Genomic DNA, 97,754 nt, shown 5'->3' with positions numbered 1-97,754 from the left:
ACCACCTCGCCCAAGCCCCCACCGGCCCCGAGAACCGCCCCACCGCGCAAATCCTCGCCTCCGGCGTGTCCGTCCCCTGGGCCCTCGAAGCCCAACGAATCCTCAACGAAGACTGGGGAGTCGCCGCCGAGGTCTGGTCCGTGACCTCCTGGAACGAACTCCGACGCGACGGACTCGCCGCCGACGAAGCAGCCTTCCTCAACCCCGGCCAAAACACACCCACCCCCTTCATCACACAACAACTCACCGGCCACCACGGACCCGTCATCGCCGTCACCGACTACATGAAAGCCATCCCCGACCAAATCCGCCAATACATCCCCAACGACTTCGCCTCCCTCGGAGCAGACGGCTTCGGCTTCTCCGACACCCGCCAAGCCGCACGCCGCTACTTCAAAAACGACACCCACTCCATCGTCACCAAAACCCTGCAACTCCTCGCCGCCAAGGGCGAAGTCGCAGGTGACGCGGTGGAGAAGGCCATCGAGAAGTACCGGCTCCTGGATGTCAACGCGGGCACCACCGGTGGCGCAGGCGGCGACGCCTAGCCCCACAAACCCGGCCCCAGGTCAATCAGGCAGCAACCGCGCGGCGGCTTTCACCGGAAGGTGGGGGCCGCCGTCGGGCTTTAACACATCGGTGCCACACCACCCCGGGAGGGCACCCCAGGCCCGGGCCAAGTTGTAGCCTTCGCACAAATGGAGCTTGCCCGGGATGCACCGTATGCTCATTCCATGGCAGAGCCGACCAAGACCCCAACCAAGCGCAAGGCAGCAACACCGGCGGTGTCGCCGGAAAAGGCCGAGACTCTGCGGCAACTCCGCGCCAACGTGGGGCAATTGTCCACCACCACCATGCGGCAGCTCGAGAAATCGCTCCCGTGGTACAGCCGGCTGAGCTCGGATGAGCGCTCTGCCCTGGGCCTCGTGGCCCAGAACGGCATTGCCGCTTTTGTGACGTGGTACGAGCGGCCCAGCTCCCCGTCATGGATCCTCACTGACGTTTTTGGAAACGCCCCTACTGAATTGACGCGATCCATCAGCTTGCAGAAGGCGTTGCAGTTGATCCGTATTGTGGTGGAGGTCGTAGAAGACCAGGTGCCGGTCATCGCGCCGGAGCCGGACCAGCCATCCCTTCGCGAAGCCGTGCTGCGGTACTCGCGTGAAGTCGCGTTTGCGGCAGCTGATGTCTATGCCCGTGCCGCGGAATCCCGCGGTTCCTGGGACACCCGGCTGGAGGCATTGATTGTGGACGCCATCCTTCGGGGTGAGAACACAGACGCCCTGCGATCCCGGATCGCCGCCCTCGGCTGGAAAGCGCAGGAACGCTTCACCGTGATGGTGGGAAATTCGCCGTCCGAACCCAGCGCCAGCTACGTCAGCGAACTCCGTCGCACGGCCGGACGTTTCGCCGAAGACGCACTGGTTGGTATCCAGGGCGACCGGCTGATCCTTATCCTCGGCGGGGTCCAGGACCGCGACACTGCCTACGTCAAACTCAGCGAACTGTTTGCTCCTGGAGCCGTGGTCTACGGGCCAGAGGCCGGTTCGCTGCTGGAAGCCAGCAGTTCTGCGCAGGCCGCCTTCGCGGGCCTCACGGCAGCCCGGGCCTGGCCCTCAGCACCGAGGCCCGTAGCCGCGGACGATCTCCTGCCCGAGCGCGTTGTTTCCGGTGACGACGCCGCCAGGCGCTCACTGATCAAGAACATCTACCGCCCGCTCCTGGCCGCTTCCAACGGTTTGGTGGAGACCCTCGGCACCTACTTGGAATTGGGTCATTCGCTCGAAGCCACGGCCCGCGAATTGTTCGTCCATGCCAACACTGTGCGCTACCGTTTGAAGCGTGTCTGCGACGTGACCGGTTGGGATCCGCTGCTTCCCAGGGAGGCTTTCGTCCTCCAAACTGCGCTGGTGGTGGGTCGTCTTTCGGCCCAACCGAAGACCGCGCCCGAGCGTCACGCTTCGCGTTCACAGAACTGAACCGTTGTAGACTTCCTACAAACTGACCCAGTGAGCTTGGTGTACCAAAACACCAGTGGATCACGTGGCAATTTGGAAAGCTGGATACGTGCTTGCAATCGTCTGCCCTGGACAGGGCTCCCAGACCCCTGGATTTTTGGCCCCTTGGCTGGAACTCCCCTCCGTAGAAGGCCAATTGGCCGCCCTGAGCGAGATCGCAGGCATCGACCTCAAGGCCCACGGAACTACCTCCGATGAAGACACCATCAAGGACACTGCAGTTGCCCAGCCGCTGATTGTGGCCGCAGGCCTCGTTGCGGCGAAGTCACTGTTCGATGTTGAACTGAACACCCTTCCCGTTGTGCTTGCCGGCCATTCCGTCGGTGAAATCACCGCGTCCGCGCTGGCAGGCGTCCTCACGGAAGACGAAGCCATGACCTTCGTCCGCGAACGGGCCAACAGCATGGCAGCCGCGGCCGCCGTTACACCCACCGGCATGAGCGCGGTGGTGGGCGGCGACCCCGCTGAGGTTCTCTCAGCAATTGAAGCCTCCGGCGCGACCCCGGCCAACGTCAACGGCGCCGGCCAGACCGTGGCGGCAGGTACGTTTGAGCAGCTCAAGTCGCTCGCCGACAATCCGCCGGCGAAGGCACGCGTCATTCCCTTGAAAGTCGCCGGCGCCTTCCACACCTCGCACATGGCCCCCGCGGTCAGTGCCTTGGAGGCCCTCAAGCCGTCGCTGTCGCCGCAGGACCCCACGGTTCCCCTGCTGTCCAACTACGACGGCAAGGAAGTCACGGCAGGTTCGGCCGCCGTCGAAAGCCTGATCGCCCAGGTCTCCCGCCCCGTCCGGTGGGATCTCTGCATGGAAAACCTTGTTGAACGCGGCGTGACCGGCGTGATCGAACTGGCCCCGGCCGGCACGCTTGCCGGACTCGCCAAGCGCGGCATGCCGGGAGTCAAGACCGTGGCTGTCAAGACTCCCGAGGACCTGTCCGCAGCCCTTGCGCTGTTTGCCGAACTGGAGGGAAACGCATGAGCACGCCCGTACTGAAGCAGGCACCGGTCCAGGAAAACACCCGGATCCTCGGCATCGGCGCCTACCGTCCCGATGTCATTGTCACCAACGACGACGTCTGCCAGTGGATCGATTCGTCCGACGAATGGATCCGGCAGCGGACGGGCATCGTCACGCGTCACCGCGCCGCCGAGGGCGTCAGCGTCATCGACATGGCCGAAGGTGCCGCCCGCGAAGCACTCGCGCAGGCGGGCATCGGAGCGTCCCAGCTGGGGGCCGTCATTGTCTCCACCGTCACCCACCCGTACGCCACGCCGTCGGCTGCCGCTGCACTCACCGATCGTTTAGGCGCGACGCCGGCACCCGCCTTTGACATCTCGGCTGCCTGTGCGGGTTACTGCTATGGGGTCGCCCAGGCCGACGCGCTGGTCCGCTCGGGCGCAGCGACGTACGTCTTGGTTGTTGGTGCGGAGAAACTGTCCGACGTCATCGACAACCACGAGCGCACCATTTCCTTCCTTCTGGGCGATGGCGCCGGCGCGGTCGTGATCGGCCCATCGGAGACCCCCGGCATTGGACCCTCCGTGTGGGGCTCCGACGGCAGCAAGTGGGACGCCATCGGAATGACCCACTCCCTGGAAGACGTCAAGAAGCTGGGCGAATCCGCCCGCCACTCGGACGAAACCGACGACCTCGCCATCATCTCGGCCACGCAGGATGTCTGGCCGACACTGCGCCAGGACGGCCAGACGGTCTTCCGCTGGGCAGTGTGGGAGATGGCCAAAGTTGCGCAGCAGGCACTGGATGCCGCGGGCATTGAAGCCGGCGACCTCGCCGCGTTCATTCCGCACCAGGCGAACATGCGCATCATCGACGAGATGGTCAAGAAGCTGAAGCTTCCGGAGACCGTCACGATCGGGCGGGACATTGCCCAGGCCGGCAATACGTCCGCTGCGTCGATTCCCTTGGCCACCCACCGCTTGCTCCAGGAGAACCCTGGGCTCAGTGGCGGCCTGGCTTTGCAGATCGGTTTCGGCGCCGGGTTGGTCTTTGGCGCCCAAGTGGTCGTTCTGCCGTAGTCCTGGACCGGCCCGGTGGCCTCCAGCCAACTGAATATGACTTGCAAACCCAAACCGTAACCGCGGTTTGACCCCCTTTCCGGCATCAGCCGGCAAAACAAGAAAAGGAGCCGATCATGGCTAGCAACGAAGAAATCCTGGCCGGCCTGGCTGAAATCGTCAACGAAGAGACCGGCCTGGCCACCGAAGCGGTCGAACTGGACAAGTCCTTCACCGAAGACCTGGACATCGACTCCATCTCCATGATGACCATCGTGGTCAACGCCGAAGAGAAGTTCGGCGTCCGTATCCCCGACGAAGAGGTCAAGAACCTCAAGACCGTCGGCGACGCCGTCAGCTTCATCGCAAACGCACAGGCCTAAGCCTGACACCAGCTGTGCCGGGCCAGGGTACGTGATCCTGGCCCGGCACAGCCGCACTACCGCCCAAAGATTTTTCAGCCGCCGCTGCACACACCTGCAGCCAGGACGGCTCATCCGACAGAGAGTGATCGCATGGCACGCAAAGTAGTCATAACCGGTCTGGGGGCCACCACTCCCATCGGCGGCGACGTTCCCACAATGTGGCAGAACGCGCTGAAAGGGGTCTCCGGCGCCCGCACGCTCGAGGACGAGTGGGTTTCCAAGTACGACCTCCCCGTCCACTTTGCTGCCAGGTGCTCAACGCCCGCCCTGGAAGTCCTGAGCCGCGTCGAAGCCAAGCGCATGGACCCTTCCACGCAGTTCGGCGTGATTGCCGCCCGCGAAGCGTGGGCTGACGCAGGAATCGACGACATTGACCACGACCGCCTGGCTGTCGCATTCGCCACGGGCATTGGCGGCGTCTGGACGCTCCTGGATGCCTGGGACACGCTGAAGGAAAAAGGACCCCGCCGGGTTCTGCCCATGACCGTTCCCATGCTGATGCCCAACGGCGTGGCGGCCGCAGTGAGCCTCGACCTTGGCGCACGTGCAGGCGCCCACACCCCCGTTTCCGCGTGCGCGTCCGGCACTGAGGCCCTCCACCTTGGCTTGGACCTGATCCGCTCGGGTAAGGCCGACGTCGTCATGTGCGGTGGTGCGGAAGCAGCCATCCACCCGATGCCCTTGGCTGCGTTCTCCTCCATGCAGGCGCTGTCCCGCCGGAATGACGCGCCCGAACGCGCGTCCCGTCCCTACGACATTGACCGCGACGGCTTCGTCATGGGCGAAGGCGCCGGCGCCCTGGTCCTGGAAGCCGAAGAGCACGCGATCGCCCGTGGAGCCCGTATCTACGCAGAACTCGCGGGCACCTCGGTCACGGCCGACGCTTACCACATCACTGCCCCGGACCCCGAAGGTCTCGGCGCTACCCGCGCCCTCAAGGCTGCCATGTTCGATGGCCGGATCCAGGCCGAAGACGTGGTCCACGTCAACGCCCACGCAACGTCGACTCCCGTTGGTGACAAGCCGGAGTACACCGCCCTGCGGGCGGCCTTGGGCACGCACGTAGACAACGTCGCCGTTTCGGCCACAAAGTCCCAGATGGGCCATTTGCTCGGTGCCTCCGGCGCCGTCGAGGCAGTCCTCACGGTACTGGCCGTTTACGAGCGCAAGGCACCGGTCACCATCAACCTGGAGAACCAGGATCCGGAAATCCCGCTCGACGTCGTGACGTCCGTGCGTGACCTGCCGGCCGGTGACATCGTTGCACTCAGCAACTCCTTCGGCTTCGGCGGCCACAACGCCGTCATTGCCGTGCGGAACGCCTAGCCGTAGAACGCACAAGCAGGGCCCCACCAATTCGGTGGGGCCCTGCTTTTTGCTATGGGGGCTTGGTGGTGTCCTGGCTAGCCCACTTGGTGCAGCCAGCGAACAGGGGCACCCTCGGCTGCATGGCGGAACGGCTCCAGTTCCTCGTCCCAAGCCTCGCCAAGCGCGAGCGAGAGTTCATGGTAAACCGCCGAGGGGTCGCCGGCACCGGACTCATAGGCGTAACGAATGCGGTCCTCCGTGACCATCACATTGCCATGCACATCCGTGACAGCGTGGAAGATGCCCAGCTCCGGCGTGTGCGACCAACGGGCTCCATCCACACCCTGGCTTGGTTCCTCGGTCACTTCGTAGCGCAAATGGGCCCACCCTCGAAGAGCAGACGCCAATTGAGCCCCGGTACCGGGCTTGCCGATCCACGACAACTCGGCACGGAACATTCCGGGCGCAGCCGGCTGCGGGGTCCACTCAAGATCGGTTCGCTTGTCTACGACCGATCCAATGGCCCACTCGACGTGCGGGCACAGCGCCGTTGGCGCCGAGTGCACGAACAGGACACCGCGGGTTGTTGCAACAGACATTCCATCCTCCATAGCTGTAGGTACGTCTTCCCCAACGACCTCTGCCGGATGTTGCTGTTGACCTTGCGATGAACGTTCAAGATCTCTTGCAGGCTATTTATTTATCTGAAGCCATTCCCGAATCGAGAATTGCTTTGGCTTGATTCTGGCACAGATTCAACCCTCAACCATAAATTGAAGGTTCCCCCGTGGTGCTTTCATTTTGCCGTACACATTCCTTTTCCGCCAGTGCAGATATGGCGCTTCCGCCATTGCCGGTATTTTGCCGTCATTCAAGCCCTCGGATGCGCCTGTTGATAACTCTTCCGCAGCCTGTCCACGGAGACGTGGGTGTAGATCTGGGTGGTGGCCAAGCTGCTGTGTCCCAGGATTTCCTGTACGGCCCGCAGGTCCGCACCGCCGTCGAGCAGATGGGTGGCGGCACTGTGGCGCAGTGCGTGGGGTCCTGTGGCCGACGTGTCACCCAGGGCATGCAGCAGATCCCCCACGACGCTCCTGACCTGGCGGGGATCCACCCGGTTCCCCCGTGCTCCCAGGAAGAGCGCCGGTCCGCTGCCCGGGGTTACCACGCTTGGCCGGCCACGGCGCAGCCAGTCGTCGAGTGCCACTGCGGCAGGGACTCCGAAGGGGACCGTCCGTTCCTTGTTGCCCTTGCCCAGGACCCTGAGGGTGCGCCGATCCGCGTCCACGTCATCTATGTCCAAGCCCACCAATTCACCTACGCGCACGCCTGTTGCGTAGAGAAGCTCCACCATGGCCCGGTTGCGTAGGGCCAGAGGGCCTCCGTGGGCAGCCGCCTCATCGAGCTCGCTGACCATCCTGGTGACTTGCTGCTGTTGCAGGACACCGGGCAATGTCTTGGCGCGCTTAGGGGCTTGGAGCCGCAGGGCAGGATCCTTGGGGATGAGTTCTTCCCGCAAGGCCCACTTGGTGAAGGACCGTGCCGTGGCGGCCCGCCTGGCCAGGGTTGACCGTGCCATCCCGGACTCACTTTGGGCACCGAGCCATCGCCTGAGAGTGCCCAGTTCCAACTGCGGCAGTTCCGTCACACCCTCCCGGGCAGCAAAGCCCAGAAGGCTTTCAACGTCGGACAGGTAAGCCCGCACTGTATGCGCGGAGCGTGCCCGCTCCGCGCGCAGATAGCGTTCGAAGCCACCCGCGGCCTGCATGAGAGCTCCTGGCAAGGTATTCCGGTCCACCCTTCAACTGTGCCAGATGGTGCGGCCCTGGTGGCGCAGGACATGGCCCTCGGCAGCCTGGTTCACGGGTTTCGGGTCCGCTTCCAGGCACCCCTCTCCGAACCCGCCAAGCCAAGAAGTGCCAGACGTCCCAAACCTGCCCTGACAGCTTCTGGACTGAGGCCCGCAACAACGGCGAGCTTTTCCACTGAGCTGCTTGAACGCACCGGCAGTGCGTCCAGGAGAATGAGGTCCTCGAGCGACAAGCCATCGTGGGGCTGGTTCGGCCCGTCCTTATCCACGGCCAGTTCCTCGCCGCTTCGGCCGGAAAGCTCGGCGATCTCGCCTACGTCGGTGACACAGACAGCGCCGCCGTCGCGCAGCAGTCGATGGCATCCTGCCGAATTGGCACTGTGGATGGAGCCCGGGACCGCTGCCACCACCCTGCCCAGGGTTTCCGCATGATGGGCGGTGTTCAGCGCTCCGGATCGCCAACGCGCTTCGACCACCACCGTAACCGCTGCCAATGCCGCGATAATTCGATTGCGCTGCAGGAACCGGTAACGGGTTGGAGCCGAACCCGGTGGCACCTCTGCCAACACGGCACCTTGATTAGCGACAGTCCTCAGGAGATCCTCGTTGCCCGCCGGGTAGAAGCGATCCACTCCCCCGGCCATGACGGCAATAGTGGGGATGGCCGCTGCCCCGCCATTCAGTGCTCCCCTGTGCGCATGGGCATCAATGCCGTACGCACCGCCCGAGACCACCGTAAAGCCCCGCTGCGCCAGGCTGTAGGCGAAGTCGCCTGTGACCGACCCGCCATAGCTGGTGCTGTCCCTCGATCCGACCAAGGCAATGGTCTGCCGTGCTGGGGCGAACGCCTCTTCCTGCCCCCGCCACCAAAGGCACAGGGGCTCCTGCAAACCGAGGTCGGCCAATTGCCCCGGCCACAGATCATCGCCAGGAACAAGCACCCGACCGCCAAGTCGTTTCATGGTCTCCAAGTCCCGCTCCGGTGCAAGGTCAGGGATTCTGGGCGCCCATCGCCGCAGGCTCGCATCCAAACCGGGCCATGCGGCCAGATTTCCATCCTGCGACAGCAAGGCCGTCACTTCCCGCTCAACCGCAGCGCCCGCAGTCAGCTCACCCGTCGCGATACCCAGGGCATCAAGGGCGCCTACGGAATGGACCAGGGCGAGACCCACCAAGTCCTGCGGTTCCATGAGGCGGGACAGTGCAGCCCTGGCGATCCGCTCCTTGTCCATCATTCCCAGTACACTCAATGCTTGCGTCCTTTCAGCAGATTGCCGTGATCACGTTGTTGAATTCGTTTGGCGGAGGCCCAAGGCCTGTCCGATATGGTCAGCCTGGGGTGTGTCGCTGTGTTCCAGGTCCGCGAGGGTCCAGGCGAGGCGCAGTACACGGTCGTAACCCCGTGCAGTCAGCAGGCCACGTTCGAGGGCGGTATCGAGGATCCGCGTTGTTCCCGCGCCCAGACGAAGGTCACCCCGCAGGATGCGCCCGGGAACCTGCGAGTTTGTTTCGAAGCCGAAGGACCGGAGGCGTTCGAGCTGGCGGTCCCTGGCCCCGGTGACACGGCGGGCCACCACGGCGGTGCTTTCCTCGCACCCTGCTTGCCCAAAATCGGCCAGCGAAACGCGGTCCACCTGCAACTGGATGTCCACCCGGTCCAGCAGGGGCCCGGACAGCCGGCCGAAGTAGCGTCGCCGCATCATCGCTGTACAGCTGCACTCCATTCCCTTGCCCGATGCCTTGCCGCACGGGCAAGGGTTGGCCGCCAGGACCAGCTGGAAGCGCGCAGGATAGGCAGCTGTGCCGGCTGATCGGTGGATCACGAGTTCTCCGCTTTCCAGCGGCTGGCGCAGGGCGTCCAGGACTCGGCGCTCGAACTCAGGAGCCTCATCCAGGAACAAAACGCCACGGTGGGCGCGGGACGCCGCTCCCGGCCGGGGAAGCCCGGAGCCTCCGCCTATGATGGCCGCCGCTGTGGCACTGTGATGCGGGCTCTCAAAGGGCGGCCTGCGGATCAGCCGGACCGCCGAAGATGGGATGGCGGCCAGCGAATGGATGGCTGTGACCTCCATGGACGCCGTGTCTGCCAAATCCGGAAGGAGCCCTGGCAGCCGTTCGGCCAGCATGGTCTTCCCCGCGCCGGGGGGACCCGTGAGCAGCATGTGGTGGCCACCTGCCGCGGCCACCTCCAGTGCGCGCCGGGCGTCCGCTTGCCCTGAGACGTCGCAGAGGTCCGCCACTGGCTCTTCAAGGAAGCCCTCGTCCTCCGCGGCTTCATCGGCGGCGGGATCGAAGTCCAAGGCGAGCTCCTTGGGATCCGCTCCAAAGTCATAGGCCAACCTTGCCAAGGTCTTGTAACCCCGAACGCTGGCACCTGGAACCAACTTCGCTTCGGCCACATTGGCTTCCGCAACAACAACCTCTGGATACCCGGCGTCGACGGCGGCCATCACGGCGGGAAGGATTCCACGGACGGGTCGAAGCCGGCCATCCAACCCCAGCTCCGCGATGAAGACCGTCCCGCTGATGGACCGGATGTCCTCCGCTGCCCGGAGAACAGCCATGGTGATGGCGAGGTCGAAGCCCGATCCCCGCTTCGGCAATGAGGCAGGGATCAGGTTGGCCGTGATCTTCCGCCTGCTGAGGGGAATTCCTGAGTTCTGCGCGGCGGAACGTATCCGTTCCTTGGCTTCGTTGAGGGAAGCGTCCGGCAGGCCAAGGATCACGAAGGCCGGCAGGGTCTGGCCGATGTCCGCCTCAACCTCAACGATGTAGCCGTTGAGGCCCACCAAAGCAACACCGTAACTGCGCCCGACTGCCATCAGCCGACGCCTTGGAGATGCTCAAGCTGCGGTTCACCGACGCCATCATGGATCACACCCACAACGTCGATCCGACGCCCCAGCAAATGCAGGCCGTGCTCGCGGCCCCATCTGGACGCCAGCCTCTGGAGCCGTGCGAGTTTATCCGGCCCTACGGCTTCAAAAGGATGGCCGTACGCCAGGCTGCGCCGCGTCTTTACTTCGGCGATGACCAGCGTGTCGCCGTCGCGCGCCACAATGTCGATCTCGCCCTCGGCACAACGCCAATTGCGATCGACGACCTGCATGCCCTGGCCTTCCAGGAATGCAGCCGCCAGTCCTTCGCCTTCCAGGCCAAGAATGTCTTTCGCCCGCATGGGCACCACCTCCGCTATCCAGCATTCCGGCTGGCAGGAGAAGGTGTCAGGGGCGTGTCACCCTATGTGGGTAACCCGGGCATCGCCGGGGTTGTGGAGGAGAAGTGGCCTAGTTGCCCAAGTCTCCCAAATCGCCGTCCTTGGGCAACGCAAGGTCCTCGTTCCGCGGGAGTTCCTCCACGTTGACGTCCTTGAACGTGATGACCCGGACGTTCTTCACGAAGCGCGCCGAGCGGTAGACGTCCCATACCCAGGCATCCTGGAGCGTGAGATCGAAGTAGACTTCCCCGTCGGCGCTCCGCGCCTGCAGGTCAACGTGGTTGGCGAGATAGAAGCGCCGCTCGGTTTCAACAACGTAGCTGAACAAGCCGACAACGTCCCGGTACTCGCGGTAGAGCTGGAGCTCCATGTCGGTTTCGTAGTTCTCAAGGTCTTCGGCGCTCATGGTTCCATCTTGCACCATCCGCAGGAAGCAGAGCGCCAGCGACCGTCACTACGGGCTGATCATGCGTTCATTCCCCGCCTGGACCCGTCAAGTGCCAGCTGGTCCGGTGGTAGGCGCTGGGCCCCTGGAGCCGGATGATCTCACGGTGCGCCGCTGTGGCGTACCCCTTGTTCTCGTTCCAACCGTAAGCGGGAAGCTCGGCGTGCAGGTCCACCATGATCCGGTCGCGTGCCACCTTGGCCAAGACGCTTGCGGCAGCCACACTGAGGCAGCTCATGTCAGCTTTGACGCGGGTATGGACGGGGGCCTCGCAGGCAGGCGATGCGGGGGCATCATCGAAGAGGGAAGCCTGGACCTCGGGGGAAAGCCAGTTGTGGCTGCCATCGAGCAGGACCACATCCGGAGTGACCCCTCCTGCGAGGATTTCGAACCAGGCGCGCGTGCCTGCCAGGCGAAGGGCCGCTATGATCCCGATCTGGTCGATTTCCTGTGCGGAAGCGTGCCCCACGGCACTGGCGACGGCCCACTCGCGAACCAGTGGTTCCAGGCGGTCCCGGTCGTCAGGCCTGAGCAGTTTACTGTCGCGGACTTCGGCCAGCGGACCGTGGTCCGCGAGATCCACCACCGTGATGCCCACACTGACCGGACCTGCCAACGCACCCCGGCCTACCTCGTCCACTCCGGCCAACAGGCGTGCGCCGGAGGCGAGGAAGGACCGCTCGACGTCGAGCGTGGGAAATACCGGCGCGGCCTTCTTAGTTGGCTTGACCTTAGCCTTGGCCACGCTGTTCTTCGTCCGGGTTGGGGCTGTTGCCATTACTTTCCTTGCGTGCCAGCGGGTACGTTCTTGAAGACGTCCGGATAGTTGTCCAGGACGGTCCAGTGGTTGACGGGCCATGCGATCACTGTCGCTTTGCCCTCAACGTCCTCGATGTTCACAAACCCACCGTTGATCTCCTGGTGGCTGCGGGAATCGGCAGAGTGGTTACGGTTATCGCCCATCACCCAGACCTTGCCCTCGGGGACCACAACGTCGAACTGTTCGGGCTTAGGCGTTTCGGCGGGATTGATGTAAGTCTCATCCAACGGCACGCCGTTGATGCTGAGCCGACCTCCGGCGTCGCAGCACGTCACATGGTCACCGGGGAGGCCAATAACGCGCTTCACGAGGTGTTGCTCGTTGTCGTCGGCCATCAGGCCCACGAACTCCAGGCTGTCCCCCACCCAGTCCATGGGCCCGGCAGGCTTCTTCTCAGTGGGCGTCAGCCAACCCTGCGTGTCCTTGAAGACCACCACATCGCCGTGCTGGAGGTCGAAAGGACCAGGAACCAGCAAGTTGATGAAGATTCGGTCATTGACGTCCAGGGTGCTCTCCATGGATTCGGAGGGGATGTAGAAAGCCCGGAACAGGAACGTTTTCAGCAGGAAGGACAGCACCAGGGCAATGGCCACCACGGTGACGATCTCCTTGAGCCACACGAGGAAGACGTTCGACCGGGGTTCAGCCTCATCCGCCGTAGCGTCGGACGTCCCGGCGTCGGACATGTCCGCGTCAGCCCCGCCGGCACTGGCCGTTCCGTCCAAGAGCCGCGCGTCGTCGTCGTGCCGCTCGGGATTCTCGGGAACTCTGTCCGGCATTTACTGTCCGTTCTTCGATGGGTCGGCCTGCTCGGAGCGAGGCATCTCTGCAAATCTATCAAGTGGCCAGATGATCTGGACCGGACGCCCCATGATCCGGTCCATGGGGACCATTCCCCCACCGGGCGCCCCGAGCAAGCCACGCGAATCCGCAGAGCGTGACCGGTGGTCGCCCATGAGCCAGAGACGTCCGGCCGGAACAACCACATCGAATTTTTGCTTGCTGGGTTCGTCGCCCGGGTAAACATAGGGTTCCGCAACTGCCTGACCGTTCACTGTGAGCGCCCCCGTTGCATCGCAGCATTGGACGTGGTCGCCTGGGAGTCCAATGACCCGCTTGACGTACGTTGTGTCGCTGCCCGTCAGGCCGAACCACTGCCCGGCAGCGTCCACTGCGTCAACAAGGGGTCCCTTTCCGCTGCTGAGCGAAGCGAAGGAACCGCGTCCATCGAAAACCACCACGTCCCCGCGGCGGATGGGCTCGGAGCCGAATGCCGTGCGTGAGACCAGGATTCTGTCACCGGTCTCCAGCAGCGGCTCCATGGACTCCGACGGAATGTAGTAGACGTCGATCCAGAGGGATCTGACCAGTCCGCTGATAGCCACTGCAAGTACCAGGGCAAGAACGACAAAACGCCAGCCCTGTTTCCGGGGCTGGCGTTCTGTTGAGTCCATGATTCGTATCCCTGTTGCGTTGCGGATTGCTCCGGAACCCCGGGCACGAATCCTGGACCCGTTGCGTAAGTTGGTGGACTTACTTGGCGAAGTCGCGCTTTTCCTTGATCTTCGCAGCCTTACCGCGCAGTGCACGCATGTAGTAGAGCTTGGCGCGACGGACGTCACCCTTGGTGACGACCTCGATCTTGTCGATGATCGGGGAGTGTACCGGGAAGGTACGCTCTACGCCGACACCGAAGGAAACCTTGCGCACGGTGAAGGTTTCGCGAACGCCGTCACCCTGGCGTCCCAGGACGAAGCCCTGGAATACCTGGACACGGGAGTTCTTGCCTTCGATGATGTTGACGTGAACCTTGAGGGTGTCGCCCGCGCGGAACTCCGGAACATCGTTGCGCAGCGAGGCTGCGTCTACGCTATCGAGGATATGCATTGATCCACTCCTGGTGAACGCCACAGGTCATCCACCTTGGGTCACGGCGAACAAGCCCGGAGCGCATTGGCCCGCGGAAATTTCCGCCGAAGATTCATCGGTGCCAGTCCCGCCACTGATTGGCGTCACTGGTTGTCCGGCTGTTGGCTAAGCTCCCCCTGTGGCAGGCGCCAGCCCAGCAGACACAAGGGTTAATTCTGCCACATGCTGCACCATCGGGCCAATCACGCGGCGGGATGTACGACGGCGGTCAGCGGCTTTCGTCGTTGGCTTCGTACCCACGGGTGCGGAGGCGGCCGTCAACGACGTCGTAACCCAAGTCCGCGAAGGCGTTCCGGTCGGCGCGGCTCAGCTTCGAAGCATCAAAATCCGCGAGAAGGTCGGGCCTCCGTTCGGCCGTGCGGCGGAATTGTTCGTGCCGGCGCCACTGCGCGATCTTGCCGTGGTTACCGCTCAGCAGGATCTCCGGAACATCGTGCTCACGCCAGGAGGAAGGCTTGGTGTAGACGGGGTACTCCAAGAGGCCGTCGGAATGGGATTCTTCGACCAGGGACTCGGGGTTTCCCACGACGCCAGGAAGCAGCCGGCCGATGGCTTCCACCATGGCCAATACGGCGACTTCGCCACCGTTGAGGACGTAGTCCCCCAAGCTGACGGGCCTGACGGCGAAATGGTCGCGGGACCAATCGATGACCCGCTCGTCAATGCCCTCGTAACGGCCGCATGCGAAGACCAACTGGTCTTCCTCGGCCAGCTCGTAGGCCAGTGCCTGGGTAAACCTCTCCCCCGCCGGCGAAGGCACGATCAGGACCGGCTTCTTGTCCGCCCCCGGCGAGGAAACCGATTCGAGCGCCTGGGCCCACGGCTCCGGTTTCATGACCATGCCCGCGCCACCGCCGTAGGGGGTGTCGTCCACGGTGCGGTGCCGGTCCGTGGTGAACGAGCGGAGATCGTGGACGTTCAGTTCCAGGATTCCGTCCTGGCGTGCCTTGCCAATGAGGGAGAGTTCCAACGGAGCCAGGTACTCCGGGAAGATGCTGACGACGTCGATCCTCATTCAGGGGACTCCCCCTTGGATTCAATGGCTGATTCGTCGTTGATCTCAAAGAGGCCTGCCGGCGGGGTGATGAGGATGTATCCCCCCTCGATGTTGACCTCCGGAACGATCTCGTCCACGAAGGGAATCAGGATCTCCTTGCCATCGTGGCCCTCAACCACCAGCAGGTCCTGTGCAGGCATGGTGTTCAGGGCCGCCACTTTGCCCACAACGTGCGTGCCTACGCGCGCCTGAAGGCCAACGAGTTCGTGCTCGTACCAGCCCTCTTCGCCGTCGTCGTCGAGGTCTTCCGTTTCGATGAAGAGCTTGGCGCCGCGGATGAGCTCTGCTGCGTTGCGGTCCGGGACTTCCTCGAAGCCAAGCAGGAGGATGTCTTTGTTCCAACGCGCGCTGCGGACAGTCAGCGGTCCGGAGGCGGCCGGCTCCACCCGGAATTCCGTGCCGGCAACGAAGCGTTCGGACGGAGCGTCGGTCAGCACCTGCACTGTGACCTCGCCTCGGATGCCATGGGGTTTGCCGATCCGTGCCACCTGGAGCTGCATTGGTTCCTCTGAATTCTGGTTTGGCCGCCGGCCGGATGGCCGCGGTACGTCGTTGTTCTTCTCAAGCAAGGGGTGTTCGATAAAGCAATCCGGCCCCTCCACCATATTCGGTGAAGGGGCCGGACTTAAGGCAAATGATGCTGAGCGCGCTACCGGCGACGGTCGGTGTCGACGACGTCGACCCTGACCTGATCGCCACCAGCCAAGGCTGCAACCACCGTGCGCAAGGCACGGGCGGTGCGTCCCTGGCGGCCGATTACCCGGCCGAGGTCCTCCTGGTGAACCCGCACTTCGAGGGATTCCCCGCGGCGGTTGTTCTTGGCACTGACCTTGACATCCTCAGGACTGTCAACGATCCCACGGACCAAGTGCTCGAGCGCTTCTGCCAGCAACTTACTCAGCCTCGGTGGTCTCTGCTTCAGCGGCTTCGGCGTCGTCCTTCTTGGCCTTCTTGGTGATGGCTTCCGGAATGATGACGGAACCCTTCTCCGGAGCCACGAAAGCTTCCTTCGGAGCCCTGGTCTTCAGGGTGCCTTCCTGGCCAGGCAGGCCCTTGAACTTCTGCCAGTCACCGGTGATCTTGAGGATCGCGGCAACCTGCTCGGTCGGCTGGGCGCCAACGGAAAGCCAGTACTGGGCACGCTCGGAAGCGACCTCGATGTATGACGGCTCTTCGGTGGGGTGGTACTTGCCGATTTCTTCGATGGCACGGCCATCGCGCTTGGCGCGGGCATCCATGACGACGATGCGGTAGTACGGTGCGCGCATCTTACCGAAGCGCTTAAGGCGAATCTTTACGGCCACTTTTGTGGTCACTCCTGTTTCTGAAACGGGGTTGAACCCGACGTTCTGCACCCGTGGGGCGGGCCATACTAGGGGGTTCGAAGGACAAGATACGTGCACGGAGAGAGGGGCCGCACCGATCGAGTACCTGTCCATTGTGCCAGATGGGCGGGACAATTACGACTTGACCGGAACAGGCGCGTGTGAAATTGACCACGGCGTCGCCGGACGGGAGGCCTCAGGACACGGACCACACGTAAAGGCCCGCCCGATCGGCGCTCTCCACGTCGGAGGCCAAGGCAGCAAGCTGTTGCACATAGCCCTTCGACTCAACGGCGCCAAAAGGCATGTCTTCCTGACCTGCCCACGCTGTGGCGACGTCGTCAAGAACGTTGCCTTCGCCCTCGTTTTCGTAGGTAAGGAGCTCGGCCAGCGCCCGGACCATGGCCTCCGGAACGCCCAGAAGGGCGTCGCTCGTCACATCCACGAGCGCCAGCTCATAATCAGCTCCCGCAGCGTGTACGGCTTGGCCCGCGAGATCGCCCAGTTGTTCGACCTCGTAGTCGGTAATGCCATCGATCCGGACGGCAGACCCGGCAACATCCGCGCCGCGGTCCAGGGCGGCTGCCCGCTTGAGTGCTTCGTCGTGGGTGGCTACAAAGATTTCGGCAAAGCCCATGGAAAGACTCTCATTCGTTCGCGCTGACAAGACACCGGAAGGCGACCTCGGGCCGCCCTCCAATACTGCCCAGCCTAGTGCAGCCGGCACCCGGCCGGCGCGACACGCCTTACCGGACAGCAACCCGCAACTGGTTGCGCCAGGGGTCCTCGAAGCGAAGTTCCTTGCCAGTGTGGTGGCTCTTCAATCCGGCCACTTTCAGGCGGTCGGCCAGGGCCTGGACATCACCATCGCCCGGGACCTCGATCAGCACTTCCCCCAGCCCAAGCGTGTCCCGGCGCGGTCCGGCACCGCGGCTGTTCCAGACGTTCATGGCCATGTGGTGGTGGTACCCGCCCGCGGAGACGAACAGGGCCTGGCCGTGCCAGCCCGCCGTCCGCTCGAAACCCAACGTGTCGACATAGAACTGCTGGGCGGTAGCCACGTCACCTACCTGCAGGTGGACATGCCCGACGCCGGCAACGGCCTGGGCCTGACCGGTCACCGCCGCTTCGCTCAAGTACTGCTGCAGATAGGCCTGTGGCGGCAACGCGACATTGTCCATGACCACGTTCTTGCCGTCCCACTTCCACACTTCGCGGGGCTTGTCGTAGTACAACTCGATTCCGTTGCCCTCGGGATCGGTGAAGTAGAACGCCTCACTGACCAGGTGGTCGGCACTGCCCACAAAAGCCCGGGGCTCGTATTGCGCGGCGGTGGCGATAGTGGCGGCAAGCGAGGGCTGATCGTCGAAAAGAATCGCGGTATGGAAGAGGCCGGCTTCGCCACGCCCCGGGATCTGCAGGCCCGCCGCGGGGGCAAGGTGGACCACCGGCTTGCCCAGGCGGCCCAGGTAGAGGCCGCCGTCCTGCTCGGCCACGATTTGAAGGCCCAGCGCGCGCTGGTAGTAGTCGCTCATGACCTTCATGTCGCCTACCTTGAGCATCACTGTGCCCATGGTGAGGTCGGCAGGCAGCAGGTCCTGGCTGGATGAAGTGGTCATGTGATGCTCCCGGTAGGTCAAGGTGGCCGCTTTTCGGCTCGTTCTACCTATCTAAATTACTTGAAGCTTCAATTTATTCCCAGCGGACGACGTTGCCCCTGAGGACCACGTGGCCCAGCTCGTGGACCGTGGCCAGCACCCGCCGGGGATCCGCACGGCAGAGCACGACGTCGGCACTCGCCCCTTCGCTGATGCCCTCGGCTCCCAGCCAGGCCCGGGCGCGCCAAGCGGCAGCGTCGAGGACCGCGGAAGGCGGCAGGCCGGCGTCGTGCAGTTCCTGCATCTCGTCGGCAATCCGCCCATGCTTGATGACACTGCCGGCATCGGTGCCCGCGTAGATGGAAACGCCTGCTTCGAAAGCCTCCAGGACCCGCTCGCGACGCCGTTCCCACAGGCTGGTCATGTGCTGGGCGTAGTCGGGAAATTTAGGCTTGGCCTGCGCGGCGATGTCTGGGAAAGTCGCGATGTTCACCAACGTGGGCACGATTGGCACCTGCTGTTCCACCAACCGGGGTATGTGCCGCGGCAAAAGCCCCGTCGCGTGCTCGATGCAGTCGATTCCGGAGTCGAGCATCTGGTCCACGGTTTCTTCCGCGAAGCAATGCGCGGTCACGCGGGCGCCCTCATCGTGGGCGGCAGCAATGGCGTCTTTGACCACGGCGGCGGGAAATGACGGCGAAAGGTCGCCGATCCCGCGGTCAATCCAGTCGCCCACGAGCTTGACCCAGCCGTCGCCGTCGCGGGCTTCCTTCCGCACCGTCTCCACCAACTCATCAGGCTCCACTTCATGGCCCAGGCCGCGCAGGTACCTCCGGCTCCGGGCAATGTGCCGCCCTGCGCGGACCAGCCGGGGCAAGTCCTCCCGCTGCTGGACCCAGCGCGTGTTGCTGGGCGAACCGGCGTCACGGATCAGCAGGGTTCCCGCGTTTCGGTCCGCTACCGCCTGGGCGAGGGTGGTCGGGTCGTCAACCGACCCGCCCGGACCAAGGCCGATGTGGCAGTGCGCATCCACGAAGCCCGGGAGCACCCATCCGTCGAGCACTTCATCCGGCACGGCTGCGGGACGTTCAAAGGTCAGCTTTCCGTCCACGGACCACAAACCCTGGCGTTCGTCATCGGCTGCCACCAGCACGGGACCACTGAATTCAATGATGTTGGCCATGGCAGAAGCCTAGCCGGGACCGCCGGCCGGCTCGCTTGTGACTGGGACCACCCGCCTGGCTGTGGTAGCTTCGTCTACGACCACACGGGAGCCCTTGCAGGGGCTGAGATCAGACTGACGCAGTCTGCGACCGTTGAACCTGTCCGGGTAATGCCGGCGAAGGAAGTGAGTAATCCTTGAGCACCACAGAATCACAGCACAGCCCTGCCCAAAACCAGTCCGGTTCCGCAGCAGGCACGGCGGAAACGGTGACCCAATCCCTGAAATCCCACTCGCTTGCCTGGCTGGAAGATCCCGGCCACGGCATCCGCGTGCCGGTGACTGAAATCGCGTTGGAACCCTCGCCCAACGGCCAGGCAAACCAGCCACTGCAGGTGTACCGCACGGCGGGCCCCGGAAGCGATCCAGTCGTAGGGCTGGAGCCCTTCCGCCAGGCGTGGATCGAGGCACGCGGTGACACAGAGGCGTACTCGGGCCGGGAACGGAACCTGCTGGACGATGGCAAGTCGGCCGTGCGGCGCGGAGCCGCCTCGGCTGAGTGGAAGGGTGCACAACCCGTGCCCCGCCGCGCCGTCGAAGGTAAAACCGTCACCCAGATGCATTACGCCAAGCAGGGCGTCGTGACGCCCGAAATGCGGTTCGTCGCCTTGCGGGAGAATTGCGACGTTGAGCTGGTCCGCAGCGAAGTCGCTGCAGGGCGGGCCATCATCCCCAACAACATCAACCACCCCGAGTCCGAGCCCATGATCATCGGCAAGGCCTTCCTGGTGAAGATCAACGCCAACATCGGCAACTCTGCCGTCACCAGTTCCATCGCCGAGGAAGTGGACAAACTCCAGTGGGCCACCCAGTGGGGCGCCGATACCGTCATGGACCTTTCCACGGGGGACGACATCCACACCACCCGCGAGTGGATCATCCGCAACTCCCCCGTCCCCATCGGCACGGTGCCGATCTACCAGGCGCTGGAAAAGGTCAATGGCGAGGCCAACAAGCTCACGTGGGAGATCTTCCGGGACACGGTGATCGAACAATGCGAGCAGGGCGTTGACTACATGACCATCCACGCAGGTGTCCTGCTGCGCTACGTTCCCCTCACCGCCAACCGGGTCACGGGCATTGTGTCCCGCGGCGGTTCCATCATGGCCGGATGGTGCCTTGCCCACCACCAAGAGAACTTCCTCTACACCCACTTCAATGAACTGTGCGAGATCTTCGCCAAGTACGATGTCGCTTTCTCGCTGGGTGACGGCCTCCGCCCCGGGGCCACGGCGGACGCCAACGACGCGGCGCAGTTCGCCGAACTGGATACCCTGGCCGAACTGACACAGCGGGCCTGGGAATACGACGTCCAGGTCATGGTTGAGGGACCGGGGCACATTCCCTTCCACCTGGTGCGGGAGAACGTGGAACGCCAGCAGGAATTGTGCAAGGGCGCCCCTTTCTACACCCTCGGGCCGCTCGTGACCGACGTTGCGCCAGGGTACGACCACATCACCTCGGCGATCGGTGCCACGGAGATTGCCCGCTACGGCACGGCCATGCTCTGCTACGTGACCCCCAAGGAACACCTGGGCCTGCCGAACAAGGACGACGTCAAGACCGGCGTGATCACTTACAAGATCGCAGCCCATGCCGCGGACCTTGCCAAAGGACACCCCGGCGCCAACGAGCGCGACGATGCCCTTTCCAAGGCACGCTTCGAGTTCAGGTGGCGGGACCAGTTCGCACTGTCCCTGGATCCGGTCACCGCGGAATCATTCCACGATGAGACACTTCCCGCCGAACCGGCCAAGACGGCACACTTCTGCTCCATGTGCGGACCCAAGTTCTGCTCGATGCGCATCAGCCAGGACATCCGCGATGAATACGGATCGGCCGAAGCCCAGGCCGCCATAGCCGGGATTTACAGCGGAATGCGCGAGAAGAGTGAGGAATTCCTCGCCGCCGGAGGCAAGGTCTATTTGCCGGAACTCCAGGTTCCCGCCGCCTCAGGACGCGCGAACTGACGAAGCCCTGCCGACCTCGGCGATGAAGCGTCGGATGATCCGGTCGCCATCCACCGAGTCCTGGGGCCGGTGCCCTCCAGCTGCCACGCGCCGGAGGGCACCGGTTTCCTGCAGGTAGGCGGCGATTTCCTCGTACAAAGGTTCCCAGCCGCCCGTCAAGACCAACGTGGGGACGCCCGGAACGATATGGAGCTGGGCCTCCCACGGTGGCGCCTGCAGCCTCAAGCGGCGGGCGGAGCGCTGCGCTTCCGGGGTGTCCAGCCCGCTGGCTTCGGCGGAGAAGGCGCGCCTGAAGTACTCGCGCTGGTAGTCGGAGTCGTTGAGCCGGCCGCGCACGTCGAAGAGAGGTTCCATCAGCGCGCGGTGGGCTGCCGTAGCGGGCAGCTCAGCCGTCAGGGACAAGCACGCAGGTTCAACGAGGACCAGCGAGTGCACCAGGTCCGGGCGGTCCACTGCTGCAAGCATCGCGGAAATGGCGCCTTGCTCGTGCGCCACCACGTGGCCTCCGCCGGCAGCGCCCAGCGAATCGAGCAGGATCGCGACATCGGCGGACACATCCGATTCCACCGGATCGGCAACGGGGTGGAAACCATGGCGCCGCAGGAACAGGGCGTCATAATCCAAAGCCATGCCATGTTGCTTTGGCCAGGCCGCAGCGCCGAAACTGCCCAGGCCGTGGACAAAAACTACGCGCTGCTTGTGCATTGGATCAGACTATTCCACGGCACCGACATCCCCGGAGGATGCGTGGATGGTTACTTGCCCAGGAACTTGTCGAAGCCCTTGGGCAGGTTCAACGAGGACGGATCGAAATCGGCAGCCCCCTGGCCGAAAGCAGCACCCTTCGGCGCTGAGGCGGCAGCCGCACGCTTCGCCTCGGCGTCGCGCAATTCCTGCGCTGCCTTGGCCGGGTTTCCGGAGCGGGCCTTCTTCTTCGGGGCGTTCTTGCCACCCTTGCGCCCTCCGCCCGGGCCACCGAGTCCCGGCATCCCGGGCATTCCCGGCATTCCGCCGCCCTGGGCAAGCTTCTTCATCATCTTCTGGGCTTGCGCAAAGCGCTCCAGGAGGCCATTGACCTCGGAGACGTGAACACCGGAACCTTTGGCGATACGGGCACGGCGCGAACCGTTGATGATCTTCGGGGCAACACGCTCGTGCGGGGTCATGGACCGCACGATTGCCTCGACGCGGTCGATTTCCTTCTCGTCGAAGTTCTCCAGCTGCTGCCGGATGTTCTGCGCACCGGGCATCATCATGAGCATCTTCTTCATGGAGCCCATGTTGCGGATCTGCTGCATCTGGGCCAGGAAGTCGTCCAGGGTGAAGTCTTCCTGGTCGGCGAACTTCTTCGCCATCCGGGCGGCTTCTTCCTTGTCCCAGGCCTTCTCGGCCTGTTCGATCAAGGTCAGGACGTCACCCATGTCCAGGATGCGCGAGGCCATCCGGTCCGGGTGGAAGAGTTCGAAGTCGTCGAGGCCTTCACCGGTGGAGGCGAACATGACCGGCTTGCCCGTCACGGACGCGACCGACAGCGCGGCACCGCCGCGGGCATCGCCGTCGAGCTTGGACAGCACGATGCCGGTGAAGTTAACGCCCTCGTCGAAGGCCATGGCCGTGTTGACGGCGTCCTGGCCGATCATGGCGTCAATGACGAAGAGGACTTCGTTGGGGATGATGGCCTGGCGGATCCGCTTGGCCTGGTCCATCATCTCCGCGTCGACGCCAAGGCGGCCGGCGGTGTCCACAATGACGACGTCGTGCAGCTTCTGGCGGGCTTCGGCCACACCGGCCTGCGCAACAGCCACGGGATCGCCTGCAGGGTGTTCGAGTTCGGACGTGGCACCGGGGTGCGGAGCGAAGACCGGCACGCCGGCGCGCTGGCCCACGACCTGGAGCTGCGTGACGGCGTTGGGGCGCTGGAGGTCGCACGCAACCAGCAGGGGGCTGTGGCCCTGGCCCTTGAGCCACTTGGACAGCTTGCCTGCGAGGGTGGTCTTGCCCGCGCCCTGGAGGCCGGCAAGCATGATGATGGTGGGGCCGTTCTTGGCCAGGCGGATGCGCCGCGTTTCGCCACCGAGGATCTCCACAAGTTCCTCGTTGACGATCTTGACGATCTGCTGGCTCGGGTTCAGCGCACCCGAAACCTCGGCGCCGAGGGCACGCTCCCGGATTCGGGAGGTGAATTCGCGGACCACCGGCACGGCAACATCCGCGTCCAGCAGGGCACGGCGAATCTCCCGGACTGTGGCGTCAACGTCGGCCTCAGAGAGACGCCCCTTGCCACGGAGGTTCTTGAAGGTTGCTGTCAACCGGTCAGAGAGTGAATTGAACACGCGCCGCGCACTTCTTTCGATGGTCTACGAATGGTGGCCAAGGCGGCACACCGGAGGGGACTCGACTATCTAGGGTATCAAGTCACGCTTCCAAGATGGCATGCTGGCACGGTGACCAACAAAACAACTGTGAAAACGTTGCTCATCCTCGGCGCGTCCGGGGACCTGACCGGGCGCTTGCTCCTTCCGGGCCTCGCCGGACTCCTTGCCAGCGGCCGCGCGTCGGGGCTGCGGCTGGTTGGCGCGGGATCGGATCCCTGGAGCGCGGAACAGTGGCGGCAGCGGGTGGATGGTGCCTTCGAGGCCGCATCCGCCAAGGCCGACCCCGCTGGACGGAAATCGCTGGCGGCGGTGGCAGCGTCCACCAGTTACCACCAACTGGACGTCACCGCCGACGGCCCGCTGGCGGACCTTCTGGGACAGTTGGACGGACCCGTAGCCATCTATTTCGCCCTGCCCCCGCACATCAGCCAGAAGGCCTGCGAGGTCCTTCGCCGCGGGCAACTGCCCGCGGGGACCCGCCTGGTGATGGAGAAGCCCTTCGGTTCCGGCGAAGAATCCGCCCGGGAACTCAACCGGACCCTGGCCACCCTGGTTCCCGAAGACCACATCCACCGTGTTGACCACTTCCTTGGCAAAGCCACGGTCCTCAACATCCTGGGCCTGCGCTTCGCCAACAGGTTTTTGGAGCCCGTATGGAACCGAAACCACATCGAGAAGGTGGAAATCGTCTTCGACGAGGACCTGGCCCTCGAAGGACGGGCACGTTACTACGACGGTGCCGGCGCCCTGCGCGACATGATCCAGAGCCACCTGCTGCATGTCCTGGCCTTGCTCGCCCTCGACGCTCCTGCGACCCTCCATGAGAGGGACCTGCGCGACGCCATTGCCACCGTGCTGCGGGCCAGCAACGTCAAGGCGCCCTATGCGAAAAGTACCCGCCGCGCCCGGTACAGCGCCGGAACCCTTGGAGAGCGGCACGTTCCTGACTACACGGCCGAGGAAGGCGTGGCCCCGGGCCGGAATACGGAAACGCTGGCGGAGGTGGAAATCAGCGTGGACAATTGGCGCTGGCAGGGTGTCCCGTTCATCCTCCGCTCCGGCAAGGCACTCGGCCGCAAGCGGAAGGAAGCCGTGATCACCTTCCGGCCCGTCCCCCACCTGCCCACGGGCTTCTCGGGCGTCGATTCACCGAACCAGCTCCGCATCGGGTTCGGGCCCGATGTCCTGGAACTCGATGTGGACGTCAACGGTCCCGGCGACGTCTTCAGCCTGGACCGGGCAAGCCTCGTAGCCGAACTCAATGCTCCGGACCTGCTGCCATATGGCGAAGTCCTGGAGGGGATCCTTTCAGGGGATCCGCTGTTGTCTGTCCGCGGGGACACCGCCGAAGACTGCTGGCGGATCGTGGAACCCGTCCTCCGGGCCTGGTCGCGCGGCACCGTTCCGCTGGAAGAGTACGACGCCGGCAGCGCGGGTCCGGCGGGCTGGTCCAGCAACGGTGAGGGCTAAGCAGGCCCTGCCTCCCGGCGTCGTCGGCTTCCGTCCCTGAACCGGTACGCGAAAGGGGCCGGATACCTGTGCGGTATCCGGCCCCTTGACGTTGCCTGGTCCTAGATCGCGGCGGCGCCGCGCTCACCGGTCCTGACGCGTACTGCTTCATAGACATCCACGGTCCAGACCTTGCCATCGCCGGCGCGGCCGGTGTTGGAGGAGGCGATGAGGACATCCAGGATGTCATCTGCCTGCTCGTCCGTGGCAAGGACCTCGATGCGGATCTTGGGCAGCAGGTCCACGTTGTACTCGGCTCCGCGGTACACCTCGGTGTACCCGCGCTGCCGGCCGTAGCCGCTTGCTGCACTGACCGTCAATCCTTGGACCCCGTAGGCTTCCAGGCCTTCCCGGACTGCTTCCAGCTTTTCCGGACGGACGATCGCGGTGATGAGTTTCATGCCTGGACACTCTCCTTGCCTGCGGCGGGGGTCTTGGATTCTGCAGCGACCTCGTTCTTGCCGGTCACCAGGTCATGCAGCGGCTGGAAGCTTCCACCGTGGCCGTTGACACCGAACTCGTAGGCCGTTTCTGCGTGGAGGCTGAGGTCCACGCCCACGTTCTCCTGCTCCGTGGAGACCCGGAAGCCCATGGTCTTGTGGATGGCGAGTGCGATGATCGCGGTCATCACGGCGGAGAACACAATCGCTACGCCGGCCGCTGCGAGCTGTGCCCACAGCTGGGCGAAGCCACCGCCGTAGAAGAGGCCACCGGCGGTGACGCCTTCGCTGGGAACTGCGATGAAGCCGAGAGCCACGGTACCGATGATGCCGGAGACGAGGTGGACGCCGACGACGTCCAGGGAGTCATCGAAGCCCCAGCGGAACTTGAGGCCAACTGCCAGGGCCGAAGCCACACCAGCGACGACACCCAGGCCAAGGGCACCGACCGGGCTCACGTCGGCACAGGCCGGGGTGATGGCGACGAGGCCTGCCACAACACCGGAGGCTGCACCCAGCGAGGTGGGGTGGCCGTCGCGGATACGCTCTGTGATGAGCCAGCCGATCATTGCGGCGGCGGGGGCTGCGAGGGTGTTGATCCAGATCAGGCCGCCCTGTTCCGCAGTTGCGGCAGCGCCACCGTTGAAGCCGAACCAGCCGAACCACAGGATGGCAGCGCCCAGCATGACGAACGGGATGTTGTGCGGGCGGTGGTTGGGATCCTTGCCGAAACCGCGGCGGTTGCCGATGATCAGGACCAGGACGAGTGCCGCCACACCGGCGTTGATGTGCACCACGGTGCCACCGGCGAAGTCGATCGCGTGGCCCAGGGCCTGGCCGATGACGCCCTCGGGACCGAAGAGGCCGCCGCCCCAGACCATGTAGGCCAGCGGGCAGTACACCAGGGTGACCCACACTGGGACAAAGAGGCTCCACGCACCGAACTTGGCGCGGTCTGCGATGGCGCCGCTGATGAGGGCCACCGTGATGATGGCGAAGGTTGCTGCGTAGCCGATCTTGATCAGCGCGTCGGGCGTCGAGCCGGCGCCCTCAAGGCCGAAAGTGGCGAACGGGTTGCCGACGATCTGCAGGAAGCCTTCGCCGGAGCTCATGGATGCCCCCCACAGCACCCATACGACGCCGACGATGCCGATGGAGATGAAGCTCATCATCATCATGTTCAGGGCTGCCTTGGCACGCGTCATGCCACCGTAGAAGAATGCCAAACCAGGTGTCATGAACAGCACGAGCGCCGCCGCCACCATGACCCATACGTGACCTGCGGTAAGTTCCATGGTGCACGTTCCTCTCTTGCTAGTACTGCGGTTCCAACCGCTGTCCTGACGCCTTTTGCGTCCTGCAATAGAGTTTTGTGCCGCAGTGTTTCACCTGCGCAGGAATTAGATTGCGGGCCGGTTACAACAACCTCCCCAACGTAAATGGTGCATCACCGCGCTGTTACGGATATGTTTCATGCGTCACACACCCCGAAAATGAAGGACCAGCATCACATGCCTCAGTCGCCGCGATCCGCAGAAAAGCCAGGGATCAGGCAGGACAGGGAACCGCTCCCCCGCGATATCAAGGTGATGCTCGCCGCGGCCTTCCTCATTGCGTTGGGCTTCGGCCTGGTAGCACCTGTGCTGCCGCAATTCGCCACCACGTTCGACGTCGGGGCAACGGCCGCCGCCGTGATCGTCAGTATCTTCGCGTTCATGCGTCTGGTCTTCGCTCCCGCCGGGGGCGCGCTGATAGGACGGTTCGGGGAACGGAACGTGTACGTCACGGGCCTGCTCATCGTCGCTGCGTCCACGGCCGCGTGCGCCTTCGCCCAGGATTATTGGCAGCTGTTGATCTTTCGCGGACTGGGCGGCGCAGGTTCGGTGATGTTCACCGTTGCCGCCATGGGCCTGCTCATCCGGCTCGCTCCGCCTGAACGCCGGGGCCGGGTTTCGGGAGCCTACGCTTCCGCGTTCCTGATCGGCAGTGTCTTGGGTCCGGTAGTGGGTGGACTGTTGGCCGGATTCGGGCTGCGGGTGCCGTTCCTGGCCTATGCGGGAGCGTTGCTGGTGGCGGCCCTCGTGGTCAGGACCATGCTCAGCGGCGCGGGGGCCGAGAGCCAGGAGGCCGGCCACGCTCCGGCCATGTCGCTGCGGGAAGCGCTGCACGACTCGGCCTACCGGGCGGCGGTCTTTTCGAGTTTCGGCAATGGCTGGGTGACCTTCGGCGTCCGCATGGCCACCATTCCGTTGTTTGCCACCGCGGTGCTCCAGTCCCGCCCGGAAACGGCCGCGTGGGCGCTTGCCGTCTTTGCTGTGGGGAATGCCCTCGCCCTGACGTTCTCAGGACGGCTCTCCGATGCCTGGGGCCGCAAGCCGTTGCTTGTTCCGGGGCTCGCCCTTACAGCCGTCGCCTCCGGGGTCATCGGCCTTACCACGGGGCTTCCTGCGTTCTTCGCTGCCTCGGCGGTCGCAGGCTTTGGCTCAGGACTCCTTGGTCCTGCCCAGCAGGCCGCCGTCGCCGACGTCATTGGCCGGGGGCGTTCCGGCGGGAAGGTGCTGGCCGTTTTCCAGATGGCCGCGGACACTGGCGCCATTATCGGCCCCGTCGTCGCCGGCCTCCTGGCTGACCAGCTTGGCTACGGTTGGGCGTTTGGAATAACAGGAGGAGTGCTTCTCCTCACGGCTGCAGCCTGGCTGCCTGCCCGTGAACCGTCGAAGCACTCCCCCGTTGTTGCCGAAGACTAGTTCAGCAGGGCGTCCACGAAGCCTTCGGCCTCGAAGGGCGCGAGGTCGTCCGGGCCTTCGCCCAAGCCGATCAGCTTGACCGGCACGCCCAGCGTCTTCTGGATGGCGACGACGATTCCGCCCTTGGCAGTACCGTCCAGCTTGGTCAGGACAATGCCTGTGATGTTGACCACTTCAGCGAAGACCCGCGCCTGGTTGAGGCCGTTCTGTCCCGTGGTGGCATCGAGGACCAAGAGGACCTCGTCCACTTCGGCCAGCTTCTCGATGACGCGCTTGACCTTGCCGAGCTCGTCCATCAGGCCGGTCTTGTTCTGCAGACGGCCCGCGGTGTCCACCATGACAACATCGACTTCCTGGTCGATGCCGGCTTTGACAGCCTCATAGGCAACCGACGCGGGATCGGCGCCGTCGATGTCCGACTTGACCGTGGGAACGCCTACACGCTGCCCCCACGTGGCCAACTGCTCCGCGGCTGCCGCGCGGAACGTATCTGCTGCACCGAGCAGCACGTCCTTGTCCTCGGCCACCAGCACGCGTGCCAGCTTGCCCACCGTGGTGGTCTTGCCGACGCCGTTGACGCCAACAACAAGCACGACGGCGGGACGGTCACTCTGGCGGGCGACGTTAAGGGAGCGGTCCATGGAAGGATCGACCAGCTTGATGAGTTCCTCGCGCAGCATCTCTTTGACGTGCTCGGGATCGCGCGTGCCCAGCACCTTGACGCGTTCACGGAGCGCGTCGACCAACTGCATGGTGGGTTCCGTGCCAAGGTCCGCCAGAAGCAGGGTTTCCTCTACCTCATCCCACACGTTCTCGTCGATCTTGTCGCCCGAAAGCAACGCCAGGAGGCCCTTGCCAAGGACGTTGTTCGACTTGACCAGGCGCGCGCGGAGGCGGGCGAGCCGGCCCTCGACTGGAGCCGGCGTTTCCACGGCAATGGTTTCCAGCCCGGCGGCGTCGTCAGGGACCACGGCCTCTTCGACGGATCCATCGAATTCGGGGGCGGGCGCCTTCACGGCGCCGGGACGGTCCTCATCCACCAAGGTTCCGCCGCCTGCGGCAGGCGACTGGACGGGATCGTTGGCGTCCCGCGTTCCAGGGTATTTCGCCCCGGACTTGCGCGCCTTCAGGAGTACCGGCACCAGTCCGCCGACCACGACGAGCGCAGCGACAATGGACAGAATTATGGGAAGGGAATCATTCACTCCCCTACCTTCTCACAAAGCTATGCCCCGTCACCGAGCCGCTGGCTGATGACCGTTGACACCCCGTCTCCGCGCATCGTCACGCCATAGAGGGCATCGGCGACTTCCATGGTGCGTTTCTGGTGCGTGATGACAATCAGCTGGCTGGACTCGCGCAGTTCCTCGAAGATGGTGATGAGCCTGCCGAGGTTGGTATCGTCCAGTGCGGCTTCAACCTCGTCCATGACATAGAACGGCGAAGGGCGTGCCTTGAAGATCGCCACCAGCAGGGCGACGGCCGTCAGGGAGCGTTCGCCGCCGGAGAGCAGGGACAGCCTCTTGATCTTCTTGCCCGCCGGCCGTGCTTCGACCTCGATGCCCGTGGTCAGCATGTCTTCCGGGTCCGTCAGCACCAGGCGTCCTTCACCGCCGGGAAACAGTCGGGCAAAGACGTGGTCGAACTGTGCCGAGGTATCCGCGAAGGCTGCGGCAAACACCTGCTGGACCCTGGCATCCACTTCCTTGATGATGTCCAGGAGGTCCTTGCGGCTGGACTTGAGGTCCTCAAGTTGGGAACTCAGGAATTGGTGGCGCTCCTCCAGCGCCGCGAACTCTTCCAGTGCCAACGGGTTGACCTTGCCCAAGGCCGCAAGCTCCCGCTCGGCCTTCTTGAGCCTTTTCTCCTGCTCGGCCCGGACAAACGGGGCCCCTTCGATAATGGCTTCCCCGTTTTCGTCCACCTGAGCACGGAGTTCGGCCCATTTGTCGGTGCTTGCCGCGGCGGGAACCGGGACTGGCTGGCCAGGCCCGTAGTCGGCAACGAGTTGCTCGGCGGACAGGCCGAGTTCTTCAATGGCCCGCGCCTCCAAGGCCTCGATCCGGAGGCGCTGCTGCGCCCGGGCAAGCTCGTCCTTGTGGACGGAATCGGTCAGCTCGGCCAGTTCCTTGGCGAGGGCCTCGTTTCCGGACCTGATCTTGATGAGTTCGGACTCCAAGTGCTCGCGGACCTGCTCTGCGATGTCCCGTTCCTGTCCGGCGAGGTCCACGGAAATGTCGATGAAGCGCAACGTGTGCTCAACGGCCGATGCAACGGCGGAGGCACGCTGGGCCTGGGCGCGGCGGCGTTGGGCCCGGCGGGCGGCCTCTTCGCGGGCACGCCGTTCCGTCGCGGCCGCACGTTCCAACGACGCAGCCCTGTTGCTGACCGCCCCCACCTGCTCCTCGGCCGTGCGCAGGGCCAGGCGGGCTTCCATTTCAAGGGCCCGGGCATGACGGGCCTGTGCCGCAAGTTCGTCGCGCTGGTCGGTGGACGGTTCCTCGTCGGGCGCTTCCTGCGCCGCGGCGAGCCGCTCCGCCGCAACTTCCAGGTCGAGCTGCGCCTCGGCAATGTTTGCTTCGGCCCTTGCCAGCGACGCCGCGAGCCTGTCGCTCTCACCCACAGCACTGCGCAGTACCGAATTCAGGTGCCCAAGCCGTTCAGCCACGGCGGCCAACCGGGCGTCCGACTCGTGTAGCCGTTCCAACGCGGCATCCGCCCGGTCCTGGGCTTCGGCGCGCCTGGATTCGGCGCCGGCCAGGGCGAACCGTCCCCGTTCCAAAGCCGAGACGACTCCCCGCAGCCGGCTATCGGCGTCGTCCACCGCTGCCTGGATCTCCAGCAGGGAGGGCGCCGCAGCCGAACCGCCATGGGCGGTTGCGCCGGTGAGGACGTCGCCGCCCAAGGTGACAGCCTTGAGCTCCGGATACCCTGCGATGAGGGCCTCCGCGGCTGCCAGGTCATCGACGACGGCGGTACCGGCCAGCAGCCGCACGGCACCCTGGGCATCGGGTTCAGTGAACTTGACGACGTCGACGGCCCAGCGGGCGCCGGGCGGCAGCCTGCCCTCCGCGATGCTGCCAGGAGCGTTGGAGGCGTCGGCCAAGAGCAGGACGGCCTTGCCGGCGTCGTCGTCCTTCAAAAGCCGCAAGGCGGCCAAGGCGCTGGATACGTCCCGGGCCACCACGGCGTCCGCTGCGTGGCCGAGTGCTGAAGAGATGGCGGCCTCGCAGCCTGGCTCGATGGCCAGCATCCCGGCCAGCGGACCAACGATTCCGGGAACGTCCCCCGCGAGCAGCCTTTCCGAGCCGTCCTTGCGGTTAAGCCCCAACTGGAGGGCATCGCGGCGAGCCGTCAGGGCATCCCGTTCGCGAAGTGCCTGGCGCTCAGCTGACTTCAGTTCCTCGATTTCGGTGACAACCGCCTCAAGGGTGTCACTGGCGTCCTCGTAGTCGGCATCAAGGCTTTCCTCGCCGTCCTCGACACCGGCAACCTGGTTTTCAAGGGCGGTGAACTCACTCTGGGCCAGGCGGCGGCGCTCCTCGCCGGCACCCAGCGACTCCCTGATCCGGCCCCGTTCCGCCTCTGCGGCCTCGGCCCGCGAGCGCGCTGCCGCCACTTGCCCGGCAAGCCTGGCGAGTCCTTCCCGACGGTCGGCGGCGGCCCTGAGCATGGCGGTGAGGCGTTTGTCCTCGGCAGCTGCGAGCGCCTCGGCGGCGTCCTTGGAAACCGTGGCCTCCAACAGGGCTGCCTGCTTGGCCAGGATGTCGTGCTCCAGCGCGGCTTGTTCTTCGCGCACCCGTGCCGCTTGGCGTTCCAGTTGCTCCGGATCCCGGCCGGTGTCGGTGGCAGCCTCCGACGAACCGAGGAGCCGGCGGCGCTCCGCGGCGATGGATCCCAGGGAGCGGAGCCGTTCCCGGCCGGCGGACAGTTGGTACCAATGGTCCCGGGCAGCGTTGAGCCGTGGCGTCGCCTGGGCAGCCTGTTGTTCCAGTGCGGCTTGGCTGCGCCGGCCGTGCTCAAGCTCGGTCTCGACAATGAGCCGGCGTTCCTTGAGGGCGGCCTCATCTGCGACGTCCTGTTCCAGGTTCGACGTCAACTGCACCAGATCGTCAGCAAGCAGGCGGGCGCGGGCGTCGCGGACATCGAACTGGACTGTCTGTGCACGGCGGGCGATTTCTGCCTGCTTGCCCAGGGGCGTGAGCTGTCTCCGGATCTCGGCCGTCAGGTCACCGAGCCTGGCAAGGTTGGCCTGCATGGCTTCCAGCTTGCGGACGGTTTTTTCCTTGCGGCGGCGGTGCTTGAGGATCCCCGCGGCTTCCTCGATGAATCCACGGCGGTCCTCGGGGGTGGCATGCAGGACGCGGTCCAACTGTCCTTGCCCCACAATGACGTGCATTTCACGGCCCAGGCCGGAATCTGAGAGCAGTTCCTGAATGTCCAACAGGCGGCAAGGTGCCCCATTGATGGCGTACTCGGACCCGCCGGTCCGGAAAAGGGTCCGGGAAATGGTCACTTCGCTGTACTCGATGGGCAGCGCGTTGTCCGCGTTGTCAATGGTCAACGAGACGTGGGCGCGCCCCAACGGCGGCCTGCCGGACGTCCCGGCAAAGATGACGTCCTCCATCTTGCCGCCCCGAAGCGTCTTGGCTCCCTGCTCCCCCATGACCCAGGCCAGGGCATCCACCACGTTGGACTTCCCGGAGCCGTTGGGACCCACCACTGCAGTGACGCCTGGCTCAAAGTCGAACGTCGTGGCCGACGCAAACGACTTGAATCCGCGGACAGTCAGACTTTTCAGATGCAAGGTGTTTCGGTTCTCCTGGAATCGCCCCGGGTGACGGTATCCCCTAAATCTACTGCCGTTTGCTTGAAATCCGCGGATCCGGGGCCGGAAAGCCTTGCGGCCGGCCCGCCACATCCTTACACTCCTGCCAAGGGTTACTTGGCGTTCGCGTTCCGGTGATCCGGTTTGGTCTGAGGGTCCAATCGGTCCAACCGGGTTCCGGTCTGTGGTTCGGAACGTGCGCACCGGTATGGCCCAGGAAGTTTTTCCAACTGAAGATCATGGTTTGACCCTGGCTGGGGAGCGGCAAGCAGGGAACGCGCTTTGTGTGCGTACCCGTCTTTGCAATAGGCGTACCCCCAGGAGTTCAGATGCCCGGTCCTTCAGCTTCCCGACCACAGAGGTTCTTCAAGGGCATTCTTGTGCCCTTGTTGCTCGCCATGTTCGCGTCATTGCTGCCGTTCACCGTCCCCGCGGCGGTGGCGGCAGATCCTTGCAACCCAGTGGTGAATCCGGTGGCCTGCGAGAATTCCAAACCCGGCAGCCCGCCGTCGGAATGGGACATCACGGGTGCGGGCGATGACACCATCCAGGGCTTTGCCACGGCCATCAGCGTCAACGCGGGCCAGCCCATCCAGTTCAAGGTGGACACTTCCGCGTCCAACTACACCATCGCCATCTACCGCACCGGCTGGTACGGAGGCAACGGCGCCCGCAAGGTCGCGGACGTCACGCCGTCGGCGTTCCGCCAGAACCAACCGGCGTGCCGCAGCGACGTGACCACCGAACTCTACGATTGCGGAACCTGGGCGGTTTCAGCCACGTGGCAAGTGCCTTCCACCGCGGTCTCCGGCGTCTACATCGCCTTGCTGACCCGGCCGGATACCGGTGGCCAAAGCCACATCATCTTCATTGTGCGCAACGACGGCAACCGCTCGGACGTGATCTTCCAAACGTCCGACACAACGTGGCAGGCGTACAACACTTACGGTGGGGCGGACTTCTACCAGGGCGCCGTCAACGGGCGGGCGTACAAGATCAGCTACAACCGGCCTTTTGCCACCAGGGAAGGCCCTGATGGCCGCGACTTCTACTTCGCCAACGAATACCCCATGGTCCGATTCCTGGAGCAGAACGGCTACAACGTCAGCTATATCAGCGGACTCGATACCGATACCAGGGGCGCGGAGCTCCTGAACCACAAGGTATTCCTCTCTGTGGGCCATGACGAGTACGTGTCCGGCAACCAGCGGGCAAACATCACCGCTGCCCGGGATGCCGGCGTGAACCTGCAGTTCCTTTCGGGCAACGAGATGTATTGGCGCACCCGGTTCGAGCCCTCAAGCGTGGACGGCACTGCCGGTCGGACGCTGACGAGCTATAAGGAAACGTGGTCCAACGACAAGATCGATCCGAGTCCGCAGTGGACCGGTACGTGGCGCGATCCGCGGTTTGCCTCCCAGGCCAACGGTGGCGGCCTGCCCGAAAACGGGCTGACCGGCACGTTGTACATGTCCAACTTTTCGGACCTGCCTGTGACGGTTTCGGCTGAGGAGGGCAAGACGAGACTGTGGCGGAACACGTCCCTGACATCGATGGCGGCCGGAACAAAGACGGCGCTGGCCGCGCACACCGTGGGCTATGAATCGGACGAGGACCTGGACAACGGGTTCAGGCCCGCGGGCCTGATCCGGCTGTCCACCACCACGGGAGCTGTTACCGAATACCTGCAGGACTTTGGGAACACGGTCAAGGCCGGCACGACTACGCACAACGTGACCTTGTACAAGGCCGCAAGCGGGGCGTTGGTCTTCGGTGCCGGCAGTGTCCAATGGACGTGGGGCCTGGACCAGGAACACGACGGCAACGGCGCTCCCGCCGACAGCCGGATGCGGCAGGCGCAGGTCAACCTCCTGGCCGACATGGGCGCGCAACCGGCGTCGCTTGCAGCCGGGCTCGTGGCGGCGACGGCGAGCGCAGACAAGACGGGGCCCACGGTGACCATCAACGCCCCGGCCAACAACGCGACCATCGCGCAAGGAGCCAGCGTGACCGTCAGCGGAACGGCGACGGACGTTGGCGGCGTGGTTGCCGGCGTCGAGGTTTCCACCGACGGCGGGGCATCCTGGCACCCGGCCAGCGGCAAGGCGAGCTGGACCTATACCTACATCCAAAAGGGCCTGGCAACAGCCACCGTGCAGGTCAGGGCGGTGGACGACAGCGCCAACATCGGGGCGGTTGCCACCCGTAACCTCACTTTGAACGGCCCCTACACCGTCTTTGGCCAAACGGTTCCGGCGACGGTTGACTCCGGCGACGGCGGCGCTTACGAAATGGGCATGCGGTTCACTCCGTCCGTGGACGGTTTCGTGACCGGCGTCCGCTTCTACAAGAGCACCGCCAACACCGGCACGCACACAGGGTCATTGTGGAACGCTGCCGGTGACCGGCTGGCCACTGCAACGTTCACCAACGAGACCACATCCGGCTGGCAGACTGTACTCTTCAGCACGCCGGTGCCCGTCGCGACCGGACAGAAGTACACAGCCTCGTACTGGGCTCCAAGGGGGCACTACGCCACCAAGGACTTCCAATGGGCCTACACCGGCTTCAATGACGCACCCATGAAGGTAGCCGGTGGCTTTGGCGCAGAACCTGCCGGCGTGTACAGCACCAGCCAGGGCTACCCAACGGCAAGCTTCAATGGCGGCAACTACTTTGTCGATGCGGTGTTCAGCACCACAGACACCTCGCCGCTGACGGTCTCGGGACAAACACCGATCCCGTCCTCATCGAGCGTCTCCGTATCCACCACCGTGAGCGGGGTCTTCTCCAAGCCCGTCACGGCGTCCACCGTGCAGTTGACGGTGCGCTCGTCCGCGGGCGCAGTGGCCGGCACCACAGCCTATGACTCCGTGGCACGCAAGGCCACGTTCACCCCGACGTCGCAATTGGCGTTCAGCACGCAGTACACCGTGACGCTCGCCGCCACTGATACCACCGGGGGGCAAGTGACCTCCGGAGGTACCTGGACCTTCACCACTGCGGCCACGATTCCGCCACCCGGTTCGTGCCCGTGCAGCCTCTACAACGACAGCGTGACGCCCGGCATTGCCCAGATCCAGGACGGCGTCCCGCTGGCCCTGGGCGTACGGTTCTCCAGTGTCTCGGCGGGTCAGGTAACCGGCATCCGGTTCTACAAGTCGGCCGGCAACACCGGAACGCACACAGGTACGCTCTACTCGGCGACCGGTACCCAACTGGCCACCGTTACGTTCGCCAATGAAAGCAGCGCGGGCTGGCAGACGGCAATGTTCAGCCAACCCGTCCAAATGGCGGCCAACACGGAGTACATCGCCGCCTACAAGTCGCCCACGGGAACGTACTCGGCAACGAGCAACGGCTTCGGCGCCGGCATGAGCGTAGGCCCGTTGCGGACCGTCTCCGACGCCGGAGCGTACTCGTACAGCCAGGACTTCCCGAATTCCCGCTCCACTGCGAGCTACCTGGTGGACGTCGTGGTGATGGTTTCGGCCCCTGCCTTCACGGTGGGCAGCCAGACGCCGCTCCCGAACGCCTCCAGCGTTCCACTCAACACGACAGTGAGCGCAGTCCTCTCCGAAGCGGCGTCCGGCGTGGCCTTGGGCCTGAAGACCTCCAGCGGCACGATAGTCGCGGGTACTTCGGCCTACGACACAGCAACCCGCAAGGTCACGTTCACGCCGACCAACCCACTGGCGGCCGGAACGGCGTATACGGCAACCGTCACGGCTACGGCCACTTCGGGAACCCCGATTTCAGGCAACACCTGGACGTTCACCACGGTGCCACCTCCGCGGACTCCGGGAGTGTGCCCCTGCACGCTGTACCAGGACACTGAAACGCCAACCACTGCGGAAGTGAACGACGGCGTGCCGCTCGCCTTGGGCGTCAGGTTCAGCAGCGATACCGCCGGCCAAATCACGGGCATCCGCTTCTTCAAGTCCAGTGGAAACACCGGGACCCACACCGGCTCGTTGTATACCCTGGCGGGACAACAGCTCGCCACGGTGACGTTCACCAACGAGTCCAGCACCGGTTGGCAGACGGCCACGTTCAGCCAACCGGTGAGCATCCAGGCCGACACCGAATACATCGCCGCGTACAAGACGCCTACAGGGAAGTACTCGTACTCCTCCGGCGGATTCGGTGATGGCTTCGCAAGCGGCCCGCTCCGGGTCGTGACGGACTCCGGCGCCTACTCGTACACCGGCGACTTCCCGAACACAGCCTCCACCGCAAGCTACCTGGTGGATGTGGTCTTCAACCAGCCGGCGCAGCCCCTGAGCGTCTCCTCCCAGGTCCCGGCCCCAGGGGCCACGGCGATTCCGACTGACGTCAAGCCATCCATCACGTTCTCGACGGCGGTCAACCCCGGTGTGACCTTCACCCTGACGGCGAACGGGTCCAACGTGGCCGGAACCGCGGCGCTGTCCGCCGACTCCAGGACGGTCACGTTCACTCCGGCCGCCGTCCTCCCGGCCAGCACCGTCATTACGGCCAACGTCTCCAACATCTCCAGCCCACAGGGGCAAACCTTGCCCCCAAGCAGCTGGCAGTTTACGACGGCGAGCGCAGCCGCGCAGCAGAGCACGATCTTCGGGTCGCTGGCACCCCAGGTAGCCGCCTCGACGGACACCAAGTCCGTGGAACTTGGAACGGCCTTCACAGTTTCGCAAACCGGAAACGTGACGGGAATCCGCTTCTATAAGGGCACAGGCAACACTGGTACCCACGTTGGCTCGCTGTGGAACTCGGCAGGTACGCGCCTGGCGCAGGTGACGTTCACCAACGAAACGGCGACCGGCTGGCAAACGGCCACCCTCTCCACTCCGGTGGCCCTGGCCACAGGACAGACCTACGTGGTGTCCTACCGGGCCCCCAACGGAAGGTATTCCTACACACAGGGATTCTTCAACACCACCTGGACCAGCGGGCCATTCACGGCTTCCGGCCCCAACAATGGCCTGTACCGGTACGGCACCGGTGGCGTGATGCCTGCGAACTCCTGGAACGCCACCAACTATTTCGTGGACGTCGTGTACTCCACGGGCGGCCAGGCGCAGGCTCAGGCACAAACGCAGTCGGCCACGCCGTCGCCCACTCCAACGCCAACGCCCACCGCGACTTCAACGGCAACAGCGTCGGCAACGCCGTCACCGAGCCCGTCGCCCACGTCAACGCAGTCGGGTGGCCTCCTCTGTGGCTTGTTGGGGCTCTGCTGACAGCCCGCTGACTGCCTGAAAGCTGCCGGCGCCCGGTCCTTCCTGAACTCCAGGACCGGGTGCCGGCATTATTCTGTGCACCGCGGAGCCGCGCATCCCTCCCTTGGAGTGAAGGCTTCCGACTGGTACGCGGCTGCGCTGTTTACCTGACTACGCTGGGCGACCACCCATGGGCAATGAACAGGCTTGGTTGCGCAGCAGGATCGGTGCCCAGCTTCCAGATGTTGCTGTCCCCATCGGTGGTTTCGTCGGCCAGGCCATAGAGGACCGTGGAGTTGTCCAGCCATTCGATCTGGTCATCCACGCTGCGTTTCTCGGACAAGACCGTTTCCTGGCCGGAAGCGATGTCCAGTATGGCCACCCGCCAATGGGCAGTGAGGGCGCCGCCGTCGTTCTTCTTATAGGCGATGCGGGTACCGTCCGGTGAGATGGACGGGCATTCCACCTTGTCGTGGACCGCGGTGAGGGTCCTGGCGGACAGGCTCCCCTTCACCAGCCAGATGCGTCCGGATGAGGCTGCCGTGGCGTAGAAAGCATCACTGTCGCCAGGGACGAAGGTCACGCCCCAGATGTTCCTGTCCGTGGTCAGCAGCCGTTCGCCGTTGACCATCAGGGCGAAGTCCTCCAGGTTGCCCAGGCTGGCGGAATCCCGGGTGATTTCGGTAGCCGTGGAAAATCCCGCGGTCGCATACGAGTGCCCGGTGACGAAGACCGTGGTGGCAATAAGTGAGCCATCCGGGCTTATCCGCGTGCGGCTGGGGATGCCCGTCAGTGGCCAGGAATGCTGCTGCTGCCAATCCTTGTTCAGCACATCGGCTTCAAAGGCGGTCACGAGGCCGCGGTTGGCCCGAAGGCAGACAACCTCCGAGGCGGTGCCGTAAACACGGTCACAGGCCCGCTCGCTGACGGCGCGCGTGCCACCCGGTTCGGCTGCGGAAACCGTTGCCGCGTTCCCGTACCCCTGTCCCGCCGCCGTGTTCCGGAAAAGCACGAACGGCACCTGCGGAAGCGGTTGGCCCGCCGTTACCCCCACGGACGGCGCAGCCGTGCGGCTCTGTTCGAATCGCTGGTAGGCCCCCACTGCGTAGATCCCGGCCGCGGCGAGGACCAGGGCAGTTACCGCCAGGAGGATGCCCCATCGGAGCCTTCCACCCGCCAGCGTCCCGCTCATGCGCGCCCCACGCGGGGGCGGGCTCCGGGAAGGATGAAGATGACGGCCACCACGGCACAGGCGAGGAGGACCCCGGCCAGCAGCACTGCCGTCGACGCCCCCACGGCATACCACAGCACGCCGAACCCGGCGGAGGCAGCCATCCTGGTCAGTGCCACGACGGTTTGCGCGGAAGCGATGCCGGTGGCGAGTTTGTCCTTTGGCGTCAGCTGGGCGGCCAAGGCGGCCAGGACGCCGTCCGTGGCGGCGTAGAAGCCACCGAGGAGGAGCAGGCAGCCGAGGGTGGCCCAGAGACCGCCGAAGGGTGCCGCCGCCAGGAGGTAGCACATCAGCAGGGCGACGTGCCCGGCAATGAAAACGGGGACCTTGCCCAGCCGGTCCGCCAGGCGGCCCAAGGGAACCGCCAGCGCGAGGAACGCCACGTTGGTGCCGACGAAAAGGAGCGGGAACCACTGGACCGCAAAGGAGTCCCGGTCCTGGAGCACAAGGTAGATGAACCCGTCACCGATGGTCACGAGGCCCAGCAGTCCGGCAGCGATCAGCAGGCGCCCGAGGCCAGGTTCCTTCAGGTGGCTCCACGAGAAAGCGAGGAGCCTGCGTTGCCCCTTGGCGGGTGCGTCCCTGGGCGGCGTGTCCTTGGACCCTCCTGCCCGGAGGTCCGGAACCACGAGGCCCAAGACTGTCACGCCAATCACGGCAAAGGCCAGCGACACCACGAAGACTGTACTGAAGCCGTTGGGAATGAGCAGGAGCACCAGGAACGCGATCAGGGGTCCGGCGGCTGCCCCGATGTTGTCCAGCATCCGGTGGATCCCGAAGGACCGGGCCAGGTGTTCGGGCTGTGCCGAAACCGTGATGAGCGCATCCCTTGGGGCAGTGCGGATGCCTTTGCCGATGCGGTCGCCCGTGACGATTGCTGCGATGGCCCAGAACCCGCCGGCAAACAGAAAGCCAATCCGGGCCAGCATGGACAGTCCGTAGCCTGCCAAGGCGATTCTCTTCGGGTGGCCGCTGCGGTCCGCTGCCCACCCCGCCGCGATGCGGACGATCGCACTGGCGCCCTGGTTAATCCCGTCGATGAACCCGAAGGCAATGGTTGACAGTCCAAGGAAGCCCGTTATGTACAGTGGCAGGATCGCCGTGACCGACTCTGATGAGACGTCGGTGACCATGCTGACGATGCCGAGCCAGATAATGATGGGCGACAAACGAAACGGCACCTCGTGGGATAGTGCCGTTTGGGTTCCTTCCGGCTGTACCTTCTTGTCGCGGCCGCGATCGGAGAGAGAAATGTACATGGTGCCTCCTAGTCCCCCGCCGAGTGGAGGCTGCCCAAAAGCTGGAACCGCGAATTGCCGGTACCGGTCACCGAGACGGATACCGTGACCGTGTCTGCTCCCCGAACAAACCTCGTTGCCACAGCGCCGTCGGACGCAGGTGCGTCTTCGGACCAAAAGCCATGCGGAACCAACTCGGCCCGGAAGGCGTCCAGGACAGCTTGCTGCGGTTTGCCCACGATCCCGTCCGCCGACAATTGCAGGACGTCACCCGAGGTGGAGATGCTGGTGGAACCGATGGTGGTGCCGGCAGGAAGGGACAGGATCTCGTTCGGCCACCCGTCCACCACCTTTCCGCTCGCCGCCCCGGCCGCCGGAAGGCTGCCCTTGAGGAGCGGCGCCGGCGACGATGGCTCAGGCAGGCCGGTGGGAGTGGCGGTCACCGGGGGAAGGACCTCAAGCGGCTTGGCGCTTGGCGAGGTGCCGCCGTCGGCGCCGCTGGCACCTTGGGAAGCGCCCGACGTCGGACTTCCGGAGGTTTGCTCGCCGGCGCTGGAGCCGCTGGGCTTGGCAGAAGCCGAAGCGCCCGCGCTTGGGGTCGGTCCCTGTGCCGTGTTGGCTGACGGCCGCACCGCCAACTGGTCCAGGACCAGGGCGATGACCGCGATCACAAGGGCCAGCCCGATGCCGGCAATCACCAACCGCCGGGCGTTCATGGCTTGCTCCCACTTGCCGCGCCACCCAGCAACTGGTGTGCCCTGGATTCGAGGCCGTCGTCAACGAAGTCGTAAATGAAGGATGCCAGCCAGATCACCACCGTTGCGGAGACCCAGCCGAAGAAGCTGTTGATGACAAACCCGTGGGAGAAGATGCCGGTCAGCAGCAGCACGGCCAATGTCGCCGCCAAACCCGCGAGGACGGTGGCGCCCTTGGTCATCAGCCAACCCGTCCCGCGATGGGGTGCCTGCCCGCGACGACGGAAGAGTCCCAGGATCAAGGGCTTCACCAGGATCGTGGCCGCCGTGAACACAATGACGGCCCAAAGAAACCCGGCCCCCAAACGGACCCCGGGTAAAACTGACGCCACCCACAAGGTGATGGCGTTGAAAACCAGTGCGATGGCGATTTTGACCGCCAAGCTTTTCATGGGGACAGTAAACCATTCACACCCCGAATCCGGAACAGTTTTTCCCCTGTGAACCTGCCTTTACCAGCGCCCGTTTCGAGGCCTCGGCTGGCACACCGGGCACGTGTAGGACGAGCGGTTCATGAACTGCTCCCGCTTGATGATGCCGGCCTCGCACCGGCGGCACATTTCGCCTTCGCGGCCATACGCGTTGAGGGACCGGGCAAAGTAGCCGGAGTCGCCGTTGACGTTGACGTACAGCGAATCGAAACTGGTTCCGCCGGCGTCGAGCGCAGCCTTCATGACATCCCGGGCAGCTTCAACCAGTCGCTCCGCGTCACCTCGCCGCAACTTGTCAGTGGGCCGGGCATAATGCATGCGCGCCCGCCAGAGGGCTTCATCGGCATAGATGTTGCCAATACCGGAAATCAGGGCCTGGTCCAGCAAGGCCCGCTTGATGCCCGTCTTCTTCGCTTTCACCTTGCGGTAGAAAGCGTCGAAGTCGAAGTGCGGATCCAGTGGGTCGCGGGCGATGTGCGAGGCTTCCTCGGCGATCTCCGGCAGCGGCGTTTCCCCGAGTCCACCGGGCCCGCCGTCGGATGTGGGGACGAGGCTCGTAACGAACAAGCCCCCAAAGATGCGCTGGTCAACAAAGCGCAATTGCTCAGGCATTCCATCCGACGCACTGAGTCGGATCCGGACCTTGAGGTGCTTTTCATCCGGTACATGGGGATCCTGCATCAACAGTTGTCCGCTCATGCCCAGGTGCGCCATGAGCGCAACTTTCGGAAGCGTGTGGTCTGCCCGGTCCATGGCCAGCGGCATCCACAGGAACTTGCCGCGGCGCACCACATCCAGGACGGTGGCATGTTCGAGGTTGCCGATAAAGTCTTCCGTGCCGAGCGCGTGCCGGCGGATGGAACGGGAATCCACGACGTCCACTCCGGTGATGGTGCGGCCCCGCACCCAACGGGCCAGGCCGCGGCGCACAACCTCTACCTCGGGAAGTTCCGGCATGGGTCAGGCAGTTGCCGGACCTGCGGGGGCCCGGCTACCGGCTTCCAGGTTGGGGGCATCCTGATCGGGCGTGTTCAGGGCGCGCCAGGCGTCAGCTGCGGCTTCCTGCTCGGCTTCCTTCTTGGAGTGGCCCGAGCCGCGACCGTAAGGGTTGCCGCCAATGATGAGGACGGCCTCGAAGGTACGGGCGTGGTCCGGCCCGGAGCCTTCCACGGCGTAGTGGATGGCGCCAAGCTGCCGGCTTGCCGTCAGCTCCTGGATGCTGGTCTTCCAGTCGGTACCAGCGCCGAGCGCCCCTGCGTCCTTGAGCAGCGGGCCCACGAGACGCATGACCAACTGCCGTGCCGTCTCCATGTCGTTGGAAAGATAGGTGGCGCCGATGAGGGCTTCCATGGTGTCCGCGAGGATGGACGCCTTGTTCTTGCCGTCGGTCAGTTTTTCGCCCTGTCCGAGGTAGATGAACTCCCCCACGCCCAAGGTCCGGCCAATACCGGCCAGCGCGCGCGTACTGACGACGGCGGAGCGCCTCTTGGCCAGTTCGCCTTCGGGGAGCTCGGGGTGCTCGCGGTACAAAGAATCCGTGACGGAGAATCCCAGGATGGAGTCGCCGAGGAACTCGAGGCGCTCGTTGGTGGGGATTCCACCGTTCTCGTACGCGTAGGAGCGATGTGTCAGAGCAAGACGAAGCGTCTCGGTGTCAATGAAGACACCGAGACGCTTCAGAAGCTCTTCAGTTGAAGACATCCTTTGTCAGCCTGTGCGGCAGATCAGGCGTCTGCGACCTTGCGGCCCTTGTATTCAAGGAACAGCGCGGTGCCGGCGGAGTCGGTGACGACCTTTGCCTGGTGCGGCAGGCTGTAGGTTACCTGACCGTTTTCGATGGTCTTGACCAGGGCGGGGGCAGTTGCCTTCCACTGGGCACGACGGGCGCGTGTGTTTGCGCGAGACATTTTCCGCTTGGGAACAGCCACGGCTATCTCATTTCTCTCATAGTCGAACAGTTACTAATCAGTTTGCCGGTCAGTCTTAGCCAGATCAGCTAGGGCAGCCCAGCGAGGGTCAACGACCTCGTGGTGGTGCCCCGGCTCGTCTTCCAGGCGCACTCCGCATTCGGAGCAAAGGCCCTGGCAGTCTTCCCGGCACACCGGCTGGAACGGCAGCATGGTGACTACTGCGTCCCGCAACACCGGCTCAAGATCGATCAGATCGTGCTCGACTCGACGTTGCTCTTCATCGTCTTCTTCATCAGAAAGCTCTACGCCTTCATAGAAGAAAAGCTCTTGCACATTGACCTCAAGGTCATACGCAAGGGGATCCAGGCATCGACCACATTCGCCGGTTACTCCAACGATCGCGGTTCCAGATACCAAAATTCCTTCGTGTACGGCCTCAAGCCGAAGATCCAGCTCGACATCCGAGCCTTTCTCCACGCCAATGAGTGCCACACCGAGATCACTCGGTGCAGGTACATGCTCCTTGAGCGTTCGCATGGTCCCGGGACTGCGTCCAAGATCCTTGACTACCAGCGCCAAGGGCGAACTTGCATCTCGCTTAATGAGAACTCCTGTAGAACATATGACCGACGTACCATCTTAGCCTGATCACGCTTGAGGACTCAAACCGGCGGCGCGCACGCCAAAGGGCGCGGGACTTCGGTGGGGAATCCTCCGGCAGGGGCTGCGAAGGCACGGATTACAGACTACCCGTTGCGCGGCTGTTCTGCTGAAGGCTCGCCCGCAAGGAGCCGCCTCAGCACGGACTTGGGAACGAAATCGGAGATGTCGCCACCGAGGGCGTTGATTTCCTTGATCAGCGTGGACGACAGGTGCACATAGTGGGCTTCGGCCGGGAGGAAAACGGTTTCGACGCCGGAAAGTTGCCGGTTCATGGTGGCCATGGGCAATTCGTAGTCGAAGTCCGATGACGAACGCAGGCCCTTCACGATGGCCGAGACGCCGCGGCGGCGGCAATACTCCGCCAAGAGTCCTTCACCCATAGGCTCCACGATGATTCCCCGCAACGAGGCGAGTGTCTCGCGGGCCATCTCCATCCGGTCCTCGAGGCTGAACCTGTACTTCTTGGCATAGTTGGTGGAAACAGCCACGATGACTTCGTCGAACAACCCGGCGGCGCGGGCGATCACTTCGAGATGGCCGTTGTGTATCGGGTCAAAGGATCCTGGGCATACCGCGCGTCTCATGAGTCGAACCTACCCCAAAGCTTCACCGGGATACCATGGCTGACATGTCACCGGCAGGAAGCAGCGCACCAGTCCATACCAGCACTCCATGGCAGAGGGCCGCGACGGGCGCCAACCTGCTCTCTGCCGAGGGGAATCTGGGTGTGACAATCTTCGAGGAAATGACCACCTTGGCCATGAAGACAGGCGCCATCAATCTGGGCCAAGGCTTCCCGGACGAGGATGGGCCGGCCGAGATGAAGGCCGCAGCCCAGGACGCCATCGCAGCGGGGGCCAACCAATATGCTCCCGGCAAGGGAATTCCGCAACTGCGCCAAGCCGTGGCGGAACACCAGCAGCGCTTCTACGGCCTCGCTCCGGACCCGGACACTGAGGTGGTCATCACCACCGGCGCCACCGAGGCCATCGCGGCCTCGCTGCTGGCGTTCGTCCAGCCCGGCGACGAGGTCCTGACCTTTGAGCCCTTCTACGACTCTTACGGCGCTATCATCGGCTTGAGCGGAGCCACCCACGTCACGGCTCCCCTGCTGGCGCCGGACTTCCTCCCGGACCTGGACGCCTTGGAAAAAGCGTTCAGCGACCGCACCAAGGTAGTGCTCCTTAACAACCCCCACAATCCCATGGGATCGGTCTTCCCCCGCGTTGTCCTGGCAAAGGTGGTGGAGCTTGCCGCGAAATACGACGCCATCATCGTGAGCGACGAAGTCTACGAACACCTCACGTTCGGCGTCGCACACATTCCGGTTGCTTCGCTGCCGGGCGCCGCGGAACGGACCATCACCATTTCCTCTGCCGGAAAGACGTTTTCCTTCACGGGATGGAAGATCGGCTGGCTCACCGGTCCCGCGGACCTGGTGGCTGCCACCCGTACGGTCAAGCAATTCCTGAGCTACAGCTCCGGAACACCGTTCCAGAGCGCGGTGGCAGTGGGGCTGGCCCTGTCAGACAGTTTCTACGCGGAGATCGCGCAGACGTTGCAACGTAAACGGGACATACTTGCCGAGGGACTCCGGGCCGCCGGCTTTGGGGTCCATATCCCGAACGGAACGTACTTCATCAACGTGGACACTGCACCCTTGGGAATCAGCGACTCCGTGGATCTGGCACGACGACTCCCGGATCTGGTGGGCGTCGCGGCCATTCCGGTTCCCGTTTTCTGCCATCCGGAAGGCGCGCACCGTACGCGGAGCCTCCTCCGTTTCGCATTTTGCAAGAAAACCGAAGTCCTCCAGGATGCGGCTTCACGACTCGCGACGCTGCGGGACCGGCTCTGAACCGCCCGGATCGCGGCCACGAAGCCTCGCGCTTCCTGCGTGCCGGCGGCGTCCACGCCACCATCGAGGCGGACACCCTTGTGCCGGGCAGCTACATCCTGAGTATCGGTGGCGCCGAGCAATCCCACGTAAACCTGGCCAACCCGTCGGACATCTTCTACGAGTACCTCCGAAGGATCGGCCACGTGGTGGATCTCGTGGCCCGGCCTGGAGCGCCCATCTCCGCCCTTCACCTTGGCGCGGGCGCCTTGACGCTTGCCCGCTACATCCAGGCCACCCGTCCGGGCTCCGGGCAGCATGCCGTGGAACTGGAACGCGAGTTGCTGGACTTCGTCCTCCACCAACTGCCGATGCCTGAAGGGACCCGGCTCGCGACGCATATCGCCGACGCGCGGGAAGCTTTGGGCGACTTGCCCGCGGAACTGCGGTTCGACGTCGTCATCCTGGATATCTTCTCCGGGCCCGAAGCTCCGGCCCATATCGCCCGCACGGAATTCTATGAAGAGGCCGCACAGCGCCTTCACCCGGACGGCGTGCTGATCGTGAACGTCGGCGACGAACCGGCGCTCACGCTGGTGCGCAGCCAAGTGAAAGCCATGCGGGAGGCCATGGGTGACGTTGCGGCCTTCGCCGAAAGGGGCATGTTCGATGGACGCTACCCGGGAAACATCATCCTGGTGGGCACGCAAACAAGCTGGCCCGCGGACTGGACCCACGAACTCCTGGCCCGCGGACCCCACCCGGCATCGGTGCTCACCGGAGTGGAGCTGGACAGGATCTCAGGCTAAGCCGGCTCGGCAAACCACAGCGTGGTCTCGCCGTATTTCTTGTCGGCGAAGCATTCAAGGGCGTCGGGCCATGTTGGTTCCGCGCTCCTGGATGACCGCTCCACCACAACCACGGCTCCTTGGTCCAAGTGGGGTGCAAGCTTGGCGAGCACAGCGTTCAAGGCCGGTTCTTCCAACGGATACGGCGGGTCCAGGAACACCAGGTCCCAGAACACGTCATCGCCGGCGCGTTCCAGGAAGGACTCCACCTTGGAGCGGTGGACGGACACTGTCTTGGCGCCAAGGACCTGGTTGACCATGTCCGCATTGCGCTGGCAGACATCGCTGGCCCTGCCATCGAATTCCACCAACTCGACGCTGCGCGCACCGCGGCTGGCGCCTTCGATTCCCAGTGATCCCGAGCCGGCGTAAAGGTCCAAAACCCGGGCATCGTCAATAACGGCCAACGACTCCAGCCGCGAGAAGAGGGCTTCCTTGACCCGGTCCGTTGTGGGCCTGGTTGCCGTACCCGGCACGCTGGAGAGCGGATTTCCTCCGGCGACGCCTGCAATGATCCGGCTCATGCCGCGACTCCGGTGTCCAGCTGGATGCTAACCGCGTTCAAGGAACGCCTCCTTTTCGGGGTTCAAGTACTCGTCGATGGCTGCGGCCAGCGCCGGTTGGCGGTACAGGGACGGGTCCCCGGAAACCAACGCCTGCGCGTCTGCACGGGCACGCGCAATGAGGTCCTCGTGTTCCAGGACGCGCAACAGTTTGAGCGTGGAGCGGCCACCTGACTGCGAAGCGCCCAGGATGTCCCCCTCGCGGCGCAGCTTCAGGTCTTCCTGGGACAACTCGAAGCCATCGGTGGTGGCGGCCACGGCATCCAGGCGGCGCCGGCTCGGGTGCCCGGGTTCCAAGGTGGTGACCAGGAGGCACGTTCCGGGCAACCCACCACGGCCAACGCGTCCGCGCAGCTGGTGAAGCTGCGAGATGCCGAAGCGATCGGCGTCGAGGATCACCATCAGTGTGGCGTTGTGGACATCGACGCCCACCTCGATCACGGTGGTGGAGACCAGCACTTTGGTCTCATTGGCGGCGAAGGACGCCATGGTCTCCGATTTCAACTGCGGATCCTGCCGCCCATGCAGCGGCGCCAGCGGCACTCCCGCCAGCGACGGCTCCTCCAGGAGGCTCTCGACGACGGCTGTCACCGAGGCGAGTTCGCGCGCCGGGCCCTCGCTGGACAGTTCAGCGTCCGTGGGTTCCTTTTCGCCGGGACTGAAGTCACCGTCGTCGTCCGAACCGATCTTCGGGCAGACCACGTAGACCTGGTGGCCGGCTTCGACTTCTTCCCGGGAGCGCTTCCAAATCCGGTCCACCCATCCGGGATTTTCCGCCAGGCCCACAACATGCGTGGAAATTGGAGCGCGGCCTGCGGGCAATTCGTCCAGGATGGACGTCTCAAGATCACCGAACACAGTCATGGCCACAGTACGGGGAATGGGCGTGGCCGTCATGACCAACAAGTGGGGTGGCCGCAGCGCTTTGGCCCGCAGGGCATCACGCTGTTCCACGCCGAAACGGTGCTGTTCATCCACGACGATCAAGCCGAGGTCCTGGAAGCTCGTCTTGTCACTCAGGAGGGCATGTGTTCCGATGACGATCCCTGCGTTGCCGGAGGCGGCGTCGAGCATCGCCTGTTTCCGTGCCGCGGTGGGCATGGAACCTGTAAGGAGCGTGACTTGTACCCCGTGCTGCCCGGACTCCCCTCCCAGCATCCCGGCGCCGCCGAACAGTGGATCGCGCGCCAGTGTCCCCAGGGTCCGTCGGATGGAATCAAAGTGCTGGGCGGCCAGCACCTCCGTGGGAGCCAACAGCGCTGCCTGGCCTCCAGCGTCCACTACCTGCAGCATAGCCCTGAGGGCCACGATGGTTTTCCCGGAGCCCACTTCGCCTTGCAGGAGCCGGTTCATGGGTGTGTCGCGGGCGAGCTCTTCGGAGAGCGTCTTGCCAACTGCCGACTGCCCGGCGGTCAGGGTGAAGGGCAGGTTCCGGTCGAACTCCGTGAGCAGCCCCCCGGCAACCGGACGGCGCGCTGTGGCCTGCTCGGCGGCCAATTGTGCCCGGCGCCGTGCCAGGGCCGTTTGCAGGACCAGCGCTTCCTGGTACCGGAAACGGCCCTGCGCCCGCTGCCAGTCCTTGGCGGTCTCCGGAGAGTGGATCAACCGGTAGGCGTCTGCGACACTCAGCAGGCCATCCCTGTCCACCACGGATTCGGGGAGCGGATCGGCCAAAGCATCGAGGTCAAGGGTCTCCAGCAATGCTTTGATGACCTTATGGATGGACCAACTGGTGAGCTTGGCTGTGGCCGGGTAGACCGGGATGGGCATGGCTGCCAGTTTCTCGGGATCAATGGAGTCCTCGGCGTCGGGGTCCTCGTCCAGCAGGAGGAAATCCGGATTGGTCAGGCCCAAGGAGCCGGCATACCGGGTGACCTTTCCCGAGAACATGGCCCGGCGGCCCTGCAGAAGCTCGGCTTTGGCCCGGAAACCGTTGAAGAAACTGACTTTCAGGGTACCGGAAGCGTGGCTGCCGGCTTGGTCCGTCACCACGACGTCGGTGATGGAACCACGGCGGGCACGCATCTGCCGGGTGCTGTTTGAGACAACCCGGGCAATCAGGGTGACTTCCTCATCCAGCGGGAGGTTGCTGATGGGAGTCAGTTCCCCACGGTTGAGGTACCTTCGCGGAAAGTAGTTCAGCAAGGCACCGGTGGTCCGCAGTCCCAGGTGTTTTTCAATGACCGCTGCAGAACGCTTTCCGATCCTGCGCTCGAGCGGCAGTTCCACTTCAGTCGTCATGCCCGCCCATTGCGTCGCGGGGCAGTGCCAGTTGGCTGACGGCAATGTCCGTGGGCTCTCCCAACGAACGGATCAGGGCGACGGCAGGCTCAGGATCGGGAACATGCACATGGACCCGCCACCGGTAGCTGGCCTCCACCGGGGAATCGTCGTCATCGTCGTCGTTTCGGGAGGCCCCACCCACCTGGCTCATGATCACGGAGTCGCCCATTTCGTCCAGGCGTTGGCGCAGGACGGCCGCGTTGAGTGGCGAGAGTTCAATGGTGCACATGACTTCCACGCCGTCGTCGGCCGGCATGTGTTCGTGGATGTGCGGGTCCTGCAGCTTATACCCGTGCAATCCGTCCAGGAGTTCGTCCTGCAACTCTTCCCCGAGCACGGCCGAGCGCAGGCAGTCGAGCACCAGGAGCATTCCAACGCCACCGGCATCCACCACGCGGGCCTCATGAAGCGGCGCAAGCTCATCTTCGGTGCGCACCACAGCCTGGAAGGCGGCTTCCACCGTGGCGTCCAGGGCCAGGCCCAGCGCGTGGTTGCTGTCGTCGCCGTTCTGCGTGGCATCGGCGGCCTGGGCAGCATGGGCGGCGGCCTCCAGCACGGAAAGCATGGTGCCGGAAACCGGCTCGCTCAACGCCGACCAAGCACGGATCTGGGCGCGGTTCAGTGCCGTGGCAAGAAGCGGGGCGCTCAACCTGGACTTGCCTGCCAGAGGCTCAGCCGCTGCACACAGGAAGACGGCAAAGAGCGTTCCCGAGTTGCCGCGGGCCTGTTCCATCGCAGCCTGCCCGGCACGGGCCAGCGCGGCTCCAACGTCGTTGCCGGTCTCCGCGCTCTCCGTCGCGTTTCCGCCCAGCGCGGCCACCGCTGCCCGGACCGTGAGGTACAGGTTGGTTCCGGTATCGCCGTCGGCTACAGGGAAAATATTGATCGCATTCAGGCGGTCGCTGTGGTTGCCAAGTACCACTTCCGCTTTGCTGAGCCAACGCTTCATGGCGTGCGCATTCGCTGCGATCTTAGTCTGCAAAGTGATCCCATCCCACGGTGTCAGCAGCTTGTCCGGCAATGCGGACGCCGTCGCCTTGTGACCCGGCAACCGCCTGGACTGAGCCTATCGCAGTGAAGCCGCCAGGTAACTGAATATCAGCTGGGAACGTGGCCAGCAATCCGTGGTCCTCGCCGCCGCCTACCACCCACGGCATGGGATCCTGGCCCAACAAGGCGGCAACAGGCTCCAAGGGAGCTGCGTAACCCTTCAAGGCCACGGGATCGAAGTCGAGGACCGCTTTGCTCGCAGCGGCGAGCCGACCGGCGTCGCGCATCAGGCCGTCCGAAATGTCCATCATGGCCGTGGCACCGGAACGGGCAGCCAGCGGTCCCGCGGCCAAGGGCGGAACCGGCCGGCACTGGCTGTCTGCAAGGGACCGCTGCTCCGGGGTCCATTCCGCGACGGGAACGTGGCTCTCAAGCAGCGCGAGCCCGGCGGCTGCCCGTCCCAAGGTACCGGCCACGGCCACGACGTCCCCGGCTTGGGCCCCCGAGCGCAGGACGGGTGCCAGCCCGCCCAGCGAACCCACGACGGCGACAGTCACCGCGATCTCCCGGCCGCGGCCAAGATCACCGCCGGAGACGGAGCAATCCGGAGCTCCGAGGGCCAGGATCGCGGCGGTGAGCCCGTCGGCAAAATCCTCAACCCAGGCCACCGGGGTGGCAGGCGGCATGGTGAGGCTGACCACCAGCGACGTGGCTTGGCCACCCATGGCGTTGATGTCGCTCAGGTTCTGCGCCGCCGCCTTCCAGCCGACGTCGAAGCCCGTGGTCCGGTAGCCGCTGTTCCACTCGAGGCGGAAATCCTGGTCCTGGGTCTGGGTGTCGATGGAGATCAGGGTACGGCCATCCGGAGCGGCCACCATGGCGGCGTCGTCGCCGGGGCCGAGGAGGATGCTGGCGCTTTTGTTCAAACGCGGAAAAATCCGGGCGAGGAGCTCGGATTCGCTCAGATGGGCGACTGTCAATGGTTCTGCTGGCAACTGTTCTGCGGGCACGCTCCTACGCTATCGCGGGCAACCGACAGAATAATGCGGGATAGGCTGGACTGATGCACCGAAAGACCCTACGCCGGACGGCCATGGCCATCGCCATGTCCGGAACTGCCGTTCTTGCCTTGTCTGCCTGCTCACCCGCCGTCGATGTCACGCCCGCCACTGACGCCGCGAATCCCGCGTGCGCACCCATGATGGTGGCACTTCCGGACAAGATTGGTGATGCCCAGTTGCGCAAGACCAACAGCCAGGCAACGGCGGCATGGGGCGACCCTTCGCAAGTCATCCTGAGGTGCGGCGTCAACGTGCCGGGACCCACGACGGACCGCTGCGTGAGTGTCAACGATATCGACTGGGTCATCAAAGAGGGGGATCCGTACTACACGCTGACCACGTACGGCCGGGAGCCGGCCACCGAGATCCTCATGGATCCGGACAAAATCAGCTCGGCAACCGTGCTGGCCGACCTCGCCAACGCCGCAGGCAAGATCAAGGCCACGCGCCAGTGCGTAGGTCAGGAAGACCTGCAGAACCTGCCGTCCACCAAGTGACCCGACTGAGTCGCAGTTAAGCGCGTTTTCAGCGGTCATAACGCGCTTAACTGCGACTCAGTTGGGTTAGCGCAGGCCGGTCTTGCGCGTCAGGGCGAGGTGGATCAGTTCGTCGATCAAATCACCGTAGGCCAGGCCTGACGCGGCCCACATCTGCGGGTACATGCTCTTGGGCGTAAACCCGGGCATGGTGTTGATTTCGTTGATGACCAACTCGCCCGATGGCGTGTAGAAGAAGTCCACGCGGCTCAGTCCTTCGGCTCCGACGGCGTCGAAAGCGACGGCGGCAAGCTCGCGGACCCGTGCGATGGCTTCCTCGGGAATGTCGGCCGGGCAGCTCAGGGCCGCGGCTCCATCTTCGACGTACTTGGCGGCGAAGTCATAGAACTGGTGCTCGCCGGCGGCAACGGCGATCTCGCCAGGCATGGAGGTCCGGGGAGCATCCGTGCCGCGACCCTGCAACACGGCACATTCAATCTCCCGGCCCACAATGCCGGCCTCGATGACCAGCTTGAGGTCATGGCGCCTAGCCTCTTCGATTGCTGCGTCCAGGCCCTCCAGGGAATCAACCTTGGAGATACCCATGGACGATCCTGCACGGGCGGGCTTGACGAAGACCGGGAAGCCGAGCTTGTCCACCCGTTTCCGTACGGCCTCGGCATCAGTGAGCCACTCACGGTCCGTGACCGCGACGTATGGTCCAACGGTGAGCCCGGCGGCTTCAAAAACCACCTTCATGAAGTGCTTGTCCATGCCCACGGCAGACGCCAGGACTCCGGCGCCAACATAGCGGGTGTCCGAAAGTTCCAGGAGCCCCTGGATGGTCCCGTCCTCACCCCACGGTCCGTGCAGGAGCGGGAACACAACGTCCACTGAACCGAGCTCCTGCGGAACGGCGTTGGGTTCGGTCACGATGAGCTGGTGCTCTCCGCCGATTTCAGCCAGCGTGACGGTCTTATCCGACGCAGCGACCTCCGGCAGGGCCGTGGAACTCAAAGACCACTGGCTGGTGTCGCCTGATGCGAGAACCCATTGCCCTGACTTGGCAATGCCGATGGGCACTACCTCGTACTTGTTTTGGTCGATTGCTCCCATGACGCCGGCGGCGGTTACGCAGCTGACCGCGTGTTCGCTGGACCGGCCGCCAAAGAGGATGGCGACGCGGGGCCGCCGGCCGGTCGCGGGAGTGGTTTCTTCAGTGGCCATCAGTAGTCGCCTTCGGACTTCAGTGCCCTGGCCAGCAGTCGCGGGCCCAGGTCATCAACGGACATCTTGCCTTCAAGGACCGCAACCACAGCTGCGGTGATGGGCATTTCAACATTCAACTTGCCGGCCAATTCATGCACTGCGGGACCGGACTTGATGCCCTCAGCGGTCTGGGTCATCTGCTGTGAGACCTGTTCCAGGGTCAGTCCTTCGCCCAGGAGCCGCCCCGCTGTGTGGTTCCTTGACAAGGCCGAAGAACAGGTGGCCACGAGGTCGCCGAGGCCGGCGAGGCCAGCCATGGTGTGTGCCTCGCCGCCGAGTGCGAGGGCCAGCCGGGAGGTCTCCGCCAGGCCACGCGTGATAACGGAGGCCTTGGTGTTGTCACCCATCTGCTTGCCCTCGCAAATGCCCACTGCCAACGCGATCACGTTCTTGACGATTCCGCCAATCTCCACTCCAACAACGTCGGTGCTGGTGTAGGGCCGGAAGTAGGGGGCAGTGCAGCACAGGGCAATGGCTGCTGCGGTCTCGGCGTCGCTGCACGCAACCACGGAAGCCGTTGGCTGTTCCCGGGCGATTTCCATGGCCAGATTGGGACCTGACACCACGGCCACGCGGGAAGCAGGGATCCCCAACTCCTGGGCAATCACCTCGCTCATGCGGGCATCGCTGCCGAGTTCCAGGCCCTTCATAAGCGAGACCACAATGGCGTTGGGTTCCAGGAGGCGTTTCCACTCCCCCAGTTGGGGCCGGAGGGACTGGGCCGGGACAGCCAGGACAACCAGGCCCGCCCCCTGAAGGACCTCAGCCACATCAGTGGAAGCGGTGACGCCGTGCGGAAGCTCGATGTCTTTCAGGTACTGCCCGTTGCGATGCGATGCGTTGATTTCCGCGACAACTTCCGCGCGGCGGCCCCACACCTGGACACTGCGTGTGGCACCTGTGGCGGCCGCCGCGTCCGCGAGGATCTTTGCGAAGGTGGTGCCCCATGAGCCTGCGCCCAGGACAGCTACCTTGTCCGGAGCGGGGATGGCAGGTTCAGGAAGGGTCATTTGCCGCCCTCGGATTCCGCGGGCCTGTCCTTGCCGGGCTCTGCTCCGCGTTCAACGAACCGTCCGTGCTTTGCCTGCTGGTGCACAGCCGGATCCCAACGCCGGGCAGGTGGTTCTTCACCTCGGAGCGTCGCCAGGAGCTCCGTCACGGCATCCATGATGACCTCGGTTGCTTCGGTCAGCGTGGTCCGGTCCATGGGCCGGTCCGCGAAGGCACTCAAGTCAACGGGCTCACCGATCAGGACCCGCACTGTTTTGCGGGGAAAGATGTGGAAGCGCTTGGCGTACCGCGGAAAGACTTCGTGGGCGCCCCAGTGGGCCATCGGCACCACCGGAGCGCCTGTTTGCAAGGCCAGGCGTGCTGCCCCGGTGTGGCCCTTCATGGGCCATAGGTCCGGGTCCCTTGTAAGGGTGCCTTCCGGATAGATGATGATGGCGCCACCAGCGTCCACCACCTCCTTGGCGACCTGCAGTGAACGGTTGGCACCCGCCGTCGAGCGTTCCACGGGGATCTGGTTGGTGGCCTTAAGCAGGGCACCCAGCACAGGCGCCTTGAAAAGTCCCGACTTCGCCAGGAAGTGCGGCGGCCGTTTCTGGTTGTAGAGCATGTGGCCGATCACGATGGGGTCGATCTCGGTGCAATGGTTAGGGGCCGCGATGAAGCCGCCCGCTGGAAGCTTCTCCGTGCCCTCCCACTTCTTGGCCATCAGGAAATTCATCAATGGACGCGCGATGCTTGCCAGCAACACGAACGTGGCACGGCTCTTGGCCGATTCCTTCAAAGGGGTCCCCTGCTACTTGGTGGTGGTGATGTCGAAATCGGCGCCAAGGCCGGCGAGCTTTTCGGTGAAGCGCTCGTAGCCGCGGTTGATGATGTCAATGCCGGTTACCCGGGAGGTTCCCGTGGCTGCCAAAGCGGCAATGAGGTGGCTGAAGCCGCCGCGGAGGTCCGGAATGTCGATCTCGGTGCCGCGCAGCGGGGTGGGCCCGGAAATCACGGCAGAGTGCAGGAAGTTCCGTTGGCCGAACCGGCAGGGAACGCTGCCCAGGCACTCGCGGTGCACCTGGATGTTGGCGCCCATGCGGGCCAGGGCGTCGGTGAACCCAAAGCGGTTCTCGTAGACGGTCTCGTGCACGATCGACACGCCTTCGGCCTGCGTCAGCGCCACCACGAGGGGCTGCTGCCAATCGGTCATGAAGCCGGGGTGGACGTCGGTTTCCAACACCAACGGCGTCAGTTTCCCGCCCGGGTGGTAGAAACGGATGCCGTCGTCGCCGATGTCCATTCCGCCGCCCACCTTGCGGTACGTGTTCAGGAACGTCATCATGTCCCGCTGGGAAGCGCCTTCAACGAAGATGTCGCCGCGGGTGACCAAAGCCGCCGAAGCCCAGGAGGCAGACTCGTTGCGGTCCGCGAGTGCCCGGTGGTTATAGCCGCGCAGGTCCTTGACGCCTTCGATCCGGATGGTGCGGTCCGTCTGGACGCTGATGATGGCGCCCATTTTCTGCAGGACAGCAATGAGGTCGATGACTTCAGGCTCGGTGGCAGCGCCGGAGAGCTCGGTGATGCCTTCGGCGCGGGTTGCACTGAGCAGCACCTGCTCGGTGGCGCCAACGGAGGGGTACGGGAGGGAAATCTTTGCACCGTGCAGGCCGTGCGGGGCGGAAATGTGGATGCCACCCGGCCGCTTCTCGACGACGGCGCCGAACTGGCGCAACACGTTCAGGTGGTAATCGATGGGCCGGTCGCCAATCTTGCAACCGCCAAGGTCGGGAATGAACGCCTCGCCAATCGCATGGATCAGCGGCCCGCACAGCAGGATGGGGATCCGGGAGTCCCCGGCGTGTGCATCGATGGCCGTGCTGGACGCGGTCTTGGCATCCTTCGGGTCCAGGGTCAGGTCGCCAGTGGCGGCGTCCTTGGCCACGGTTACGCCGTGGAGCTGCAGGAGGCTGGTGACGACCTCGACGTCCTTGATCTCCGGCACGTTCCGCAGCACGGACGGTTCGCTGCCCAGCAGCGCCGCAACCATGGCCTTGGGTACAAGGTTCTTGGCCCCGCGCACGGTCACTCGTCCAGTCAAAGGGACCCCACCGCGGATTGTCAGAACACTACTCATCTATACCGGTTTCCTCACGACTACTCGCCCCCCATACTTTCAAAGGCTCCAGCTAAGCATAGAAGCTCGCGTTACCGAACCGAAATGCAGCGGCCGCGCGGCGGGGATATCCCCGGCTTTGCGGACGCCAACGAAAAAAGACCGGAAGACCCTTCGGAAAGGGCCATCCGGTCTTCTTTTGGGGTGTGCCACACCCCATGCGCTTGCTGCGGAGCGTCAGCTTTTCGCAGGAAGCGTCGTCGGCTTGAACGATGGCCGGGTGGCCTCGTAAGCAGTGATGTCTTCCTCGTGCTGCAGGGTCAGCCCAATGTCGTCGAGGCCTTCCAGCAGGCGCCAGCGCGTGTAGTCGTCGATCTCGAACGGCGCTACGACGTTGCCGCACTCCACGGTCTTGGACACCAGGTCCACCTTGACTTCGGCGCCGGGGTTGTTTTCCAGGACCTTCCAGATGAGTTCAATATCATCCTGGGCGACTTCAGCCGCGAGGAGGCCCTGCTTGCCTGAGTTGCCGCGGAAAATATCGGCGAAACGCGATGAAAGCACGGCCTTGAAACCGTAATCCTTCAGGGCCCATACGGCGTGCTCGCGGGATGAGCCGGTGCCAAAGTCAGGACCCGCAACCAGCACGGATCCCGCGTTGAAAGGCTCCTGGTTGAGGATGAAGGACTCGTCCTTGCGCCATGCGGCGAACAAGGCGTCCTCGAAGCCGGTGCGGGTGATGCGCTTGAGGTACACAGCGGGAATGATCTGGTCCGTGTCCACGTTGCTCTGGCGCAGCGGGACGCCGATGCCGGTGTGGGTGGTGAATTTTTCCATGGGATCCTCCTAGACTGCGATTCCGGTCAGCGTGCCGGCCGATGCGGACTCAAGGTCCGACGGCGAGCTCAGCGTGCCGCGTACGGCGGTGGCGGCTGCGACCACCGGGGAAACCAGGTGCGTGCGGCCACCCTTGCCCTGCCGGCCCTCGAAGTTGCGGTTGGACGTCGAGGCACAACGCTCCCCGGGCTCCAGCTGGTCCGGGTTCATGCCCAGGCACATGGAGCAACCGGCAAAGCGCCATTCCGCTCCGAACTCCTTGAAGACCTTGTCCAGGCCCTCGGCTTCGGCCTCGAGACGGACCCGGGCCGAACCGGGAACCACCAGCATGCGGACCTTCGGATCCTTCTCGCGGCCACGGATGATGTCCGCTGCGGCGCGCAGGTCCTCGATCCGGGAGTTCGTGCAGGAGCCCAGGAACACCGTATCCACCCGGATGTCCTTCATGGGGGTTCCCGCTTCCAGGCCCATGTAGGTCAGGGCGCGTTCCGCGGCAAGCTTGGCGTTCTCGTCGCCGAAGTCCTCCGGAGAGGGCACCTTGGCTGAGAGGGACACGCCTTGGCCCGGATTGGTTCCCCAGGTCACGAAAGGTTCCAGCGTGTTGGCATCCAGGTCCACCTCGACGTCGAACGTGGCGTCCTCATCGGTGTGGAGCGTGTTCCAGTATTCGACGGCGGCATCCCAGTCCGCGCCTTCGGGCGCATGGGGGCGGCCCTGCATGTAGTCGTAGGTGGTCTGGTCCGGAGCGACCATGCCGGCGCGGGCGCCTGCTTCGATGGACATGTTGCAGATGGTCATGCGGGCATCCATCGACAACGCGCGGATGGCGGAACCACGGTACTCCAGCACATAGCCCTGGCCACCGCCGGTACCGATCTTCGCAATCACAGCCAGGATGATGTCCTTGGCAGTCACTCCGGGGCGCAGCGTGCCTTCGACGTTGATGGCCATAGTCTTGAAAGGCTTCAAGGACAGCGTCTGGGTGGCCATGACGTGCTCAACCTCGGACGTGCCGATGCCCATGGCCAGCGCGCCAAAAGCACCGTGCGTCGACGTGTGCGAGTCACCGCAGACCACGGTCATCCCAGGCTGGGTCAGCCCGAGCTGCGGACCAACGACGTGCACAATGCCTTGTTCCTTGTCGCCGAGCGAGTGCAGGCGGACGCCGAACTCCTTGCAGTTGGCGCGGAGGGTCTCGATCTGCGTGCGGCTGGTGAGGTCCGCAATGGGCTTGTCGATGTCCAGCGTGGGAGTGTTGTGGTCCTCGGTGGCGATGGTGAGGTCCACGCGGCGCAGCTTGCGGCCCGCCAGGCGCAGGCCTTCGAACGCCTGCGGGGACGTCACCTCGTGGACCAGGTGCAGGTCGATGAAAAGAAGATCGGGCTGGGCATTGGCTCCTTCGCCTTCACCCTTGCGCACAACATGCGCGTCCCAGACTTTCTCGGCCAGTGTCTTTCCCACGGCCTGCTCCCTTCACTGTTGGTTGTTCTGCATCCACTGAACCAGCACGGCTGCCAAATAGACCAGTGAAACAACTTGCATCTCAGATATTGAGACGGCAATATCATTACATGGACAATTCTAGTGGAGTCGGTGTCATTGATAAAGCGGCCCAGGTACTGGACGCGCTCGAGGCAGGGCCCACGACGCTCGCACAACTTGTAGCCGCCACGGGCCTGGCCCGGCCGACGGTCCACCGGCTCGCCCTGGCCTTGGTCCACCACCGGCTGGTGAGCCGGGACATCCAAGGGCGCTTCGTCCTTGGCAGCCGCCTCGTGGAGCTCGCGTCCGCCGCCGGCGAAGACCGTCTCATTGCCTCGGCAGGACCCGTGCTCATACAGTTGCGCGATGCCACCGGCGAGAGTGCCCAGATCTTCCGCCGCCAAGGTGACTGGCGTGTCTGTGTCGCTTCGGCCGAACGCCCCATCGGCCTTCGCGACACGATCCCGGTAGGAACCCAATTGTCCATGAAGGCCGGTTCCGCCGCCCAAGTGCTGCTCGCCTGGGAGGACCACGACCGCCTTCTGGAAGGTCTGCAGAACGCGCGGTTTACGCCCACCGTCCTGGCAGGCGTACGACGCCGGGGCTGGGGTCAGAGCCTCGGCGAACGCGAGCCCGGGGTCGCCTCGGTTTCGGCTCCGGTCCGCGGTCCGTCCGGCCGCGTCATCGCCGCGGTCTCGATCTCGGGACCGATTGAGCGCCTCACCCGCCAGCCTGGCCGACTCCACGCCGAAGTGGTCTGCAACGCAGCGCGGGTGCTCACCGAAGCGCTGCGCAAGAGCAACGACTGACCGGCGGAGGGTTTCCGTGGAGAATTACGCTGTGTTCCTGCGTGGCATCAACGTGGGTGGCATCAACATCAAGATGGCCGACCTCAAGAAGGCACTCTCGGACTACCCGTTCTCCCAGGTCAAGACACTGTTGGCCAGCGGAAATGTCGTCCTGCAAAGCGAACTCAGCGCCGCGAAAGTGAAGTCGGAGTTCGAAAAGTGCTTGCGCTCGTCCTTTGGGTACGACGCCTGGGTGGTGGTGTTGACCGCCGACCGGGTGGCCGCTTTGGTGGAGGCCTGCCCCTACCCGGCCGACGACAAGACGACGCACAGCTACATCACTCTGGCCTCGGACAGGGCCATGCTGGATGAGCTCTTCGAAGCGGGCGAGGCCTTGGACGCCGGGGAACAGACCCGGCTGGGACCCGAAGCCCTGGCGTGGCTTGCGCCAGCGGGCGGAACCCTGGACAGCCCCTTCAGTAAATTGACTGCAAAGGCGCGCTACAAGGCGAGCACCACCACCCGCAACCTGCGCACTTTGGTCAAAGTCAGGGACGCTGCCGCCGCCCTCTGAACCGGCGTCCTCCCCGGGGCTCAGTGGCCCCGTGCTGCCTTCAGCGCGGCATTGAAGGCCTTGAGGCGTGCGATTTCCACTTCCACGGGATCCACGATGTGCTCCCCCGCCACCTTCGCAACTGCCGCCTTCAACCGCCGGGCCGCTCCCCTGGCACGAATGCGGGCGGCCCAACCACCCAGCAACCGGCCGGCGAGGGCCAGCACCACACCCAGCAGGGCTCCCCCGGCAACCATCAACGTGGGCCAAGGCCAGCCCTCCGTTTTCGGAACCTCAGGTACGGGCAGTTGGAAGTATCCAAGGGCGGCGAGGACGCCCAGCCAGCCCAGCCCACCGACGGCCAGCACAAAGGCGAGCCACTGAACTACGTTGAAGACAGCCCACCAGATGGGGCGCCTGGACGTCCTCAGGTCGGTACCGGCAACGGCTTGGTCCAAGGCATCGGGTAGTTGGTCCCGTCCTTCGCGTGCCACGCCACGGATGGCGGCGCGCCACGGACCAGGAGCGCCTTCTGAAGCATCATCAGCGAAGGTCCGCACAGCCGTGTCAGTCCTGGCACGCTCGGGAGCCCCCGCCGGCGGCAGCGAGGTCCTGTTCAGTTCGGGTCTGGTGTCAGTGCGGCCGAGGTTGAGGCGGCGGAGGGGATCGGGCCGGAACCGGAGCAGCCAGCGCGTCACTGGCCAACCCGTCCGGCGAGCGGCCTCCCTCTTGAACGACCGCGCCACGGCATCCACCACCACCGGAACATTGGCGGCGGTGGCCAGTTCCGACGCCAGCTGCGCCTTCGAGCTGCCCGTGGCGCCCCGCGCCTCGCCGGCGCCCGAGGCTTCCGCCAGGCCCGCTGCCGCCTTGGCAACGTCAGCCGCCAAGCGCTGGGTTGCTGCCTCCCGCTGGACCACGACGCTCCTGATGGCCCCGCGGACGGCCGCTACGCCGTCGCCCGTCAACGCCGAAGCGCCCAGGACCGGGACGTTCCCCAGCCCATCCGCGTCCAGGATCCCTTCGAGCGACTGTTGGACGGCCTGGGCATCAGCATGATTGAGCTTGTCCAGCTGGTTCAAGACCACCAGGGTCACCGCGCCGTGGGAGGCCATGGGGCGTAGGAAATCGTTGTGTACGGCGGCGTCGGCATACTTTTGGGGGTCCAGGACCCACACCAGCACGTCCACCATGCCCACCAGGTGTTGGACCAGTTGCCGGTTCTCCAGCTTGGTTGAATCGAAATCCGGAAGGTCCAGCAGGATAAGCCCTGTTTCCTGGCCTGCAAGTCCCGCAACGTCCGGAAGGACATGGCGCTCCTGCACGCCGAGCCAGTCAAGGAGGGCGCCGCTGCCGTCTTCACCCCAAATGCCGGCCAGGGGTGCCGACGTGGTGGGCCTGCGCGCTGCCGCGGTGGCAAGGCTGCTGGCTGACACCGCGTTGAACAAGGACGACTTGCCGCTGCCCGTGGCCCCGAAGAAGCCCACCACGGTGTGCCCCGCGGATAACGAGCGCCGGGAAGTCGCCCTGTCCAGCACCTCATACACGGAGTGCAGGGCTGGCTCAGGCAGGACACCTTGGGCAAGTTCCCGGGCCGTATTGAGGGATTCGAGCCGCTGTTGCAGTTTGGAAGACTCCCGCACCTGGCTGTGGCGGCTCATGCAGCACCCGCTAACCGGCGCAGTTCTTTCGCATGGTGGAGGAGCCTGGCACCATCGCCAGGAGGGGTAGCGTCCAAGCGTTCCAGGAACCGGGCGTGCTCACCGTCCAGGAGCCGCTGGCATTGCGCCTGCAGGTCCTCCCTCGCCTGCTGGGCCAGCCGGCGTACGGCGCCCTCGCCAAAGACAGCTTCGAGGAGCCGTTGACCCACCACAGCAGTGCCCCCGGCAATGCCGATCTCCAAGCCGCTGAGTCCTGCCGTCATGGAGAACACCACCACCATGAGGGCCGCACCCAGCCCGTTCACGCCGAAGGAGAGCCACCTTGCCTGCGTGCGTTTGCCTTGGCCTTGCGTGCGGATGAGTTCCATGAGCCCTTCCTGCCATTGGCGGATTGCCGCCGCCGCTTGGGCGTCGAATCCCGGCGTGGTTCCCGAGAGATCGTCGGTGCCCAGCAACTGGCGGCCGGCAGGGTCCGAGCGCCACCTCCGGTCCACGGCTTCTGCCGCGTTGGCGGCCTCGTCCAGGATGACCGCTTGCAATCCTGTTTCGATTGCCGTTTCCACCTTTATTGCCGGAGCGGGTTCACCCCGAAAATAGGCACCGACGCGGTCCCGCAGCCGCCCGATGTTCTGTTCAACGGCACGGAAGAATTCCCCTGTCCCCACAAAGTCCTGCCACCGGGCCAGAACTTCACCGCGCAGCAATGCGCCGTCCTTGGTGGCTTCCAGGATTCGCTGGAGGGCCTGGGCATACCCGTCATTGGCCGCGGCACGGAGTTCGTTGGCGGCAGAGCCTTGGGCCGTGGCCGCGGCGGCTATCTCCTCGATCCGTCCGGAGACCGCCTTGAGTGCGCCGCTGAGCGTCCGGCGCGCGAGGCCACTGCGTTCGGCAGCATTCCCGGCGAGGGTCTCCAACCACTGGCGCAGCTCCTCGATGGCCCCGGAAGGCAGCATCCCCAGGTCATCCAAAACCGTCTCATGGACCACGAACAATTGCGCTGCACCGAGCCCTTGCCGGGCAAGCATGGCCTGCAGGTCATCGCGGACCTCGGCCTCGGCAGCCGGCGGCACCCGGTCCAAGACGACAGCCACGGTAATGTCCCGCGCCGCGGCATCCAGGAGCAGGCGCCAAGGGACGGCGTCGGCATACCTGTTGGCAGTGGTGACGAAGATCCACAGGTCGGCGGCCGCCAGAAGCTGACCTGCCAGCCTGCGGTTCTGGTCCGAGATCGAGTCGACGTCAGGGGCGTCGAGGAGCGCTACACCGGGAGGGACATGTTCGTGGGCTACAAGCACCAAAGACGCGATGGCTGCCGCATCCGGCGTGGGTCCGGCCTGGTTGGCGGGAAGGGGCGTGCCGGCAACAGTCCCCCGGATGCGGGCCAGGCCGGGCAGGATCCGGGTGCCCTCGAACCACGCGGAATCGGTGGGATTGTGCAAGAGGATGGGCTGGCGGGTGGTGGGCCTGATCGCTCCTGCCCGCGTCACGGGATAACCCACCAAGGCGTTCACGAGCGTTGATTTACCGGCACCTGTCGATCCGCCGACGACGGCGAGAAGCGGGGCGTCGAGACTTTGGTAGCGGGGAATAATGTAGTCGTCCAACTGGGCCAGGACTTCCCGGATCCAGCGGCGGTGGACCTCCGTGTCCGGCAGGGCCAGGGGCAAGGCAGTGCCTGCAAGATCGTCCCGGGCCGCTTCGAGGGCGGCTACAGCGGGTTCCGGCGATTGTCGGGAAGAAGGGCCTGTCCCCGGTTCTGAAGGTTCCTGATCTGCGGTCACTGCTTCATCATGCCAGTCAACTGGCTGCCAACCGTGGCGCCCGGAGTGCATTGTGGAAAAAAGAAATCCCCCGGAGCAGCGCTCCGGGGGATTTGCTTGTGACCCCAGCGGGATTCGAACCCGCGTTACCGCCGTGAGAGGGCGGCGTACTAGGCCGCTATACGATGGGGCCTTGTACTTTTTTATCGCCGTTTCCGGCGATCAAGCTGAATGAGTATTTCATACTTTCAGCCTGTTTCCAAATCAATGAATCAATTCGGATTCTCCGTGAATTTCAGTATTTTCATACCGAATTCCAGAGCTGGGATACCAGGACTCGAACCTAGAATGACGGTACCAGAAACCGTAGTGTTGCCAATTACACCATATCCCAAAGTGACTTTCGGACCGGAGTTCCTCACCGCGGTTTTCCCTTGGTTTTTCCCTCCGCGCCCCTCAGCACGAGTAATTACTCTACCCGAGACTTTTGACCTGCACAAATCGGGAGAGCGTTAGCTGCGTCACAGAACTTCAGGCCCGTGCAGGCGCCTGGACAAGGAGCCGGGACAACGAGTCAACCTGGCGTCCGGCGAAGTCTTCCACCACTTCACCGGTCCGGTTGAGCCATACGCCAACCAGGCCGGCCGCGCTGGCTCCATCCGCATCCAGAAGCCTGTTGTCGCCTACGTACAGGGTCTCCGCGGGGGTGGTTCCCAGGAGGCGGACGCCCTCGAGATAGATGGCGGGATCCGGTTTGGGCACGCCCACGGTATCGGTTCCAACCAGAATCTTGATCCGGGAAAGTCCGGCGCCGTCAAGCTTGGCCCGCTGGTAGTCGTGCACGTTGTTGCTCACCGCACCGTAGGGAACTCCGGCGTCGTCCAAGGCATCCAGGACTCCGGCGACGTCCTCGAAAGCCCGGACGTAGGCCGTCTGCCTCTGGTGATACTCGGCCACCCAGGCCTGGGAATCGGCGCCCTCGGCAAGTTCCACGCCGAAGTGGCCGAGCGCCGCCCTGCCGCGCAGCAGGCGCTGCTCGTTGAAGGTGAGTTCCCCGGCCAGGTACCGGTCGTAGAAATGAGTGGTTTCGTGCGTGAAGATGCGTCCGAACTTCACCCACCCGGCCTGGTCCAGGCCGGGCAGGAGATGTTCGCTGACATCCCGCAGCGCAGTGGTCATGGCGTACTCAAGGTCCACCAGGGTGTCGTCGATATCGAAAAGCACACCGCGGATGGTGCCAAAGGAACTTGCGATCGCCATGCCCCGATCCTTTCTAGCCGAGGAAAGCGCGGACACGGGCAAGGGAGGAATCCTTGCCCAGGATGACCATCGACTCGAAAAGTGGCGGCGAAATCCGGCGGCCGGAGATTGCCGTGCGGACAGGGCCGAAGGCGGCCCGTGGTTTGATGCCAAGGTCCTCCACCAACGCCTGCTTGAGCGCTGACTGGATGTTCTCGGCGGTCCACTCCCCGATCGGCTCAAGCGCAGCGAGGGCAGCATCGAGGACTTCCTCAAGATTGGCCGGGAGTCCCTTGCGTGCGTCATCGGCAACGTCGATTGAATCGTCGGCCTTGAACAGGAAGGCCAGCATCTCCGGAGCCTCCCCCAGCAACGCGATGCGCTCCTGGACCAGCGGAGCTGCCTCCCGCAGGATCTCCTCCTGGCGCGGCGTGAGGATCTCGCCTACGAAACCGGCGGCACGCAGGTAGGGAACAAGCCTTTCCTCGAACACCTCGGGAGAGAGCATGCGGACGTGGGTACCATTGATCGCTTCCGCCTTCTTCAGGTCGAACCGTGCCGGGTTGCCCAGGACGTCGTGGATGTCGAAGTTGGCCACCAGCTGCTCCACGGTGAAGATGTCCTCGTCGGCGCTGAGCGACCAGCCCAACAGGGACAGGTAGTTCAGCAAGCCCTCGGGGATGAAGCCGCGTTCCCGGTGAAGGAACAGGCTTGACTCGGGGTCGCGCTTGGAAAGCTTCTTGTTGCCTTGGCCCATGACGTAGGGCAAGTGGCCGAACTCCGGCATGTACTCGGCCACACCAATGGCGTAGAGCGCACGGTACAGCGCGATCTGGCGCGGCGTGGAGCTCAGGAGGTCCTCACCGCGAAGCACGTGCGTGATTCCCATAAGTGCGTCGTCCACCGGGTTCACCAATGTGTACAGGGGCGCACCGTTGGCACGCACCACCGCGAAGTCGGGAACCGAGCCCGCCTTGAACGTGATGTCGCCGCGCACCAGGTCCGTGAACGTGATGTCTTCATCCGGCATCCGCAGGCGAAGGACTGCCTCACGGCCCTCTGCCTTGAACTGGGCGAGCTGTTCCTCGGTCAGGTGGCGGTCAAAGCCGTCATAGCCGAGCTTGGGGTCGCGGCCTGCTGCCTTGTGGCGGGCTTCGATCTCGTCCGGCGTGGAGTAGGACTCGTAAACGTGTCCCCCGGCCTTGAGCTTGGCGATGACGTCCTGGTAGATGTCCCCGCGCTGCGACTGCCTGTAAGGCTCATGCGGCCCGCCCACCTCGATGCCTTCGTCCCAGTTGATGCCGAGCCACTTGAGCGCGTCCAGCAACTGGTGGTAGCTCTCCTCGCTGTCCCGGGCAGAGTCCGTGTCCTCGATACGGAAGATCAACTTGCCACCGGTGTGGCGGGCATAGGCCCAGTTGAAGAGAGCCGTACGGATCAGGCCCACGTGGGGTGTGCCCGTGGGTGACGGGCAGAACCGGACCCGGACCGGGGTCTCGGCGTTAACGGCAGGGATGGCGCTGGAGGCAGCGTTCGACGCAGAAGCAGTAGTCATAGTGCTTCAACTTTACCGCTTGGCGTCTCTCCGTTTTCCCGCCGGAAGGGCCCGACGGCGGCACCCGCGAGAGTACCGCCGTCGGACTTTCTGCTGTGGCCGGCTGCGTCAGCGGCGGACTGCCGGGTTGGAAAGGCGGCCGATGCCTTCGATCTCCACCTCAATACGGTCGCCTTCGGAAAGGAGTCCGACGCCGGCCGGCGTGCCCGTCATGATGACGTCGCCGGGGAGCAGCGTGAACGCGTGGGAAACGATCGAAACGAGTTCGCGGACGCCGCGGATCATCTGGGTCGTGTTGCCATCCTGCCGGAGCTCGCCGTTGAGGCGTGCCTGGATGGCGACGTCGTCCGGATCAAGTTCGGTTTCGATCCATGGGCCAAGCGGTGCCGAGGTATCGAAGCCCTTGGCCCGCGCCCACTGGAGGTCGGTCTTCTGGACGTCGCGGGCCGTGAGGTCGTTGCCGCAGGTGTAACCGAAAATGACGTCGTCCGCGCGTTCTTCCGGGACATCCTTGCAGATGCGGCCGATCACGACGCACAGTTCCGCTTCGAAAGAGATCTCCTCGGAGAACTCGGGCAGCACGATGGGATCGTTCGGGCCGATGACTGCGGTGTTGGGCTTCAGGAACAGCAGCGGGTACTGCGGGATTTCATTGCCCAGTTCAGCGGCGTGTTCCGCGAAGTTCCGGCCCACGCCAATCACCTTGCTGCGGGGAATGATCGGCGCCAGGAGCCTGACATCCTCCAGCTTGTGCTTGGTGTGGGTTCGTTCAACACCGTTGAAGAACGGGTCGCCGTTGATGACAGTGATTTCCTCACTGCCGGGCTCGCCTTCGACGACGCCGTAAAGGGGATCAGAGTCAATTACAAACCGGGCGATACGCATGGGCTCAAGCCTACCGTCAGGCGGGGCGCTTCAGCAGCGCAGGTAATCCAACTGCGCCGCCACCGAGGTCTCGGCCGCCCAGCGGACGGATGGATCGACGTCGGAATAGACGACGTCGGTGACCTCGCCAATGGTGGCGTCCACCCCCACTTGCTCGAGTGCAGCGCGGATCTGGTTGAGCCGCTCTTCACGGTGGTTCCGGTACTCGCGGCACTTTTCGTCGAGCGCGGGAAGCACCGGTCCGTGGGCCGGAAGCAGGGTTGCAGGGCCAAGCGCCTCGAGCCGGTCCAGGCTGGCGAGGTAGTCCCCCAAGCGGCCGTCCGGATAGTCCAGCACGGTGGTGCCGCGGCCCAGGATGGTGTCCCCTGTCAGGACCGACCCCGTCGGTCCATCGGCGGGCAGGTGGAAGCACACGGAATCCGAGGTGTGGCCGGGTGTTGCAAGAACGTGGATTTCGACGCCGCCTGCATGGATCACCTCGCCGTCAGAGAGCGGTCCCCCGCCATGGCAGTGTTCTGCGAGGGCTGCCCTTACGGGCGCCCCCGTCAGCTCATGGAAACGGGCAGAGGCTTCGGTGTGGTCTGCATGGCGGTGGGTGATGAGGACGACGTCGACCTTTCCGGCCGCTGCCAACGCCGCCAGGTGCGGGCCGTCCTCGGGACCGGGGTCGACGATGGCAACATGTTCGGAACCGGGCGCGCCGATGATGTAGGAGTTGGTGCCATCCAGGCTCATGGGGCCGGGGTTCGGTGCCAAGCGGAACCGGGTCAGTCCGCTGCTGCGCTGGAAGCCGGCATCGGGCTGGGAGGAGGCGTCGGGCTGGAAGTCGGTGGCCATTGCGTCGTCGGAAGTCACCTCTCCATCTTGACACCCCTTCCGACGCTCTCTCACATAACCGCACCTTCCACCCGACGCTCTCTCACCTGATGGGTCCTCGGTGAGAGAGCGTCCGCGGGAAAGGGGGCTTTCGTGAGAGAGCGTCCGGGGACGACGGCGGCCCCCGCCTTGTCACCTAAGGCGGGGGCCGTCGTCGTACTTTTGGGGACCTAGACCAGGCGGGTCAGCCAGCCGTGGCGGTCCTCGACCGTTCCGGTCTGGATGCCGAGCAGTTGCTCGCGGATGGCCATGGTGGTTTCACCGGCCTTCGCGTCCTCGGAGCCGATGAATTCCGTGGCGTCCTTCAGCACGCCGATCGGGGTGATCACGGCCGCGGTGCCGCAAGCAAAGACTTCGGTGATTTCGCCGGACGCGACGCCGTCGCGCCATTCGTCCAGGGTGATCTTGCGTTCGGAGACTTCGCGTCCCATGTCCTTGGCCACCTGGATGACCGACGAGCGCGTCACGCCCTCAAGGATGGTGCCGCTCAGTGCAGGAGTCGCCAGCGAGCCGTCCTTGAAAACGAAGAAGACGTTCATGCCGCCCAGTTCTTCCACGGCGTCGTCGTTGAAGTGGTCCAGGAAGAGGACCTGCTTGCAACCGTTGGCCTCAGCCTCCTGCTGTGCGATCAAGGACGCAGCGTAATTGCCGCCGCACTTGGCAGCACCGGTACCACCGCGGCCTGCGCGGGCGTACTCACGGGAGATCCAGATGGACACCGGCTTGAGTTCGCCGCCGAAGTAGTTGCCGGCGGGCGAGGCGATGACGCGGAAGGATACTTCACGGGCTGCCCGGACACCCAGGAACGCCTCGGTGGCGATCATGAACGGGCGCAGGTAGAGCGCTTCGCCGTCGCCGGAGGGAACCCATTCGCTGTCTGCCTGCACGAGTTCGCGGATGGCGCCAAGGAAATACTCCTCCGGCAGTTCCGGAAGCGCGAGGCGGCGTGCGGACTTGTTGAGCCGGGCGGCGTTGGCCTCGGGACGGAAAGTCCAAACCGAACCATCGGCGTGACGGTAGGCCTTGAGGCCTTCGAAAATCTCCTGGCCGTAGTGCAGCACGGCGGCCGAGGGGTCCAAAGTGATCGGACCGTACGGCTCTACGCGGGCATTCTGCCATCCGCCCTTGCCTTCGGCGTCGACCTTGTAATCGACGACGGCGGTGTGGTCGGTGAAGTAGTCGCCAAATCCCGGGTTCGCCAGGATGGCTGCACGCTCCTCAACAGACTTCGGGTTGGCCGAAAGCTGCTGGCTGAATTCGACGCCATGGGCAGTCTGAGTCATGTTTCCTCCACAGTCAGCTACCTGGCAGTGCGAACCATGGCCCCATGGAAGAGGAGATGGTTCAGCGATGGACCAAGGAAGCAGGTAAATAATTCAAGACAAGCTTACGCCTGGGTAATGGGCCTAAAGTGCGGCCGCAATGGCGTCGCCGATGGCAGCGGTGCTGCGCGGTTCGCCGGTGCGGTTTTCGACGTCGGCAACGACTGCCGCTTCGATCTTGCGGGCCGCCGAGGTGTAGCCAAGGTGGTCCAGCAACAGCACTGCAGACAGGATCGCAGCAGTGGGGTCCGCCTTCTGCTGGCCTGCGATGTCCGGCGCGGAGCCGTGGACGGGTTCGAACATGGATGGTGCGGTGCGGTCCATGTTGATGTTGCCTGATGCTGCGAGCCCGATGCCGCCGGTAACGGCAGCTGCGAGGTCGGTCAGGATGTCGCCGAAGAGGTTGTCGGTGACGATCACATCGAAGCGCGCGGGGTCGGTCACCAGGAAGATGGTGGCGGCATCGATGTGCAGGTAGTCGTGCGTGACCTCGGGGAATTCCTTGGCCACGGCCTCGACCGTGCGCTTCCACAAGTGACCGGCGAAGACCAGCACATTGTGCTTGTGGACCAGGGTGACGTGCTTGCGTGGGCGCTCGTTCGCCCGACGGAAAGCGTCACGTACCACGCGCTCCACACCGTGAGCGGTGTTGAGCGAGACTTCGGTGGCTACCTCGTGCGGGGTTCCCCCACGCAAGGTACCGCCGTTTCCGACGTAAGGTCCTTCGGTGCCTTCGCGGACCACGATGAAGTCGATGTTGCCGGGGTTCGCCAGCGGACTGCCCACGGTTCCGTAGAGCCGGGAGGGACGCAGGTTCACGAAGTGGTCCAGGCTGAAACGGAGCTTGAGCAGCATTTCGCGCTCGATGATGCCCGACGGGATCCGGGTGTCGCCCGGTGCCGCGCCCACTGCGCCGAAGAGGATGGCATCGCGCGTACGGAGATCGGCCAGGACCTCGTCCGGGAGGGTTTCGCCGGTCTCGAGCCAGTGCTGGGCACCCAACTTGTAGTGGGTCTGCTCGAGGGTGACGCCTTCTGCGGCGACAGCCTTTTCCAGGACCTTGACGGCTTCGGCGATGACCTCTGGGCCAATGCCGTCGCCGGGGATGACAGCGAGATTGATGGACGATGCACTCATATGACCATCTAGCCGCAGAATCCACATGCTGGTCAAAATCGTCTCACTTCTTGAACACCCGCGCGGAAAGCTCCACCCTCGGCATGATGCCCGGCCCGTTCCGCGCGCTTAGAGTCGTACCGTGGACAGAAGGCACGCGATATACGAATGGTTCCGGATCAACCGCTTCAAGGTGGACCTCACGGCAACCGTCGTCCTCCTTCTCCTCTTCGGTCCGGTGTACCTTCTCGCAGGACGGCCCTTCCTCTTCGCCCTGTCGTGCGGCCTCCTGTTGCCCCTCGCCTGGCGACGCACGCGCCCGGTGGAGGCTGCCGCCGTCGTGGTCTTGGTCTGCCTGGTCCAATGGGCGGCGGGGGCCGAACCGGTTGCCGGGCAAATCGCCGTGCCACTCATCATCTACGCCACCGCCGCCTATGGCCCGGTCTGGGCCAGCCGCACAGTGCTGATCCTGGGCGTGCTGGGTGGGGTCATGCTCACCACCCGCGAGTATTCCGGTTCGGCTGAATCCGGAATCCTTGGGCTCACGATTGGCGCGCTGTACACCGTGCTGATCTGGATGCTGGTGCTGGTCAGCTGGACCCTCGGCGACCTCACGCGCGTGCGGCGACTCCAACTCCAAGCGCTCGAGGACCGCACCCGGCGACTGGAAATCGAGCAGCAGCAGGAACGCCAGCTCGCTGCCGCCGACGAACGTTCGCACATCGCCCGCGAGATGCACGACATCGTGGCACACTCGCTCTCCGTCATCATCACCCAGGCCGACGGTGCACGCTACGCGGCAGTGGCCAAGCCGGAACTGGCCACCCAGGCCCTCGCCACGATTGCTGCGACGGGCCGCGACTCACTCAGCGAGATGCGCAGGCTCCTGGGCGTGCTCCGGTCCGACGACGACTCGCCCACCCGCCCCCAGCCACGCCTGGCCGACTTGGACGAGCTCCTCCTGGGATTCCGGGCGGCTACCCTCCAAGTAGCCTTCGAAGAGCGTGGCGTACCCCGCCGGGACCTCCCCGCCGGAGCTGAACTGACGGCTTACCGCACCATCCAGGAAGCCCTCACCAACGTCATCAAGCACGGCGGCCCCAAAGCGACGGCCAGCGTTGTGTTGGCCTGGCAAGGGCGGGGACTGGAGCTGGACATTGTGGACGACGGCCGCGGTGCGGCTGCCGATCCCCCGGCCCCGGGCGGCGGGAACGGCCTCCGCGGCATGGAAGAGCGGATTGCGCTCTACGATGGTTCCTTGTCCGCAGGCCCGGAACAGGGCGGCGGTTTCCGCGTGTCCGCATTCATCCCCTACACGGAGGCCTGAACCATGCCCGAACCTTCCTCACCCATCAGGGTGGCACTTGTGGACGACCAGCACTTGGTCCGTTCAGGATTCGGCATGCTCATCAACTCCCAGCCTGACCTGGAAGTGGTGGCGGAGGCGGGAAACGGCATTGAAGCCATCCAAGCACTCAATGCAACTGCGGCCGACGTGGTCCTCATGGACGTCCGCATGCCCGGAATGGACGGCATCGAAGCCACACGGCGCATCCTGGAGCAGGCCGCAGCCCAACCGGCCGGATCCCAACGGGCGGAGCTGAAGATCGTGGTCCTGACAACATTCGACCTCGATGAATACGCGCTGGCCGCCATCCGCGCCGGCGCCAGCGGATTCCTCTTGAAGGACGCCCCGCCCGAAGAACTCCTGGAGGCTATCCGCACCGTCTACCGGGGAGACGCGGTGATTGCGCCGTCCACCACGCGGCGTTTGCTGGACCATGTGGCTCCACTGCTGCGGACGCAGACCCCAGAGCAAAGCGAACACGCTGCTGCAGTGGAGACACTGACCGCCCGCGAGCGCGAAGTGTTCCTCTTGATCGCGCAAGGGCAGTCCAACCCCGAGATCGCTGCGGGCCTGTTCCTCTCTGAAGCCACAGTGAAGACGCACGTGGGCCACATCCTCGCGAAGCTCGGCGCGCGGGATCGGGTACAGATCGTGGTCATCGCGTACGAGACCGGCGTGGTGGCCCCGGGCATGTAGTCCTGCCGATACCCGGGTCTCAGACCCAAGTATGAGTCCGCAGGGTGCGGGAATGGGCCTTTGGGGCGATCCGCTTGGACACCCCGGCCACCTAGCGTGAAACCATGACAACTTTCACGTCCGTACCGCACCCTTCCGTCCCGGATCAGCCCTCCGGCGCCGATGCCGACAAGCCGCGTCCCGCCGTCGAAGCTTTCTCGCTGAGCAAGAGCTATGGCCGCGCCGATACCCGGGTCATGGCCTTGGACGACGTTTCAGTGAGCTTCGAGGCTGGGAAGTTCACGGCCATCATGGGTCCTTCCGGCTCTGGAAAGTCCACCCTCATGCACTGCCTGGCTGGCCTGGATACAGCGGACAGCGGCCGGATTGTCCTGGGTGGCACCGAGCTGACGGGGCTCCACGACCGGGAGCTCACGGCATTGCGGCGCGAACGGATCGGCTTCGTCTTCCAGGCCTTCAACCTGGTGCCCACTCTGACTGCCGAACAGAACATCACGCTGCCGCTTGCGCTGGCGGGGACAACGGCCGACGCCGGCTGGCTGGATACCGTGGTGACCACCCTTGGGTTGAAGGACAGGTTGAAGCACCGCCCACATGAGCTGTCCGGCGGACAGCAGCAGCGCGTTGCTGTTGCCCGGGCACTGTTGACGCGACCCGACGTCGTTTTTGGCGACGAGCCCACCGGAAACCTGGACTCCAAGGCCGGAGGCGAAGTCCTTGCCCTCTTGCGTCGCAGCAGCCAGGAAATGGGCCAGAGCATCATCATGGTGACGCACGATCCCGTCGCCGCGAGCTACGCCGACCGCGTGGTCCTCATGAGTGACGGGGGTCTGGTGGGCGAGATCCACCAACCCACCCCGGAATCTGTGCTGGCTGCCCTCGGCAAGTTGGGGGCGTAAGGCGTGCTGCGCGTTGCTTTGTCCCAATTGACCACCCATTACCGGCGCTTCGTGGCCATTGGCTTGGCGGTGATGCTGTCCGTCATGTTCCTGGCAGCCACCCTCATGGTCGGCGCCAGCACCAATGCCTCGCTGGGTGCCAGCATTGGTGAGGCCTATCGCAAGGCGGACCTGGTTGCCACCTCCCGGAGCGGTGAGCCGCTCAGCCAGGCGGCGGTGGATGCTGCGGCTTCGTCCCCCGCCGTACAAGACAGCTATGGAGAGCGCTCCGCGTACGTGACCTTCGAGGCCGGTGGCGGCGAACAGTTCGGCCGGCTGCGGAACGCGGCGCCTCCGTCCCTGGAGGGAGCGGTGCTGACGTCGGGCGCCATGCCGTCCAAACCCTTCGACGCGGTCATCGACGTCAAGTCGGCCCAGCACCTTGGCCTGGTTCCCGGCAGCACGCTCGAACTGCACGGCGGCGGTCCGGTCAAGAACGCGAAGGTGACCATCAGCGGGCTGGTGCAGTCCACCAACGATCCTTTCGCGGCTTCGGCCGCCCAGCTTATCGCTGGCCCCTCAGTGCTCAATGCTGTGCAGGACAGCGGTGCGGGTTTCACTGGCCTGCAGTTCCTGCTCAAGCCCGGCCAGGATGTGGCCGCCGCCAAGGACTACATCGCGCGCCGCATGGAGGCCGCGGGGGCAGAGACGCCGGTCCTGGAAACAGCCCAGGAGAAGGTCACCTCCACCGTGGCCCTGCTGAGTGCCGGCCAGGACCAACTGACCATCGTCCTGCTGGCCTTCGCCGGTGTGGCCATCCTGGTGTCCACCTTGGTGGTGGCGAACACCTTCTCCGTCCTGGTGGCCCAACGCACCAGGGAATTGGCGCTCCTGCGATGCCTTGGAGCCGGCCGCGCACAGATCCGCGGTTCGGTCATGGTGGAAGCACTGATCGTTGGTTTCGTGTCCTCGGTGTTGGGCGTTGGCGCCGCCATCGGCCTGATGTCCGGACTGGTTGCCTGGGCCAGGACACAGCCTGAGCAGTCCTTTGCCACGTTGGCTGTGCCGCCGTCGGCCATCATCGCGGGGCTCGTGGCTGGAACCCTGCTGACCGTCGTGGCGGCGCTGGTCCCCGCCAAGGCGGCTACCGCCGTCGCGCCCCTTGCCGCCTTGCGCCCCGCAGACGACGCTTCCGTCCGGAACCGCCGGGGCAAGGTCCGACTGGTGGTCGGTTTGGTGGCCTTGATCGGTGGTGCAGCGTTGCTGGCGGCCGGGAGCCTGACCGTTTCCCTGCCGGTGGCATTGTTGGGTGGGGCCGTTTCCTTCGTGGGCATCCTGCTGTGTTCCACGCTCTTCATCCCGACCGTCGTGGCCTGGGCCGGCCGTCTGGCCGCACCGGCCGGAGTGCCCGGGAAGCTCGCTGCAGTCAATGCCACACGCAACCCCGCCCGCACGTCGGCAACGGCTGCTGCGCTGTTGATCGGCGTCACTTTGGTTTCACTGATGATGACCGGGGCCGCGACGTCCCGGCAGGCGTTCAACTCGACGCTTTCCGAGACGTATCCGGTGGATCTTGCGGCCCAGACGGGCACTGCGGATGCCGCGGCTGCCGTGAACCGCATCGCGTCCCTGGATGGTGTGGACGCTGCCGTCGTGCTGCAGCCCGTCGGCCAACTCGCCGACTCAACTACGCCCGACGGCGGCACAACCGTTTACGCCATCAGCGGCGCCGATGCGTCCGCCGTCCTGCGGGACGCTAAACTGCAGCCGGCACCCGGGACGGTGTACCTGCCGGAGGATTCGACGACGGGCAAGGCGAACATCACTGCGGCGGCGGGCACGGTATCGCTCGACGCGACGGTCCTGAAGACCCGGCACATCCCGCCGTTCGTGGAAACGTCCACGATCGGATCCGGTGCCCTGCCGGGGACGCCGGGAATGGTGTGGGTGAAGCTGGACGACTCTGTTTCCGGTGACCGGGTGCAGGCGCTCCAGAAGGACATCGCCTCCATCCTCGGAGTCCCGGAGCGAACGGTCAGCGGTTCAGCCATTGAACGTGCCACCTTCAACAGCATCATCGACGTCCTGCTGCTGGTGGTCACGGGCCTGTTGGGCATCGCCGTCGTGATCGCGCTGATCGGTGTGGCCAACACCCTCTCGCTCTCCGTCCTGGAACGCACGCGGGAGAATTCCCTCCTGCGGGCGTTGGGACTGACCAAGGGCCAGCTGCGCGGAATGCTCGCCATCGAAGCAGTACTGGTGGCCGGTGTGGCGGCTGTGCTCGGCGCAGGACTGGGCATTGTCTACGGCTGGCTCGGGGCACAGGCGACGCTCGGTGGCATGGCGGAAGTTGTTCCCTCGGTGCCTTGGCTCCAGTTGGCGGCGGTGTTTGGCGTGGCGGTGGTGGCCGGGCTGCTGGCTTCGGTGGTTCCTGCCCGCCGCGCGGCTCGCTTGTCCCCCGTGGAGGGCCTCGCCACCGCCTGACGCTCTCTCACGAAACCGCCCTTAACGGCAAACGCTCTCTCACTTCCTTCGGTTTGACCGGATGGAAGTGAGAGAGCGTTGGCGTATAGGGGGTGATACGTGAGAGAGCGTTGCTTACGCCTCGGCCGGTTCCTCGTAGCGAGGGAACACCGGTGCGGGTGTGGGAAGCTCCGTGCCTGCGACGATCGGCGTGGCGATCGCGGCGAACTGCCGCGCTTCGCCTTCCGGCTGGCCGAGCACCTCAAGCAGCTTGGCGGACGACGACGGCATGACCGGCTGGGCGAGGATCGCTACGATCCTGACGACCTCCAGCGTGACGTAGAGGACGGTGTTCATGCGCTCCACATCTGTCTTGCGGAGCACCCACGGTGCCTGCTCGGCGAAATAGGCGTTGGTGTCCCCCAACACGGTCCAAATGGCTTCAAGGGCGCGGCTGAATTCCTGCTTCTCGAACGCGCCCCGGGCCGTTTCCAGCAACGCGCCGGCCTTGGCCAGGAGCGCCTGGTCCTCTGCCGTGAAGTCGCCGGGAACGGGAACCCTGCCTTCGCAGTTCTTGGCCACCATGGACAGCGAACGCTGGGCCAGGTTGCCGAAGTTGTTGGCCAGGTCCGAATTCATGCGGCCAACAATGGCTTCATGGTTGTAGCTGCCGTCCGCACCGAAGGGAACTTCGCGGAGGAAGAAGAAACGGCACTGGTCCAGCCCGTACTGCTCCACGAAATCCTGCGGGGCCACCACGTTGCCCAGGGACTTGGACATCTTGACGCCGTTGTTGGTCAGGAAGCCGTGGATCATGACGCGCTTGGGCAATTCCAGCCCGGCACTCATGAGGAAGGCCGGCCAGTAGATGGCGTGGAAGCGGGAGATGTCCTTGCCGATGACGTGGACGTCGGCCGGCCAGAACTTCTTGAACGACTCGGACTCCACGTTGGGATAGCCCGTACCTGTCAGGTAGTTGGTCAGGGCGTCGACCCAGACATACATGACGTGCTTCTCATCGCCCGGGACGGGGACACCCCAGTCGAAGGTGGTGCGGCTGATGGACAAGTCCTCCAGGCCACGCTTGACGAAGCTGATGACCTCGTTGAAGCGGGACTGCGGAGCACCGAACTCGGGCTGCTCCTCGTAGAGGGCCAGCAGCTTCTCCTGGTAAGCGGAAAGCCTGAAGAAGTAGCTTTCCTCCGCCGTCCAGGTCACCAAAGTGTCGGTTTCCTTGGAGTAGCGGAGGCCGTCTTCCTTCACCACGGTGTCGTCCTCGACGTAATACGCTTCGTCGCGGACGGAGTACCAGCCCTCGTACTTGGACAGGTAGATATCGCCGTTGGCTTCCATCTTCTTCCAGATGGCCTGCGACGCCGCATAGTGGTCCGGGTCCGTGGTCCGGATGAAGCGGTCGTGGGAGATCCCCAGGTCCTTGCTCATCTGCTTGAAGGCGGCCGAGTTGCGGTCGGCCAACTCCTTGGCAGTGATGCCCTCCTTCTCGGCGGACTGCTGCATCTTGAGCCCGTGCTCATCCGTTCCGGTCATGAAGAACACCTCATGGCCGTCGAGGCGCTTGAACCGCGCCATGGCATCCGTTGCGATGACCTCGTAGGCATGCCCGATGTGCGGCACGCCGTTGGGGTAGCTGATGGCCGTGGTGATGTAGAACGGGGATTTCTCTGCAGACGTCACTCTAAGAAGTTACCTTTATTTTCGGTGTGGAGAAGCTAGTTGAGCTCGGTCAGCGTATCGCTGAGCCGGACCAGTTCATGGTCGTGTGACGCTACGAGTACCGCGATGCCGTCGCTCGTGGTGTCCTTCAGGATTCCGATGATGCGGTTGGCCGCAGCGCGGTCAAGGCTTGCCGTAGGCTCATCGACCACCAGGACGCGCGTGCCAAGGATCAGGGCCCGGGCAATTGCCACACGCTGGCGCTCACCTCCGGAGAGCTGGGCAGGGCGGTGGCGCATGCGGCGACCCAGGCCCACGAGGTCCAGGAGGTCCTTGGCCATTTCGGTCCGCTGCTCAACCTCGCCATCCGGCACGGCCGGAAGCAACACGTTCTCCAGCGCGCTCATGCCGTCGATCAGGGCACCGCCCTGGTCCACATAGCCGATGAGCGCCCGACGGCGGTCGGCGATCTCGTCGTCGCCCATCGCCTCCAGCGACTGGCCCTCCCAAAAGACCTTGCCCGACGTCGGGAGCGTCAGTCCGGCGCTCACGGTCAGGATACTGGTCTTGCCGGAGCCGCTTCGGCCGGCGATGCAGTGCATCTCACCGGCGTGCAGCGTGAGGTTGAAGTCATCGACGACGTCGACTTCCTCGGCGCCGCCCTTGTCGCCACCGTAGTGGATGGTGACCCGGCTCAGCTCCAAGGGAGTTGCGTGGTCGGCGGCCTTCACGATCGTGTTGGCACGGGTCTGCAGCGACTCGTCCGTGGATTCCGGGGTCGCCGTCAGCTCGGGGTTGGGAGTCTCAGTCATTTGACTACTTTCGTTGCAATCGGAATCCAGCAAATTACGGCCAGCAGACCGGCCAGCCCGGCCCAGAGAGCCGCGTAGGGTGCAAGGAGCAGCCCCAGTCCCAAGGCGCCGAGGACGCCCAGGGGAAGAGCCACGGTGCCAACAAGGGCATTTTCAAAGAAGCGAACCTGACCCAGCATGTCCGGGTTCCATCCCATGGCGCGGAGGGTACCAAGGTACTCGCGCTTGGCATGAAGCTCGAAGCGCCCGGTCACAAGGGTCAGCAACAGACCAACCAGCACGCCGAAGACGGCGAGGATCACGCTCGGCAAGGCCACGCTCGCAGCAGCCAGGCCACTCAGTGCGCTGGCGCCGGCGGCGCGCGGGATATCGATCAGCAAGGCGATCAGCGCGCCAACAGCGGCACCGAAAACGCCCACGGCCACGGCCAGCGAGATCGAGTTGAAGCGGTTGGTGGTCAGCTGCCGGTTGGCGAACGTCAGAGGCGAGTCCACGGAAACGAGGCGTTCGTCGTGCTGCGGTTCCTGGTCCACCACTACGCGGTGCCGCAGTTGCTGGGCAGCCAGGAACGCAGCACCCGCATAAATGATCAGCATGGTGATAGAGACGATCACGGTGGCGAGGTTCCAGCTGAGCAGGCTCAGGATGATCCCGGCCGCAGCCAAGGCAGCCGCTCCCACCGCGAATTCCTCAAGGACCCAGGAACGGATGCGCTTCTGCGTCCAACCCATGGCCCTCAGGATGCCCGCTTCGCTCCGGCGCTGCCGGATGTAGCTGACCGTCGATGCACCTGTCAGCAGCGTGGCACCGAGCAACGTCAGGAAGAGAAGCGTGACGTTGGTTCCCGTCAAGGAGCCTGACACCGCGTCGGCAGCGTCCTGGCGGACCCATGACTGCTGGACGGTGCCCAGCGGGGCTTCCTTGCCGGAGTCGTCCTTGCTGTAGCCGGGAACGAAGATGTTGGCGTCTTCCCGGGCCGAACCTGCCACTACGGTGGCTTCAAGTCCGAGCCCGCGGATCTGGGCAGCGAGCTTCTCCACCTCGGGCTGGGCCTGCTTCCAGTTGCCCGTAGCGTTGGCACGGACGCGGATGGCGTCGATGACGTTCGCATTGGAGTCGTACCCGCGGGCGGCGGCAAGGCCGTAGTAGTCAGTGATCGCACCGGCGGACTGGCTCACCAGGCCGGTGGCGCTCAGGGAAGGCTTCAGCTGCGTGCCGTCCACGTCCTTGCCCTGGGCGTCCTTGCTCAGTGTCATGGGCGCGGGGTCGTAGCCACCGAGCGGCAGCTTGTTGACGTCGCCTGCGGCTGCCTGGACGTCGGCGGGGTTGAAGGTCCCGTACACCATGGGCATCGGCGTGGCGGGCTTCTTGCCGGTGGCGAGGTCTTCCCGGTAGGAGCGCTCGTCGACGGGCTTGCGCTGGGTCTGGTCCACGGCTGCGCCGAACGAGGACTTCTCGGGCAGTCGGTTGACCGTTACCCAGTCCCCCGGCGTCGCCGATTTGTCCGATGCGCCGTTGGCGGCCTGATCGCCGTCCTTGTACTTCGGAGCCGCGGCGAAGGCCGTGCTCCATGTTGCCGGGTTGTAGAGGCCCTGGCCGAAGGAGGCAGTGCTGCCGAGAAGCTGGCTATGGTCGGTTGAGCCCGGCCATTCGAGCGCGAACGGCGACTTGGAGACGAACGGCAGGTAGTCCTTGTCCAGCGATCGGGAAACGGTTCCGACGTCCTTGACCACCTTGCCGGACGAGTCGATTTCCTCGATCTTGACCGAGTACTGCAGGTCCAGGGACGTTCCGGAGCGGACGATCAGCGGGATTGCCTGGGAATCGTTCGTCAGGATGCCATCGCGCTTGGCCTGCTGGTATTGGGTCATGAGCGGAGCCCAGTACTTGAGCTTGACGCCGAGGAAATCAGGCCCTTCCTCCAGCTGCTGCATGCTCAGGCCCGTGGTGAAGAGGCTTTCAAAGTGGCGGCCGATCGCACCTGCATTGCGGGCATCCGCCGGCGGGGCCTTCTCCAGTGGCGCGAGGAAGTCGCCCGCGGTGCCCAGGAGGGCCCGTTCCGAGGCAGGGTCGACGGCGACGACGGACTCTGTCACCTCAGGTGCCAGCGGGAGCGCCACGGAGAGGTTGAAGAGGTTGTGCTCCGAGCCCAGTGCGGGGGCGGGGAACTTGATGCCCGTTTCGCCATCCGGTCCGGCGATCCGGACGTTGGAGCCACCGGTGGCCTGTTCCTGTACCAGGCGGCCCTTGCCCAGGGTGCCTTCGGCGCTGGTCTTGAACAACGTCTGCTGGTTAACGCCATCGGAGCTTGTGGCAGTGGCCGTCAGGCGGTACTTCTTCGGCGAATCGGACAACACGGATTCAGCTGCAGGCCATTTGCTTGAGTCCATGGCGGACGGGTCGCCCGCCGTGACGGCTCCGGCGAGTCCGGCGTTGTAGCCAAGGTAGTCCATGGCATTCAGCCGGGGCGCCTCAAGGTTCTGCGAGACGCGGGACACCAGGCTGATCGGAGCAGCCACGGAGGTCTGCCCCATGGCCCGGATCTTATCCAGCTGCTCGAAGCTGATGCCGCCCTGGCCATTGGCGATTTCCGGCTGGATCAGCGCACCACCTTCGCCGTCCTTCGACTGGTCAGGCTTGGCCTGGACCAGGATGTCGTACAGACCGCGCGAGTTCTCATCCACAGTCCTGTTCAGAGCCGCCTGCGACTGGCTCTGGACGAGGACGGACAAGCACATCGCGACGATCAAAATGGCCGCGGTCAGCAGCAGCACACGGCTTCTGATGAACCTTTGGACGGCGTTCATTGGGCTCCCTGAGACCTTGATTGCGGGCGCGCACACATGGACCGTGACCCCTCGAAAACACAAAGGAATCCCGGGCGCTATGTGCAAAAAGTAGTGGCCGGCCTGCTGCCGGGTCCGAATTCCGGACCCAGCCATTGTAAGCAGACCGGCCACGCAAGCGTGTCAGAGGTGTGTCTCCGGCACGCCAAAATCAGCGGATAGGATGACTCCCTAGTCCTCCAGGTCTACTTCCCGGACCATGTCCGCTCCGATGCCCGCCTTGATGGCCTCAAGGACCTGCTGCGGTACGGAGCTGTCGATGGTCAGGAGGGCCAGGACCTGGCCACCTTCGGTCTGCCGGGCAACCTGCATGCCGCCGATGTTGATGTTGTTCATGCCCAGGATGTGGCCGATGGTGCCGATGACGCCGGGGCGGTCCGCGTAGGCCACAACAACCAAGTGCTCGCTGATGGGGATTTCCACGTCGTACCCGTTGACGCCAACCAGCTTCTCCACCTGCTTGGGACCGGTCAGAGTACCTGCCACGGAGATCTGGGAGCCATCGCTGAGCGCACCACGGATGGTCAGGACGTTGCGGTAGTCCTCGGCGTCGGGGGTGGTGATCAGGCGGGTGTTAATGCCGCGCTGCTCGGCGATAACCGGGGCGTTGACGTAGGACACCTGTTCGGTGACAACGTCGGCGAAGACACCCTTGAGGGCCGCCAGTTCCAGCACCTTGACGTCCAGCGCGGCGATTTCTCCGGCGACTTCGACGTCGATCTGGGTCAGGGATGCGTGCGTCAGGGCGGTGAAGATCCGGCCGAGCTTTTCGATCAGCGGAATGCCCGGGCGGATGTCGCTGGCGATGACGCCGCCTGCGACGTTCACGGCGTCCGGAACCAGTTCGCCGGCGAGGGCGAGGCGGACCGACTTGGCGACCGAAACCCCGGCCTTTTCCTGTGCTTCGTCGGTGGACGCGCCGAGGTGGGGGGTGACCACAACGTTGTCGAGTTCGAAGAACGGCAGGTCCGTGCTGGGTTCCTTGACGAAGACGTCGACGCCGGCGCCGGCGATCTGGCCTTCCTTCAGGGCAGTGTAGAGGGCTTCCTCATCAACCAGGCCGCCACGGGCCACGTTGATCACGTAGGCGGATTCCTTCATCTTGCGGAACGCGTCAGCGCCCAGCATGCCCACCGTCTCGGGGGTCTTGGGCATGTGGATGGTAATGAAGTCGGCGTTCTCCAGGAGCTCGTCCAGGGTGACAAGCTTGACTCCGAGCTGCGCCGCGCGGGCCGCCGTGATGTAGGGATCATAGGCGAGGATCTCGGTGTCGAAGCCCTGCAGGCGGGCAGCCACGAGCGCACCGATGCGGCCCAGGCCGATGATGCCGATCTTCTTTTCGAAAAGTTCGATGCCCGTGTACTTGGAACGCTTCCACTCGCCGTTCTTGAGCGCGGAGCTTGCCTGCGGGATGTGGCGGGCCAGGCTGAGGATATGGCCCACCGTCAGTTCAGCGGCGGAGACGATGTTGGACGTGGGAGCGTTGACCACCATGACACCGGCCTGGGTGGCGGACTTGATATCCACGTTGTCCAGCCCCACGCCTGCACGGGCGATGACCTTGAGGTTCTTCGCTGCGGCGATGGCTTCGGCATCAACCTGGGTAGCCGAACGGACCAGGATGGCATCGACGTCGGCAATGGCGGACAGCAGCTGGGAGCGGTCGGCGCCGTCGGTCTGGCGGATCTCGAAATCCGGGCCCAATGCCTCGACTGTGGCGGGCGAAAGTTCCTCGGCGAGGAGGACGACGGGTTTGGTGGCTGACACGGGGTGGCACCTTACTTTGGACAACTTGGGAACAGTACTGGACAAGGAGCGGATGCGTGGCCCGGGCACGACGCCGGGACCTGCCCAGAATATCTAATGGGGGCCGCTAAGCCGGTGCCCGGTTGGGGATGTTACGGCCCGGCCGGGCCCGTTGTGAACAAGTTCACAACCCTCCGTTGGGAGCCGGAGGGCAGGTAAAACAGGCAATGCCCGCCCGGCGTGAAAGAGCCGGACGGGCATTGGTGGGGAAGAATCAGCGTGCAGCCGAGCCTTCGACGTAGTCCTCGTCCTGCTGCTGCCAGGAGAAGAGGGAACGCAGCTCGCGGCCAACGCCCTCGATCGGGTGCTGCTCTGCCTTGGCACGCAGTTCCTTGAATTCGACGCCGCCGTTGTCCTGGTCGTCGATGAAGCGCTTGGCGAAAGCACCGGACTGGATGTCGGCCAGGACGGCCTTCATGTTTTCCTTCACCTCGGGGGTGATGACGCGCGGGCCAGAGACGTAGTCACCGTACTCAGCGGTGTCGGAGACGCTCCAACGCTGCTTGGCGATGCCGCCCTCCCACATGAGGTCGACAATGAGCTTGAGCTCGTGGAGGACCTCGAAGTAGGCGATCTGCGGCTGGTAGCCGGCTTCGGTCAGGGTTTCGAAGCCGTACTGGACCAGTTGGGAAACGCCACCGCAGAGGACGGACTGCTCGCCGAACAGGTCGGTTTCGGTCTCTTCGGTGAAGGTGGTCTTGATGACGCCGGCGCGGGTGCCGCCGATGGCCTTGGCGTAAGACTTGGCCAGGTCCCAAGCGGAACCGGAAGCGTCCTGCTCGACGGCGATGATGTCCGGGATGCCTCGGCCGGCTTCGAACTCGCGGCGGACGGTGTGGCCCGGCGCCTTCGGAGCGATCAGGATGACGTCGACGCCGGCCGGAGCCTCGATGTAGCCGAAGCGGATGTTGAAGCCGTGGGCGAAGGCCAGTGCCTTGCCTTCGGTCAGCTTGTCCTTGATGGAGTCGTTGTAGATCGAGCGCTGGTGCTGGTCCGGCGCGAGGATCATGATGACGTCGGCCCATTCGGCGGCGTCGGCGACGTTCTTGACGGTGAAGCCTGCATCCTGTGCCTTGGCGGTCGACTTCGAGCCGTCCTTGAGCGCGATGACAACCTCGACGCCGGAATCGCGCAGGTTGAGCGCGTGGGCGTGGCCCTGGGAGCCATAGCCGACAATGGCGACCTTGCGACCCTGGATGATCGACAGGTCTGCGTCGTCGTCGTAGAACATTTCAGTCACTTGCGTAACTCCTCTTGAGTGGATTTCTCGATATTGATGTGGTGCTGCGGTACTGGGCGCTCAGGCGGAGCGAAGCGCCCTGTCACTCATGGAGCGGGATCCCCGTCCAACGGCCAAGGTGCCGGACTGCACAATTTCACGGATGCCGAACGGCTCAAGCACTGAAAGCAGTGCTGCGAGCTTCTCCGGGGTACCGGTTGCCTCAATCACCAACGAGTCTGTGGACACGTCGACAACAGCTGCGCGGAACAGGTCTGCAGCCTGGGTAACCTGCAGACGTGTCGCGGCATCCGCACGTACCTTGACCAGGATGTGGTCGCGTTGTACGGAAGATTCGGAAGTCAGTTCAACAATCTTGATCACGTTGACCAACTTGTTGAGCTGCTTGGTGACCTGCTCGATCAGGTCGCCGTCGGCGTCGACGACGACCGTCATGCGGGACATGCCGGAGACCTCGGTGGGTCCGACGGCGAGGGAGTTGATGTTGAATGCACGCCGGGCGAAGAGGCTGGCCACGCGGGTCAAAACGCCGGGCTTGTCTTCCACCAGAACGGACAATGTGTGGCGGCTCATGCTTAGTCCTCCTCTTCCCATTCCGGGGTCAGGTTGCGGGCAACTTGGATCTGGTCATTGCTGACGCCGGCGGGAACCATGGGCCACACCATCGAGTTGGGGCTCACCACGAAGTCGATCACCACGGGGCGGTCGTTGATTTCGAGGGCCTTCTGGATGGTGGCGTCGATGTCTTCGTCGCGTTCACAGCGCAGCGCGGCGCAACCGTAGGCATCTGCCAGCTTGACGAAGTCCGGAATGCGGATGGTGTCGTGGCCGGTGTTCAGGTCCGTGTTGGAGTAGCGGCCTTCGTAGAACAGGGTCTGCCATTGGCGGACCATGCCCAGCGAAGAGTTGTTGATGATGGCAACCTTGATCGGAATGTTGTTGATGGCGCAGGTGGCCAATTCCTGGTTGGTCATCTGGAAGCAGCCGTCGCCGTCGATGGCCCAGACCACGCGGTCCGGTTCGCCCACCTTGGCGCCCATCGCTGCCGGAACCGAGTATCCCATGGTTCCAGCGCCTCCGGAGTTCAGCCAGGCGTGCGGGCGCTCGTACTTGATGAACTGCGCCGCCCACATCTGGTGCTGGCCCACGCCGGCCACGTAGATGCCTTCCGGACCGGTGAGTTCACCGATGCGCTTGAGCACCCGCTGCGGAGCGCTCAGGCCGTCTTCCGGCTCGGTCCAACCCAAGGGGTAGGTATCGCGCAGGTTGCCCAGGAAGGACCACCACGAATCAAGGTCCGGCGTACCGCTCTGCTCGAACTGGGCCTTCACGGCTTCGGTGAGCTCCGGAATGATTTCCTTGACGGAGCCAACGATCGGCACGTCCGCCGTACGGTTCTTGGAGATCTCCGCGGGGTCGATGTCCGCATGGATCACCTTCGCGAACGGGGCGAACGTCTTCAGGACGCCCGTCACGCGGTCATCGAACCGGGCACCGAGGGTGATGAGCAGGTCAGCCTGCTGCAACGCGGTGACGGCTGAAACAGAGCCGTGCATGCCGGGCATGCCGACGTGCTGCGGGTGGGAGTCCGGGAACGCGCCGCGGGCCATCAGGGTGGTGACCACAGGGGCGCCGGTAGCCAGCGCCAGCTCCATCAATTCGGCAGAAGCGTGGCCCTTGACCACGCCGCCGCCCACGTAGAGGACGGGCTTGCTGGACGCGGCGATCAGCTTGGCGGCTTCGCGGACCTGCTTGTTGTGGCCACGGACCACCGGGCGGTAGCCGGGCAGGTCGATCTTCGGTGGCCAGGAGAACGTCATCTGGCCAACCTGGGCGTCCTTGGCGATGTCCACCAGCACGGGTCCGGGACGGCCCGTGCTGGCGAGGTGGAATGCCTCGGCCATGACGTGCGGAATGTCGTTGGGGTCGGTCACCAGGAACGAGTGCTTGGTGATGGGCATGGTGATGCCCACGATGTCGGCTTCCTGGAAGGCATCGGTGCCGATGACTCCACTGGATACCTGGCCGGTGATGGCCACCATCGGCACGGAGTCCATGTGGGCATCCATGATGGCGGTGACGAGGTTGGTGGCACCGGGACCCGAGGTGGCGATGCAAACGCCAACCCGTCCGGTGACCATGGCGTAGCCTTGCGCGGCGTGGCCGGCTCCCTGTTCGTGACGGACCAGGATGTGATTCATGCTGGAGGCCATCAAGGGGTCGTAGGTGGGCAGGATCGCGCCACCGGGCAAACCGAAAATATCGTCCACGCCGAGTTCTTCGAGCGAACGGACAATTGCTTGCGAGCCGGTCATCACCGTTGGGGGTACAACGTTGTTCGGCCCAAGTACAGGAGAGAGAGGTGCAGCAGTGTCGACGACGGTGTCAGCCGCACGGTCGACCTTTTCCGGAGCCTTTGGGGCTCCAGCGGACTTTGCAGCCATCAGCGAGGGGCTGATCGGCGATCCTTTGCTCATCGGACTCTTCCTTAGTGGATCTTCAATTGATGGGTCTTGGAAATAAAAAAACCCCTCAGCCTTCCGGCTCTTCGAGGGGTTTGCGCGTGACAGTTCGTTACCAGTCGGGCTAAGCCACGCGCTTGGTAAGGACGACGACGCCGACGGTAACGAATGAAATCATGCGTTCAGTGTTCCCTCTAAGTGAGATACGTGTCAATCGAGCACCATCGTATCCCACTATTTGGACAGCGGTGTCCAAGTGCCGGACTCCGCCCGGACGGAACGGGCGGAGTCCGTACCGGATTGCTAGCCGCAGTATGCGCCCGTGGAGGCGCTGTGCACCAGCTTGGCATACTTGGCCAGGACGCCCTTGGTGAACTTGGCGGGCAGCGGTTCCCAGCCCGCCTTGCGGGCCTCGAGTTCGGCATCATCCACCAGGAGATCGAAGGACCTGGCTGCGATGTCCACACGAATGCGGTCGCCGTCCTTCACGAAGGCAATGGGACCGCCGTCGACCGCTTCTGGCGCGACGTGGCCGATGCACAAACCGGTGGTACCGCCGGAGAATCGACCATCAGTGAGGAGCAGGACATCCTTGCCCAGCCCGGCACCCTTGATGGCGCCGGTGATCGCGAGCATTTCGCGCATGCCGGGGCCGCCCTTGGGTCCTTCGTACCGGATCACCACCACATCGCCCTTCTGGATCTCGCCATTGTCCAGGGCATCCAGGGCACCCTGCTCCCGTTCGAAAACGCGGGCGGTGCCCTCGAAGACGTCGGCATCGAAGCCGGCAGTCTTCACCACGGCACCTTCCGGAGCCATGGAACCGTGAAGGATGGTGATGCCGCCGGTCTTGTGGATCGGGTTGTCCAGCGCGCGGAGGATCTTGCCGTCCAGGTCCGGCGGGTTGATGGACGCGAGGTTCTCAGCGAGGGTCTTTCCCGTGACGGTGAGGCAGTCGCCATGCAGCAGGCCGGCGTCGAGCAGTGCCTTCATGATGACCGGCACGCCGCCGATCCTGTCGACGTCGGTCATGACGTAACGGCCGAACGGCTTGAGGTCGCCCAAGTGCGGGATCTTGTCCCCGATGCGGTTGAAGTCGTCCAGAGTCAGCTCGACGTTGGCTTCGCGGGCGATCGCCAGGAGGTGGAGCACCGCGTTGGTGGACCCGCCAAAGGCCATGGTCACGGCGATCGCGTTCTCGAACGCCTCCTTGGTCATGATGTCCCGGGCGGTGATGCCCTTGCGGAGCAGGTTGACCACGGCCTCGCCGGACTTGCGCGCAAAATCATCACGACGGCGGTCTGCCGAAGGAGGCGCGGCGGAACCGGGAAGGGACATGCCCAATGCCTCGCCGATGCACGCCATGGTGTTGGCGGTGTACATGCCGCCGCAGGCGCCTTCACCGGGACAGATGGCTTTCTCGATACGGTCCAGGTCCTCCCGGCTCATCTTGCCGGCGGCGCATGCACCAACGGCCTCGAAAGCATCGATGAGCGTGACCTCTTTTTCCGATCCGTCTTCGAGTTTCACCCAGCCCGGCATGATGGAACCGGCATAAAGGAAGACGCTCGCGAGGTCGAGCCGGGCGGCTGCCATGAGCATGCCCGGAAGCGACTTGTCGCAACCGGCCAGCAAAACCGAACCGTCAATGCGTTCTGCCTGCATCACGGTTTCCACGGAGTCTGCAATGACTTCGCGGGAAACCAGGGAAAAATGCATGCCCTCGTGGCCCATGGAAATTCCGTCCGAGACGGAAATGGTGCCGAATTGCATGGGGAAGCCGCCACCGGCGTGCACGCCCTCCTTGGCGCCCTGGGCCAGGCGGTTCAGGGAGAGGTTGCACGGGGTGATTTCATTCCAGGAACTCGCGACGCCGATTTGCGGCTTTGCAAAATCGTCGTCGCCCATGCCCACTGCGCGGAACATTCCGCGTGCGGGAGCGGCGTGAATGCCGTCAGTGACAACCCGGCTGCGGGGTTTGATGTCCGGCGTATTGTCTGAAATCTGGGTGGTCTCGCTCATGCCCCAAAGTCTATGTGCCCCCGTCCTCCCCCGGACCGGGCCGGAGCGGGAAAATTGGAAAAGGCAGAATATTTCGGCGGTTCCCTGGCCCGCTTCAGGTGCTGGACAGTCAATAGGCAGCCACGTAACGTCGGAATTACGACTCACTGGAACGCTGCACACCCCGAAAGCAGAAGGGCATCACCATGGACTGGTTGATTTGGGTCATTGTTATTGTGCTGGTCGTCGCCATTGTTTGGTGGCTGACAAGCCGCAACAACGCAAGGAATTCACCGTCCGCACCGAACGATTCCCGGGCTGGAACGCCGGGACAGCGCGGGACTGCGGCACCTGCCGCCATGGAGCCAAGCGACGTCCCGTCCATGCCGGAAACCGCCGCAGCGGCCGCAGGCATTGCGGGCATCGCGGGTGTGACCCACCTCGGCAAGGCTGCCGCAGAAGGCAGCGGCCCGGCAGGAGACACGGCAGAAGCCGAACCGGTCGTCGAAACTCCCGTGCTGGATGAACCTGTGGTGGATGAGCCCTTGGTGGACACCAACGTCAGGGTGGAATCCGTTGGCGCCGGTGATGTGGATGACTGGGAGTCCGGGCCGTCCGGTGGCGCCGGGACAACGGCCCCGGCAACCGAAGCCCCGGCAACCGAAGCCCCGGCCACCGCAGCGGCGCCCACCGGGCCTGACACCGCCGATGCCCCGGAAGGAGTCACGGCAGACGACGTCGCACCAGCTGACGAAGCTGCGCGCAAAGACGCCGCGGACAGTAACGAGGCCGCAGACAAGGAAGCTGCCGACAAGGCCGAATGGGAATCGTCGTGGACGGACGCGTCGGGCACCCCGGTCCATCACCACGAATACACCGGTGCCCACTCCCCCACACTGCCCGGAGCCGAAACAGCGGCCGCGGAAGAGCCGGACGAACCAGTCGCCACAGGCACGGGACACCTTGCCGCCGAACAGCCTTACGGCGCCGGATCCTCGGGCGCAGCCCCCGACGGCAGCAGTCCCGAAGGGTATCCAGTCAAGGGCGATGCCGGCACCATGACCTACCAGGACGAGGACGCCGCCACCTACGTCGAAGCTCCCGCCGACGTATGGTTCGAATCGGCAGCGCACGCGGAGGCGGCAGGATTCCGCCCGCCGCGTCGCAGCCGGCATTAGCCGGCGAACGGTCCGATTACCATCCCCGGGCGCCTGAGTTGAAGACCGACAGGGCCATGCCGAGGGCGCGGTTTCGCCTGAAGATGCGTGCGCTGGCGTTGGCTGGCACGCTGCTGGGGGCAACAACTGGCTGCACGGGCAGTCCGTCGTCGCCCGGCACGGCGGCGACGCCGGGCGGCACGCAGCAGCAAAGCAGCACGGCGGTCGGCGGCGCTCCAGTCACTGCGTCGCCCTCTGCCACGCCTGCCCGCCCGCTGCTCAAGGAAAAGCTCGACGTCGGATTGCAGCTGCCGTGGTCGGCGGTCTTCCTGCCGGACGGCGCGGCTGTGGTTTCCGAGCGCGATTCGGGCCTTCTCAAGGAGATCCGCGATGGCCGGGCAACAAGCATCGGTGAGGTTCCCGGCGTCGTACCTGGCGGCGAAGGCGGCCTGCTGGGACTGGCCTTGTCCCCTGGCTTCGCCAGCGATCACTGGTTGTACGCCTACTTCACCTCAGGCACGGACAACCGCATCGCCCGGATGAAGCTGACCCGCGACTCCGCCGGCCGCCTCTCCGTTGGCGAACCCAACGTCGTGTTCTCCGGGATATCCAAGGCCTCCACGCACAACGGCGGCCGGATCCGGTTTGGTCCCGACGGATTCCTCTACGTTGGTACGGGAGATTCCCAGCGCCGCGAGCAACCCCAGGACATCAAGGCCCTGGGCGGCAAGATCCTGCGGCTGACCCCAGACGGCAAGCCCGCTCCGGGCAATCCTTTCGGCGACAACCCCGTCTACAGCTACGGGCACCGCAACGTCCAAGGACTCGCGTGGGACGCCGACGGGCGACTCTGGGCCAGCGAGTTCGGACCGGACGTGGACGACGAACTGAACCTGATCACCCCGGGCGGAAACTACGGCTGGCCCACCGTCACAGGGGCCCCGGGGAGGAACGGTTTCCTGGACGCCAAAGTGGTGTGGCCGTCGACGGCGGATGCGTCACCGAGCGGGCTGGAAATCCTCGACGGCGTGGCCTACACGGGAGCGCTCCGGGGGCAGCGCTTGTGGGCGGTGCCGCTGGCCGGGGAAACGGCAGGCACTCCTGTGGCTTTCTTCACAGGGGAATATGGCCGGCTCCGGGACGTGGTGAAGGGTCCGGACGGGTCGCTCTGGGTTCTGAGCAACAACAGGAACCCTGATTTCGTGCTGGTTTTGCGGCCTTCGCAGTGACGAACACGGCCGCCCGGAGGTCGATTTCGCACTTCCGTGGAAGTCGTGTAGAGTTACTTGTCGTTGCGGAGATCGCCAAGGATCTGAAAGACCTTGGATTGATCGAAATCAACAGCTGCACCTCTAGCTCAACTGGCAGAGCAATTGACTCTTAATCAATGGGTTCCGGGTTCGAGTCCCGGGGGGTGCACCAAATTGAAGGCCCCGAAGTGAGATTCACTTCGGGGCCTTTTGCTGTCCATCCCGAAGCCCGAAATCGCCCGCATGTGTGGTCCGTCACTCTTTGCCAAAAGTGGTCAACGGCGTTCAAAATGTGGTGTAGAGTTGTCTGTCGTTGCGGAGGTCAACGAGGAAATCAATTCCTCGTAAAAACCGAAACAGCAGTTGCACCTCTAGCTCAACTGGCAGAGCAATTGACTCTTAATCAATGGGTTCCGGGTTCGAGTCCCGGGGGGTGCACCAAAAGAAAAGGCTCCGGATCGCTACTGGCGATCCGGAGCCTTTTCTTTATGCCCAAGGCCTTCCTGGCCGAAGCCAGGAAGCGCCTAGAGGTTGATGTCGTCAGTGGGTTCTTCCTTGAGGGGGGCTCCGATGAGCCCGCGCACAACAATCCGGAGTTCATCGCGGAGCCTGGCCGTATCCACGGCGACCGGTGCCAGGACGTCCTGCTCAAGCTTGACGGCTTCCGAGAGCGCTTCCCTTCCGGCCTCGGTCAACGTGACAACGTGGCTGCGGCGGTCGGAGTCGCTGCGGTGCCGCGTCACATGGCCGTGAAGTTCGAGCCTCGCAAGGGTGGTACCCATGGTCTGGGCTTTGACACGCGCCACTTCGGCCAACGCGGCCTGGGTGATGGGGCCTTTGACCGCGAGTACTTGCATCGCAATAACGCCTGCATGAGTCAGGCCAATCGCTTTTAACTTTTCGTTCCACGAGATTTCCACGAGCCGGGCAGCGGTCGAAAGCAGTCGCGTCGTGGGCCATCTCTCCATATCAGGCATGCCGTCAGTATATGCGGCAGGCCCCCTGTGCTGCGGCTTCCGCACACTAAACTGGGGAATCGCGAACGTTATCTAGGAGCAAATATTGGTGGAACGACTCATTCCGGGGGACACAGCCCCGGACTTCACACTCACTGACAAAGATGGGAAGAAGATCACCCTCTCGGATTTTCGGGGGAAGAAAACAATCGTCTACTTCTACCCGGCCGCCTCAACCCCCGGATGTACCAAGCAGGCGTGCGACTTCCGCGACTCGCTGGCATCGCTCAAGGGAGCAGGCTACGAGGTACTGGGCATCTCGCCCGATTCCCCCGCAGCGTTGGCGAAATTCGCCAACGAAGAGCAACTGACCTTTCCGCTGCTCTCTGACGAGGACCATGCCGTGGCCGAGGCTTACGCAGCCTGGGGCGAAAAGAAGAACTACGGCCGCACCTACATGGGGCTGATCCGTTCAACGATCGTGGTTGATCCCGAGGGCGAGGTGGAACTGGCCCAGTACAACGTCCGGGCCACTGGCCACGTCGCCAAACTGCGGCGCGACCTCAAGCTCGATAAGTAGCGGGTACACTGGAGGCCGATACGTGGCCGCGGTCCTCCCCGGAGTCGGTCGCGGCCAGCCCGCGCGAGTGGTGAAATTGGCAGACACGCAGGATTTAGGTTCCTGTGCCTTCGGGCGTGGGGGTTCAAGTCCCCCCTTGCGCACAGTGGTTGCATCCACGCATTTCCTTGAAATACCCCCGGTCGCTGACCGGGGGTATTTTCCTCAAGAAGCTGGGGAACAGCCTCCGGCGTGCTTGCGGCATGCAGCCGGACCGGGCTCACAGGACGTTCATTTAGACTGGAATGCGGTCTGGCCGAAGCCGGCCGCGCACTTCCAACCGGCTTGAGGGGACAAGAGTGGCAAGCAGCAAGATACGGCGTCTGGGCCAGCAATTCGGTGCCGTCATCGTGGCCCTGGGACTTGCCGCCTGCACGGGAACCCCCGGCCCCCCGCCGTCCTCCTCCACTGGAAGTTCCACTCCGGCGGTTCCCACCGCCACCTTCAATTTTGGAACGGGGTCCATGCCCCTGGGCCTGGATCCCGCCCTGACCTCCGATTCCGAGGCTTACAGGGTGACCCGGCAGGTCCTGGAAGGCCTCGTAGGCGTGGACGGCTCCACCGGGCAAACCACTGCCCTGCTGGCCACGGAATGGAAGGACAGCAACAACGGGCTGAGCTACGATTTCACGCTCCGGGAAAAAGTCACCTTCCACGATGGAACGCCGTTTGATGCCGCGGCAGTCTGTGCCAACTTCAACCGCTGGTTCACGTTCCCCGCGGACCTCCGCAAGCAGGCACCGGGCATCTCCTTCCAAAGCGTCTTCAAGGCCTACTCCGACGAGCCCGTGTTCTCGATCTTCAAGGACTGCAAGGTTGTCTCGCCCACTGATGTGCAGATCAACCTGACGCGACCCTTCACGGGGTTCCTTCAGGCCCTGACTCTTCCAGCCTTCGCGATCTCCTCCCCCAAGGCGCTGGAAGCCCAGAAAGCCAACGTCCTGGACACGCACCGGAACGGACAGGCCATTTCCGCCTACGCCACCCATCCTGTGGGCACCGGGCCCTTCAAATTCGGCGCGTGGGACGACCAGAAGGTCACCCTCACCACCAACGAGGCCTATTGGGGCAACAGGGGCCAGATCGCCACCATCAACTTCATCCCCTACGACCGCGCCGAGACGCGCCAGCAGGCGTTGTTGGACGGCAAGATCGACGCCTATGACCTGGTCACCTCCGGGACCTTCGACCAACTGGTAAAGAAGGGCGTCCAGATCATCCAACGGGATCCCTTCTCCGTGATGTACCTGGGCATCAACCAGGCCGTGGCTCCACTGGACAAACTCGAAGTCCGCCAGGCAATCGAAATGTCCATCGACAAGGAAACACTGATCCGCCGTTTCTTCATCGACAACACGGCCCAGGCGTCCCAGTTCGTACCCCCGAAACTGAGTGGCTTCAACAACAACGCGCCGTCGTTGGGCTACAACCCGGACAAGGCCAAGGAGCTTTTGAAGAAGGCCGGCTACAACGGCGAGGAACTCAAGTTCTACTACCCGCTGAACGCGACGCGGGCCTACCTGCCCACTCCCGAGAAGATCTACGCCGAAATCAGCCGCCAACTGGTGGCCGTGGGCTTCAACATCAAGCCTGTTCCCGTCCAGTGGGAGGACGGATACCTGCAAAAGGTCCAGTCTCCCGGCGACCATGCCCTGCACTTGTTGGGCTGGAACGGCTCGTATGCGGATGCGGACAACTTCCTGGGACCGCTTTTCGGCGAGGCCCGGCCTGAGTTCGGCTACTCGGACGCAGATGTCTTCCACAGGATCGAACGTGCCCGTGCACTGCCCAATGGTGATGGACGCAACACCGAGTACCAGTCCATCAACGCGCAGATCGCGGCCTCCGTTCCTGCGGTCCCCGTAGCCTTCCCGATCTCGGCCCTGGCCCTTTCGAACAAGGTGGAAAGCTACCCGGCTTCGCCGGTCTTGAACGAAGTTTTCACAAACGTCCGCTTAAAGCCTTGACGATTCCCGGCAATTTCAGTATTGGGTGCGCCCGGGGATATTCTGTGACAGCCAGTGCCGCCGCTATCGGAGATTGATTGTGACCTTCATTTCCAAGACTCAACACGCCGACGTCGTCCTTATTGGCGGCGGAATCATGAGTGCCACCCTTGGTGCGTTCATCAAGCAACTTGAACCCACCTGGACCATCTCCCTGTTCGAACGCCTCGACGAAGCCGGACTGGAAAGCTCCGGCCCCTGGAACAACGCCGGCACCGGGCATGCCGCGCTGTGTGAGCTCAACTACTCCCCCGCGGCCAAGGACGGCTCGGTGGACCCCTCCAAGGCCATCCACATCAACGAGCAGTTCCAGCTTTCCCGCCAGTTCTGGTCCCACCTGGTGGACAGCAACGTGATCGGCTCCCCCAAGGGCTTCATCAACACCGTTCCGCACATGAGCTTCGTCATCGGCGACGACCACGCGAACTTCCTGAAGACCCGCTACGAGGCACTGAAGCCCAACACCCTCTTCCGCAGCATGGAGTACACCGAGGACCAGGCACAGATCGCCAAGTGGGCTCCGCTGATCGTCAAGGGCCGCGACCGGAAGCAGCGCGTGGCGGCAACGCACGCCCCTGAAGGCACCGACGTCGACTTTGGCGCCCTGACCCGCGAACTGACCAGCTACCTGCAGAGCAGTGGGGCCGAGGTCAACTACGGCCACGACGTCACCAACATCAGCCGCGCTCCGGGCGGTGGCTGGGATCTGTCCCTCAAGCACGCCAAGTCCGGCGAGCACGGCCGGATCCGCGCCAAGTTCGTCTTCGTGGGCGCCGGCGGTGGCGCACTCCACCTGCTGCAGGCCTCCGGCATTCCGGAAAGCAAGGGCTACGGCGGCTTCCCCGTTTCCGGGCAGTTCTTCCGGTGCACGGATGAGGCCATCACCTCCCAGCACAGCGCCAAGGTGTACGGCCAGGCGTCCGTGGGAGCGCCGCCCATGTCCGTCCCCCACTTGGACACCCGTTACGTCGATGGCAAGCGTTCACTCCTCTTCGGCCCGTACGCCGGCTTCTCCACCAACTTCCTCAAGACCTCCAGCTACCTGGATCTTCCCCTGTCCATCCGCCCAAGCAACATCATTCCCATGCTGGCGGTGGCCAAGGACAACATGGACCTCACGGCCTACCTCATCAAGGAAGTGGCCAAGCGCCACGAAGCCAAGGTGGAGTCCCTCCGCGAGTACTACCCCGAGGCCACGGGCGGAGACTGGGAACTCATCACCGCTGGCCAGCGCGTGCAGATCATCAAGAAGCATCCGCAAAAGGGCGGCATCCTGCAGTTCGGAACCGAGGTCATCGCATCCCGCGACGGCTCCATCGGTGCCCTGCTGGGCGCGTCCCCCGGAGCCTCCACCGCCGTGCCGATCATGATCGAACTGCTGCAGAAGTCCTTCCCGAAGAACTTCAAGGGCTGGCAATCCAAGCTCAAGGACATGATGCCCGGCTACGGCGTCAAGCTGAACGAAAACGCCGAGCTCGCCGCCGAACTGGAAGCCAGCACGGCACGTTCGCTGCAGTTGGATACAGCGACCGCACTCCAGAGCTAGGCCACCCAGGGGCTGCGGCCGGTTCCGTCAGCCGAACTCTTCCGTAGACCTCAGGAGACAATGCAATGTTCCGCCTGGCCACGCTGTCCCTGGGAAACCGGGCCCTGATCGCGCTGATCACCGTCTTTGCGGCGGTGTTCGGCGTGATCACCATGGGTTCGCTCAAGCAGGAACTCATTCCGTCCATCGAGTTCCCCCAGATCACCGTAGTCACCTCCATGCCCGGGGCCTCTCCCGAGGTGGTGGACAAGCAACTCAGCCGGCCCCTTGAAACCGCCCTGAACAGCGTCGAGGGACTCGAGTCCACCACCTCGACTTCGCGCAATGGCGTTTCGCAGATCACCATGGTGTTCACGTACGGCTCCAACCTGGACCGCGCCCGGAACCAGATCGACCGGGCCATCTCCAACGCCAAACGCGTACTTCCGGCAAACGTGGAGCCGCAGTCCATCGCCGGCAATATCAGCGATTTCCCCATCGTGTTCCTGGCCGTGTCCTCGGACAAGCCGCTCAGCGAACTCAATGCCGACCTCCAGCGCCTGAGCGTCCCGCGCCTGCAAAAGATCGACGGCGTCCGCGGCGCCGACGTGACTGGCGGCGCAACGCAGCACATCCTGATCCAACCGCGGCCGGCGGACCTCGCCAACTCGGGGGCGTCCGTCCAGGCCATCAGTGCGGCCTTGAAGAACAACGGGACGCTGGTTCCGGTGGGCACCATCGAGGACCAGGGCAAAACACTCTCCCTGCAGCTCGGCAGTCCCGTCGACTCGCTGGACGCCATCAAGGGCCTGCCGCTGACGGGAGCCAAGGGTGCGGCAACCATCGGAGCCGTGGCTGACGTCAGCATCGAAGACGACGCTGCCACATCCATCACCCGGACCAACGGCAAGCCGACCCTGGCCTTGTCCGTAACGAAGAAACCCGAAGGTGACACCGTCGCCATCTCGCACGCTGTCCGGGACGCCATCGCGCCGATGGAGGCCGAGCTGGGCAACA

Annotated in this window: 82 protein-coding genes, 5 tRNA genes, 2 pseudogenes and 1 riboswitch (1 of these 90 running past the window's edge); of the genes and pseudogenes, 28 read left to right on the top strand and 61 right to left on the bottom strand. The window is 64.4% G+C overall.

Annotation, left to right across the window (positions count from 1 at the left end; translation table 11 throughout):
- The 6 genes and pseudogenes from ACFVSJ_RS09300 to ACFVSJ_RS09275 all read left to right on the top strand — a co-directional run.
- A pseudogene (locus ACFVSJ_RS09300) lies at positions 1-548 on the top strand (pyruvate dehydrogenase (acetyl-transferring), homodimeric type); the annotation flags it as partial.
- 186 nt (positions 549-734) lie between these two features.
- Positions 735-1,979, top strand: a complete 1,245-nt coding sequence (locus ACFVSJ_RS09295) for a PucR family transcriptional regulator (protein ID WP_387436139.1) — start codon at positions 735-737, stop codon at positions 1,977-1,979.
- An 88-nt stretch (positions 1,980-2,067) separates the two neighbouring features.
- Positions 2,068-2,997, top strand: coding sequence for an ACP S-malonyltransferase (locus ACFVSJ_RS09290; protein WP_387436137.1), 930 nt, complete (start codon positions 2,068-2,070; stop codon positions 2,995-2,997).
- A complete protein-coding gene (locus tag ACFVSJ_RS09285) occupies positions 2,994-4,055 on the top strand; it encodes a beta-ketoacyl-ACP synthase III (RefSeq protein WP_387436135.1) in 1,062 nt (353 codons plus the stop codon). Before ACFVSJ_RS09290 ends, ACFVSJ_RS09285 begins: the two co-directional genes overlap by 4 nt.
- 116 nt (positions 4,056-4,171) lie before the next feature.
- Positions 4,172-4,417: an acyl carrier protein gene (locus ACFVSJ_RS09280; protein ID WP_011692310.1), complete on the top strand. Its 246-nt coding sequence runs from the start codon at positions 4,172-4,174 to the stop codon at positions 4,415-4,417.
- Positions 4,418-4,549: 132 nt separating this feature from the next.
- Positions 4,550-5,785: a beta-ketoacyl-[acyl-carrier-protein] synthase family protein gene (locus ACFVSJ_RS09275; RefSeq protein ID WP_387436133.1), complete on the top strand. Its 1,236-nt coding sequence runs from the start codon at positions 4,550-4,552 to the stop codon at positions 5,783-5,785.
- 77 nt (positions 5,786-5,862) lie between these two features.
- Here ACFVSJ_RS09275 and ACFVSJ_RS09270 read toward each other — a convergent pair whose 3' ends face one another.
- From ACFVSJ_RS09270 to ACFVSJ_RS09190, 17 genes are all read right to left on the bottom strand, one after another.
- Positions 5,863-6,366: a DUF3145 domain-containing protein gene (locus ACFVSJ_RS09270; protein ID WP_387436132.1), complete on the bottom strand. Its 504-nt coding sequence runs from the start codon at positions 6,364-6,366 to the stop codon at positions 5,863-5,865.
- 272 nt (positions 6,367-6,638) lie between these two features.
- Positions 6,639-7,535, bottom strand: coding sequence for a tyrosine recombinase XerC (locus tag ACFVSJ_RS09265; RefSeq protein ID WP_387436131.1), 897 nt, complete (start codon positions 7,533-7,535; stop codon positions 6,639-6,641).
- 92 nt (positions 7,536-7,627) lie between these two features.
- On the bottom strand, positions 7,628-8,812 hold the full coding sequence (dprA, locus tag ACFVSJ_RS09260; protein WP_387436180.1) for a DNA-processing protein DprA: 1,185 nt from the start codon (positions 8,810-8,812) through the stop codon (positions 7,628-7,630).
- 45 nt (positions 8,813-8,857) lie between these two features.
- Entirely contained in the window at positions 8,858-10,399 is a 1,542-nt protein-coding gene (locus ACFVSJ_RS09255; protein ID WP_387436130.1) for a YifB family Mg chelatase-like AAA ATPase, read from the bottom strand.
- Positions 10,399-10,764 carry a YraN family protein gene (locus ACFVSJ_RS09250; protein WP_387436129.1) on the bottom strand — a complete coding sequence of 122 codons (366 nt, stop codon included), beginning with the start codon at positions 10,762-10,764 and terminating at the stop codon, positions 10,399-10,401. Before ACFVSJ_RS09250 ends, ACFVSJ_RS09255 begins: the two co-directional genes overlap by 1 nt.
- A 100-nt stretch (positions 10,765-10,864) precedes the next feature.
- Entirely contained in the window at positions 10,865-11,200 is a 336-nt protein-coding gene (locus tag ACFVSJ_RS09245; protein ID WP_021470793.1) for a DUF2469 domain-containing protein, read from the bottom strand.
- Positions 11,201-11,267: 67 nt separating this feature from the next.
- Positions 11,268-12,017, bottom strand: coding sequence for a ribonuclease HII (locus ACFVSJ_RS09240; protein ID WP_387436128.1), 750 nt, complete (start codon positions 12,015-12,017; stop codon positions 11,268-11,270).
- Positions 12,017-12,838 carry a signal peptidase I gene (gene lepB, locus ACFVSJ_RS09235; RefSeq protein WP_387436127.1) on the bottom strand — a complete coding sequence of 274 codons (822 nt, stop codon included), beginning with the start codon at positions 12,836-12,838 and terminating at the stop codon, positions 12,017-12,019. Before lepB (ACFVSJ_RS09235) ends, ACFVSJ_RS09240 begins: the two co-directional genes overlap by 1 nt.
- Positions 12,839-13,513 carry a signal peptidase I gene (gene lepB, locus ACFVSJ_RS09230; RefSeq protein ID WP_387436126.1) on the bottom strand — a complete coding sequence of 225 codons (675 nt, stop codon included), beginning with the start codon at positions 13,511-13,513 and terminating at the stop codon, positions 12,839-12,841.
- Positions 13,514-13,592: 79 nt separating this feature from the next.
- A complete protein-coding gene (gene rplS, locus ACFVSJ_RS09225) occupies positions 13,593-13,946 on the bottom strand; it encodes a 50S ribosomal protein L19 (protein WP_014922079.1) in 354 nt (117 codons plus the stop codon).
- A gap of 250 nt (positions 13,947-14,196) precedes the next feature.
- Entirely contained in the window at positions 14,197-15,003 is an 807-nt protein-coding gene (gene trmD / locus ACFVSJ_RS09220) for a tRNA (guanosine(37)-N1)-methyltransferase TrmD (RefSeq protein WP_387436124.1), read from the bottom strand.
- Positions 15,000-15,545 (bottom strand): ribosome maturation factor RimM, encoded by a 546-nt coding sequence (rimM, locus tag ACFVSJ_RS09215; RefSeq protein ID WP_387436122.1) that lies wholly within the window; start codon positions 15,543-15,545, stop codon positions 15,000-15,002. The genes trmD and rimM overlap by 4 nt, the downstream gene beginning before the upstream one ends.
- 149 nt (positions 15,546-15,694) lie before the next feature.
- Positions 15,695-15,937 (bottom strand): RNA-binding protein, encoded by a 243-nt coding sequence (locus tag ACFVSJ_RS09210; protein WP_387436120.1) that lies wholly within the window; start codon positions 15,935-15,937, stop codon positions 15,695-15,697.
- Position 15,938: 1 nt separating this feature from the next.
- A complete protein-coding gene (gene rpsP / locus ACFVSJ_RS09205; RefSeq protein ID WP_387436118.1) occupies positions 15,939-16,349 on the bottom strand; it encodes a 30S ribosomal protein S16 in 411 nt (136 codons plus the stop codon).
- Positions 16,350-16,566: 217 nt separating this feature from the next.
- Positions 16,567-17,007 carry a hypothetical protein gene (locus ACFVSJ_RS09200; RefSeq protein WP_387436116.1) on the bottom strand — a complete coding sequence of 147 codons (441 nt, stop codon included), beginning with the start codon at positions 17,005-17,007 and terminating at the stop codon, positions 16,567-16,569.
- Positions 17,008-17,116: 109 nt separating this feature from the next.
- Positions 17,117-17,989, bottom strand: a complete 873-nt coding sequence (locus tag ACFVSJ_RS09195) for a VOC family protein (RefSeq protein ID WP_387436114.1) — start codon at positions 17,987-17,989, stop codon at positions 17,117-17,119.
- A 73-nt stretch (positions 17,990-18,062) separates the two neighbouring features.
- Positions 18,063-19,151: an amidohydrolase family protein gene (locus ACFVSJ_RS09190; RefSeq protein ID WP_387436112.1), complete on the bottom strand. Its 1,089-nt coding sequence runs from the start codon at positions 19,149-19,151 to the stop codon at positions 18,063-18,065.
- 74 nt (positions 19,152-19,225) lie between these two features.
- Positions 19,226-19,333, top strand: a riboswitch (TPP riboswitch).
- On the opposite strand from ACFVSJ_RS09190, the gene thiC reads away from it, so the two are divergent.
- A complete protein-coding gene (gene thiC / locus ACFVSJ_RS09185) occupies positions 19,328-21,160 on the top strand; it encodes a phosphomethylpyrimidine synthase ThiC (RefSeq protein WP_387436110.1) in 1,833 nt (610 codons plus the stop codon). Its footprint overlaps the riboswitch before it by 6 nt.
- Here the strand turns inward: thiC and ACFVSJ_RS09180 are convergent.
- Positions 21,143-21,865, bottom strand: a complete 723-nt coding sequence (locus ACFVSJ_RS09180; RefSeq protein WP_387436108.1) for an alpha/beta fold hydrolase — start codon at positions 21,863-21,865, stop codon at positions 21,143-21,145. The genes thiC and ACFVSJ_RS09180 overlap by 18 nt on opposite strands.
- Before the next feature lie 50 nt (positions 21,866-21,915).
- Entirely contained in the window at positions 21,916-23,493 is a 1,578-nt protein-coding gene (gene ffh, locus ACFVSJ_RS09175) for a signal recognition particle protein (protein ID WP_387436106.1), read from the bottom strand.
- A 111-nt stretch (positions 23,494-23,604) separates the two neighbouring features.
- Here ffh and ACFVSJ_RS09170 point away from each other — a divergent pair, with 111 nt between their 5' ends.
- Positions 23,605-25,005 (top strand): glucose-6-phosphate dehydrogenase, encoded by a 1,401-nt coding sequence (locus tag ACFVSJ_RS09170; RefSeq protein WP_387436104.1) that lies wholly within the window; start codon positions 23,605-23,607, stop codon positions 25,003-25,005.
- A 101-nt stretch (positions 25,006-25,106) separates the two neighbouring features.
- Here ACFVSJ_RS09170 and ACFVSJ_RS09165 read toward each other — a convergent pair whose 3' ends face one another.
- Positions 25,107-25,445, bottom strand: coding sequence for a P-II family nitrogen regulator (locus tag ACFVSJ_RS09165; protein ID WP_017199639.1), 339 nt, complete (start codon positions 25,443-25,445; stop codon positions 25,107-25,109).
- Positions 25,442-26,779: an ammonium transporter gene (locus ACFVSJ_RS09160; RefSeq protein WP_387436101.1), complete on the bottom strand. Its 1,338-nt coding sequence runs from the start codon at positions 26,777-26,779 to the stop codon at positions 25,442-25,444. The genes ACFVSJ_RS09165 and ACFVSJ_RS09160 overlap by 4 nt, the downstream gene beginning before the upstream one ends.
- Positions 26,780-26,995: 216 nt before the next feature.
- Between ACFVSJ_RS09160 and ACFVSJ_RS09155 the strand changes: the two genes are divergently transcribed.
- Complete coding sequence (locus ACFVSJ_RS09155; RefSeq protein WP_387436099.1) at positions 26,996-28,231, top strand: MFS transporter; 1,236 nt, start codon at positions 26,996-26,998, stop codon at positions 28,229-28,231.
- Here the strand turns inward: ACFVSJ_RS09155 and ftsY are convergent.
- Both ftsY and smc read right to left on the bottom strand, forming a co-directional pair.
- On the bottom strand, positions 28,228-29,436 hold the full coding sequence (gene ftsY, locus ACFVSJ_RS09150) for a signal recognition particle-docking protein FtsY (protein WP_387436097.1): 1,209 nt from the start codon (positions 29,434-29,436) through the stop codon (positions 28,228-28,230). The genes ACFVSJ_RS09155 and ftsY overlap by 4 nt on opposite strands.
- A gap of 20 nt (positions 29,437-29,456) precedes the next feature.
- Positions 29,457-33,038 (bottom strand): chromosome segregation protein SMC, encoded by a 3,582-nt coding sequence (smc, locus tag ACFVSJ_RS09145; protein WP_387436095.1) that lies wholly within the window; start codon positions 33,036-33,038, stop codon positions 29,457-29,459.
- Between the two features lie 350 nt (positions 33,039-33,388).
- Here smc and ACFVSJ_RS09140 point away from each other — a divergent pair, with 350 nt between their 5' ends.
- Positions 33,389-38,281, top strand: coding sequence for a DUF4082 domain-containing protein (locus ACFVSJ_RS09140; RefSeq protein WP_387436093.1), 4,893 nt, complete (start codon positions 33,389-33,391; stop codon positions 38,279-38,281).
- A gap of 142 nt (positions 38,282-38,423) precedes the next feature.
- On the opposite strand, the gene ACFVSJ_RS09135 is transcribed toward ACFVSJ_RS09140, so the two are convergent.
- The 9 genes from ACFVSJ_RS09135 to coaD form a co-directional block, all read right to left on the bottom strand.
- On the bottom strand, positions 38,424-39,452 hold the full coding sequence (locus ACFVSJ_RS09135) for a TolB family protein (protein ID WP_387436091.1): 1,029 nt from the start codon (positions 39,450-39,452) through the stop codon (positions 38,424-38,426).
- Positions 39,449-40,750, bottom strand: a complete 1,302-nt coding sequence (locus tag ACFVSJ_RS09130) for an MFS transporter (protein ID WP_387436088.1) — start codon at positions 40,748-40,750, stop codon at positions 39,449-39,451. The genes ACFVSJ_RS09135 and ACFVSJ_RS09130 overlap by 4 nt, the downstream gene beginning before the upstream one ends.
- An 8-nt stretch (positions 40,751-40,758) precedes the next feature.
- Positions 40,759-41,445 carry a hypothetical protein gene (locus tag ACFVSJ_RS09125; protein WP_387436086.1) on the bottom strand — a complete coding sequence of 229 codons (687 nt, stop codon included), beginning with the start codon at positions 41,443-41,445 and terminating at the stop codon, positions 40,759-40,761.
- A complete protein-coding gene (locus tag ACFVSJ_RS09120) occupies positions 41,442-41,876 on the bottom strand; it encodes a resistance to Congo red protein (protein ID WP_387436084.1) in 435 nt (144 codons plus the stop codon). Before ACFVSJ_RS09120 ends, ACFVSJ_RS09125 begins: the two co-directional genes overlap by 4 nt.
- Before the next feature lie 60 nt (positions 41,877-41,936).
- Entirely contained in the window at positions 41,937-42,872 is a 936-nt protein-coding gene (gene mutM / locus ACFVSJ_RS09115; protein WP_387436082.1) for a bifunctional DNA-formamidopyrimidine glycosylase/DNA-(apurinic or apyrimidinic site) lyase, read from the bottom strand.
- Positions 42,873-42,875: 3 nt separating this feature from the next.
- Complete coding sequence (gene rnc / locus ACFVSJ_RS09110) at positions 42,876-43,616, bottom strand: ribonuclease III (protein ID WP_387436080.1); 741 nt, start codon at positions 43,614-43,616, stop codon at positions 42,876-42,878.
- Between the two features lie 23 nt (positions 43,617-43,639).
- Positions 43,640-43,843 (bottom strand): 50S ribosomal protein L32, encoded by a 204-nt coding sequence (rpmF, locus tag ACFVSJ_RS09105; RefSeq protein ID WP_347107729.1) that lies wholly within the window; start codon positions 43,841-43,843, stop codon positions 43,640-43,642.
- A 33-nt stretch (positions 43,844-43,876) separates the two neighbouring features.
- Positions 43,877-44,404, bottom strand: coding sequence for a YceD family protein (locus tag ACFVSJ_RS09100; protein WP_387436078.1), 528 nt, complete (start codon positions 44,402-44,404; stop codon positions 43,877-43,879).
- Positions 44,405-44,571: 167 nt separating this feature from the next.
- Complete coding sequence (gene coaD / locus ACFVSJ_RS09095) at positions 44,572-45,072, bottom strand: pantetheine-phosphate adenylyltransferase (RefSeq protein WP_387436076.1); 501 nt, start codon at positions 45,070-45,072, stop codon at positions 44,572-44,574.
- A gap of 35 nt (positions 45,073-45,107) precedes the next feature.
- On the opposite strand from coaD, the gene ACFVSJ_RS09090 reads away from it, so the two are divergent.
- Positions 45,108-46,346 (top strand): aminotransferase class I/II-fold pyridoxal phosphate-dependent enzyme, encoded by a 1,239-nt coding sequence (locus ACFVSJ_RS09090; RefSeq protein ID WP_387436074.1) that lies wholly within the window; start codon positions 45,108-45,110, stop codon positions 46,344-46,346.
- A complete protein-coding gene (locus tag ACFVSJ_RS09085) occupies positions 46,343-47,134 on the top strand; it encodes a spermidine synthase (RefSeq protein ID WP_387436177.1) in 792 nt (263 codons plus the stop codon). The genes ACFVSJ_RS09090 and ACFVSJ_RS09085 overlap by 4 nt, the downstream gene beginning before the upstream one ends.
- On the opposite strand, the pseudogene rsmD reads toward ACFVSJ_RS09085, so the two are convergent.
- The 4 genes and pseudogenes from rsmD to thiL all read right to left on the bottom strand — a co-directional run.
- A pseudogene (gene rsmD / locus ACFVSJ_RS09080) lies at positions 47,131-47,700 on the bottom strand (16S rRNA (guanine(966)-N(2))-methyltransferase RsmD); the annotation flags it as partial. The gene ACFVSJ_RS09085 and the pseudogene rsmD sit on opposite strands and share 4 nt — an antisense overlap.
- A 24-nt stretch (positions 47,701-47,724) precedes the next feature.
- Complete coding sequence (locus tag ACFVSJ_RS09075; RefSeq protein WP_387436072.1) at positions 47,725-49,977, bottom strand: ATP-dependent DNA helicase RecG; 2,253 nt, start codon at positions 49,975-49,977, stop codon at positions 47,725-47,727.
- A complete protein-coding gene (locus ACFVSJ_RS09070; RefSeq protein WP_387436174.1) occupies positions 49,967-50,968 on the bottom strand; it encodes a DAK2 domain-containing protein in 1,002 nt (333 codons plus the stop codon). Before ACFVSJ_RS09070 ends, ACFVSJ_RS09075 begins: the two co-directional genes overlap by 11 nt.
- A gap of 22 nt (positions 50,969-50,990) precedes the next feature.
- Entirely contained in the window at positions 50,991-52,019 is a 1,029-nt protein-coding gene (gene thiL, locus ACFVSJ_RS09065) for a thiamine-phosphate kinase (protein WP_387436070.1), read from the bottom strand.
- A 53-nt stretch (positions 52,020-52,072) separates the two neighbouring features.
- On the opposite strand from thiL, the gene ACFVSJ_RS09060 reads away from it, so the two are divergent.
- Complete coding sequence (locus ACFVSJ_RS09060; RefSeq protein ID WP_387436068.1) at positions 52,073-52,567, top strand: DUF3515 domain-containing protein; 495 nt, start codon at positions 52,073-52,075, stop codon at positions 52,565-52,567.
- 66 nt (positions 52,568-52,633) lie between these two features.
- On the opposite strand, the gene ACFVSJ_RS09055 is transcribed toward ACFVSJ_RS09060, so the two are convergent.
- From ACFVSJ_RS09055 to leuC, 6 genes are all read right to left on the bottom strand, one after another.
- The gene (locus ACFVSJ_RS09055; RefSeq protein ID WP_387436065.1) at positions 52,634-53,773 is read right to left on the bottom strand and encodes a D-alanine--D-alanine ligase family protein; all 1,140 of its coding nucleotides are present in this window, start codon (positions 53,771-53,773) and stop codon (positions 52,634-52,636) included.
- On the bottom strand, positions 53,773-54,825 hold the full coding sequence (locus ACFVSJ_RS09050; protein ID WP_387436063.1) for an NAD(P)H-dependent glycerol-3-phosphate dehydrogenase: 1,053 nt from the start codon (positions 54,823-54,825) through the stop codon (positions 53,773-53,775). The genes ACFVSJ_RS09055 and ACFVSJ_RS09050 overlap by 1 nt, the downstream gene beginning before the upstream one ends.
- A complete protein-coding gene (locus ACFVSJ_RS09045) occupies positions 54,822-55,607 on the bottom strand; it encodes a lysophospholipid acyltransferase family protein (RefSeq protein ID WP_387436061.1) in 786 nt (261 codons plus the stop codon). Before ACFVSJ_RS09045 ends, ACFVSJ_RS09050 begins: the two co-directional genes overlap by 4 nt.
- A gap of 12 nt (positions 55,608-55,619) precedes the next feature.
- Complete coding sequence (gene murA / locus ACFVSJ_RS09040; RefSeq protein WP_387436059.1) at positions 55,620-56,945, bottom strand: UDP-N-acetylglucosamine 1-carboxyvinyltransferase; 1,326 nt, start codon at positions 56,943-56,945, stop codon at positions 55,620-55,622.
- Between the two features lie 216 nt (positions 56,946-57,161).
- Positions 57,162-57,761 (bottom strand): 3-isopropylmalate dehydratase small subunit, encoded by a 600-nt coding sequence (leuD, locus tag ACFVSJ_RS09035; RefSeq protein WP_387436057.1) that lies wholly within the window; start codon positions 57,759-57,761, stop codon positions 57,162-57,164.
- A gap of 9 nt (positions 57,762-57,770) precedes the next feature.
- Complete coding sequence (gene leuC / locus ACFVSJ_RS09030; RefSeq protein WP_387436055.1) at positions 57,771-59,222, bottom strand: 3-isopropylmalate dehydratase large subunit; 1,452 nt, start codon at positions 59,220-59,222, stop codon at positions 57,771-57,773.
- A gap of 110 nt (positions 59,223-59,332) precedes the next feature.
- On the opposite strand from leuC, the gene ACFVSJ_RS09025 reads away from it, so the two are divergent.
- Together ACFVSJ_RS09025 and ACFVSJ_RS09020 are read left to right on the top strand one after the other, a co-directional pair.
- Positions 59,333-60,052: an IclR family transcriptional regulator gene (locus tag ACFVSJ_RS09025; RefSeq protein ID WP_243541036.1), complete on the top strand. Its 720-nt coding sequence runs from the start codon at positions 59,333-59,335 to the stop codon at positions 60,050-60,052.
- 16 nt (positions 60,053-60,068) lie between these two features.
- Positions 60,069-60,605, top strand: coding sequence for a DUF1697 domain-containing protein (locus ACFVSJ_RS09020; protein ID WP_387436052.1), 537 nt, complete (start codon positions 60,069-60,071; stop codon positions 60,603-60,605).
- A gap of 20 nt (positions 60,606-60,625) precedes the next feature.
- On the opposite strand, the gene ACFVSJ_RS09015 is transcribed toward ACFVSJ_RS09020, so the two are convergent.
- The 10 genes from ACFVSJ_RS09015 to ACFVSJ_RS08970 all read right to left on the bottom strand — a co-directional run bounded on the left by ACFVSJ_RS09015 (position 60,626) and on the right by ACFVSJ_RS08970 (position 71,019).
- Positions 60,626-62,245: a GTPase gene (locus ACFVSJ_RS09015; protein WP_387436050.1), complete on the bottom strand. Its 1,620-nt coding sequence runs from the start codon at positions 62,243-62,245 to the stop codon at positions 60,626-60,628.
- On the bottom strand, positions 62,242-64,026 hold the full coding sequence (locus ACFVSJ_RS09010; protein ID WP_387436048.1) for a dynamin family protein: 1,785 nt from the start codon (positions 64,024-64,026) through the stop codon (positions 62,242-62,244). Before ACFVSJ_RS09010 ends, ACFVSJ_RS09015 begins: the two co-directional genes overlap by 4 nt.
- Positions 64,027-64,125: 99 nt before the next feature.
- A tRNA-Glu gene (locus ACFVSJ_RS09005) sits at positions 64,126-64,198 on the bottom strand.
- A 129-nt stretch (positions 64,199-64,327) separates the two neighbouring features.
- A tRNA-Gln gene (locus ACFVSJ_RS09000) sits at positions 64,328-64,399 on the bottom strand.
- Between the two features lie 137 nt (positions 64,400-64,536).
- Entirely contained in the window at positions 64,537-65,265 is a 729-nt protein-coding gene (locus ACFVSJ_RS08995) for an HAD family hydrolase (protein ID WP_387436045.1), read from the bottom strand.
- 13 nt (positions 65,266-65,278) lie between these two features.
- Entirely contained in the window at positions 65,279-66,799 is a 1,521-nt protein-coding gene (gltX, locus tag ACFVSJ_RS08990) for a glutamate--tRNA ligase (protein ID WP_387436043.1), read from the bottom strand.
- A gap of 108 nt (positions 66,800-66,907) precedes the next feature.
- A complete protein-coding gene (locus tag ACFVSJ_RS08985) occupies positions 66,908-67,684 on the bottom strand; it encodes a fumarylacetoacetate hydrolase family protein (RefSeq protein WP_387436041.1) in 777 nt (258 codons plus the stop codon).
- A gap of 30 nt (positions 67,685-67,714) precedes the next feature.
- Positions 67,715-68,521, bottom strand: coding sequence for an MBL fold metallo-hydrolase (locus ACFVSJ_RS08980; RefSeq protein ID WP_387436171.1), 807 nt, complete (start codon positions 68,519-68,521; stop codon positions 67,715-67,717).
- 209 nt (positions 68,522-68,730) lie between these two features.
- Positions 68,731-69,843 (bottom strand): branched-chain amino acid aminotransferase, encoded by a 1,113-nt coding sequence (locus tag ACFVSJ_RS08975; RefSeq protein ID WP_387436039.1) that lies wholly within the window; start codon positions 69,841-69,843, stop codon positions 68,731-68,733.
- 123 nt (positions 69,844-69,966) lie between these two features.
- Positions 69,967-71,019 carry a 3-isopropylmalate dehydrogenase gene (locus tag ACFVSJ_RS08970; protein ID WP_387436037.1) on the bottom strand — a complete coding sequence of 351 codons (1,053 nt, stop codon included), beginning with the start codon at positions 71,017-71,019 and terminating at the stop codon, positions 69,967-69,969.
- A 121-nt stretch (positions 71,020-71,140) separates the two neighbouring features.
- On the opposite strand from ACFVSJ_RS08970, the gene ACFVSJ_RS08965 reads away from it, so the two are divergent.
- The 4 genes from ACFVSJ_RS08965 (at position 71,141) to ACFVSJ_RS08950 (ending at position 76,404) form a co-directional block, all read left to right on the top strand.
- Positions 71,141-72,325, top strand: coding sequence for a sensor histidine kinase (locus ACFVSJ_RS08965; protein ID WP_387436035.1), 1,185 nt, complete (start codon positions 71,141-71,143; stop codon positions 72,323-72,325).
- A 3-nt stretch (positions 72,326-72,328) separates the two neighbouring features.
- Positions 72,329-73,042 carry a response regulator gene (locus ACFVSJ_RS08960; RefSeq protein ID WP_387436033.1) on the top strand — a complete coding sequence of 238 codons (714 nt, stop codon included), beginning with the start codon at positions 72,329-72,331 and terminating at the stop codon, positions 73,040-73,042.
- Between the two features lie 104 nt (positions 73,043-73,146).
- A complete protein-coding gene (locus tag ACFVSJ_RS08955; protein WP_387436031.1) occupies positions 73,147-73,941 on the top strand; it encodes an ABC transporter ATP-binding protein in 795 nt (264 codons plus the stop codon).
- Between the two features lie 3 nt (positions 73,942-73,944).
- Positions 73,945-76,404, top strand: coding sequence for an ABC transporter permease (locus ACFVSJ_RS08950; RefSeq protein ID WP_387436028.1), 2,460 nt, complete (start codon positions 73,945-73,947; stop codon positions 76,402-76,404).
- Between the two features lie 114 nt (positions 76,405-76,518).
- On the opposite strand, the gene metG is transcribed toward ACFVSJ_RS08950, so the two are convergent.
- From metG to ilvD, 8 genes are all read right to left on the bottom strand, one after another.
- The gene (gene metG / locus ACFVSJ_RS08945) at positions 76,519-78,078 is read right to left on the bottom strand and encodes a methionine--tRNA ligase (RefSeq protein ID WP_387436026.1); all 1,560 of its coding nucleotides are present in this window, start codon (positions 78,076-78,078) and stop codon (positions 76,519-76,521) included.
- 35 nt (positions 78,079-78,113) lie between these two features.
- Positions 78,114-78,869: an ABC transporter ATP-binding protein gene (locus ACFVSJ_RS08940; RefSeq protein WP_387436025.1), complete on the bottom strand. Its 756-nt coding sequence runs from the start codon at positions 78,867-78,869 to the stop codon at positions 78,114-78,116.
- A complete protein-coding gene (locus tag ACFVSJ_RS08935; RefSeq protein WP_387436022.1) occupies positions 78,866-81,676 on the bottom strand; it encodes an FtsX-like permease family protein in 2,811 nt (936 codons plus the stop codon). The genes ACFVSJ_RS08940 and ACFVSJ_RS08935 overlap by 4 nt, the downstream gene beginning before the upstream one ends.
- Before the next feature lie 210 nt (positions 81,677-81,886).
- Positions 81,887-83,482, bottom strand: coding sequence for a phosphoglycerate dehydrogenase (gene serA, locus ACFVSJ_RS08930; protein ID WP_387436020.1), 1,596 nt, complete (start codon positions 83,480-83,482; stop codon positions 81,887-81,889).
- A gap of 253 nt (positions 83,483-83,735) precedes the next feature.
- The gene (gene ilvC, locus ACFVSJ_RS08925) at positions 83,736-84,761 is read right to left on the bottom strand and encodes a ketol-acid reductoisomerase (RefSeq protein ID WP_387436018.1); all 1,026 of its coding nucleotides are present in this window, start codon (positions 84,759-84,761) and stop codon (positions 83,736-83,738) included.
- A gap of 60 nt (positions 84,762-84,821) precedes the next feature.
- Positions 84,822-85,334 carry an acetolactate synthase small subunit gene (gene ilvN / locus ACFVSJ_RS08920; RefSeq protein WP_387436015.1) on the bottom strand — a complete coding sequence of 171 codons (513 nt, stop codon included), beginning with the start codon at positions 85,332-85,334 and terminating at the stop codon, positions 84,822-84,824.
- A gap of 2 nt (positions 85,335-85,336) precedes the next feature.
- The gene (locus tag ACFVSJ_RS08915; protein ID WP_387436013.1) at positions 85,337-87,238 is read right to left on the bottom strand and encodes an acetolactate synthase large subunit; all 1,902 of its coding nucleotides are present in this window, start codon (positions 87,236-87,238) and stop codon (positions 85,337-85,339) included.
- A 288-nt stretch (positions 87,239-87,526) separates the two neighbouring features.
- Positions 87,527-89,245 (bottom strand): dihydroxy-acid dehydratase, encoded by a 1,719-nt coding sequence (gene ilvD / locus ACFVSJ_RS08910; RefSeq protein ID WP_387436011.1) that lies wholly within the window; start codon positions 89,243-89,245, stop codon positions 87,527-87,529.
- A gap of 185 nt (positions 89,246-89,430) precedes the next feature.
- Between ilvD and ACFVSJ_RS08905 the strand changes: the two genes are divergently transcribed.
- From ACFVSJ_RS08905 to ACFVSJ_RS08890, 4 genes are all read left to right on the top strand, one after another.
- Positions 89,431-90,402 (top strand): hypothetical protein, encoded by a 972-nt coding sequence (locus tag ACFVSJ_RS08905; protein ID WP_387436009.1) that lies wholly within the window; start codon positions 89,431-89,433, stop codon positions 90,400-90,402.
- A gap of 56 nt (positions 90,403-90,458) precedes the next feature.
- On the top strand, positions 90,459-91,610 hold the full coding sequence (locus ACFVSJ_RS08900; RefSeq protein WP_387436169.1) for a PQQ-dependent sugar dehydrogenase: 1,152 nt from the start codon (positions 90,459-90,461) through the stop codon (positions 91,608-91,610).
- Between the two features lie 117 nt (positions 91,611-91,727).
- Positions 91,728-91,803, top strand: a tRNA-Lys gene (locus ACFVSJ_RS08895).
- Between the two features lie 193 nt (positions 91,804-91,996).
- A tRNA-Lys gene (locus ACFVSJ_RS08890) sits at positions 91,997-92,072 on the top strand.
- A gap of 83 nt (positions 92,073-92,155) precedes the next feature.
- Here the strand turns inward: ACFVSJ_RS08890 and ACFVSJ_RS08885 are convergent.
- On the bottom strand, positions 92,156-92,608 hold the full coding sequence (locus ACFVSJ_RS08885; RefSeq protein WP_387436007.1) for a MarR family winged helix-turn-helix transcriptional regulator: 453 nt from the start codon (positions 92,606-92,608) through the stop codon (positions 92,156-92,158).
- A gap of 85 nt (positions 92,609-92,693) precedes the next feature.
- On the opposite strand from ACFVSJ_RS08885, the gene bcp reads away from it, so the two are divergent.
- The 5 genes from bcp to ACFVSJ_RS08860 all read left to right on the top strand — a co-directional run.
- Positions 92,694-93,167: a thioredoxin-dependent thiol peroxidase gene (bcp, locus tag ACFVSJ_RS08880; protein ID WP_387436005.1), complete on the top strand. Its 474-nt coding sequence runs from the start codon at positions 92,694-92,696 to the stop codon at positions 93,165-93,167.
- A 61-nt stretch (positions 93,168-93,228) separates the two neighbouring features.
- Positions 93,229-93,310 (top strand) — tRNA-Leu (locus ACFVSJ_RS08875).
- 195 nt (positions 93,311-93,505) lie between these two features.
- Positions 93,506-95,173 (top strand): ABC transporter substrate-binding protein, encoded by a 1,668-nt coding sequence (locus ACFVSJ_RS08870; RefSeq protein ID WP_387436003.1) that lies wholly within the window; start codon positions 93,506-93,508, stop codon positions 95,171-95,173.
- Between the two features lie 79 nt (positions 95,174-95,252).
- Complete coding sequence (locus tag ACFVSJ_RS08865; RefSeq protein WP_387436001.1) at positions 95,253-96,758, top strand: malate:quinone oxidoreductase; 1,506 nt, start codon at positions 95,253-95,255, stop codon at positions 96,756-96,758.
- Between the two features lie 65 nt (positions 96,759-96,823).
- A protein-coding gene (locus tag ACFVSJ_RS08860; protein WP_387435999.1) for an efflux RND transporter permease subunit crosses the window boundary here: on the top strand, positions 96,824-97,754 show its start. Its footprint extends 2,303 nt past the window's final position; the window shows 931 of its 3,234 coding nt (coding positions 1-931); the start codon lies at positions 96,824-96,826; the stop codon falls past the right edge of the window.

It is taken from the genome of Paenarthrobacter sp. NPDC058040, assembly GCF_042885775.1.
Lineage (GTDB): Bacteria > Actinomycetota > Actinomycetes > Actinomycetales > Micrococcaceae > Arthrobacter.
This window is presented reverse-complemented; position numbering and strand designations above follow the sequence as displayed.

Excerpts from the sequence above, each read along its gene's own strand:
- gltX (WP_387436043.1), bottom strand. The coding sequence starts at position 66,799 with ATGACTACTGCTTCTGCGTCGAACGCTGCCTCCAGCGCCATCCCTGCC.
- ACFVSJ_RS09090 (WP_387436074.1), top strand. The coding sequence starts at position 45,108 with ATGGCTGACATGTCACCGGCAGGAAGCAGCGCACCAGTCCATACCAGC.
- ACFVSJ_RS09060 (WP_387436068.1), top strand. The coding sequence starts at position 52,073 with ATGCACCGAAAGACCCTACGCCGGACGGCCATGGCCATCGCCATGTCC.
- mutM (WP_387436082.1), bottom strand. The coding sequence starts at position 42,872 with ATGCCGGAACTTCCCGAGGTAGAGGTTGTGCGCCGCGGCCTGGCCCGT.
- ACFVSJ_RS09255 (WP_387436130.1), bottom strand. The coding sequence starts at position 10,399 with ATGGCAGTCGGGCGCAGTTACGGTGTTGCTTTGGTGGGCCTCAACGGC.
- ACFVSJ_RS08960 (WP_387436033.1), top strand. The coding sequence starts at position 72,329 with ATGCCCGAACCTTCCTCACCCATCAGGGTGGCACTTGTGGACGACCAG.
- ACFVSJ_RS09190 (WP_387436112.1), bottom strand. The coding sequence starts at position 19,151 with ATGGCCAACATCATTGAATTCAGTGGTCCCGTGCTGGTGGCAGCCGAT.
- ACFVSJ_RS09280 (WP_011692310.1), top strand. The coding sequence starts at position 4,172 with ATGGCTAGCAACGAAGAAATCCTGGCCGGCCTGGCTGAAATCGTCAAC.
- ACFVSJ_RS09070 (WP_387436174.1), bottom strand. The coding sequence starts at position 50,968 with ATGAAGCGTTGGCTCAGCAAAGCGGAAGTGGTACTTGGCAACCACAGC.
- ACFVSJ_RS09155 (WP_387436099.1), top strand. The coding sequence starts at position 26,996 with ATGCCTCAGTCGCCGCGATCCGCAGAAAAGCCAGGGATCAGGCAGGAC.
- rplS (WP_014922079.1), bottom strand. The coding sequence starts at position 13,946 with ATGCATATCCTCGATAGCGTAGACGCAGCCTCGCTGCGCAACGATGTT.
- ilvD (WP_387436011.1), bottom strand. The coding sequence starts at position 89,245 with ATGAGCGAGACCACCCAGATTTCAGACAATACGCCGGACATCAAACCC.
- trmD (WP_387436124.1), bottom strand. The coding sequence starts at position 15,003 with ATGAGGATCGACGTCGTCAGCATCTTCCCGGAGTACCTGGCTCCGTTG.
- coaD (WP_387436076.1), bottom strand. The coding sequence starts at position 45,072 with ATGAGACGCGCGGTATGCCCAGGATCCTTTGACCCGATACACAACGGC.
- ACFVSJ_RS08885 (WP_387436007.1), bottom strand. The coding sequence starts at position 92,608 with ATGCCTGATATGGAGAGATGGCCCACGACGCGACTGCTTTCGACCGCT.
- ACFVSJ_RS08985 (WP_387436041.1), bottom strand. The coding sequence starts at position 67,684 with ATGCGTATCGCCCGGTTTGTAATTGACTCTGATCCCCTTTACGGCGTC.
- ACFVSJ_RS09245 (WP_021470793.1), bottom strand. The coding sequence starts at position 11,200 with ATGAGCGCCGAAGACCTTGAGAACTACGAAACCGACATGGAGCTCCAG.
- dprA (WP_387436180.1), bottom strand. The coding sequence starts at position 8,812 with ATGATGGACAAGGAGCGGATCGCCAGGGCTGCACTGTCCCGCCTCATG.
- ACFVSJ_RS09055 (WP_387436065.1), bottom strand. The coding sequence starts at position 53,773 with ATGGCCACTGAAGAAACCACTCCCGCGACCGGCCGGCGGCCCCGCGTC.
- ACFVSJ_RS09195 (WP_387436114.1), bottom strand. The coding sequence starts at position 17,989 with ATGACCACTTCATCCAGCCAGGACCTGCTGCCTGCCGACCTCACCATG.
- ACFVSJ_RS09285 (WP_387436135.1), top strand. The coding sequence starts at position 2,994 with ATGAGCACGCCCGTACTGAAGCAGGCACCGGTCCAGGAAAACACCCGG.
- rimM (WP_387436122.1), bottom strand. The coding sequence starts at position 15,545 with ATGCAGCTCCAGGTGGCACGGATCGGCAAACCCCATGGCATCCGAGGC.
- ACFVSJ_RS09240 (WP_387436128.1), bottom strand. The coding sequence starts at position 12,017 with ATGGCAACAGCCCCAACCCGGACGAAGAACAGCGTGGCCAAGGCTAAG.
- murA (WP_387436059.1), bottom strand. The coding sequence starts at position 56,945 with ATGAGTAGTGTTCTGACAATCCGCGGTGGGGTCCCTTTGACTGGACGA.
- ACFVSJ_RS08980 (WP_387436171.1), bottom strand. The coding sequence starts at position 68,521 with ATGGCCACCGACTTCCAGCCCGACGCCTCCTCCCAGCCCGATGCCGGC.
- ACFVSJ_RS09025 (WP_243541036.1), top strand. The coding sequence starts at position 59,333 with ATGGACAATTCTAGTGGAGTCGGTGTCATTGATAAAGCGGCCCAGGTA.
- ACFVSJ_RS09125 (WP_387436086.1), bottom strand. The coding sequence starts at position 41,445 with ATGAACGCCCGGCGGTTGGTGATTGCCGGCATCGGGCTGGCCCTTGTG.
- ACFVSJ_RS09075 (WP_387436072.1), bottom strand. The coding sequence starts at position 49,977 with ATGACGACTGAAGTGGAACTGCCGCTCGAGCGCAGGATCGGAAAGCGT.
- ACFVSJ_RS08970 (WP_387436037.1), bottom strand. The coding sequence starts at position 71,019 with ATGAGTGCATCGTCCATCAATCTCGCTGTCATCCCCGGCGACGGCATT.
- ACFVSJ_RS08975 (WP_387436039.1), bottom strand. The coding sequence starts at position 69,843 with ATGACTCAGACTGCCCATGGCGTCGAATTCAGCCAGCAGCTTTCGGCC.
- ACFVSJ_RS09165 (WP_017199639.1), bottom strand. The coding sequence starts at position 25,445 with ATGAAACTCATCACCGCGATCGTCCGTCCGGAAAAGCTGGAAGCAGTC.
- ACFVSJ_RS09050 (WP_387436063.1), bottom strand. The coding sequence starts at position 54,825 with ATGACCCTTCCTGAACCTGCCATCCCCGCTCCGGACAAGGTAGCTGTC.
- ACFVSJ_RS09015 (WP_387436050.1), bottom strand. The coding sequence starts at position 62,245 with ATGAGCCGCCACAGCCAGGTGCGGGAGTCTTCCAAACTGCAACAGCGG.
- ACFVSJ_RS09295 (WP_387436139.1), top strand. The coding sequence starts at position 735 with ATGGCAGAGCCGACCAAGACCCCAACCAAGCGCAAGGCAGCAACACCG.
- ACFVSJ_RS08955 (WP_387436031.1), top strand. The coding sequence starts at position 73,147 with ATGACAACTTTCACGTCCGTACCGCACCCTTCCGTCCCGGATCAGCCC.
- ACFVSJ_RS08940 (WP_387436025.1), bottom strand. The coding sequence starts at position 78,869 with ATGACTGAGACTCCCAACCCCGAGCTGACGGCGACCCCGGAATCCACG.
- ACFVSJ_RS09130 (WP_387436088.1), bottom strand. The coding sequence starts at position 40,750 with ATGTACATTTCTCTCTCCGATCGCGGCCGCGACAAGAAGGTACAGCCG.
- ACFVSJ_RS09180 (WP_387436108.1), bottom strand. The coding sequence starts at position 21,865 with ATGCACAAGCAGCGCGTAGTTTTTGTCCACGGCCTGGGCAGTTTCGGC.
- ACFVSJ_RS08905 (WP_387436009.1), top strand. The coding sequence starts at position 89,431 with ATGGACTGGTTGATTTGGGTCATTGTTATTGTGCTGGTCGTCGCCATT.
- ACFVSJ_RS09200 (WP_387436116.1), bottom strand. The coding sequence starts at position 17,007 with ATGGGCTTTGCCGAAATCTTTGTAGCCACCCACGACGAAGCACTCAAG.
- ilvN (WP_387436015.1), bottom strand. The coding sequence starts at position 85,334 with ATGAGCCGCCACACATTGTCCGTTCTGGTGGAAGACAAGCCCGGCGTT.
- ACFVSJ_RS09275 (WP_387436133.1), top strand. The coding sequence starts at position 4,550 with ATGGCACGCAAAGTAGTCATAACCGGTCTGGGGGCCACCACTCCCATC.
- lepB (WP_387436127.1), bottom strand. The coding sequence starts at position 12,838 with ATGCCGGACAGAGTTCCCGAGAATCCCGAGCGGCACGACGACGACGCG.
- ACFVSJ_RS09270 (WP_387436132.1), bottom strand. The coding sequence starts at position 6,366 with ATGTCTGTTGCAACAACCCGCGGTGTCCTGTTCGTGCACTCGGCGCCA.
- ACFVSJ_RS09265 (WP_387436131.1), bottom strand. The coding sequence starts at position 7,535 with ATGCAGGCCGCGGGTGGCTTCGAACGCTATCTGCGCGCGGAGCGGGCA.
- ACFVSJ_RS09135 (WP_387436091.1), bottom strand. The coding sequence starts at position 39,452 with ATGAGCGGGACGCTGGCGGGTGGAAGGCTCCGATGGGGCATCCTCCTG.
- ACFVSJ_RS08900 (WP_387436169.1), top strand. The coding sequence starts at position 90,459 with ATGCCGAGGGCGCGGTTTCGCCTGAAGATGCGTGCGCTGGCGTTGGCT.
- rnc (WP_387436080.1), bottom strand. The coding sequence starts at position 43,616 with ATGTCTTCAACTGAAGAGCTTCTGAAGCGTCTCGGTGTCTTCATTGAC.
- ACFVSJ_RS09140 (WP_387436093.1), top strand. The coding sequence starts at position 33,389 with ATGCCCGGTCCTTCAGCTTCCCGACCACAGAGGTTCTTCAAGGGCATT.
- ACFVSJ_RS09120 (WP_387436084.1), bottom strand. The coding sequence starts at position 41,876 with ATGAAAAGCTTGGCGGTCAAAATCGCCATCGCACTGGTTTTCAACGCC.
- leuD (WP_387436057.1), bottom strand. The coding sequence starts at position 57,761 with ATGGAAAAATTCACCACCCACACCGGCATCGGCGTCCCGCTGCGCCAG.
- ACFVSJ_RS09160 (WP_387436101.1), bottom strand. The coding sequence starts at position 26,779 with ATGGAACTTACCGCAGGTCACGTATGGGTCATGGTGGCGGCGGCGCTC.
- ACFVSJ_RS08935 (WP_387436022.1), bottom strand. The coding sequence starts at position 81,676 with ATGAACGCCGTCCAAAGGTTCATCAGAAGCCGTGTGCTGCTGCTGACC.
- lepB (WP_387436126.1), bottom strand. The coding sequence starts at position 13,513 with ATGGACTCAACAGAACGCCAGCCCCGGAAACAGGGCTGGCGTTTTGTC.
- ACFVSJ_RS08995 (WP_387436045.1), bottom strand. The coding sequence starts at position 65,265 with ATGGCGATCGCAAGTTCCTTTGGCACCATCCGCGGTGTGCTTTTCGAT.
- ACFVSJ_RS08915 (WP_387436013.1), bottom strand. The coding sequence starts at position 87,238 with ATGAGCAAAGGATCGCCGATCAGCCCCTCGCTGATGGCTGCAAAGTCC.